The organism is Microcoleus sp. N9_B4 (assembly GCF_036701635.1).
GTDB lineage: Bacteria > Cyanobacteriota > Cyanobacteriia > Cyanobacteriales > Microcoleaceae > Microcoleus.
In genome coordinates this window covers 1-115343 of sequence record NZ_JAUBRC010000015.1, presented here as the reverse complement: position 1 = coordinate 115343, position 115343 = coordinate 1, and the positions used below count along the sequence as shown (strand labels likewise).

Sequence of the window (115343 nt, the reverse complement as noted above, 5' to 3'; positions counted from 1 at the left end):
CCCGAAGTTCTGTTGTCAATGTTCAACAAAAAAGAAACTGCAATTGACCTCCCGAACAGTTACTCGGAAAATGAGCAAAAACCGCCAATTTTTGCAGAGAAACTGAAAAAGCCATCGTCCCTTAGCTGTTTGCTACGAGAGGTAGAATACTTTGAAAACCTGACTGATCTTGAATTGCGGCAATTGATTGAAGTTGGATACCGCAAACGGCTGCGATCGCAAGAATATTTGTTTCACGAAAACGACCCCGGAGATGCTTTTTATATGATTCTTTCAGGTTCAGTAGAAGTTTTTGTAGAAGCTATTGACAAACATCTGAATAACCTCGGTACTGGTCAGTTTCTCGGGGAACTTTCTTTGATGTTGGGAATCCCCAGAACTGCTTCGGTAAGAGCTTTGGAAGAAACAATTTTGTTTGCAATCAATAAAGAAGGCTTCCAGAAAGTTTTAACTGAACGACCGGATTTATCTGAACAGATTATCAAAGAAATAGTCAAACACAAAGAAGAACTCAGCGAGAGACAGCAATTATTGCGAGAAATGGAATTGGTAGATGCAGCAGAAGAGGATGAAAATCCTGTAGAATGGGTGAGAAAACGGCTAAAAAATCTATTTAGTGTTTGAAATAATTTCTTATGACGCGATTTATTCACGATCTCTTTGCCAAAGAATTTCTGGAAGAATTGCTTTCGCCGATCGGAACGGTTAATATCGGTCGCGATGTGACTTCGGAAGTCCGAGAAATCGATGTTTATTTCACTCCCAGCACCGGAATTCCAGAATACTCAGAAACTCTGGGATTGTTGGGAAAAATGGCAAGCACAACTGCAATTTTTGAACCGTTTCGCAATCCGGCAAACGTCAGCGAAATTTGTAGCTGTCTGGGCAAGTTATTGGACGTGCGAGGTGAATTGGAGCGAAAATTTAGGAGAGAAAATACTCGCTATGATGATGCTCAGTTACCCAAACTTTGGATTTTGATGCCCACAGCATCGAAAGCATTGGTAGATAGCTTTAATGCGATACCAGACACAGAGAATTGGATGCAGGGAATTTATTTTTTGGGTGAATCTTTGCGGACTGCAATTGTGGCGATTCACCAGTTGCCAGAAACTCCCGACACCCTGTGGTTGAGGATTTTGGGCAAAGGGGGAGTGCAGCAAAGGGCTATTTCCCAATTGAGCGCTTTAGCAACAGACGATCCGTTGCGGATTATCGCGCTAGAATTGCTGTATCGGTTACAGTCAAATTTAGTAACCGATGCGCCACAAGAATTAGAGCCAGAAGAGCGGGAGTTAATTATGGCCATTGCACCACTTTTTCAACAACAAATACAAGCAGCACAGCAACAAGCTAGAGAAGAAGGACTAGAACAGGGACTAGAACAAGGGCTAGAACAAGGGCTAGAACAAGGACTAGAACAAGGGAGACAAGAACAACAGCGCTTAATCTTAGAAAATTTTCTGCGAGTTAGATTTGGAGAATTAAGTCCAAAAATGACTGCTTTTCTATCTCCAATATCCAAGTTAGCTGCAGCGGAATTTACAGTGCTGTTGCTGGCAATATCGATGCTGACAGTCGATGAATCGGGGCGGGAAGCAGCGGTTAAATTGTTAGCTGAAAGTGCGTTGCAAATACGATCGCCTGAATTGGGCGATATTCTGCCTACAGCCGTTACTAATTTATTGGCATTGCCTGTGGCAGAATTGACATTGTTTGTAGAACAACTGCCGCAGTTATCGGCTGAGGAATTGAGGGAAAGGTTAGGAAAAACACCTGACTAAAACCTGCGATCGCAGCCATAAAGGGATCTCGCTCTTTATGGCATTTAAATAATCGTCAAATAAAATTCCTAGATTTTGTCATCGCACTTAGGAATTGGACTGCGGGGGTAAAATCAAGTGCAGCAGACCATCGATCAATCGATCGCGCTCCATTGGGATAATTTCTTTACCGTGCATCATATGCTGCATTAACTGAAAATATACCAAAGCTCCGATAAAAATCCGCGCCGTTGCCTCGGTATCGGGCAATTTTAACTCTGGATGCGATGCCAAATATTCCGCTAGCCGCTCGATACCCGGTTTAGCTAAGTTTTTCACAAAAGTCTGCGCTAGCTGGGGAAAACGCCCTGATTCCGCAATCACTAACCTCACAAAATTGAGATATTCAGGTTCCTGGGTCGCCTGATCCAATATAGTTGTGGCAGCGAATCGCAGCGCTACGGCGGGTTCTTCATCCAGAATTGTAAAATGGACTTTTTCTCGCGCCAGCCGCTGTACCAAAGCCGCGAATAATCCTTCTTTATCTTGAAAATAGCTGTAAACCGTGGCTTTGGAAACTCCCCCCGTCTTCGCTACCTTGTCCATACTCGTCCCCGCGTAGCCATGGGCTAAAAATTCTTGCATCGCACCTTGCAGGATTTGCTCGGTTTTGTCACCTCCTGCTGCGTCTGCTTCGATCGGTTTTGTCCTTGCCATACCTTGCTTCTGTAATTTTTATTTGGGCTCTTGACATCATTATACTGAACGGTTTAGTATTAGAAGATATCGGAACTAAACCGTTTAGTTTTATTTTCTCACAAAGAGGTATGTCATGGTACACCAACCAACAGCGGACGGCTTATCCTCAACTCCATCCCTAGTTAAACAACTCCTAGTTGTGGCAGCAGTAGCAACCCTGGGGGCAGCGGGAACCACAGGCTACACGATCTGGCGATCGCGCATACCCGATCCCAACGCAGTAGCCGCAGCAGCAGCCGTCGCAGCTTCCCAATTAACCACAGTTACAGCCTTGGGGCGACTGGAACCCAGAGGAGAAGTAATTAAAGTCTCCGCCTCCGGTGCAGCGGAAGGAAACCGGATCGATCGACTCTTAGTCAAAGAAGGAGACAGGGTGAAAACAGGTCAGGCGATCGCAATTTTGGACAGCCGCGATCGCCTGCAAGCAGCCCTCGACCAAGCTCAAGAACAAGTGCGCGTCGCCGAGGCAAACCTAGCAAAAGTCAAAGCTGGAGCCAAAAACGGCGAAATTCAAGCCCAGAAAGCCACCATTGCCCGCTTACAAGCCGATCGCAGCAACGAAATCACAGCGCAACAAGCGATCGTGGCGCGTCTAGAAATCGATCGCAGCACCGAAATTGCAGCGCAACAAGCCACAATTGCCCGCATCAGGGCCGAACAGCAAGGTGAAATTCAAACCCAACAAGCCACAATTGCCCGTCTACAAGCCGAACTCCGCAACGCCATAAGCGAGGATCAGCGCTACTCCCAACTGTATGAACAAGGAGCAATTTCCGCTTCAACTAGCGACAGCAAAAGCCTCGCCGCCGAAACAGCCCAACAGCAAATCAACGAAGGAAAGGCAAAACTGAATCAAATTCAGGAATCCCGCCAACAACAAATTAACGAAGCCCAAGCCAAACTAAATCAAATTCAACAATCCCGCCAACAGCAGATTAACGAAGCCCAAGCCAAACTCAGCCAAGTTGAGCAATCTCGACAACAGCAAATCGACGAAGCCAAAGCAAATCTCGATCGCATCGCCGAAGTGCGTCCCGTTGACATAGCAGCAGCCGCCGCCGAAGTCAGTTCCGCCGCTTCAGCCGCCAAACAAGCCAAAGCCAATCTGGATCTAGCTTACATCCGTGCTCCCAGAGACGCCCAAGTCCTGAAAATTCACACGCATCCGGGGGAAAGAGTCGGAAACGACGGCATTGTCGAACTCGGACAAACTCGCGAGATGCTGGCTGTGGCGGAAATCTACGAAAGCGACGTGGACAAAGTACGCCTCGGACAAACCGCCAAAATTACTAGCGATGCTTTGACGGGCGAATTGCGGGGAACTGTCGAACACATTGGTTTGCAAGTGCAGCGGCAAAACATTGTTAACACCGATCCTTCTGCGAATATTGATAGTCGAATTGTGGAAGTAAAAGTGCGCTTGGATGAAGCTTCCAGCCAGAAAGTAGCGGGATTAACCAATTTGCAAGTCAAAGTGGCGATCGGCGAAATTAAAGATTAAGAAGACTTAAACCGCCGGGTCGCTTTCTTCAATCCAAAATCACCAATCTAAAATCTAAAATCTTATGATTGCACTAATCAAACCCTTAGAACAATTAAGACGCAGAACTTCCCTCGGATGGTTGCAACTGAGCCACGACAAAGGGCGAATGCTCGTTGCAGTAGCAGGAATTGCCTTTGCAGACGTTTTGATGTTCATGCAGTTAGGCTTTCAAAATGCCCTTTACACCAGCAATACGCGGCTGCATCAAAGCTTGCAAACAGACTTAGTTTTGATTCACCCCCAAGCGCGCAATTTGATTAATTTGTCTTCCTTCCCCAGACGCCGATTGTATCAAGCAATGAACGTACCGGGTGTCAAATCAGCCGAACCGCTTTACGTGAAAATTGCTAACTGGAAAAATCCCGAAACTCGGCGCGAAACGTCGCTGATGGTGGTGGGTTTCAATCCCAACCACCCGGCGTTTGCGCTTCCAGAAGTTAACCAAAATTTGAGCGCGATTAAGTTGCCGGATACTGTGTTGTTCGATCGAGCTTCTAGGGGAGACTACCAAGCAACGATCGCCCAAATCGCTGAAGGCAAAGCCGTTAAAGCTGAGGTAGAGCGACGCACAATTAACGTCAGCGGTTTATTCACAGTTGGAGCATCTTTTGCCGCCGACGGTATTTTGATGACTAGCGATCAAAATTACCTGCGCCTGTTTGCGAGACAAAACGCCGCGAGTGTCAATGCCGGATTAATTCAACTGCAACCCGGTGCTGACCTCGTGGAAGTTCAACAAGTTTTGAAAGCATATTTACCGCAGGATGTCAAGGTACTAACCAAACAAGAATTTATCGATTTTGAGAAAAACTATTGGGCTAAGAATACTGCGATCGGCTTTGTGTTTAATTTAGGCGTCGCGATGGGTTTTGTAGTTGGTGTCATTATTGTTTATCAAGTTCTCTCAACCGATGTCAGCGACCACATGGGAGAATACGCTACCTTCAAAGCGATGGGCTACCGCAATGTTTATTTACTCGGCATCGTTTTTGAAGAAGCTCTAATTCTTTCCGTCCTTGGCTTTTTGCCGGGAGTAGGAGTTTCTTTCGGCCTCTACTCTTTAACTCGCCAAGCCACAAATTTACCGCTTTATATGACGCTGCTTAGAGCATTTATAGTATTACTTTTGAACGTGATTATGTGCACTATTTCGGGAGCAATTGCTACTCGCAAGCTGCAAGCAGCCGACCCGGCAGATATGTTTTAAGGGAAAATGAATCAATAAGATTCGGCGGTTGAAACCGCTACTACACAAACGAAGTCCGCCGACGCGGACTAAAGAATAAAGGGGTATTCAAGCGTGATTTTGTATATAGCAATCATAAATGAGTCGTAAATTTTTTACCCCACCCCAACCCTCCCCTTATCAAGGGGAGGGAGTAAGAAATTCACAAATGATTGAGGATGGCTCTCAAGTTCTGACTACACACATATTTTTTGTAATCATTCTCTTGTTTTTTATCTGCATTGTCGGCGACGAAAGCGATTTATTCTTTAATCTAAAACCTCAGACCAAAAAGTTATGAACTCTACTACTCTCTACCCAACAACCAACGCATTACAGATTCCTGCACCTATAATTTCCGCGCACCAACTCGACCACTACTTCGGTCAAGGTCAACTGCGAAAACAGGTACTTTTTGACATTAATCTCGACATTAATGCAGGTGAAATTGTGCTAATGACTGGGCCTTCCGGTTCGGGAAAAACTACGCTTTTAACTTTGATTGGCGGGCTTAGATCCGGTCAATCGGGAAGTCTCAAAATTCTCGGTCAAGAAATGTGCAAAGCGAGTTCAGACCAATTGGTAAAGGCGCGGCGGAAAATTGGCTATATTTTTCAGGCGCACAACTTGCACCGCAGTTTGACGGCGCTACAAAACGTGCAGATGGGTTTGGAAGTTCACGGCAATTTGTCGCGTTCCCAAATGCGCGATCGCTCTGCAAAAATGCTAGAGTTAGTAGGACTGGAACAGCGGATTAACTATTATCCAGATGATTTGTCGGGAGGACAGAAACAAAGAGTTGCGATCGCCCGCGCTTTGGTCAGTCAACCACAAATTGTTTTAGCTGACGAACCAACAGCCGCCCTGGACAGCAAATCCGGTCGCGAAGTGGTGAATTTGATGCAGCAACTGGCTAAAGAGCAGGGCTGTACTATTCTGTTAGTAACCCACGATAACCGAATTTTGGATATTGCCGATCGCATCGTTCACATGGAAGATGGAAAATTAGCATAAATAGTTATTAGTTAGTTGTTATTTGTTGGTTGTTATTTGTTGGTTCTAATAACAAATAACAAATAACCCATAACAATGAACTAATTGCTAACAACCAATCCTTGCCGGTAAATCCCCAAATTTTGCAGGTACATTGCTTCAAGTTTGGGGATTGAGGATTCCACAGAACCGCCATAACGGCGAAAAGAAGGCCAGATGTAAGCGAGTTTTCTGACTGCTGGCTCCAATCGACCCGCTTCTATATCTTCTAATGCACCTTTTTCTCGGATTAACTCTATAGCCATCCAATCTTGATTTTCTGGGCTGAAATCGCGGACGCCAAATTTTTTGGCAAATCTGTCCCAAGTTGTGCTGAGAAACTGATATCGCCCCGCAGCGTCGGAACAGAGTTTTTTGCCATAGCGGCGGCCACACCTCATTTCCCTGGGATGATCTTGAAAGCTGACAAATTTTGTACCGGTGTACTGGGTGCGGTAGCCGTCGGGGCTAGCGGTTCCTTCGGCGGCTGCGATGGTGTCCAGAAAGGCTTTGACTCGACGTTCGGGCCCGATGCTATCGAGTCTGCTATCCTGTCTGGGCTCTGGTGAATTCAGGGTGGCAGTTTCCGGCGATCGATCGCGCTTGATGTTATCCTCTCCTTTGTCTGGTGAATCGAGCGCCGCAACTTCCGGCAGCCGTTTCGGGGTGGGCGAGATTCCTGCCGAGACCGATTGTCCCCACAGCAGCCTCGGCGTCATTCGACCTAAGAAAAAGCACAAACAGATTAAGAAACCCCAAGAAAGTTGAAAACGAAGGAGTTTGGAGTGATTCCGGCGCAGAACCGGCCACCGGTGAAGGGGGAGTGTTGCGGGCAAAATTTTCGTTTGCTGGCCGAAGGCGAACAGCGATTTCAGCGCTAGCAAGGTTTGCTGGTAGAAACGCGGTGGAAGTTTCCGAGCTCTCATCGCTGTGGCGAAAGTCTCCACATCTGTCAGAGTAACTTGTGCCAGCGGTTTTGCGACAAACACTCGAAAATGGTTGGCCGCCTGCCAGCTAAAGCGCCGGTTGCGGGGGGATTTGCGGTTTACCCACAGGCGAATTAGCTCCATGTCTGACATAGGGAGCAGGTGGCTTCCCAGATGTTTTGATGCGTACAAAAGTACCTCCTGATATCAGTTCAGGTTGAAATATCCCAGTTTGTGGACTTGAGATTGGTTTCACCTTTGAAATTGGGGACTGGCAAGGAAACAAATCTCTTTCGGGGCGATCGCAAACTTCAAATTTTTCGGTCATCACCGAAGGGCAGCGACAGGGATCAAGATAAACTGGTTTCAACCATATCCAGTGATACTACTAAGTGTTCGCCCGGTCAAGTTCACCGACAGATTTGGCGATGGGTTGAGTCTAAAATTTAGTGATTCCACAGGCCTCGCCGTCCCAACTGACATAGGTTTCAAGGTGCTGGCATTCGGCTGACTCAAAAGTGAGCGATCGCATTTTTTTGTATCTAATATTAAGAATTCTACCGGTGTTTGGACCCGGAGGATTCCTCAGCTTGAATGCTGAGCAAATTTTTGCGTTTTGCCAGCATCAGGGAACCGTAGCGGTTAGCCCAAACTTGAGTAAACTCAGCACCTAAGAAGAGAATCTGAGCCGAATAATTGATCCAAAGTAAGATAATCACGAACGAGCCAGCAGCACCGTAGGTAGAGGCAATACCGCTACCTCCGAGGTAAACTCCAATTAATGATTTGCCGATCGTAAACAGCACTGAGGTGATGGCGGCGCCGATCCAAACATCATTCCATGCAAGATGGACATCGGGCAAAAGTTTGTAAATTAAGGCAAAAAGCAATGTAACTACGCCAAAGGATAGAGCAAAGTCCACAATCTGCCAAATGCCGACTGGTAAGTGCAGCAAGCCGTTCAACCAATAGCTAACGGCTGCTAAAATGGCACTAATTACTAAAGATACTAGCAGTAGAAAGCCTATGCCTAAAATCATTGCAAAAGACAATATGCGGTCTTGCAGAAATCCCCAGATCCCGCGTCCGGGAGGCGGTGAAACATTCCAAATAGTATTGAGGGCTTCTTTGAGATTAGTAAACACGTTGGAAGCCCCCCACAAAAGTGTAGCGATACCGACTAAAGTAGCAATCATTCCCGACTTGGGTTCGGAGGCTTTGAGGATGAGTTCTTGGACGGTTTCGGCGCCATCTTTGCCGATTAAACTTTGGAGTTGGCCGACGATTTGACCTTGGGCTGCGTCTGCACCAAAGACTAAACCGGCGATCGCAATTACGATAATTAGCAGCGGGGCGAGGGAGAAGACTGTGTAATAGGCTAGGGCGGCGGCTAAGGTTGGCGCTTTATCTTCTTGCCATTGAGTAAAAGTTTCTTTGAGCAGCGATATGACTGTTTTTAATTTCACGGCTTTTGGTTTCCTTATACTTAGCGTTCACCAAGGGATTTTAAGAAGTTAGGGGTTTTTTAGCGTCGGCCACAAGATAGATTTATCGATGAGCAAATTCGGAAAATTACTTTTATGTCAGATTCCCACACAACTGTGAACAGTACCGATGTAAAATCGTCCAAAAAAGCAATTTCTTGGGCAAAAATGAGCGCATTAGTAGCGGTGGTCAATTTCGGGCTGGTGCTTTTCCATTTCAGTTACCTTCAGTTGCGCCCTGTTTATCAGAGCTATTTTCCGGGTTTAGTTAAAATTTACGACCCGATTAAAGGCGTTGATTCAAGTTTGCAAAATCCCGAATATTTGACAAGTGCTGACCAGTTCTGGCGAATAGATACGTTTTTTATTGGTTTTTTTGGTGCGGAATTTTTGATTAAAAGTCTGTTCCATACCCGCCGCAAACCGGGGGTAACTTGGTTTAATTTTGTGCTGAGGCGCTGGTACGAAGTATTTCTGGTGATACCGATTTGGCAGGGGTGGCGGATTCTGCCGGTATTGGTGCGGCTGCACAAGTCGGGTTTGGTGAATCTCGATCGCGTAGTTGCTCAAGTTACCTATGAACCGGTGGCTTATTTAGCCAATACGATGTCGGAATACATGATGGTGCGGTTTATCAATCAAGCTAAAAGTTCGATCAAACAGGGCGACGCGGCACAGATGTTGCTGGCGCAGCAGCCCTACCTTCACGTCAATCAGGAAAATACGATCGAACAAATTACCAAGCGGATTTTGGATCTGACAATTTACAAAGTTTTGCCGCAGGTGCAACCGGATTTGGAAGATTTGCTGCACCACAATTTGGAAACAACAATCAAACAGTCTGATTTCTATCAAATCCTGCAAACTTTCTCTCCGATTAACATTTTGCCGACGGAGATGACGGAACAGCTAGCGAATTATTTGGCTCAAACTGCTGTGGATGTGGTAGCTACTACTTATGAAGACGATAAAGGTCGAAAAATTCTCGATAATTTCAGCCAAGAATTTAATCAAAGTTTGCGTCGGGAATTGCAAGATGAGAAAACTCTCGCGGAATTGCAGTCGCTGCTGTCGGATTTGTTGGAAGAAGTGAAGTTGAATTACATTCAAGGCGGGTTGAAGTCCGATCCGGTGCAGACTTTTACGGAAATTAATTCGCTCCGGGGAGTAAGGGAGAGTTGATACAGCAATGAGTTCCCGTGTTGTGAATTAGATTTTTTTTACTCGCATCTTGCACCATTGTCAAGAACAGGCTTTTCGGCCTGTTCCTAAACAAGTAATTGAGAATGGTGCAATATCTCAGTTAAAACGAACCGCGAAGACGCCAAGGGCGCGAAGGAAGACAATAGAAAGAGTTCACAATTTCTACGAGTAAGGTGCGCTGGGCGCACCTACGAATAAGGGTAGTGCGGATATCCACAATGTCTGGCGATCGATCTATCCCAATCCCCAGCTAAAATAAAATAATTAACTTAAAACATCTATCATATTAGATATCTATCTTGAACAACCTTACTTGCCTGGAAATAGAAGTCGCTCAAACAATGCTGAGGCTAGCAATGTTGGTGGGCTTAACACTTTTAATTGCCTTTTTTGTGGCGTCAGAACTAGCATTAGTATCAGCCGATCGCCATCAAATCCGCCAACTTGCCCACTCGCACGATCGCCCAACCGCTAAAACCGCCGAACTCGTCCACCAAGCTCAGAACAACATACCCCATTATTTGTCTGTAACTCAAACTGGCACAACAGCAGGGAGTTTGCTGTTGGGTTGGTTGGGTGAGGGAGCGACTGTACACTGGATCGAACCGTGGATCGACAAATTGCCGATCGGTCATTTGCCGGCCGTGCTGACTGCTCATTCGATCGCAGTTCCCGCAGCTTTTATCTTAGTAACTTACGTAGAAATAGTCTTAGGAGAGCTAATCCCCAAAGTATTAGCAACCCACGCCCCAGAACGCACCGCTTTGCTGCTGATGCCGGCCCTGGAACTCTGCTCAAAATTACTGTGGCCGCTGCTAGTAATTCTTAACAGTACCGTGCGACTGCTGACTGGTTGGATTACCAGTAAAGAGTCTCAACCGCTGCTGCCACCTTCCCAGGCAACTCTAGTTCAAAAAGATGCTCATTCGGCACTAATTTCTGGCGTATGGGAAGTGACAGCAGTTAACGAAAAACTCGGCTTAAATCTGCCGACAAACCAAGCTTACCAAACAATCGCCGGATTCGTGATCCACAATTTAGGTAAAATGCCCAATCAAGGCGATCGGCTATTGTGGGGCGAGTTGGAAATAGAAGCAGAAAATGTAGTAGAAGGCAGTTTAGAAACAGTGCTCTTGCGTCAGGTAACTCGCCCTTTGTTTGAGACTCAGCAGCCAGAACTTGTGTTAAATTGATCCTAACTCAGGCTTAAATACTTCCTCAATCTATGTATGTGAGGTTGTAATTAGTCGCTCAGTGCGACAATATACCAGAAATCTGCAAATTGCATAAAGCACAGTTTAGGAGGTGGATATGCTGAAAACACTTTGGGCTACTGTTCGACAAGGGAAAATAGAACTGCTGGAGTTATCAGAGTTACCCGAAGGGGCAAAAGTATTAGTAACAGTTTTACCTGATGAAGAAGCTGAGTTTTGGCTTCCAGCCAGTCAAACATCACTAGATACAGTTTGGGATAATACTGAGGATGATGTCTATGCCCAGCTACTCTAAAAATGACATAATTTTGGTTCGATATCCCTTTTCAGACTTGTCTAGTTCTAAGGTAAGACCAGCAATTATTGTGAGTGCGCCGCACGTATATCAAGACATTATGATTGTGCCATTGACAAGCAAAACTGCATCCTTACTTGAGGGTGAGTTCGTACTTGCTGAATGGTCAATAGCAGGGTTAAATGTGGCTACAGCAGTCAAGCGAGGTTTGTATACAGTACATGAAAGCTTAGTTGTAAGGACGATTGGCAAATTAGCAGATTCTGATGCTGAGCGACTTGACCAATCTCTTCGAGGTTGGTTAGGATTTTAGTGCAGCCATACAGTATGATATCTTGTGTTTTCGATACAAATTACCTTCGTTTACTTCACAGCAAGCTCGATCGCACCCCCAACCAACTGCTCGTAATCCCCCAACAACCACGGAGGCAAACAAGTATTCGCATCCTGAACCCGCAACTGTCCAGGGCGACAATACAGCATTGCCGCCAACAAATTATTTACAGCTTGAGGCGCTCCAAACCCTTTACTCAACTCAACAACCAACGATTTAAAAAACTCGCGATCGCTCTCATTCAATGGCTCGTTAATAAACCCGCTGCCCAGCATTGCTTTGTAACCCTTGCCAAAATCGCTCCGGTACAGAACTTCTACTTGTTCGCCGGAAACGCTCAGCCACAAATCGGCAATTTGCTTGCGAATATGCCGCAAATCTGCTATTACCAATTCAGCCGTCGGGTCGATTTCATAGAGATTGACGGCAGCAGTTAATTGATTGAGAAACTGCGGCATATAATCTTCTTTGACAACTGTTTGTTCTGTGGTCGCAAATGCGCTTTCAAACACCTTTTCGTAATCTTCAACCAACCACTGCGGCAAGCGGGTGCGAGCATCGGGAACCCGCATTTTTCCGGGTACAAAATACAGCATCGCCCCCAGCAGAGCATTGATAGCTTGAGGCTGCACCAACCCTTTGCTAATGTCGGTCAATTTCTGCAAAAATTTTTGTTCTGCTTCAGTCATTGCTTCTGCTTGCAAGCCGCAGCTAAGAATTGCTTGATATCCCTTGCGAACCTCTCCTCGGTAAAAACTTTCGAGTTTCTCTGAAGGAAGAGTCAGCCAAAAATCAGCCATTTGTTTTCGGATTTGGCGGAGTTCCAAAACTACCGATTCGTCTGACGGATCGATGCGGTAAAGATTGACGCATCCTAACAGTTGATTCGCAAATTGTGGCGATTGAATGTATTGAGCTAGCAAGTCAGAAGTTGAATCAGACTTGACGGCGGCTTCAGTCTCAAAAACTTGTTCGTAATCCCCAATTAACCAGTGCGGCAAGCGGTTACGAGCGTCGGGAATTCGCATGGTTCCCGGCGGGAAATACAGCATCGCGGCAAGCAAGGCGTTGACAGCTTGGGGATGCACTAATCCTTTGCTAATCTGGGTTAATTGCTGCAAAAATATTTGTTCGCTTTCCATCATCGGTTGACGTTGGAAATCGCTCTTTAGCAGGATTTGATAGCTGTTACCTGAAGCGCTTTTGTAGGCGGTTTCGAGGTTTTCGGCGGGAAGGTTCAGCCAAAAATCAGCGATTTGTTTGCGGATTTGACGCAATTCGGATATGGCTGAGATGTTTGAGGAGTTTCGTTGGTAAAGCTTGAGGGCATTCGAGAGCATCTCGCCCAAATCTGGCTGCTTGGGAATGCTATCCTGTAAGCTGCGGGATGCTTCCAGGTGGCTGGCTTGCCATTTGCCAAAGAGTTCTTGGAATAATTTGCCGATCGCCCCAGAGTATGCAACACTGTCAAAACAAGCCGGATTAGCTTGCATTTTCTGCTGAATTTCCTGGCGATAGCGCTGCCGAAGTTCAGGATTAGTGCCGAGAGTAACTGCTAGTTGAATGTAAGATGCTTCGCTATTGGCAATTAAATCCGGCATAGAGAGCGATCGTACCACCGCCGCCCCCATTCTCGATCGCAAAGTATCACCATCCGTGACAACAGTGGGAAGTCCCACCTCTAACGGATCTACAAGTGAAGTAGTCCCCGCATAGGGATAGGAATCCAAATAAACATCCCCCAACTTCAAAACTTCTTTAACATCCGCACGGTTAGGGAAACTCTTCAACACCCGCAAACGATTACTCTCAATGCCATACTTAGCAAAAACGGCTTTCATATTATTCACAAAAGCCCCCCCAGGATAATTATTAGTCCAGCTAGGGCCGAAGGGCATTAAAAACAGCACAGAATTAGGAACAGCAGCCATAATTTTTGCCCATGTTTCCCTTAACTCCGGCACTAGCTTATACAAATTAGCACTCGAAATAAAGACAACCGATTCCTCGGAAATGCCGATACTATTTCGGGTGAAATTAACGTTAGGAGTGTAAGGTTCGAGGGTATAGCTAAAACAGCAGCCAGGCCCGTCAATAGTTGCTAATTCCTCGCGATAATGCTCCTGTCCTTCAGGTGCAGGTTCCATCAACTTACCAGCAATGTAATAGTCAATGTGTCGCATTCCCGTGGTAATGGGAGAATTAAAACAGGTAGTTTGTACCCGCGCTAATCGATGCAGCGCCAGTAAACTAATCGGATGAGTAACCGCAGTAATATTGGTAGCAATCAGCAGAATATCTAAGTCATCAGCCCGGATTGTCTGAACTTGACTTGGCAAGTCATGGGACAGTTTCACCAGTCTGTCAGCGCGACTCTGACAATACTGTTCTAGTTTATTCCCGTCTAGATTGAGAGCGTACAAAATAATTTCAAATTGCTCTCGATTCAGATATTCAAAAGCTGGCAAAGTAGCGAAAGTTTCCGTCATCGCCCCGAAATGTTTAGTCAGGATACCGAGGCGAATTTTCTGCCTGTTCGCAGGTCTAGCCGGAAAAATGCAATCAATCGCAGCGCCACGATTTTTCATGGCATATTCAATAATATCTGCCCGCTTTGTGTAGATATCCTTGAGATTTGCACTATTGAAGTACAGAGGAATAAAGTTAGCGGCTTGGGTAAAAAACCAGGCGATGTCCTGCCACACTTGCGAGTTTGGGTTCTTGAAGATATTGCTATACAAATAACTCACCCATCCCTGCACATACCGGCAATAATTGTCAGCCTCTCCTATTTCTTGAAAGAGAGTAGGCGCAGCAAACATAAATTTGAGATAGTCGCTGACAAACCAATTAGGTATAGCTGCACTTTCATAGTTCAGCAGTAACTGATCTGCACGACGATAGAGGGCGGCTGCTAGTAGGTAGTTAATATCTTTTGGAGTTTTAACTCCCTGGGATAGATGCGATGCTAGTCGATCGATAACAGTCTTTTCGGCATCTGTCAGCGCTTCATCTTTGATATTGCTGTTTAGCAGTAGCTGCTGCGCCTTACCAGCATCACCGCCATAGGCATTTGCCACTTGTTCTGCAGGCAGATTCAGCCAATAATTGGCAAGTTGCTGCCGGGATTGGCGGATGTTAGCGAGGTTTACTTCATTAGCTTGGTCTTTTTGATACTCTCCCACATATTGGGACAGCAAAGTTAAAAATTGTTCGGGTTTGTTAAATTCAACTAATTCATTAGCTATTAAATTGCCGTGTTGCTGCAAAATCTGCTGTGACCAACGCACTTCTTCTGGCTTGTAAAGTTGAGAGTGGAGGTGAATAATTGTGGCTCTCATTAAGTCTAATTTTGGGCGATCGCCAGCCATTTTTTGGGTTCTGCTAGATCCGTCGCCGTGCTGCCTGTAATAGAGGTAAGGCTTAGGTAATCGATCGCCTAACCAGCCTTTTTCATAGGCAGAAATCCAAAATTCCCAATCTTCGCATCCCAGCTTCATCACTTTTTTCAACCCGCCTACTTGCTCGTAAATCTCCCTTCTAAAGAGCGAAGTAGCAGGGGCTTGATTGTCTCTCAAAAACCGATTAGCATCAAAGTCACCGTGAACAACTAAATCGCAGTTTGCTCCGAAGTGTTGCACATCTGTATAGACAAAACCAACCTTGGGTTTTGCTAATAAAATTTCCACGCACTCCTCTAAAAATTTGGGATGAATTTTATCATCAGCATCTAGGAATAAAATAAACTTTCCTGACGACTGCTGAACGCCAAGATTTCTCGAATCAGCGGGGCCCGTGTTGGGTTTATCTATGAGGCGAAGCGATTTTTGAGGATACAGTTTAATTAAATATTTTCCGAAGTTGCTGGTATCATCAGTGCTGCCATCATTGACAATTATGCACTCCCAGTTTGGATAAGTTTGACTGACAACACTTTCAACAGCTTCTCTGAGTAAAGTTGCGTGATTGTAGCAGGGAATGATTACGCTGACGAGTGTTTCTGCGGAGGTGCGGTAGGGCATGGCATTTAGTTGTGATGGAGAGATTGAAACAGGTAATGTAGTGGCTGGTTTTACACCTCGGCGGGTGATCCCATATTCATCCCATATTTGCCGAGTTTCTTGCTGCGATATTGGCGATGAATGTTCCAAACCTTGTGGATTTTCGCAGTACAAGCCGAGAATTTCTGGCAATTGGACAATATTTTCGCTTTTGCCAATCCGCAGCCAAAATTCGTAATCGCCAGCAGCCGTAAATTCGGTTCGGAAATAGCCGTATTTTTCGTGCAGCGATTTTCTCCACATCGGCTGGGGGCCAATAATGCAGCGCCGTTCGAGTTCGCTGTAGTCAAAGGCTGGCCAATTCCAGCGCTTTTGGGCTTGGGTTTTGACAAAAGTATCGTTCGCTGTGTTGGTGATTAATTGGTCAGCATAAACCAGACTTACTGGAGCGTTTTCGTCCAAGTATTTCGCCATGAATTCTAGGGCATCGGGGCGGTGTCTGTCATCGGTGTTAGCATTAGTCATGTAAGCTCCGCGCGACATCTTAATGCCTCGATTCCAGGCTGCATATAATGTCTCGCGTTCAGAAGTGCGATCGTACACAATATTCGGATATTTCGCTTGAAATTCCCGCACAACAGACTGTTCATTTTCTTGGGAACCGCTGTCAATTACTATGATTTCGAGTTGGCCTTGTTTGTACAGCGTTTGCTCTACCAAGTCCTGCAAGCAGCCTCGGATAAATTTTTCGGAATTGTAAGTAGAAACGATCGCAGATACTTTAAAAGCCGACGGGACAGGCTGGGAGTTCTCACCATTCCCTAATTCCCCCTGCAAGGCTGCATCAGTTGGCTGTTGAACGGAAGCATTCTCCGAATGTGCGTGCTCAGCTACTTGAACCAAAACTGAGCTCACAATTGCAGCCATTTTCGACCACGAAAACTTCTTAGCTTGCTCTAACCCCGCCACAATTAATGAGTTGCGGACACCGGGCTTCTGTATTTCCCCCAAAGCATTGACAAGCCCAATAACATCATCCCCGTTTACATAAACCGCTGCTTTTCCTGCTACTTCAGGAATCGAACCGTTTGGACAGGTGATGACTGGACAACCGCAAGCCATCGCCTCAAGGACTGGCAACCCAAAGCCTTCATATTTCGACGGATAAACTAACACTGAAGCACCAGAATAAGCAGCTTTCAGTTCGCTGTCGCTTAGTTGCAGGGTGTGGACAGTATTCCCAGAACAGTACAATTTCAGCTCTGGTTCTAATACAGGTTTGCCACCTGCACAGACTATATCAAAGTCAAACTTGTTAGCAAGTTGAGAAAAGGCTTTGAAGAATAATATCCCGTTCTTGTAACCATGCCAGCCTACCCTTTCGCCTACCAAAAGAAAATAGGGCTTGGTAATGCTATATTTTGACTTAAAGCCTGAAATTTCTTCTCTATCGGCTGGCGAAAAATTGGCATCAATGCCACAGTGCGCTACAGCGACAGAATTTGAAGAAATCTGCGGAAAAACCTTTACTAAATCGCGGGCTGTGTTTTCGGAAATGGTGATGTAGGCCGAGGCGTGGCGGATACCGCAATGCTTTTCTCTCCACTCGGAATGACCAATATTTTGTCCCATCAACTCTGGAATCATGTCGTAGGCCATGAATACCGATCGCGTTGACAAAGGTGTTGTATAATAAGTAGAAATAAATAAATCGGCTTTTTCTTGATCGCAGATTTCCTGTAGCATTTGGCGGTCTGCATCGGTTTGGCTGTAGTCGTAGGGGGCTACATTCCGGTACTGAATGCCGGGAATTTTGGGGGCGGTTCCCGCTCTGTCAAGAACTATAATTTGTTTGGCAAAACCATTTTCTGCCCAGTTTTCTAGCAGCGATTTCCAGACGCGACCAATGCCAGTGCTGTTGAGCTGAAAAAATACGCCGTCTATAACAATTTTTCTACTTGTTTTAGTAGGAGGTATGACTGGGGGAGTTGTCATGGATGTGCGGTTCTCTCTATTTTCAATTTTTCTCAGTGCCTCCTCGTAATCCTGTTGGAGTAATGAGGGTTTTTTCAATTCCGGCTCTTTGTAAGATGATAAGCTTTGAAAAATTTGAGGCTGAATTTCCTTGTCTGAAAAAAGATGCAAAGAATCGCCGTTAGAGTAAAAGTTTAAATTAAATTTTTCGGCAATTATCGAGAGTGCCTTGCTGGTATAAATAGAAATGTGCTGACCTTCATCTAGCGCATAGTACCACCATTCGCTGGGCTTGGGATTGTTGGCTGGCAGCAGTTTGGTACTGAATAAAATATTGCGGGAAAATTTGAAGATTTTTTGGATATCCTCCAGCGGCTTAACAAAATGCTCAAATACTTCAAAAGCTGTCACTAATTCGTAGCTGTAGCTGCTGTTTTCGTCCGCCTCAAATCCTTGAGAAAATATATTCTGGCAATATTTATCGTACCAATAAAAATCAAATCCAAAATCTCTCATCATCCGAACAAATACACCGTAGCCACCTCCATAGTCTAAAAATTTAGCGTTGTGATTAAATAAATTAAAAATAATATTATTGGTGGCGTTTGAGAACATCGTGCTTCTCGATAACATTCCCACGTCGCTGCTAGCTATGGCTTCTGAATAAGCCTCATCAAGCCAGTAGGGTTCTTCTGTTTGAACAAAGCCGCAATTTGAGCATTGAAAATACTCGACGTTATATTTTTTTAGGACCCTAGCGACAGAAAAGGTGTTGGTTGGAGAATCACAAATATTGCACTTCATTTTGATTATTTAAACTTACAAAGTTATTCAAGTAACTGGCTGTGTTGGAATGCCGAATATTTCTGAGACTTAACTAATTTTCTAATAGTCCTAAGTGATTGCAGTGCGATCGGCTAGATTGTTTTAATGCTGACGCTTGAACTCTTCGGACGGTTCCTCAAGGGTTTACCATATGGCTTGTGAATAAACAGGAACATCCCACAACAATGTTGCCCTGACTCAGATATCTTATCAGGAGTCAGCTCCCTAAAAATTACTTCGACTAAAGGCTTGACAAAGTTTAATTCATGCTATATACAACTCGTGAGTACAGCACCCGCATCTCCTGACCAAGCCCAGGGCAGTTCGGTTTCCACCACCTCAGACAGCAGCTCACCCTTGCCGAGATTCCTCCCACCCAAAAACAAGTTATAATTACGTTAAGATTGATGAACATAAATAAAAATTCCCAAATCACAGGGACTAAAAATTAGGAGATCGACCTCGGTGAATAAACGCTGGAGAAACGCTGGCCTGTACGCACTTCTGGCTATTGTAGTCATTGCCTTAGCAACCGCATTTTTTGATAAACAGCCCCCAAGCCGGGAAGTCTGGAAGTATAGTCAATTCATTCAGGAAGTCGAAGGCAAGAGAGTAGACAAAATAAATATCAGTTCCGATCGCAGCAAAGCCCTGGTCACAGCCCAGGACGGCAACAAGGTACTCGTTAACCTGCCAAACGACCCCGAACTGATCAACATCCTGACCAAAAATAACGTAGATATTTCAGTTCTGCCCCAAAGCGACGAAGGCTTCTGGGTAAAAGCCCTCAGCAGCCTATTCTTCCCGATTCTGCTTTTGGTCGGACTGTTTTTCCTGGTGCGGCGCGCGCAAAACGGGCCCGGCAACCAAGCCATGAACTTCGGCAAATCCAAAGCTAGAGTCCAAATGGAGCCACAAACTCAGGTGACTTTCGGCGACGTGGCCGGCATCGAACAAGCCAAGCTAGAGCTCGCAGAAGTCGTGGACTTCCTGAAAAATGCAGACCGCTTCACCGCAGTCGGAGCAAAAATCCCCAAAGGCGTACTGCTGGTCGGCCCTCCCGGAACTGGCAAAACCCTGCTGGCAAAAGCAGTGGCTGGAGAAGCAGGCGTTCCCTTCTTCTCGATTTCCGGTTCAGAATTTGTGGAAATGTTCGTGGGTGTCGGTGCTTCCCGCGTCCGCGACTTGTTTGAACAAGCTAAATCTAACGCTCCTTGTATCGTATTTATCGATGAAATTGACGCCGTAGGTCGCCAGCGGGGCGCTGGTTTGGGCGGTGGTAACGACGAACGGGAACAAACCCTGAACCAGTTGCTGACCGAAATGGACGGCTTTGAGGGCAATACTGGCATCATTTTGATTGCTGCCACAAACCGCCCCGACGTGCTCGATGCCGCGCTGCTGCGTCCGGGTCGCTTCGATCGCCAAGTTGTAGTCGATCGCCCCGACTTCGGAGGCCGCCTAGAAATTCTCAACGTTCACGCCCGCGGCAAAACTTTGTCGAAAGACGTGGATTTGGAAAAAATCGCCCGCCGGACACCCGGTTTCACAGGTGCAGATTTGTCCAACCTACTCAACGAAGCAGCAATTTTAGCCGCCCGTCGCAACTTGACCGAAGTCTCGATGGATGAAGTCAACGATGCGATCGACCGCGTGCTCGCTGGCCCGGAAAAGAAAGACCGCGTGATGAGCGAAAAGCGCAAAACTTTGGTAGCTTACCACGAAGCCGGTCACGCTTTAGTCGGCGCGCTGATGCCCGATTATGACCCCGTGCAGAAAATTAGCATTATCCCCCGCGGCCGCGCTGGCGGTTTGACTTGGTTCACACCCAGCGAAGATCGGATGGATTCTGGCTTGTATTCTCGGTCTTACTTGCAAAATCAAATGGCGGTAGCTTTGGGTGGCCGCATTGCTGAAGAAATTGTCTTCGGCGAGGAAGAAGTAACGACTGGGGCGTCGAACGACTTGCAGCAAGTGGCAAGAGTAGCGCGACAAATGGTGACTCGCTTCGGAATGAGCGATCGGCTTGGCCCTGTAGCTCTCGGTCGCCAACAAGGCAATATGTTCATGGGTCGCGATATCATGGCTGAACGCGATTTCTCCGAAGAAACCGCAGCGACGATCGACGATGAAGTGCGTTTGTTGGTAGAACAAGCTTACCGTCGCGCTAAAGATGTACTCGTCGGCAACCGCCATGTCCTTAATGCTTTGGCAGATATGCTAGTGGAAAAGGAAACTGTGGATGCTGATGAATTGCAAAATTTGTTAGCTAATAGCGATGTGAAAATGGCGACGATCGCCTAATCAATTTTGGATTGGGGATTTTGGATTTTAGATGAAATCTAAAGTTTGAAATCAATAATTGGGGTGATTCTGGGATTGTCTGGAATCTCCCCGATTTTTTTATGAGTGCGTCGCTGCGACAATTCTCGCTATTTGCAGTTATCCCAGAGGGACGCACCCTACCCCTACCTACTAAACCTTGATTGTCCTGCCTGATTTTGGCTGACGAGCTTTGGCAACAACGGCACTGCTCATACTTTTTACCATTAGCAATAACATGACCGACAAACCCAGGCCTACTACATCATTAAGCAAGAACAACCATAAAGGCTCTATTTCTGGACTCTGCCTCTGCATTCTTGAAAATTCACGGTTCAACATATTTGAGGTAATAGTTAAAGCATAGAACCCTCCGATCAGGGGATTTATATACTCGGCAAACTTTGCTAATTCTCCCCCTTCCTGATTAAATCTGTTGGCAAATGTTGAGAGTGCATTCCAAATTCCCCATATACTGTATATCGGTATGAGAAATCTTGCCATCGCTCCTCCTGGGGTGATAGGATAATCATTGAAAAGAATCTTGAGATCGACGTGCAAGCGATATAGCCAGACTAGAAAAAGCACGAACAAAATCAAGGCGACAAGAATTGTAACAATCAACAAAATCTGCTGCAAACCTTGAAGCGACGCCTCAATCGTTGGTGCAATTGCTTTCACCGAAGTTAAAAGCAGGGAAACGATGTTTAACGAGACGTTAGCCCAAGCGAACTGCATTAATAATCGACTAACTCCGTGGGACTTGAGAGGAGTAGCTGCATCAGAATTCTTCATTAGATCTCCCAGAAAATTTGCCGCAGGAGGCTGCACCCACAGCAGACACGACTATATTAGTTTACATTTTTTTGTAGAGAGCAGCAACGGGTAACTTCTTCCCAAGGAACTCTTGGTTCATCTTTTCTAGATTCAATAGTCAGACAGTCGTAAACATCCTCCCAAAGTTCGCCGTGCTTCTCGAAGTCAAGTAGCACCGCAATTTTTTCGCCTTGAGAATCAACTAAAAACTGAAAGTCTGTCGGTTCGCCACATTCAGCCAGCACGTCGGCCCAAAATGCACTGTGTTCTTTGAGGTTAACAATTGCAGCGGTTTTGTTGCCTAGATTGTCTGTTAAAAATTGAACGCCGTGCATATTGTAAATTGCCATATATCGAAGTTAGTAAGCTGTATTAAAATTAGATGCGAGTCATAATGATATGAGTTTAAAATTTGGGATGTTCCCAATTTAAAATTCTGCCATTGAGCGCTCACGCTGAAATCTAAAATCTAAAATCTAAAATCTAAACTTGTATGAATCATCAATCTTGGTTGACACTACTAAAAAAACACCGCGCGATCGCAGTCATCCGTTCCTCGGAAAAGGAACTCGCTTGGCAGATGGCATCAGCGGTAGCAGCGGGAGGAATCCAGTTTATTGAAATTACTTGGAATACCCACAAAGCTGCTGAATTAATTGCCGAACTCCGCTCCGAATTCCCAACTTTTAGTATTGGTACCGGCACTTTATTAAAATTAGAAGAGTTGCAACAAGCAATAGACTGCGGCGCTCAATTTCTGTTTACTCCGCACACCGATCTAGCGATGATTAAAACAGCAGTTGATGCCGGAGTGCCGATCGTCCCCGGTGCTTTTTCTCCCACGGAAATTGTGACCGCGTGGCAAGCAGGCGCTACCTGCGTTAAAGTGTTTCCGATATCGGCTTTGGGAGGCGCGGCTTACCTGAAAAGCCTGCAAGGCCCTCTGGGAAACATTCCTTTAATTCCCACTGGCGGGGTGACGCTGGAAAATGCCAAAGTATTTATTGACGCCGGGGCGATCGCCGTGGGTTTAGCCGGAGACTTATTTCCTAAACACTTAGTGGAAAATCGCGATTGGCGGGCGATCGCCCAAATTGCCCGAACTCTCTCCCAAAACTTAACAACTTGTTAAGTCCAGTTTCCAAATCCAACATTTCAAATCTAAAATCTAAAGTAGGACAAGCCAATCTAAAATCTATAACCTAAAATCTAAAATAGTACGAGGTGTGAGAAATGAACAGCATTATCAACTCAACTTACTTCCGCCGCGCTGGAACTTTCTGTGCCGGCTGCGCCCTCACTTTTGCTACATTCTGCGGCGGTTCAATGACCGCATTTGCCAGCGAACAGCACAACATAATTGCCAATAAAATTATGCTGTTGCAGCAATCCAGCGAACGCTGGATTGAAATAGATTTGTCCAGACAAAGATTAATAGCTTGGGAAGGAAATACACCCGTTTACGCGGTGATTATTTCCAGTGGCAAATCATCGACTCCCACCCGCACGGGAACCTTTGCCGTTCAAACCAAACACCGCGTTACTAGAATGACTGGGGATGACTACGACGTGCCCGACGTTCCCTATACAATGTATTACGACGGAGGCATGGCAATTCACGGCGCTTACTGGCACAATTTGTTTGGCAATCCCGTTACTCACGGCTGCACAAATGTAGCTGTCAATCACGCTAAATGGCTATTTGAATGGGCCTCGGTGGGAACACCCGTGGTGGTGCACAAATCTCAGGTTTAGGGAATTGGGAATTGGGCATCGGGCATCGGGCATAGTCGAACATTATTAGAACTTATGCACCGGTGGTCAGAAACCGGGTTTTTTTGGGAAATACTGCGTTACAGCCGTAGATTCGGTCAAAAACCCGGTTTCTTCGATCGGAGTTCATCAGTTCTGGTTTTTTTTAGCTTGCTTACTTCACTGCTGTTTTTAACTACAATCCCAATTGTATAAAACCTCACTAAAATCTAATTCTCTGAGTGCTAATTCATCAATAAAAAAGTTACTTATACCCACATCTCCCCACATGATATCTACGGTATCATTGCAATCGCTATCCATTTGGAATAACAGAATGTCTGACTTGTGTTCCCGATCGCACTTACTACTATATTCTCTTATGTCGGTTTGTGTAAAATCAGGATAACCACCTATTTTATGACCAAAAGGAGACGATATTTCCAGGTACTCATCCCTAATTTCATCATTTAGAAATAACTCATCAATTTCTTCTCCTAACTGTTCGGTAAATTTGTAGTCACTGGTACTAATTGGCGCATATTTTTTAGTAAATTGCAAGCTGCAACAGCCTTCAACAGGAAAAGCTTCGGGTTTCGGCAAAAAATCATAATTGGTAATAATGTTTTCAACTTGGAAGTCGGGCTGAGGAAAATAGATTATTTTGAATTTTTGTTCGACTGCGGGATTATCTACATTGGCGTAATTGCCGAAATCTAAACCATATAGGTCATCGTCGGGTATATAAAACTGCAAAATTCCCCGATCGGGAAAACCATCTAAAGGCGGTACTTCAGAAAAGTTGATTTGTGCTAGCAAGAATAAATATTTACCGTCAGCAGTTTTTGGATACTCAAAGCCTTTAGGTAAATAAGGAAATCCCCCAAATTTACTCTGCCACCAATTAACTTCATCATTATTCTTGGTTTGAATTTCGATGTAAGGTTTAATGGTAGCTTCGATTCTGTCGCGATACTTTTCTAGTTCTGGAGAGAGTGAACATTCTAGTTTATAATTCATCTGCTTTTAACAATTTGTTTTGAAGGCAATCCGTAGGGTGCGCCGAAGCGCACCTTACCTGTAAAGTCTATCCTTAACTTAGCTGCACCACGGGTTTATCCTCTAACAAAGTTTCATTTGTCAGCAAATCTTCCACGGTAATTCGCAAAAAGCGCTGTTCGTCAACGCGGAACAAAACTTTTATACGATCATTCCCCGGATACCCAGGCGGCGTCAATTGCGCGATGCTGCGAGCTCCATCTTTATCATTTAAGGGCTGTACCGATGTTTGACCCGCGAGTTGGCGAGTAATTAGCCTGTCGCCGTCAAAATATATCTCCGTGCCCCCTGTTTCCGCTCCCAATTCGCCGATAATTAATTCTATACTTGGCTGACTTTCTAAAGAAGCTCCCAAGACTAATTCTACCGGTTCGCTCATCGGATAAGACTGGCCGGATTTAATTAAACTGTGCCAACTGTGGCAATTGTCGCGGCGGTTCCAGTAGCGAATGCCGTAACTATGATAGAGAAAATCTTTGATTTCTATGCCTTGACTCAGTTGCAGAGCACCTTGGGCGATCGCCTCAAAGGGTTTGTCGCAGCGAATTTTTGCCGGCTCGAAATATTGCTGCACCCAACGCCCGACAGCGGGAATTTGTACAGTACCCCCAACTAGCAAAACTGCATCGATATCGCCAATTTCTAAGCCTTGGCGCCGCGCTTGCTGCAATACTTGATTCATGCACTCGTCGAGTTTATCAAAAAACTGATGTTCGGCGAGGATAGATTCAAAACGAGATCGATCTAATTCTAATTCGTAACTCTCAAAATTTTCGTCATCAAAATAAACCTCAACTGCCTGATTCACTAAAGACAATTGAATCTTTAACCGTTCTGCCAATCTCGTTGTAATCGGAGATTTTGCCAGCCCTTTTGTTTGCACAAAATAGTCAACCAGCCAATTATCAATATCAGAACCGCCTAAATTTTGTCCGGCTTTAGCCAAAACCCGGGCAACTTTTGTTTTTTGCGCTGAAGATTCAGCTAATAGCTTTTCGCCCCACTTAAGAATAAAACCGAGGGGCTTTTTGTTGGAGGAAGCGTCCAAACGCACCAAAGAAAGATCGAGAGTTCCGCCACCGAAATCAATGACTAACAGATTTTCGCGATCGGCTAAACCGTAACCCAAAGCAGCCGCCGTAGGTTCGTCCACCATCCGCACCTGTTCTACTTGCAGAGATTGAGACACTTTGCCCAACCAATGGCGGTAAGCTTCAAAACTATCTACCGGCACTGTAAAAATCAAAGAGTCGATCGGCAAAGGCAGTTCGCGAATTGAGTTCACAATTTGGCTCAAATACCACTCACCTACTTGTTCAAAAGTAATAAGTTGCCCGTCAAGTTCCGGCACAAAACCCTGAACAGAAGTGCCAATTCCCCGCTTAAAATTGCGAAAAAACCGAGAATCTCCACTCAAATCCCGGCCTTTGTCGCGGACTTGCTGACCGAGTATGACTTTACTTTGAGCAGCGTCCTCAACGTAGAGTAAACTGGGAATTAGGGGCGGATTTTGAGCCGAGATTGCCGACAATCCCGGTAATTTCAAAGTTTCGGGCTGCTGGAGGGCTTGATTCCAGCGAGCGACGACGGTGTTGCTAGTTCCAAAATCAATTGCGATCGTCATTCAGCCAAAATACACAGCTACTAGGGATTAGATTATATTATGGTATTTAGAGTGGTAAATGCAAATATAGCAAGCCTAAATCATTTGTGAATTTCTTACTCCCTCCCCTTGATAAGGGGAGGGTTGGGGTGGGGTAAAAAGTTGACGACTCATTTAGGATGGCTATAGATTCTCAAATAGTGCTTGAATAAAGACTTTGTTGCAACCGGAACAGCTTTAGCGGCGGAGTCTTCAATTTTGTGCAACTGCATATTTTTATTTGCAACAAATAAGCGCAAATTTTGTAAACTGCACAAAACTCATACCATTTTAGATTAAAAACTTGAGAATGACTAACTGCATAAGGGTTGGGAATTGGCCATACAGTTGCATTGTTTCTTGAAAGTGGTATAATCTCTTCGCCGCCACCAAGCTTTTACCTTTGATATCAATCCAATTTTCAAATAAAGCGTGAAAAATGTTGGACATGGGCGATCGCAAAACAGCACTATTGGCTCTAACACTGCTTGTCCCTGTTGCTAGTATTGGTATCATAGCAGGCTTGTATATTGCCCCGGGAGGCTGGGGACAAACACTGTCAGTCTTTTGTCAAGTTTGGTTGCTAGTTTTTCCGATCGCGTGGTCTGTTTTTGTCGATCGCGAAAAGCTCAGTTTATCCCTACCCAAGCGCCAAGAATTGCTGGCTGGATCTATTTGGGGAATATTCATGTTTGCGGTAATTGTGGGTATCTATAGCCTTTTTGGTCAGCACTGGATCGATGCTGTAGTTGCTAAAGAAAAATCGTACCAATTAGGTATTAGCAGCCCTACTATTTACTTGATTGTAGAAGCATATTTCGTGCTAGTCAACTCGCTGATTGAAGAATTTACTTGGCGGTGGTTTGTCTGCAACAAGTGCCAGATTCTCATACCGGGCACAAAAGCAATATTTCTGAGTTCGCTATTTTTCACGCTCCACCACATTTTTGTAATAGCAGCTTACAGCGACTGGCAGGCTGTTCTCTTAGGCTCGTTAGCTGTCTTCGCCGCCGGGATAATTTGGTCGCAGTGTTATCTGACTTACCGTTCGCTTTGGTCTAGTTATATCAGCCACGCGATCGCCGATTTAGCCTTGGCAACTATTGGTTGGCAAATTCTCTTTAACTAGCTGCTTTTTCAGCGACTATTCCTGGCAATTATACAGTAAAAATTGACCTTTTTCCCAACTCACTCTCCAGATTAATCTCTTTCCCCATCATCCGGGCGGCGTGGCACTGCCACAGGCGATCGTGTACCCTGATAAATTGTAAGCTTTTGCCAGCTATATGTGGCTGTAGCTGCGGTTGATGCCAACTAGCAGCGACAAGTGTTTGCTGGCATTGATGCTGATTGTACTGAGCTCTTGACTGATGCTGTGCAATAATCGAACGTTAATATCTTCCCACCGGAAGATGCTTTTCGTTAAGGCATCTGCTTTTAATTCTAGGTTTGGTTTTGCTTGCGATCGCATAATTTTAGCTCCATAAAAACTGGCCAACATATCGCTACAAGCATCGGCGGCCGGGCCCCCAAGAGCACACCGATTGTCATCCGCAATTGCAAACTCAGGAAAAATGATGATTTCATAACATGAAATTTTTTGTACGCGAAATCGTTTGATACATACCACGAAGTCGCTGCTTAGGAGTCAAGGTTTGCACGATATAGGCCGATCAACCTTGAGTATTCCTTTGATCTTTATAGGGTCATTTGATAATTTGCTGCTGAAGTTGTGTTACGGTAATTACTTAGACAGGAATTTGGCAGTAACGCTACATATACTCTGCCCCGCAGTGGCAGTCTCTTTTGGGAATTTTTTCAGGCGATCGCCTTTTATTAAAAAATTTAAAACTCAGGCAGCTAACTAAATTTATATCGGTGAAACTCTATGTTCTGTAGCACGATTGGGAAACCTATTTTTTCAAACAGTGGACGTATCAACCGGGTTGTTTCACAAATATAGGACAAGTGAGGGCGAGGGATATCGCTTGAAAAACAGGGTTTCTCTCCTCATTCGCGCGTCCACGACGCTCATTCGCGCGCTCGCCCCTGTAAGTATCTGAGAAAACTACCATGTCTGAATCCTGACACAATAGGATATTGTGTCAAGCAATACCTAGAGGACTGTTACCAAAAAATCAAAGCTACCGATCGATGTTTAAATCTATTGCAGCGATGGAGGACTCAACATTCTCAAGGTAAGAATCTCCCTCTTTAATTCAGTATAAAATTTTGCCAAAGGCGATGTCAATCTACTGAATATTGTGGCAAATGCTACCTTTATCCCCACATTAAAAGTTGGCTGATATTCGGTTTACCGTACATCCTTGTCTGTTGTATAGTAAAGGATGTTATCTTTAACAGATGCTGTTGTCTAGCTTGGTTTTTGTGGCGAAAAAAGCTACTATTTGATGATGTATCTATCTTCAGGATGAAATTTCGCTGACCTGCAAATTATCCCAAGGGGAACTGTTTCGCGGTCACATCCATCGTTATTATCAATGCAACGACAGTGAAGTTTTTGCAGATAGATATTGGGGTGTTACGAACAGTCGATCGGTTGGATTCTATGTAAACACCAGGAAAGCGGTAATTAATATTCACCCGCCCCTCTTTCCTTTTGAACTCTAACATCAGCGCTGGTAGCAGCGCCGAAAGCGAGTTAAAGTCTTCAGCGGGACTTAAAAATGAAAATCACCTTTGTTCTTCCTACTCTGTCTCTGACTGGTGGAATACGAGTAATATCTATTTTCGCAGAACTTTTGAGAAAGCGAGGACACTCCGTGTTCGTCATCTCTTTACCCCGTCCCCAGCCGAGTATGCGCCAGCAAGTCAAGTCGCTGCTGCGGGGAAGAGGTTGGATTTCCCCACCTGAAAACGAACCCTCATTTTTCGATAACTTAGGTGTAGAACACAAAATGACCGATCGCTGGCGCCCGGTAGAAGACAAAGATGTACCTGACGCTGACGTAGTAGTTGCCACCTGGTGGGAAACCGCCGAGTGGGTAGCCAAACTCTCTCCTAGCAAAGGAGCAAAAGCTTATTTTATCCAGCACCACGAAATTTTTGACTATCTACCTCAAGGAAGAGTAGAAGCAACTTGGATGCTGCCCATGCACAAAATTACGATTTCTGAGTGGTTAGTTGAGCTAGCTAGGACGAAATATGGCGATCGCCAAGTTTCCTTAGCTCCTCCTACCGTGGACACCAAGCAATTTTACGCCTGTCCTCGCAACAAACAATCGGTTCCTACAGTTGGTCTAATGTACTCTACGATCTACTGGAAAGGAACTGACATCGCCCTCAAAGCTTTTTCCCTAGCGGCAGAAAATATCCCCAACCTGCGTCTGGTTGCCTTCGGTACAGGGGCCCCATCCTCGGAATTGCCCCTACCGGCCAATGCCGAGTATGTAATTCAACCCGACCAAGACAAAATCAAAGACTATTACAGCAAATGCGATGCCTGGTTGCTGGCGAGCCGCTCAGAAGGCTTCGGCTTGCCTATTATCGAAGCGATGGCGTGCCGCACTCCCGTCATCAGTACCCCAGCAGGCGCTGCTCCTGAAATTTTGAGCGGGGGTACAGGCATACTTGTAAGACCTGAAGATCCCGAAGAAATGGCAAAAGCCATAGAGTCTATCTGTCAGTTGCGAAATTCCAAGTGGCAAGCCATGTCTGAAGCCGCCTATGCCAAGGTGAACAATTATACGTGGGAAGATGCCACGGATCATTTTGAAGCGGCATTGAAAGTTGCTGTAGACAAATCTAAAGACCGCGACGTTCACATAGACCGCTTATCTCCCTACAAAGACCGCGACGTTCACATAGATTGCTTATCTCACTACTATGAGGACGAAAAAATTCCGGTTGAATGCTAAGTGCAGCGCCGCCATTTGAAATTCGGCGCTACGGGGATTTTCGGCGCCGGATTTCTGGGCAGAAACTCAATATCGTTTGGTGGGGTGTTTCTGCCACAAGTAAAATCGCCCGTTTCCTGTTTTCTACGTGGCAGTCTCGACACGAATTCTGACCGCAGCGACAAGGGAATAATGGTTATAAATTGATCTGCCAAAATCTGAATTAGAGTGCAACGGAGGTTTTAAGGCTGGCTCCGTTACCGGAAAACGAGAGGAAAGCCCCTGGCTTGCATCACAGGTTAAACTTGTCTAGTCGTCAAACATCTGCCGATTTATAATTGGGAAAAGTCCCTGACGACAAAGTAAGATCGGCTCGACTATCGAGTTACGATCGCTTCCAGCAGAGAACCCCACCCCGCAGAAAAGCCAAACAGAGGCTGGTAAGTGCCAAATTGCTTTAAGGAGGAGTTTTAACCAGTATCAATCTTCAGTATCTATTCATGAAAATTACTTTTGTCCTGCCTACCCTTAGTCTTACACGTAGCATGAGGGTTTTATGTATCTACACAGAACTGCTGCAAAAGAGGACACAAAATATTTATTGTCTCTATGCCCCTGCCGCAACCGACTTTAATCCAACAATTGCGATGGCTGCTGAGGGGTAGGGGTTGGCAGTCCGCTCCCAAGACACAAAAGTCTCACTTTGACAAGGTAGATGTCGAAAGTCGAGTTATCGAAACCAACCGTCCAATTACTGACCTTGACGTACCTGATGCCGATATTGTCATGGCTACTTGGTGGGAAACTGCCGAGTGGGTGGCCAAACTCTCTCCGAGGAAAGGAACGAAAGTATATTTTTTCCCACATTATGAGGCTTTTGACAACGTACCACAAGGTCGAGTAGAGGCAACTTGGCGGCTGCCGATGCACAAAATCGCTGTGGCCCAGTGGCTGGCCGACATAGCTCGGAATGAATACGGCGATTTGTCTGTATCTCTTGTCCCTCCCACCGTGGACACCAAACAATTTTACGACCCCCAGTCGCGAGGGAAGCAGCCGCGAGGCAAGCAATTAGTTCCTACTGTCGGGATGTACTATACTACAACTCCTTGGAAAGGCTGCGATATTGCCCTGAAAGCTTTCTCTATAGCTGCTAAAAAAATTCCTAACCTTCGTTTAGTTGCATTTAGTTCTGGCCACGATAGTCCTCTTCCCCATTTGCTGCCTGAAGGTACTGAGTATAATAAAGAACCTAGTCAAGAGCAACTAAAAGATTATTACAGCAAATGCGATGCTTGGCTGTTTTCCAGCAGATCCGAAGGCTTCGGCTTGCCAATTTTAGAAGCTATGGCTTGTGGCACTCCTGTCATCGGCACTCCTGCTGGTGCGGCTCCGGAACTACTTGCTGGGGGGGGTGGCATACTTGTCAAGCCAGAAGACCCAGAGGATATGGCAAAAGCGATCGAGCAGATTTGTCAGTTGTCTGATGCCGAATGGCGCGCCATGTCCGAGACTGCTTTGCAGACGGTGATAAATTATACCTGGGAGGATGCAACTAATCTCTTCGAGGCTGCACTGTACACTGCTTTGGAACGTCAGGCACAATTAACGAACAAGACGTAAAATTGAGGTTGATTTAAAAGATTGGGGTTGGGCGATCGTTTAATCGAGAATTTTTATCGGGCAATTTGAGTTCTCTTTCTATAATTTTACTGCCAAAAAAAACCTATGGTTGCATTAATCCCACTGGCTATGTTCGGCTTTATTCCAGTCGTTTGTTACCTGTTTGTGAGGTTTCCGGCTCAGCGGGCGGTAATTATAAGTTTTGTAGCAGCGTGGCTTTTTTTACCGCAAGCTTCTTATCCCATCCCCTCATTGCCACCGTATACCAAAATCTCTGCAGCTTGCTACGGCATTTTGCTGGGGACTCTGATCTACGATACTGCGCGCCTCACCTCTTTTAAGCCCGGTTGGCTGGACGTGCCAATGGTAATTTACTGTTTGTGTCCAATTGTTTCACAAGTTAGTAATGGTGGCAGCCCGATTTCTCCGACTGTCAACCAAATCGTTATTTGGGGTCTGCCTTATTTTTTAGGACGCTTGTATGTGGGTAGTTTAGACGGGCTGCGACAATTGGCGATCGGGATTTTTGCAGGTGGGTTAGCCTACATTCCTTTTACTTTAGTTGAAGGGGTTAGGGGCCCAATTCTGCACCAAATGATTTACGGCGTCAATGCCTTTGAGGACTGGGGTCAAGCAAGGCGTTTGGGGGGGTGGAGACCAGTAGTATTTATGCAGCACGGTTTGATGGTGGGCCTGTGGATGATGACAGCCGCCTTAATGGCTGTTTGGCTGTGGCAAACTGGGGTGCTCAAAAAGTTTATGGGTCGTAACATCAAGACTTTAGCAATTATATTAACTATCGCTTTTTTCCTCTGCCGTTCTACGGGCGCCTACAGTTTATTTGCAATGGCGTTGCTCGTATTATTCTCTGCCAAGTTTTTTCGCACCTCTTTGCCCCTGCTCTTAATAATTGGATATATAGTGTTTTATCTCTACATAGCTGCATCGGGTCAATTTTCGAGCAAAGACGTGATTGACTTCATCACTCAAATATTTGGCGAAGAACGAGCCGGCTCTCTGAGATTTAGATTTGACAATGAAGAGATATTGGGGGAAAAGGCGCGGCAAAGATTTATGTTTGGTTGGGGAGATTCTGGCGGCAACCGCGTGTACAACGAGTACGGTGATGATATCTCGGTCACCGACAGCTTATGGATTATTGCATTTGGTATCAACGGTGCAGTCGGTTTAGTTAGTTTATTTTCTTCATTGTTACTTCCTGTTATCGTCTTTTGCGTGTTCAAGTATCCCGCCAGAACCTGGTCTAATCCCAAAGTAGCGCCCGCTGCTGCCCTGGGAGTAGCCTTAACTATGTACGTCTTTGACTGTGTTTTGAACGCTATGACTAACCCAATTTTTGCGCTGATTGCTGGAGGAATATCAGGACTGGTCTTAAAAGCTCCAGAAAGTCTTAAGGCCAAGAAAACCAGTTCGCCCGCAAGAAGACAGTCGCTGGTTCACCAAAAATCAGGATGATTTTCGGGAATGCGATCGCTGCTTCACTTCAAGCTTGAAACTATCTTGCCTTCCCTGGAGACAAAAACTCAAAAATTTACCACTTTTGCAGGAACTCCAGTTCGGAAGTTGCGAGATATTTCTCACTAGGTTAAAATCTTAATCTCATAAACTCTTTTTTACATTCATTTGCAAGGCTTCAACAAGTGTTAGCACAGGATGGCTTTTTTCTGGAAACTGTGTTGCGAGTTATAAACTCAAAAATGGGCTTTATACACTTTTTCTAAAACGAGCTGATTCTTTACATAATCTTTAAAAATCCTCACTAGACAGGCAGGGTGTAGGAGGATATACTGAGAAAAGTATGTTCACTGAAGCACCCAGGTACTTAAAACACGAAACTGTATTGTGGGTTATAATAGTTTGAGTTGTAGTTTAATATAAAGCGGGAAGGGCATCATAAATGAAAACAGTTAATTTATTGAATGTCTCGATAGATAACTTGTCAATCACAGAGTTGTTTGAAAAACTCGACTGCGAAGGTGGTGTCGTATTTACACCTAATGTAGACCACTTGATTAAGTTGCAGTATGACCGCGAGTTCTATGAAGCTTATAATACATCTACTTATAGAGTCTGCGACAGTCAAATATTGATGTATGCCTCCAAGTTTTTGGGTACTCCTATCAAAGAAAAAATTTCTGGTTCTGACTTGTTCCCTGCATTTTATATGTATCATAAAGATAACCAGAAGATGAAAATATTTTTACTAGGAGCAGCAGAAGGTATTGCTAAGAAAGCCCAAGAAAAAATCAACCAAAAAATTGGTAGAGAAATAGTGGTTGAAGCACATTCTCCTTCTTTTGGTTTTGAAAACAATGAGGAAGAGTGTGAAAAAATAATAGACACGATCAATAAATCAGGAGCTACAGTCCTGGCCATAGGAGTGGGAGCGCCCAAGCAAGAGAAGTGGCTGGTTAAATACAAGAGCAAATTAACGCACGTCAAAATTTTCTTAGCAGTAGGTGCAACCATTGATTTTGAGGCTGGTTGCAAAGCAAGATCTCCCAAATGGATGAGCGAAGTCGGCATAGAATGGGCGTACCGACTCTTAAGTGAACCGAGAAGGTTGTGGAAAAGATATTTAATTGAAGGTCTGCCTTTTTTCCGATTAATCTTAGAACAAAAATTAGGGTTTTATAAAATGCCCTTCGACAGCAAAACCGGGGAGCTAGAATGGAAAGGTGGCTCCTAAAAAGGTGAGCCACGAATCTATAGCGTAAATTAAGCTGAGTATCTGAGAAAGTGGGTTTGACTTCAAGGTAAGACGGAAGCAAGCTGTGGATAGTCCGATCGCACTTTCTCTCAAAATTATTCATTTTTGCTTTCAAGTCCAGGTAAAATCGGAGTGAAACCTTTTGTGGAAAATCCTAATTAGGGATGCAACCGATGAATCTGCCTTCTTTCTTGTGGTTGTGGAAAATAGCGGCTTGGTCAATGGGTGTTTCCCTGTTGGCTTACCTGTTGCTGGCCGTTACTGGAACGTGGATGTTTGCCGCTAGGAGTACCAAACAACCGCGCCCAAAATGGCTGCGTCCCTTTCATTTAGCCACTGGTGCGGGGATGGCGACTTTGGTAATTTTACTGCTGGGAATTGGTGTAGTCGGTACGCTAGGATACTACGGTAATTTGGGTCACTCGGCTCATTTACCAGCGGGGTTAGCTGTTGTAGCTTTGGTGTTGGTTTCTGTTGGCAGCGGCCTGCAAATTGGTCCTAAACATCCTTGGGCGCGTCCCCTCCACATCGGCACTAATTTAGCCTTGTTGGGGGGATTTGTGACTGTGTTGTTCACAGGATGGACGATAGTACAAAAGTATTTGCCGAAAGTTTGAAACCTGTCTATTTGACCTCAAACTATACCAATGTGCCAGGGAAACCATATATGTAAGGTGCGCCGCAGCGCACCCTAAGTTTATTTTTTTTGCGTGAGTCCGCTTTTGGTGATGAATTCTAAAATATGCTGCGCGGTAGTCTGTGGCTTTTCTAAGTGGGGAACGTGCCCGCAGTCGGGTATCCAAATTAGTTGAGAATTTGCGATCGCCCTTGCAAACTTTTCTGCATCCGCCGTCCCCAAAATCCGGTCTTGTTTTCCCCACAAAATCAGCGTCTGCTGCTGAATTTGCGATAATTTTCCCCCAAAACCACCATAACCGCCACTTTTGGTAAACGCAATTAAAGCTTGATTCCAGTTGGGCATTTCCAAGTGTAAAGCAGCACAAGTTTGAGCGTCAACAGAAGCCAAATTTTTATCGAAATAAGCATTGACGCTAATTCGCTGGCGGATTTTGGGATTTCGCAAAAATGAAGTTGCCAAATATCCTAAAGGAGGAATTAAAAACTTTCCCTTATTAGAACTGATGGCAAAACCTGCGCTATCTATTAACACTAATTGTTTGACAGCTTCGGGATAATTGAGAGTGAAATCAATTGCTGCTGCACCTCCCATTGAAGCACCGACTAAGATTACAGGCTGCGAAATTAGCGTTTTCCAAAAATAGTAAAGGTGACTTTCAATTGCCCTCGCGCTGAATGCCAAACCTGCCGCTCTTTCTGTAAAGCCAAAGCCCAACAAATCAACCGCCCAAGTTTCATTTTCGGCAGCCAGCAGCGGCAACAGGCGGCGGAATTCAAACAGGGAACTGTCGAAGCCGTGAATTAGCAAAATAGGGGTGTTGCCACTGCCTTGGCGCACGTAGGTGGTGGCAATTGGCTGCTGGCTGAGACTCGTTGTAATTGCCTCTCGTTGAATGCTGTGGGCTAAGGCAATTGAGGTAGATTCGGTTAATTGTGCGATCGATTTTGGCAGAAAACTTGCTGGCATAATTCTTGATAAATTGTGAATCGGTAGGGGCGGGAGCGGGTTAAGTATATATGCTCGATCGCTATTTTAGGGCTTCGGGCGATCCCAGCATTAAAATGCGATGGCAATTTAGTATCGATCCGTACCCGCAAAGGCTGAGTTTGTTCACTTCCTGTTAAGTTATTTGAGAATAGTTGCTAATAAACAGTTTTTCAGATAAGATGCTGAAGAGCAGTAAGTCTGACGAGGAATCAGTTCCACCGGGAATTGGCATCTAACCCAAGATATATTTCAACTCTTGAGCGCAAAAAACCGTCAAATTTCTGACTGCGGGGAACAGCCGTATCCGAAATATCCCAAGGAAACAAGTAAGCTGAAGCTCCGACTTTAGCAATACCTGTGATTCCGCGCCGATCGTATTGAGAATATATCTCAAATAGATCGTGCGAGTAACGTCAAAAAACTTGTTGCTAAAACTGATCGACTGTGAGAAGAGCCATGAAACAAAACCAAGCATACAGCCAACAGAAGCAAGAGTTAAACCCCAAGTCTTTCGGGGGCTTCACCTTTTACGGCGAGACACCAGAAGTCTCTCAAAGCGAAGACAGCAGCACAGAAACTCAGCCTGCTTTGGGTGAAGGTAAATCATTTCCCCTAGCAATGGCAAGCATCGGCGAGACACTGCAGATTGTCAAACTCAAAGGTTCAGAAGGCACGGTACGCCGTCTGATTGGTATGGGATTAGTCCCCACTATTGAAGTTCAAATCGTTAGCACCTCTGGCGGTTCCGTCATCGTGGCAATTGGGGACAACCGCATCGGTTTGGGGGCAGGGATGGCACAGAAAATTATGTGTAGGAATTCAAAATTGCCATAAAAAAATTGCATCTACAGCAATCCTATTTCATTGGTAAAAAGATTTTTTTTATTAACCGCAGAGGGCGCCGAGGGCGCAGAGTCCGAGAAAAGAGAGATGTTCACAGATTCTGAAATTTCATGGAATTTTTACCAATTTAGACTGCATTCAAACAACAGATGAACGAGAAAAAACAACTAGGGGATTTGGCTGTCGGCGCAATCGGCCGCGTCATTGGCTACGAGAAAACAGCCAGAGGTTACAAAGGCAAATTGTTGGCAATGGGGCTGACACCGGGAACTGAATTTACGATCACCCGCTACGCACCTTTGGGAGATCCCATCGAAATCCTCGTGCGGGGTTTCAAACTCAGTTTACGCAAAGATGAAGCTAAAACTCTATTTGTAGAAGAGGTTAAATAATGGCTAAGCAAATTATTGGATTGGTAGGCAATCCTAACTGTGGCAAAACTACCTTATTTAATGCCCTGACTGGTGCTAACCAGCGAGTAGGTAATTGGCCTGGAGTAACTGTCGAACGCAAAGAGGGAAAATACACTCACGATGGTTTAGCAATTACGATTGTTGACTTACCGGGAGTTTATTCTCTTGATGCGGAAGATGGAGATACTGGACTCGATGAATTGGTAGCGCGAGATTATTTGCTATCTGGGGAAGCTGACGTAATTATTAATATTGTTGATGCTTCTAATTTAGAGCGCAATTTGTATCTCACTACCCAAATTTTGGAGATGCGCGTACCGACAATTTTGGCGCTGAATATGATGGATGTTGCCAAAGAACGGGATTTCAAAATCAATGTCAATAAACTTGCAGAACGCCTCGGCTGTAAGGTAGTGCCGATGAGTGCTTCCTCAAATGACGGAGTGCCTCTGTTGCGTGATGCGATTAATCGGGCGCTGTCTCAGCCGATCGTACCATCTGCCTATGTCGCTTATCCGGCTGCGATCGAAGATGCGATCGGCCAACTCATCCCGCACATCGAAAAACACAGCCCAAATCGCAACGTCGATGCCCGCTGGACAGCCCTGAAGCTGTTAGAATATCAGGATGAAGTCGCCCCCGAACTCGCCAGTACAGAACTCGAAAAAATCGTCGTTCCGCACCGCCGCCGAGTCCATGAAACCCTCGATGACGACCTCGATATTATCATCGCCGACAGCCGTTACACCTTCATCCGCAACCTAACCCAAGGCGTCGCCGAATGTTCTAGGGAAGTCAAAACCAACGTTTCCGACAAAATTGACCAAATTGTTCTCAACCGTTTCTTAGGCATTCCCGTATTCTTAGCGGTAATGTACCTAATGTTCACCATTTCGATTAACGTTGGTGCAGTGTTTATCGACTTTTTTGACATCGCCTTGGGGACAATTTTTGTAGATGGTTTCGCTAAAATTTTAGAAAGTATCAGCGCACCAGGATGGTTGATTGGAATTCTCGCAAAAGGTGCTGGTGGTGGCATTCAAACCACATCTACATTTATCCCCCAAATTGGGATGATGTTTTTGTGTTTGTCAGTTTTAGAAGACTCCGGCTACATGGCACGGGCTGCCTTTGTTATGGACAGATTAATGCGATTTGTCGGACTTCCTGGTAAATCTTTTGTGCCGATGATGGTCGGTTTCGGCTGCAACATCCCCGGAATTATGGCGACGCGGACATTGGAAAATAAGCGCGATCGTACAATGACGATTATGATGAATCCATTCATGTCTTGCAGCGCCAGATTAGCAGTTTACGCCCTATTTTGCGGCGCATTCTTCCAAGTCGGCGGTCAAAACATGGTATTAGGACTTTACCTAATCGGAATTCTAGCCGCTGTTCTCACCGGACTAATCCTCAAGAATACCATCCTCCAAGGAGAAGCTGCGCCTTTTGTGATGGAATTGCCACCCTACCACATTCCCAAGCTCAAAGGAGTGCTGCTGCGTACTTGGGACAGGCTGAAAGCTTTTATCACAAAGGCCGGAATTGCGATCGTGATCATGGTGGTTATACTAGGATTCATGAGCTCAGTGGGCACCGACGGTTCCTTCGGCAAAGACAACAGCAAAGACTCAATTCTTAGTGCAGTCGGCCGCGCGGCAACACCTGTATTTACACCAATGGGAATCACCCAAGAAAACTGGCCCGCCACCGTCGGTTTGCTAACAGGAGTATTTGCCAAAGAAGTAATGGTTGGAACCTTAGATTCCTTGTACACCCAACTAGAAGACGAACAAAAAGCAGCAAGTGGAGAACCGGAGAAAGAAGAAGAAGAATTTAGCTTCTGGGGAAATATCGGCAAAGCATTTTTCAGCATACCAGAGAATCTAACAAAACTTCCCGGTCAACTTTTCGATCCCCTCGGCTTAAGTTCAGCCAATATTACAGATCAAAAACAAGCAGAAGAAGATCAAGGTATCTCTGGTAGCACCTACGGACAAATGTCCCAGCGGTTCCGTTCCAATCAAGCAGCTTTTGCTTATTTGCTGTTTGTATTGCTGTACTTTCCCTGCGTCTCCGCAACGGCCGCACTTTACCGTGAAACTAACTTAGGATGGACTGTATTCGCGGGTCTATGGACTACTGGTGTCGCCTATTTCACAGCAGTTGGATACTATCAAATAGCCACATTTTCAGAGCATCCAGACTCATCTCTGATTTGCATTGTCATACTAATCATAGCTATGGGCTTGACTCTTGTGGCATTCAAACTAGCTGGTAGAAAACGATCAAAACGACGGCAAGCAATCAGTAGTTAGTTGACTGTTAACTGTTGACTGTTAACTTCGTTTAAGAATCAAACAAAGGAGAAAAGCCATGATTTTAAGCGACATCCAAAAATTTATTGCTGACAACAATAGAGTCTCCATCGCGGATCTAAAAATCCACTTTCGCATGGATGCTGATGCTTTGCGCGGAATGTTAAATCGCCTAATTCGCAAAGGCAGAATTAGCAAAATGGCAGAAGCCAAAAAGTGCGGCGGGTGTGGCAGTTGCGCCGACGATACAACGGAGATTTATGTATGGGTAAATCCTGGCGAGTCGGTGTCAGCAAAAGAGCCAGTTTCTGCAACTTGCCATTAAGTGATATTAAGTTTGTAGTAAGGACTTCAGAAATCAGGATAAGCTGTCGCGCATTTAAATTGTATATTCAGGGCGGGCGGGACACCCCACAAGACTTTAATTTTTTTTGACATACAATTTAAATGCCGCAACAGCTTACGGCAATGCCGTTTCCCTACAATTAACCGGGGTAGGGAAACGGCATTGCCGTATCCTCCTCGCGAGTTCATGATTATTTTGCGGTAGGGAAACGGCAATGCCGTCTCCTCTAATCAAATAGCTAACTGATATTCAATTCAAGCAACTGTCTTAACTATGGCACAAACAAGCGGCTTCTTGGGTGCAGGGCAAACGCATCATGTCAACAAGCGGGAATTTTACCGTGCTTGTTGCGACTATTATCGATAGCTGTAGTTTATTGAAAAGAGATTTGACTGCCGATAGCGGTGGCTATTCCTCAAAACACTACTACTATTCTCCCGGCAATTTAGATGCGTTTGCCCTGTGCTGATACTGTACTTAATAAACCAGACATAGGGTGTATTAGTCGGTCTTGAAATATCGGCAGTTTAAGAATCGTTGAAGAGCGTTGCAGCACGCAACATAGCAACAGCCCCTTCCTCCTCCAAAGGCCGCGAAAAAAAGTAGCCTTGATAGGAATTACATCCCAAAGAACGGAGCATAATTAGTTGCTCTTCCGTCTCCACCCCTTCCGCAATTACCTCTAATTCCAAAGAACTCGCCAGATTTAAAATCGCCCCTACCAAAGCCAAATTTTTTCCGCCTTCCTCCATGCAGCAAACAAAAGAGCGGTCAATTTTGAGAGTATCAATTGGCAGCAATTGTAAGTAAGATAAATTTGAATACCCCGTGCCGAAATCATCCAAACAAACCTTAATCTTCCGAGCTTTTAATAGTTCTAGCACTCCAGCCGCCGCCGAAGCATTTTCCATTAAAACACTCTCAGTAATCTCTAACTTCAAAAATTCGCCCTTTAAATTATGCACTCGCAGTAGTGAGTCTAACAGCGGTAACAAATTAGGAGCAAATAGCTGAATTCCCGATAAATTTACACTCATATTTAAAGGCAAGTAGTCAGGGAATTGCAACTTCCATTGACTTAAACAAGCCACAGCTTCCGACAGTACCCACTCCCCTAACGCCACTATCAAACCCGTTCTTTCCGCTACAGGAATAAACTCGCTCGGAGAAACCAACCCCCGTGAAGGATGCCGCCATCTTACCAAAGCTTCAAATCCCACTATTTGACCAGTTGTAAAAGATACAATCGGTTGATAATTAAGGTAAAACTGTTGCAAATTAATTGCATTTTGCAAGTCAGTTTCTAACTGGAGTTGCTCTAAAGCTCGCGACTGCATATCAACATTAAATACAACAGCATTACCAGCACCCCTAACAAAAGCCTCATGTCTAGCCGCGTCAGCCGCCCGCAACAAATCTTCGGGTTCTTCTGTGCCAATTGCACCTAAAGCAATGCCAATACTAACGCTAGAAAAAACCGCAGTTCCATTCAAATTAGACGGCATTTCTAATGCTTGGCGGATGCGTTGTGCTGCATCTAAAGCTAACTGAGAATTAGTAATATCTGCCAGCCAAATCGCAAACTCATCTTCTCCTACTCTTGCTATAAGATTTGCATTCAGAGCGCAAGCCTCTAAACGTCGCGCTACTTCTACTAGCAACTGTTCTCCTCTAGAATGGCCCAAGCCATATTTAACAATTTGATAGCGGTTAAGAGCTAGAAATAAAATAGCTTCTAGATGACCGGGTTCTATGATAGTATTTATGCCGCTACGCATCTCCTTTAAAAGCAAATTACGGTTAGGCAAACCCGTCAGCTCGTCGTAAAATGCTTGGTAGTGGATTTGTTCATTTGCTGTAGCAAGTTGCTGCTCTTTTTCCCTAGCAAGTCGCACAAAATCTAAAGTTTTATTAATTGTAATTTTTAAGTCATCAAAATCAATCGGCTTCGTTAAAAAATCAAAAGCACCCCGATTCATCGCTGTTCTAATATTTGGCATATCCCCGTAAGCTGAAACCACTACAGCTTTGAGCGTCGGGTCAATAGCTGGCAGGTTCTCTAGCAAAGTTAAACCGTCCATTTCGGGCATACTAATATCAGTTAGTATCAAGTCAAAGTCGCCATTAGCTTGCAGTTTATCTAAAGCTTGGATTCCATTAATTGCAAAATCAAACTCAAATTCTTGACTGCTGATTTGATGCCGAAATAGCTGAAGGATTACATATTCTAAAAGTGGTTCGTCATCAATTACTAAGATTTTAGCTGTCATGTAATTGCTCCTGCTTAACAATTATCCAGAAATTTAATTTGCTTGGAGAAGTGATTCGCCTTTGGTTGCACCGTAAGTAAGTTTAGGGCAGGCATGGAAGCACTGTTACTACAGCAAATTTATCATTTTATGACTTACGCTTCTCGATCGGGTTTCTCTGGTAAATTGAAAATTTTCACTAAATACCTACGAAGAAACCTGGTTTCTAGCCTAGACGTGGGTAAGTCTTGATTTTATTAGTTCCCAGCCCTTAAGTGGGAATTTCAATAATAAATTCAGTTCCCTCTCCAGGTGCAGAGTTACAACTGAGCCATCCCCCGTGTTTTTCTTCAACAATAGACCGTGAAATTGATAAACCCAATCCCGTCCCTTTACCCACAGATTTTGTAGTAAATAAGTGGCTAAATACCCGCTGTTTCACTTCTTCTGTCATTCCTATCCCATTATCAGCAATAGAAATTATAACATGAGAAGTTAAATGATCGTTGATAATCTTTTCGCTCTCATCGGTAAGGAAAGTGCGAATCGTAATTTTATTAGGATTAGCCTTAATTTCATCGCGACTCCGCCCTACATTCCACTCTTCCAAGGCGTCAATGGCATTAGCAATGATATTTAAAAACACCTGATTTAACTGTCCGGGGTAACACTCTAATGGGGGGAATTTGCCGTAGTCTTTTATCACTTGAATTTCGGGTTTACCCTCATTTGCTTTGAGCCGATGTCTCAAAATTAATAAGCTACTATCAATTCCTTCATGGATATTAAAACGAACTTTAGATGTACTATCTGCCCGCGAAAAAGTTCTCAGAGAAATACTGATTCCCCGAATGCGCTCTGTTCCTTCTTTCATAGAATTGAGCAATTGCGGCAAGTCTTCTAAGATAAAAGGGAGGTCAAGAGCCTCAATTTGGGTTTGTACTTCTGGATTATTTAGAGAGCAGTGTTTTTGATAAATGTTGAGGGCAGTTATCAATTCTTGAAAGTAGTTTTCGGCGTGTTCAACGTTTCCTAAAATGAAGCTAATTGGATTGTTAATTTCATGGGCAACTCCGGCTACCAACTGACCGACGGAAGCCATTTTTTCGTTTTGAATGAGTTGGGTTTGCACATCTTGAAGTTCTGTTAAGTTCTGTCTGACTTGTTTAACAGTTTCTAAGGCTCTTTGGATGGTGATTTCCATGTCCTGAAAATCAATGGGTTTGGTTAAAAAGTCAAAAGCTCCCCGGTTCATGGCAGTTCTAATGTTTTGCATATCTCCATAGGCGGAGATGACGACTGCTTTTAATGTCTTGTCTATTTCTGAGAGCTTTTCTAGTAAAGTTAGCCCGTCCATTTCGGGCATATTAATATCTGTTAGCACTAAATCGAAGGGTGGATGTTCTGCTATTTTTTCTAATGCTTCCCTGCCATTATGAGCAAATACAAATTCAAATTCTTTGACCCGAATTTTTTGCCGGAATCTTTGTTGAATGACGTATTCTAAAAGTTGTTCATCATCGACGACTAGGATTTTGGCTGTCATGGGGAGTTATCCTGTATCCTATGGTAGAAATAACTAGGGTCATTAGGTTAATATAGCGCGTTGTTTAAAATTTGTAAAGGATTAAATTTATTAATGAGGATGTAGTCAGGAAAAAGGAAGAATACTTATGTAATCAGCTTTTTATTCATCCGTATTTTACGTTTAATTAAGTGGATATACTTAAAATTTACTGTATAATTTTAACCCGTAAAGGTGGGCTTGGTTTGTGTAGAAGTGGTTTCAACCTTCGAGTAAAGTTACTAATGTAATGTTTGAACGCCTCTATCGTGCGCCAAATATATTTAACTTTTGGGCAAAGTAATGATAAATTCGGTGTAATTTTCGGGTTCTGTTTGCACTTCCAAATTGCCTCGGTGTTGTCCAACAATGATATCATGAGTGATGGATAAACCTAAACCGGTTCCCTGTCCGGGAGGCTTAGTAGTGAAGAAAGGGAGGAATATTTTTTGTTGATTTTCTTTGGGAATGCCGATGCCATTGTCACGAATGCGGATTTCTATTGCAGTGCCTATATTTTTAGTGGTAACAGAAACTGTGGGATGGAAATCTGCGGTCATTTTAGATTGTTTAATATAAGAGGCATAGCAAGCATTATCAATGATGTTAATTAAAGCGCGGCTGAGGTCAGAAAAGGCGACATCTAGTTCTTCAATTGATGTGTCATAGTCGGTTTCAATGGTAAGGTTGAAGGTTTTATCTTTGGCACGGATACTGTGGTAAGCTAATTGTAGGGATTGAGCGACGAGGGCGTTGATGTCGGTTTTTTGGCGGCTACTGCCCTCGCTGCGAGCGTGCATTAGCATACTTTGAATAATGCTATTTGCCCGTTGTCCTTGTTCGTTAATTTCTGATACGTTGCGCTTAAGATAAGTGAGGTTTTCGTTAATTAATTCTAGGGCTTCTGACTCTAAGTTTTGGGATTGGCGGTCTATTGCTTCTGCGATTTCAGATGTTAAGTCTTCTGAGAGTGTAGCAAGAGAAGTGACGAAGTTGAGGGGGTTGCGGATTTCGTGGGCAACACCTGCGGTGAGGGCTCCGAGGGAGGCGAGTTTTTCTGAGGCTACTATTTGTTTTTGAGCTATTTTTAATTCGGCAGTTCGTTCTTCAACTTTTTGTTCTAGGGTTTCCGAATATGCTGCAAGTTGTTGGTTGGCTTGTTCTAAGTTTTGGTTGAGTTGATTGACTTCTGCGTAGAGTTGGGCATTGGTAATAGCGATCGCAGCTTGTCCCGATAGCATTTGTAAGACTGTGAGTCTGTCAGCGGTAAATGCAACGGTGGTTAAGTTATTTTCGAGATAGATAATCCCTGTAAGTTGACCTTGATTGAGCAGGGGTGTACACAAGATTGATTTGGGCTGATTTTGTTGGATATAGGGGTCTTTTTTAAAGATTCCTTCGTGGCTGGCATCGTTTAAAACGACTGTTTCTTTAGTGCGAGCAACGTAGTTGATAATCGCGGTTGGAACTGCATTTTCTAGGAGAAGAACGGAAATAGTTTCCTCTTCTGGTTGTTGAGGATTGGTCAATACGGTGAGGTCGTTACCTTCCACTATGCCGGTGGCTGAAATCACCCACTGATTCTCACTTTGGTTAGATGAAAAAGTTGGTTTGGTGAGCAATGAGCCGCCAGTAGCTCCGGCATTTTCTATGACAATAGTCATTAATTTATTTAGCAGTTCGCTGAGAACAATTTCCCCAGATAACGCCTGCGCTGCTTTCATAATTGTATCGAGGTCAAGTGCTGTTGAATTGCTGGAAGTAGAGGTTGTCGTCCAGTTTGAGGTGGTTGTGCTAATGGGGTCGAGGCTGATAGTCTCAGGCTGTTGCGTGCGGGAGATGAGATGGGGATATGTTTCTTCTAGGTGTCTGACTTTAGCGATCGCTCCCCAGCGAATGTAGCAGTAATAGGCTTCGGTCATGTAGGTTTTGGCGACTTTTTCTCTACCGAGAGCGAGGTAAAATTCGGCAGCGCGTTCGTTGGCGAGGGCTTCTTCTTGGATAAAACCTTGTTCTTTGGCTCCTGAAATGGCTCGTTCGTAGTAGGTTATTGCTGTCTCGTTTTGTCCTAATACTCGCGCTTTTTCGGCTTCTACGAGTTCGTATTTGTGCTGGAAGTTCATGGGGGCGTGGTGCGCCCATGTTTTCATTTGTTTTTGATGGGTAGCTACTTTTTTCAGGTATTGTTTTTGTTCGGTTTTGGTGGTGGCTGGATAGTGAGCAAGGAGGGCTAGAGAGTAGTAGAAGTTGTGCTGGGCAATTTCTATCGACCCACTCATTCCTTCGACATATCTTTCTAATGACTTAGCATTTTCGATTGCTCGAACAGGATTTGAAAAAAAATATAAATAAATAAGTTTTGACAAATAACAGTTTGTGATTCCTCTAGTATCGTTTTCTTTTATGAAACAACTTAATTTTTCTAATTCATTAACTTCCTCTCGATCTAAAACATCTTCAGATATCTCAATAAAATTTAAAACTAGCTTATTCCATATTTCTAGGTGGCCTTTAAGAATTTTTTGTTGATATTTTTCGATAACATTAATAGATTGTTTTTGAATTTTTAAAACATTCTCTAGATGTTCCCCAATCCAAAATCTGTTATTAGTATAAAAAGCGAGAGAATAACAGGCATATTCTATATCCCCAATTGAAAGTCCACTTTGAAATCCTTCAAGGAACGAGTTAATTGTCTCTCTAATGTGTTCTTTCCAATGTCTAATAAAATTGTTGAATGCAAAATATACTTTAGCTTTTATTTCTCTGCTATCAATTTGGTCTGACAATTCCAGGGCTAATTTTCCGAATTTATAACCCTCATTAATATCTCCTAATACGCCACATAAGATTAAGCCATAGCTTACATATCCAAAAGCAGATAGAGGCGATCTCCCATATTTTAGAGACAGAGTAACCATTTTAAATACAGCTAATGGAAAGAGAACCGGATTTGCATTAAAAGCTGCTGGAATGACAGCCATTAATATCCGCATGGTTGCTATCTTATAGGGGTCATTCATTGTGGTCAAGTTGGCTAAATCAGCAATTACTTTGCTATTTAGGGCTAGTTTAGTGCTGATTAGCTCTATTAAAACATTTACTTTAGTTGGTTGGGAAGGGAGGTGAACTCCTAAAAATTTCAGAGTTTGCAAAGCAATATCTATGGATGCTTGCGGCTGTTTTTGAGACAAATAAAATGGGATTTTTAGTTCATAAACTTTAACTTTTATTAAAGTTTCATTTGCTTCTTTTAGTAAAATTTCTGATAGTTTTTGGGCTTCTTCAAAATTAGTATTGAGATATTCTACTTCCGTTGCTTCCATATAAGTTTCTAGCGCCAACTTATAATAGCTCTGCCAACTATTTTCTGGCAAAAGCTCTAACGCTATCTTCAAATACCTATTAGATGCTTCATAAGCATTTGCTGCCTTAGCTTTGCGTCCAGCTATTAAATTCAGATGAACTAATTCATTTCTTTTTAATTCTTCGGTAATCAGTTCCACCCCCATATTCAATTGATTAACAATATCAAAAATATTGTTTTCTAAGACTGATTTATCTGTTTTATTAAACAAGAGATTACCGATTTTCAAATGAGTTGCTTTTTTCTGGGCATCAGGAATCAAAGAATAAGCAGCTTGCTGCACCCTATCGTGTAAAAATTTGTAAGCAATTCTCGTTTCATTAAACAGCAGCATACTCTTATTTATTTCTCGAACTAATAGTGGTAGTTTATAATCATTACTCATAGGCAAAATTAAACCTGCTTGCAAAGCTGACCACAAGTCTTCGGTAGTATCGCGAGAAGATTTCTCATTGACAATCGCCAAAATGTCCAAATTAAATCGGCTGCCAATACAAGCTGCTAATCTCAGAATTTGCTGGGTATTATCTGGCAATTTACGAATATTCCTAGCTACCAGTTCGACTACATTGAAGTCGGTAATTCCTAAGCTTTGAATCTTCTCAATGCTCCATTGCCACTGATTTAATTCAAAATTAAAACTTAATAATTTTTCTGAGGCTAAAGTTTTAAATAGCTGCGTTAAAAAAAATGGATTTCCTTGAGTTTTATTATATAATAATTCAGATAGCTCGAAAATGCGGTTGCCGTTTATAGCAACCTCGCTCAAGGTATCGCCTACTAAGTGACTGACATGAATAATATCTAAGGGTTGCAAAACAACATTATTCACAGGAGAACCAGCTTTCTCAATTTTTTCTAAAGTTTGAATAGTCGGGTGAACTGGACTCACTTCATTATCTCGATAGGCACCAATCATTAACAGGTAATGACTATCCGAGTCCGTCATTAACTGTTCGATTACATTTAGAGAAGCTAAATCTGCCCATTGTAAGTCATCAAGAAACAAGACTAGGGGATGTGAGGGTTGAGCAAAAACGTAAATGAATTGCTGAAATATACGATTGAAACGGTTTTGGGTTTCTGTCGGCCCTAATTGAGAAACTTCAGGCTGTTTGCCGAGAATCAGTTCCACTTCTGGAATAACGTCAATAATAATTTGCCCATTTTCGCCTAAAGCTACAAGCAGTTTCTCTTTCCAAACAGCAATTTCGTCATAATTTTGTGTCAATATCTGCCGAATCAGTTCTTGCAAAGCCTGAGTAATAGCGGCATAAGGAATATCTCGCTTAAATTGATCGAACTTACCGCTAATAAAATATCCCCTTTGCCGAACAATTGGTTTGTGAATTTCCTGAATTACGCAAGTTTTGCCAATGCCAGAATAACCAGAAACTAACATCATTTCGCTTTGCCCTAAGCTGACCCGCTCAAAGGCTTGTAAGAGAGTTTCCACTTCCGCTTCCCGTCCGTATAGTTTTTGCGGAATCAGGAATTGTCCAGTTTTATCCACTTTACCCGGAATAAAGTCTTCAATTTTTCCTGTCGTTTGCAGTTGCGTCAAGCATTCTTCTAAATCAGCTTTTAATCCCAAGGCACTTTGATATCTATCTTCAGCATTTTTAGCCAGCAATTTTGTGACAATATTCGCTATGGTTATTGGTAATTCTGGATTGCGTTGGTGGAGTGGAATGGGGTTTTTTGCGATGTGGCAATGTATCAATTCCATTGGATCTAGTGAATTGAAAGGCAATTGACCCGTCAACATCTCGTAGAATGTGACACCCAAGGAATAAAAGTCAGTGCGATAGTCAAGGGTGCGGTTCATTCTCCCAGTTTGTTCTGGGGACATATAAGCAAGAGTGCCTTCAATGCAGTTGGGATTCATTGGGCTTTGGGTTTCTCTTTCCAAACTGCTAGCAATGCTGAAGTCGATAATTTTTATTTGCTTGCTTTGAGGATTTATAATAATATTTTGCGGCTTAATATCTTTATGAATTACGTGATTATGGTGCAGTTGGGCTAAAATTTCTGCTATCTGAATAGAAATATTTAGGAATTGTTTTAATTCAAGTTTTTCTTCATTAAAAAAATTTTTTAATGACTGAGACTCAAAGTATTCTAAAACCAAAACTAAACTATGTTGGTAGTTCGTTATTTCAATCGGTTTAATAATTTTTTCTATTTTTAAACTTTGAAGGATATTGTATTCATGTCGGAGGCGGGCAATTTCTTCTAGGGTGGGATATTCGGCTCTGAGAGTTTTGATAATTACTGGAGTATTATCTGAGGATCGTTCGGCTTGATAAATAACGGTTTTGAAGCCTTCGTAAATGGGTTTAAAAAGTTGGTAGCCGTTGAGTTTTAGCATAATTTTAGCTGTGCAATTTTTTGATAATCAGACTGTCGAGTAAAAACAGCACCCATACAACCAATAAACGTAGCACAAACTTCTACAAAAGTTATGTGACATAGAATACAGCATTTTCAGATAAGTGAGGTAGGGGTATGAAAGTATAGTGCTAGATAGCATAGATTTGTTAAGAAGAATGTATACAAAAGCGAGAGGGACTTTTAACCATCGCTCTCGTCTTTTGGGGCATTTACCCTACTGAGCGGTGTATCCGCCGTCAATCACCATGTTATGTCCCGTAACGAACGAAGCTTTATCAGAACATAGCCACGTAACAGCATTGGCAACCTCCTCTGGCTGACCGATACGGCCTATTGGATGTCCTGCTTCAAGAGGAGCAAGTCGATCGATAGGGAGGTTATCTAAGATACCAGTTTTGATGATAGCAGGGCTGACGGTATTGATGCGAATTCCACTGTTAGCATACTCAATCGCAGCCGCTTTAGATAAAGCAGTAACTCCGCCTTTGCTGGCTGAGTAGATAGAAATGCCTGCTGTGCCAACCATACCAGCAATGGAAGCCATATTGACAATAGCACCTCCACTCTGTTTTAGCATCACTGGGATTTCATACTTGAGACAAAGCCACGTCCCTTTGAGGTTCACGTTAACGATGTCATCCCACTCTGTTTCTGAGGAGTCGGTAAGCGAAGCTATCATCGTAACACCTGCGTTGTTGAAAGCGCAGTCTAAGCGCCCATAAACATCCATAGTTTTATTAACTAATGCTTCGACTTCAGTAGCCTTAGATACATCAGTTTTTACAAAAATGGCATCGCCACCTCGCTCACAAATTTCATGTACTGTTTGCTGTCCTTCAGCCACTCGGCGACTAGCAACTACCACGTTTGCTCCAGCCCAAGCAAATGCGAATGCTGTTGCCTTACCTATACCAGAAGATCCTCCAGTAACCAACGCGACTTTGCCTTCAAACTCTCTTGAGTAGAACATTTATTGAACTCCTTGTTATTGATGAATAAAAATTTGGAAATGTAGTAGAAACTAGACTGTGAGACTTTTTTCAAGCCTCCGGGAGAGAGTGAAGCATTTACACAAAATTACAAATTATTTTGCTGGCAAATACTTCACTTTAAAACTTCATCAAATACCTGTCGTTAGAGCAACTTTTATTTGGCTTTGTGACGAAGCAGGCACTGGGCCAAGTGCAACCTCTCCCCAACGCATTACCATTGCACCAGCACTCGATGAAGTTCCCAAGGTATAAACGACAACTAAATCGTTTTCGCGAATCCTACCCGATTCGGCAGCGTGGTAGAGATTAACAAAGGGAAAGGCTGCTCCAATATTTGCGTACTTAGGATTAAGATTGATGATGCGCTGTGGATCGATATTTAGCACGTTCGCGCAGACATCTGCATACCAAGCAGTAGGGGTATTGAAGGCAAAGAATTTGATTTGATCGAGCGTCAATCCAGCAGCAGAAACCGCACCTTGACAGCAAGTACGAATAAACTCCGAACTATTACTTAATGCCTGACCTGCATCCTTACCAGCTCGTATCCACATCCTTACATTGCTTTGTTCATCCACAGTGAATTCGTTAAAGAAAGCACCGCAGGTATTGCCAGTATTCAAAATTTTAGTGCCGAGGATACCTTGATTAGCTTTAAGTTGACTAACTACTACAGCACCAGCACCGTCACCGAGAAACCAGGAAAAAGTATCTTTCTCGTCAGCAAAGCGAGTATAAGTATTCGAGACAACAACGAGTACGTTACAGTACAGCCCTGCTTGTACCATTGCATAGGCACTTTGAAGCGCGACTAAAGCACTTGAACAAGTTGATTCGATGTTCCAGGCAGCGCCCAAAAATCCCAGTTTATGGGCAAGAAAAGCCGCATTACCAGGTGCAATTTCTTCTGGAAAAATTGAGGCAACTAACATCAAATCTAGCTGGTTTGGAGAAAGATTGGCAGCTTCAAGGGCTTCTTTTGCTGCACGATATTCTAATGTAAGCGAGGATTCACCAGAGCCTAATACCCTGCGCTCAATGCTGCCACGAAAAGGATCTTTAAGATATGGTATCATAGCTTTGCTAAATTCGTTGCTAGGGGTAGAACCACTAGCCGAAAATAGCTTTGCTAAATTTTTTTCCTCTGCTTCTTGCACCATTTGGGGGTAATTTTCTTTCCAATAATCGTTGGTGCGTACTCCGCTCGGAAAGCTAACAGCAATAGCTTTAATTCCAACAGGTATATTTGTCATCAGATTCCTCCTTTTAATTCAATCATTAATTTTTCCAACTTTTGCTCCGAGCTTCAGTTAGTGCCTTCCGACTCGGAGCGATACACACATCAACCACAAACGCTATAGATAACTTTCCTCCTTTTCTTTCAGGGATTGATTTTTCAAACTATTCATCCGAGTTTCAGTTGGGGCTTTTCGACTCGGATCGATGCACACATCAACCACAAATGGTGCAGTCGCTTCCATAGCTTTTTTTAACGCTGCCTCTAGCTCTGACTCCCTTTCCACCCGAATGCCATCTGCTCCCATCGATCGGGCAAATTGAACGAAATCAGCTTGGGGAATCTGCACTAAATCCTTACAACTTAGATGTGGCAAAACTTGGTTAACCATGTTGTAGCAACCATCATTAAGAACGATCCAAACCGCAGGAACTTGATATCGAACAGCGGTACTGATCTCGTTATTCATCAACATCGCCCCATCACCAACAATGGCAACTGCTTTCCTGGGTCCATTAGTCACAGTCGCTGCAATTACTTCAGCAACGTTGTGACTTAGATTTTGGGTACTCTCAACCTTTCTTTTTGGCAGTGCCACAGTTGCTCCAATCACTCCAGTAACGTTGTGACCCATAGATGCAAATCCAGTCGTAGTGCGGTAACGACCAGGAACCTTAAATCGCAGCATATTGCTTGCCCAAGCAAAGGAATTACCCGGTTCCGCCATCACCAAACCGTCGCTACCTTCAACGATTTCCTGCTGAAGTGCTTGCATCAGCACTTCAGGCCGCACTAAGTCATTTGTACTAGGGTCAATTGGTTTGAGTTGAGGGCGAGGGAATTCCTCTAATGTCAATTTATTGGCACAATTGAGCATTTGCTCCTCGTTTTGCTTGCTCAGTTTCTTGATCTGTTTGAGCAGTTTCTTGAGAAATATTTTTGCATCGGATTGAATAGAAATGGTCTTGGCGTGCGGATAGGCAGTACCCGGCACTTGCGGATCGAGATCCACGTGAATAAATCCTTCAGGGGGAACCATTGCCGGATTCCAGAATGAAGTAAACTCACCCAAGCGAGTTCCCAGTACCAACACCCGTTCTGGCAAGTATTCGTGCATATAAGTAAGCACGGAGGAATGATCGCCTAAACCCGTCACTCCGACAAATTGCGGGTGATCTTCGGGAAAAATTCCCTTCCCTCGCGGCGAACACATCACCGCTGCTCCAGTCTTTTTAGCTAACTTGCGGATCTTTTTAGCTGCACCCCGCGCCCCAAATCCTACCCAAATTGCAAATCGTTTTTGGGTTAACAACTGGGCACATTTCTTGACAGCTTTCTTTCTGGTAGTAACTACAGATTGGGAGAAATTCTCTTCGTCAAGCGGTAGCGCAACGTTGCTCATGCTTTTTTGAATGGTCGTCGTAATATTGATATGAGCGACAAAACCTCCAGACTGTGAAATTCCTTGGTTGAGCCGACGCGCCATTCCTGGAAGTTGTTCGGAAGATTCCAAAGTTACGGCATAATGAAACAAAGTTCCGGCAGTCAAAAGTCCTTCAGGCATGGTGTGGGGGCTGGTTTCCTGGCAAGCCCACCGTCCTTGCAGCCCGTGAGAAGTAGAAGCAGAAAGAAATATTACCTTTGCACCTTCCCAACGAGCGGCAAATAGCCCAGTTAGAGTATTCGTGATGCCTGGACCAGTTGTGGCAAATACGGCAACAGGACGATCGCTAGCAAACGAAGCTTCTATCGCCGCAAAAGCCGCACCTGCTTCGTGACGAAAGTGCATCACCTTGATAGAACTGTTTTCCAAGGCCGCCCAGATAGGCGCGATCGCACCTCCCGAAACCCCAAAAGCATACTCTACTCCTAAGTTCTCCAAGACCTTAACCACCACTTCAGCAACAGAAACCGCTGGTGTTTCCATCTGACTGCTAACTACAGAATCCCTACTAACTACAGGTGCAGTGGCTAAAATCCCTTTTACGTTTGTCATTTTTCACTCCAAAACCACTCAGAAAAAACCATTGACATTTGAATTGTAAAATTCAAATGTCAACCTCTATCAAGCAAATTACAATCACCTATGCGCCTCGCGCAAGACCCTTTTCAAAACCTTGCCCGTTGCATTTTTCGGAAGCGCATCAACAAAGCGAACAAGGTGAGGAACCTTGTAAGCAGCTATCTGCTTTGAGCAGAAAGAAATCACATCCTCTGGCGCGACAACTTGCCCATTATTAAGGACAATATTCGCCAAAATGCTCTCACCTTTTACTCTGTCAGAAACGCCACATATAGCCACTTCCGCCACTGCTGGATGTTGAGAGATTACCCGCTCCAATTCACTCGGATAAACCTTAAATCCAGAAACATTGATCATGTCCTTCAAGCGGTCAACAATGTAGAAATAGCCCTCTTCATCCATCCGACCCAAATCTCCAGTATGAAACCAACCGTTTGACATAACTTGGGCCGTTTCAGCAGGGCGGTTCCAATAGCTCGACATCACATTAGGCCCGCGAATAATAATCTCACCAACATCCCCAACATCGACTTCTGAACCCTCACTATCCACTACCTTCATTTCCACATTATCAATTGGCATCCCAATCGAACCAGGCTTATATTTTAAGTAATGGTTGTAACAAGAAAAAGGCGAAGTTTCCGTCAAACCGTACCCTTCATGAATCACCAGACCATACTGTTCTTGCCACTGCTCTACAACTTCCAAGGGCATTCTGGCAGCAGCGCTAAAATAATAGCGTACTGAGTTAAAGTTGCATTCATCCGGCGACATTTCTAACAGCTTGGCAAAGGCAGCCGGCACTCCAAAAAACATTGTAATCCCCTCCCTAGCCGTTACCTCCAACACTTCTGCTGGATAAAATCGGCGTTGTAACACAATCGTGGCACAGGCATTTAATCCCGCATTCAGAATAAAATTCTGACCGAAACAGTGAAACAAAGGTAAATACAAAAGTAACCTATCTTCAGCCCTCATACCGCAGCAGTGCTTGACAGAGTGCATATTTGAAGTCACATTACCATGAGAAAGCGCAGCGCCTTTAGGAAAACCAGTCGTCCCAGATGTATAGATAATTGCAGCGGTTTCTGTGGGTTCCATTTCCATAGCTTTAGCTTCAGCAGAAGCATTTGCTAGCAGTTGTAACAAACTGATTTCTTTACAGCTTAAACTCAGCTTGCTTCGTGAAACATGAGAAGAATGGTCAACAACCACACTCGGCGGCTTAATAACTCCATCTTCAGCAATCAAAATGTATTGAAGGTAAGCTAAATCATCATCAGGCACTTGCACTCGCAATGATTCTGTTGCAATTACTATCTTAGCAGCGCAGTCATTGAGAATAAACCGAACTTCATCGGTTTTAAGCATCGCATTGATAGAAACTGCTACAGCTCCGATCTTTAAGATGCCCAGATAAGAGATGACAAATTCTGGAATATTAGGCAGGAAGAGAGCGACGCAATCTCCCCGTTTAATCCCCAAGCCTTGCAAACCATTAGCAGCGCAGTTTGCTAATTGATTTAGCTGCTTGTAAGTAAAAGATTTACCTTCAAAAATTAACGCAGTTTTCTGAGGAAAAAATCTACACCCTCTCTCGATATGCTCTGCAATGTTCATCTCTATTTTATCCTCGGTAAAATTGCTGCCAAACAATAGGTTTCGTGTTCAAGATTTGGATGCACTGGTGCACCGTCGTTAAAACAAATAGAAAACCACGACCTAAATCTTTCGATCGCTCTTTCTTTTCTGAGGAACTATCCCTCACGCAACCCGGATGAATTGCCTGACAAATTTGTTGCCAATTCTTCGGTTCAAGTTGATAGACTTTGACGCACTGGCGAACAGTATCCATCAAAAAGTGTTGCTGATTTGAGAATCTCTCTGCTTTTTTACTTGGGTAAATATCTAGCTGAAAAGCAGTTTCAGAGATGTTAGCTGAAATATTGTGAGTAACCATTTTTGTGCCTTTCTAGTAATCTTCAACAATCGTTTGCGGCCGCAAAATTGGAACTGCTTGTGTAAGGGACAAGCAGCTCTTAATGAGTTAACTTTTTAACTCATTTTTCCACCGTTTTGCAGGCTGTTCTTAGCTACAAATGACCTGTTTTATACCATTTCTCTAAAATCGTGCAACACTCTTCGACCCCCCCTAGCCCCCCCTTGCAAAGGGGGGGAACAAGAATACTGTTGCATTCTTTTTTAAAATTGGTATTACATAGGAAATGAGAGGGGAAAAAGGGAATGAAATAATGTAAATCTTTGACAAAAATTCTTCCCCTTCCCTTTCTGCTTCCTACTTCAAACTTGATAAAATCTGATGCACAGCTTGCACAATTCGTCCTTCCTGTGCAATGTCAGCAGCAATCATGGCAATGTGTACATCTAAAGATTGCTCGTTATCATTCCAAATGTAAGATTTTTCAACATTCGGCGGCTGTCCCACAACTTCGCGCACAGCCTCATATAGCGGTAAGCTAAGTGGTGACAAACATTCCCGTGCATCATAATGACCGGCGACTTGATGGGTTCGCAAATCAACCGCTTGGACGGCAAACATTAGGGAAATTGCCATATATTGCTGGAACAATTCAATTGAGCGACGAGCTAAATTAGCTGCAGCAAATCCTTGGCTATTGATATTCTGATTGAATTGTTCAGCGTGAGTGGGAAAGCGGTCAGCAATTGAGTTTCCGTAAAAAGTCAATAGTGGCATAATGGAATTTCCAGCTATTTGCAGACCTTTTAATCCCATGTTGACCTTACGGCTGGTGTTGCCAACCAGAGAAGGCGACAAACCATTATTAAATTCAGGTGCAGCTAACAACGCAATTTGTACATCTAAATGCTTAGCCAGCAGCCCTAAAAGGTACCGCAAACGATCCATTCCCACACCAACATACTGTCCCAGAAAATTGCCGCCGTGATAGCTAGCTTGATTCTCAGTATCGATTAAGGGGTTGTCAGTAACAGAGTTAATTTCAACTTCAATCTGCTGGGCAATTTCTGCTATTCCATCTACAATAGGCCCCATATATTGAGGCAAACAACGGAGCGAATAACGGTCTTGTATCGGATGAGCGCCGCGAGACTCGTGGGAACCATCTAACTCATCTCGATTCAAGCAGGAACCTGCGAGGAGTTCGACCATTTGGGAAGCGGCCCACACTTGACCAAAATGAGGCTTGAGCTTGTGAATGAAGGGGTGGAATGATTGATTGGTTCCGCCTAATCCTTGGATTGTCAAGGCATGAGTACCCATTGCCAAGGCAAGTATTACTTGCGAATCCCGGACGCAGTTGGCAGCAATGCCGGTCATTACAGATGTACCATTGGTCATTGCTAGCCCTTCTTTGGGAAGCAGATCAATTCTTGGTAAATCTAATATTTCTAGCGCTTGAATTGCTGACATTTCTCGGCCCTTAAAATCAACAGTGAAACTGTCATCTAGACCTATTAATGCGCCTGTGATGTGCGCTAGGGGAACTAAATCGCCGGAAGCGCCGATCGAACCCAATTCACATACGTGAGGTGTGACTCCTGCGTTTAGAAATGTGATCATCCGCTCAATTAACTCTAGCCGAATTCCTGAAGCGCCCTGGAGGTGGGAGTTAATTCGCAAAAGCATGGCGGCGCGGACGCAAGCTGTGGGCAGCTTTGGCCCTGCACCAGCTTTGAGAAACCAAATTAAATTGTTTTGTAAGCTTGCGGCTTCTTCAGGCGCGATCGCTGTATTGGCCATCCCACCAAAGCCAGTTGTAACTCCGTAAATCGGCTTTCCCGACTCGACAGCATTCGCAATGTAGTCGCAGGATGCTTGCACTCGTTCCGCCACATCCCTTTCATCATTCAACCGAACTCTGGTTCCACAGCGGGCAACCCTGGCAACTTCTTCTACACTCAGCCGTCGATTCCCTACAGTTACGTTACTCAAATTAGGCTCAGGCCATTTGGGTAATTTTAGAGCAATCGGCTCTGTTAAGTTCCTTGACACTTCTTAGATCCTAAATTTATAGATAACAGATGCCACTCAAATGTGACTCTAGTCACAGCACACTCGAAACCAGGATGTTATTTTGAATTCAATGACAGAGAAATATGACTGGATACCATACTCTGCCATTTGTATTCAAATCTTGCCTTTCGTTTCGTAAAACAAGCCGCAGCCACTAGACATCACCGATAATGAGCCTGCAAGCCTTATTGCGTTAAGGCTGGAAGCTTAAATTCGGTTGGTGTCTATTGTGCTCAAGGCAAAATAAAACTGCGCCGACACTACATTATGCGGGCAGAGTTATAATTGATTGAGTTATTAAAGCTGGTAGGCTGTTACTGGGGCTATTGACCGATAACTAAATGACAATACCACCGCTAAAGGCTAATCATACATTTTTGTAACAAAACTTTACAATGATTTCCGAAATTTTTAGGATGACTATTGAACGCTACGGGATATCTGGAAAACAGTTATCCAAGTTTTCAGGCGTTAGCGAGAATCATATTTCTGAGTTTCGGCGGGGCAAGACTGGCATTTCTACGGAGGTGCTGTGGAAATTAATTCAGGCAATGGACGAGATTAAGCCGGGAGCCCGCGTTTACTTCTGTAATCGGCTGACGGGGGGAGAGGGATGTGGCAACAGCAGCGAGATGTCAGTGCCAAAGCAACTAGAGTCTTTGTTAGATATGCAGATATTGGTTGATGAGCTCTCTGACGACAGTTTGGCCTTGCTACTGATGGTGGTGGCGGCGCGGATCAAGAATGGTGTTTCCTCTCATGCGAAGGGTTTTGAGCTAATTGGCTAATAATTTTACCGCTAGTTTGTCAAGGCAAGAATCCACAGCTCTTGCCCCATTCTTGAACCATTGCTGAACACAGATTAAGAGAGATTACGCTGATTTCACTAATTTTTTTTATCGCTTCTAACAATCCGTGAAATCCTTTGAAACATCAAAAATTAGAAAAGAGCGGACAGTCTCCCTTGAGACAACTTTAAAAGGAGCAAGGAGCTAAGTCTGACAGGGTAAGCTCATCTAATTTGGTATAAATTGTACTTGACAAAAATACGACTATAGAAGATGGGGATTTAGGGATTAGCGATTCTATAATGTCTTAAAAGCTAAGTCGCCCTGCGGTGGGTAAAACTCAATGAATCTAGGACTTACGCATTGACAAAAAACATTATCTATGTATTCTCGATCATGCCATCACTGCTAAGGTTCGCCAAAATATGCTCACGGACAACTAAAGTGAATAGATTCCTTTGGACTTCATACCAATTGCTAATTATTTTTTGAGAGCGCATAAACTCCAATTTAATAAATGCGTGAAGTGAGCAAAATATGTGAGTCTTAATCGCGAAGGTGTCTCTGACCATGAACCGACAAATTCCACAGACTTGTTTTATAGCTCTATGAAAGGTTTCAATGCCCCAATGAATATCGTGAATTGTAATAAATTCACTTCGGGTTGTCTCTTTGACCTTTTCGGGATCTGGCAGATATAAAATATAATGTCTAGAGTCTTCTTTTTTAAAGTCTTTCCTAAACAACTTTATAAACCCAAATTCTTTCAAATGAGTCACTAATCCTTCATCAGAAATCTCTAAAGTCCTTACCTGGCAATACTTTTGCGGCTCATTTGAGACAATTCTGTTTTTTTCAATTCCGAATATAAAACCCAGCTTCTGGTTTCTTAAAAACTTTAAGTTTTCTACTCCTGAATACCAACTATCTCCCGTTACTATTCTTGGTTTCACTCCCCATTCTCTGATTTCTATCACCATTTCTCTAAAATAATCGTTTTTGGTTTGACCCTCTCTTTTATCATATATTCTGTAATTAATGGGCACTGAGTTACCGTAAATATCACTATAATATAGCGTGATTAAATTCAATCCAATGATCGGTTTATGGTATTTACCTGACCAAAAATAGCTAATTAATTCCGTATGTTTGGGTTCACTGTACAGTTTTTCTATAACTGTATCGTCAACACTCAATGTTCCCCCTTCTAAGTTGATAAATTTCTCGATTATCTCGAATAAATCTTTCGGTTCATATCTCTCTCTCAACAAAAAGCGATTGACGCCCTGAATGGGAAACGTCTCCTAATATCTCTGCTAACCTACTGCACCCCCCAAACTTTGGCTCTGAGAGTAAAAATAAGGTGTAAATGTCCTTATTGCATTGCGCTGTCGAGGTTTTAGTTATTTTTCTGATTGTCCGATACCCGTTAGTAGACGTTCCCTCTTTATCAATGCACTATTTGGTTATTTTGTCAATGCGTAAGTCCTAGAATCAATGAATCAAGGATTCGCGCCAGTTTTCGCAACGCCTAAATCAAAGCAACCACAAAACCCGCCCCAACCTATTTCCATGCAAGAGTTACAAGGGAGCTTGTCAAGTTATTTTGATGACGTACCCGACCCAAGAGTGAACCGAACCAAACGCCACCTACTTAAAGACATTCTCGTCATTGCCATATTATCTACAATAGCTGGAGGTGATGGATGGGAAGACATGGAAAATTATGGAATCAGTAAGCAGCAATGGTTGCAAAAATTTTTAGACTTACCCAATGGCATCCCGAGCGATGATACCTTCCGACGAGTTTTTGAAAAGCTAGACCCGAAAGTTTTAGAACAGAAGTTGACTCAATGGGTTAAACAATTAATTGGGCCAGTTTGCCAACAAGTTATCCCAATTGATGGCAAAAGCCTCCGAGGTTCTTATGACGCCTAAAAACGGCGTAAATAATTTACATTTAGTGACAGCGTGGGCAAGCGAAAATCGGTTGGTACTTGGACAAGTTAAAGTGGAAAACCATTCCAATGAAATCACAGCTATCCCAGCCCTATTGGAATTAATCGATATCACCGGAGCGATTATTACGATGGATGCGATGGGGACTCAAACCGATATTATTCGGCTGATTCGTCAGAAAAAAGCCCATTACGTTGTCACTCTAAAAAGGTAAGGATTCAGGTCTGAAAGAAGGGAATAAGCTCAGGCATAGCCAAGTCACAAGAATGGGCCTCTACAGCCTCACGGAAAAAAGTCATTACTGAGCGAGCTTGAAAACGACAGGTTTGAATCACACTCAGCAGATTATACCATTTCTCTAAAATCGTGCAACACTCTTCGACCCCCCCTAGCCCCCCCTTGCTAAGGGGGGGGACAAGAATACTGTTGCATTCTTTTTTAAAATTGGTATTAGCCGTTTCCTCAAATCGTTTCATCGAACGAGAGCCGCCAGAAACTTTCCGTTTCGTGACCAAAGCCGTAGAGAACGTTCTGCTAAATTATTATCGGGAGGAACCGAGGGGTCATTGAGAAAATACCACCATTATTCTGCCTTATCCCGTAATACCAATTCACTATGAAGGTACACTAAATTTAGGCTAAAAGTAGAGGAGATGCAATATGGCCAACAAATTTAAGGTAGAAATTCAGGAAACGGTTGAGGAACTAGAGCATCGACTCGAACGGGCTATAACCGCAGTTTGCACAAGAAAAATTACTGCTATTATACTGGATTGCCACCAAAAAAATCAAAACAAGAGAAGAATTAGCCACGATGCTGAAGCGAGACTCTTCAACAATATATCGTTGGTTAAGAGCTTACAAACAAGGTGGAATTACCTCATTACTCACAGTTAAAAAAGCTCCCGGGAAGACTCCACATATACCACCGGAAGTCAGAGAAAAATTAATCAAAAAACTGCAAGAACCAGAGGGGGAAACAAGTTATGGCAAATTACAGATATGGCTCGAAAAAGAATGCGGGAGCAAAGTGAGCTATAAAGTCGTACATGACCTAGTTCATTATAAATTAAAATCTTACCTCAAAGTGCCAAGACCCCAAAGCAATAAGGTGAACGAAGTTGCACAGACCAACTTCAAAAAAAAACTGTGGGAGATTATCAAAGTAATGATTAAATATTTCGGAACAGGACAGCCTGTAAGGATATGGTGTCAGGACGAGAGTAGATTTGGATTGATTACTATGCGCCGGGCAGGATGATTACATTGAAGGGGATAAAACCCGTCGGGAAAAAACAATGGAAGCGAGGAAACTTCTATGTTTATGGAGTTGTAGAGCCATCAACAGGTGAACAATATTATCAAGAATTTTCTCAGCTCAATCACAACTGGTTTCAAGAGTTTTTAAATGGATTTGCTCAAAAATACTCAGACTATTTCAATCTAATTATCATGGATAATGGTAGCTTTCATAAAGCTCTCTTATTAGACTGGCATGACCATGTAATGCCAATATATTTACCTGCGTATAGTCCTGAATTGAATCCGATTGAAAGATTGTGGGAACATACAAAAAAAGACCTGAAGTGGGCAAATTATTCGAGTTTAGATAAACTCAAAGAACAGGTAGATATAATTATCAAATCTCTCACGAATGAAGAAGTTTTATCTCTCTGTGGTTGGGACTATATCCTTGAAGCTATATTAAGTGCAGGTTCATAGTGAATTGGTATAAGGACTTCAGAAATCAGGATACGGCAATGCCGGTTCCCTACAATTAATCGGGGTAGGGAAACGGCAATGCCGTCTCCTCCTCGCGAGTTCATGATTATTTTGCGGTAGGGAAACGGCAATGCCGTCTCCTCTAATCAAATAGCTAACTGATATTCAATTCAAGGAACTGTCTTAACTCTGGCACAAACAAGCGGCTTCTTGGGTGCGGGCTTTAATCGGCAAATAAATCACAAACTCTGCTCCCTCACCTATTTCCGAATTCACTTCTATTTTCCCTTGATGCTTCTCGATTATCTGGTAGGAAATTGACAGCCCTAAACCAGTTCCTTTACCCACAGGTTTAGTCGTAAAAAATGGGTCAAATAGCCTATCAATTGCATCCGGGTTAATCCCATTGCCGTTATCTCTAATCTTCACCACCACTTGATTTACTCCTGCTATTTTTGTGAGGATTTCAATCTCCTTGTTTCGCAGATTTGGATTGCTCAACAGTGCATCAGCAGCATTGGCTATGATATTCATGAATACCTGGTTTAACTGCGACGGATAGCATTCTACCAAGGGCAATTTTCCATAATTTTTAATTACTTTAATCGCGGTTGTGATTTTGCTCTTTAAAATTAATAGAGTGCTGTCAATTCCTTCATGGATATCGACTGGTTTCATTTCAGCTTCATCTAACCTAGAGAAGTTTCGCAGGGACAAAACAATTTGCTGAATTCGCTCAGTCCCCATTTTCATCGAAGATAGTAACTTCGACAAATCTTCTGATAAAAAGTCGAGTTCAATTTCCTCAATGCAGTCTTGAATTGACGCGCTTGCCTTCGGAAATTCCTGCTGGTAAAGTCCTACAAGCCTGAGCAAATCTTGAGTATATTGGTTAGCGTGACAGAGGTTGCCATAAATAAAGTTAACTGGGTTGTTAATTTCGTGAGCAATACCAGCCATCATTAACCCCAAACTGGACATTTTTTCGGCTTGAATTAGTTGAGATTGGGCATTTTTTAAATCGTGAAGCGTTTGTTGTAGTTGGTGCAATTGTAGGTTTAGTGTACGATCGCGCTTTTCTACTTGTTCTATCATACAGTTGAAAGCTTCAGCAAGTTGACCTACCTCATCGCCGGAAGGAATGGGTACTTTACCAGAAAAGTATTCATTGCTTGCCATCCAATTCACATTTTGAGTTAAATCAAGGATTGGTTTTCCGATGATTCGGCTAACTACAGCACCAACAATCGTGGCGAGAATTACTCCTGCCCAAAAGAAACTATCTAGCCGTTGAGATAAAGTTAATTGCGTTTGCTGCACTGTCGCCATTGGGTTAAACACAGCTAGAGCTATGCTATCGCCTATTTCGGATATTTCTACCGTTTTCATTATGTAAGACAGGCGCTCAATATCTATTTTAGTAGTCGATGTCTGTGGTGTAGGTTTTTTCCAAGATTTAGAGCGAATTTGGGGAAAATTAGTAGCAATTAATTCTCCTGATTTAAAGATAGCGAAGTAGTTTTTACTGTTAGTATCAATGTTGATTTTATGCAATTGTTCGTCTGTCACTAAGTCACCGACGAGTACAGCACCAATTATCCTATTCTTGCTTCTAATCGGTGCAAATCCTACTAGCAATGCTTGCGGTTTGCCATCAATGCTGACGAAATTCGACTTTTCTAAGCCTTTAAGTGCTGAATTGATCGCTGCGCTATTGATTAACTTCTTATCTATGAGCGAATCTTCTCGCAACTCTGCTACCATTTCGCCCCGCCCGTCTACTACTTTGACTAAATCTAGTTTAAATGTGGTTTGTAGAGATAATATATCTTGACGCAAGATGTCTGTGTTTTTCTTTTCTATAGCGCGAATAACTTCGGGTTCTTCTGATAGCAGTTTGGCTTGCATTATCAATTGAGTCGATCGACTTTTGAAGTCTCGCACGGCTAAAACTGCTTGGTTTTCAACTTGATCGCGCACTCCTTTTTCAAGAGTGTTGGCAAATCCGATTTTGACTGTGTGTATGACTAATAACAATAGAGTGACGGATACACTTAGAAACGGCACGATAATTTTGAGGCTCAGCGGTACTCGAAAGTACGGCGGGATCTTGGTTGAGCTGTTGTCGCCCTCGATCGCACTTCTTAGATTTTTCATAATCAGTTATTAAAAATAATAGTCATTAATTTATAATAGTACATTAACCGTAAATTGTGATTTCTGAGAGCTGCTAGTGCAAATAATCCTTGATATATAAAGAATTTAGGCTGTAGTTAATTTTAGCCGTCTGGCGAGCAGACTGCTTTTAGTACCCAAAACTTGTTAGATATTTATCTTAATAGTTGCGATCTAGAATCTAGAACTTCAAGTCTAAAATCAGTTGCCGACTGTGTAGAGATAGCCAAAAATTTAGTATTTCTTCGCCGACTTGTTCTGGATAGAAGTGGTGAAAGAAATGCCTACCGTCTTGACATTCCCAAAGCCGAGATCCTTTTTTAATAAATTTCGACCAGCGGCGCATGACAACAGGAGATACCATAAAATCTGTTTTGCTGCTGCATATCAACAAAGGTACTTCTACACCTTCATCGTGGGAATTACTAATCCTAAATAAGGAGTGAGGACAAGGAGAACAGGCTAAGTCATCTTCAAAATATGATATAAATCTTTGATTGATTATTTGATTTTGCAATCCCAGCATATCGCCAACCATTTGAGTCAAAACTTGTTTTCTGCTCCAGGGAAAAGCTGAAAGATGCGTATAGTAATGTGATTGCCAATTCATAGCAGATGGCAAGCCGACAGCTAAAAGTCCCAAAGAACTTACTTTGTGAGGATAGCGGCGCGCATACATTAAACCAACTAATCCGCTGGTACTGTGGCCGATGAGATGAATTGGGCGATCGCGCAATGTTAAAAAATCGTGCAAAAGTTCAACAGCCATATCTAAAGAGCAAGCTTCGTCTTCAGTTTGTTGGTATTCCCATATTTGCACTGGTACAGAATCATTTAAGTAGGAAAGCAGCGAGCGATCGAAGAATTGCAAACTCGGACTTACACTTAACCAAAGCACGTCTTCTGAACTAAATTTCATCTATTTTAAGTGGGAGATCGAGTTATTAACAAGAATAATTTATCTGCTAGATTTTCGGGGCGGGTTGAGTGCGTAATTTTGATTGCCGAACATAATCTAATTACAAAACTCACCCTGCTACCGTTAAGTCTACAAGCTAAATTCTTTCTTGAGTTGAGATACCCAAGATTTGATGCGCGATTCCGTCAGATCGGATTGGTTGTCTTCATCAATAGCAAGACCCAAAAACTTGCCATTAACTACAGCTTTAGATTCATTAAAATCATAGCCCTCTACCGGCCAATAACCGACTGTTTCGCCGCCCTGTTCCGAAATTTTTTCAGCCAGAATGCCCATTGCATCCATAAAATTATCCGGGTAGCCTTCTTGGTCGCCAGTTCCCACATAAGCTACTTTTTTGCCGCTAAAATCAATATCATCAAGTTCGGGAAGAAAACCTTCCCAGTCGCTTTGCAGTTCGCCGATATTCCAAGTCGGACAAGCGATAATCAGACATTCGTATTCGGCAAAATCATCATTTTCAACGCTGCCGATCTCGTGCAAGGTCACGATATCGCCGCCAAATTCATCCCGAATCATTTCAGCTACCGACTCAGTTTTCCCAGTTGTAGTTCCGTAGAAAAGACCAATTGCTTTTGACATTTTTACTCCGAAGGTGAAATTTGATAGTGCTTGAGGGTTGTTTTTTTTGAGTCAGGATTTGGCATTTCCTGCCTGCAATTCAGACAAAAACAGTAGACACGGTTGTGGCAAACCTGAGAAATTAGGGAGTCAAGGCAGCAAGGACACTGTTTTTTCATCGGGTTAAAGTTGAAAATTCATCAACCAAGCTGACTCGCTCATATCGGGGTCTGCTTCGCAGTCAATTAGTAACAGATTCAGCGTCGTTTGTACTTTGAGACGGCGCGGGATGCCGGCGGGTACAAACACAAATACTCCGGGTTTTAAAGTGACTGTCCGATCGCACACCGTGAGAGTTCCCGCTCCTTCTAAGACGGTGAGGGTTACATCTTTGGAGTTATCGAGGTCAGGTATTTCGGAATTTTTACCCAAACTCATCAGTTTTTGGCTGTCGGCGGGTTGTCCGTCGCTGATTCGATCGGCGGATGCGGAAACTATTGCTGCTGTCACGGTGATTGACCTCCAGGTACTGTTAACTTCCGGCAGTTATTGCAATTAATATTCAATAAGCTACCATGCAATTTAGATAAATTGTCAATAGTTAAATATTAAGATTTGTTACTAAAGGCAGTCAAGCTAGGTGTCCGCTCAACGCGAGCAGCCCCAAATAAAGACGGGGCGGTATTTTTGGGAGATCGAACTGCGAGGTGCGATGACTTAACGTTAAAAATATTTGGTAATAATTCGCAATTAGTTCTTAAAATTAGGTTTGTCGTGCGATCGCCAATAGAGCAATTCTCAATTGCCCGCAATATAGTAAGGATACGGCGTCGTCTCCCTATGGAATATGTGTATTGCACTCAACAGGGTAAAATGCTGCGAACCCTACAAAATGCAAGAGAGGCGGGTTTTAGCCGGATTTGTCGATCGCAAAAACCAGTCTAAAACCCGCCCCTAATGACAACAGTCAACAATTAACCGACTAATTCTTCGCCCCTACGCCCACATACATAATCGACGTATCCTCATTAATTTTGATTTTAAACAAGCCAGACTTTTTGTAATCAAAATAGTTAGCGATATTAGAGATTAGCACTTGAGAAACTTGTTGGAAACTTTCCCCCGAAGGAAATAGCTGCTTTCCACTTGTAAGATTCCCCCAAAAACCGTGCATCTGGGCTAAAATAGCGCCCATTTCTCCAAACATATCAAAACCTTTAATTTCAATCTTGCCGAAACCCGTATCGCGCATTACCACAGACAGTTCATCCGGGGTAATAAACTTTTCCCAATCGTGAACGCCCCGCCTAATCTCCTGCAAAATATTTTCCATCAGCCCAATCATCACAACTTGCGAGGAAAAAGTTCGGTTGATTGTGTCAAAAAAGAACAGTCCCCCAGGCTTGAGAATCCTGTGAACCTCAGACACAACTTTTTTGTAATCGGCAACGTGTTCCAAAACATCCACGCAGATTACAACATCAAAGGTATTGTCTTCGTAGGGCATATTTTCGGCAAAACCTTGCCTGTAGTCTATCTCATAACCGCTGGTAACTGCGTGATTTTGAGCTGCTACAATACATTTTTGCGATCGATCTATTCCAGAAACAATAGCACCTCTCTCGGCCATAAACTCGCAAGAAAAGCCGCCGCCGCACCCGACATCTAAGGTTTTCAGCCCTTGCCAATTAGTCGCGTGTCTGTCGAAAAACTCAAATCTGGGTTTATTTAGATGGTATAAGGCATAAATTTTAGCATTTTCGTCCCACCAATTATCGGCATTTTCCTCATAAAATTCTAAATCATTTTTTACTTCTGTTTTCTGCACGATTTTCTCAGTCCTGATTAGTGGAAAATATAGATGACGATTGCACTTTTGCGTTATTTTATAGGAATGACGCCAAAAAAACCAATTTCTGTAGAAAATCGGATGTTTCGTGACGAGTTCACAGGCAGACACCGGGTTTTTGAATCCGCGCGCGTAAGTTCTATTTTCTCGTGAGTTGTGAATCGCCACAGTTGTTTATTATAATATCTTTGGCATAAATTTCAACCAGATGGATCGCGTTTCTATTATCATCCCAGCCCTCAACGAAGCGACTTGTCTGGAACGCACCCTCCGCCAACTCAGCATCCTTAATCCTCCCGCTTGGGAAGTGTTGGTGGTAGACGGCGGCAGTCAAGACGACACAGTGGCGATCGCACTTTCCGCCGGCATCCGCGTTATTTCTAGCAGTATAGCCGGACGTTCCCTGCAAATGAACTTAGGTGCCCAAGTCGCCACCGGTGAAATTCTGTGCTTTCTCCACGCCGATACTTTAGTTCCCGACGACATTGTAGCAGTCATCCAGAAAACATTGTCCGATGCCGAAATTGCCGGCGGCGGGTTTATCTCCCTGATGGCTGGTTCGCAGCAAACAAGATGGGGTTTTTCCCTGCACAATTACCTGAAAACTTATTACGCGCCGCTGTTATTTCGACCTCATTTATTTTTCAAAGGATTACGCCTGCTGTTTGGCGACCAAGTTATCTTTTGTCGCCGTACCGATTTTTGGGAATGCGCTGGTTTCGATGCCGCGCTGCCAATTATGGAGGAAGCGGATTTGTGTTTGAAGTTAGTGCTACGGGGGAGACTTAAGTTAGTCAATCGGGTAGTAGAAAGTAGCGATCGTCGAGTGGCGAATTGGGGCGAATTTAAAGCTATTGCGATCTATCTTTCGATTGGTTTTTTGTGGGGTTTTGGCGTTCCCCCAAGGTATCTCAAGCAGTTTTATGAAGACATCCGCTGAAACACAAAATTTGATTAAATTCCCAAAATGTACTGCCTGTAATTTTTGGGCAAAACTTTTTCCAACAGGTAAATAATCGCCCAACAACCTAACAAAGTCCCCGTCACTAAAAAGCCGAGCTTCAGCAGCGGATTTACCGGGTCAATAAACTTATAAAACACTAACAACACATATTTCACTACAGTCGAATCCAGGAGATATATAGGGAATGAATAAGCAGCCAATATTTTGACTAACCCCGATAATCTACTGGGAAGTGCAATACTCTTAGAAAATGCGAGGATAGATAATACGAACAAAATTGCGTATCCTTGAGCAGATAGTTTAAAAAACGAGCGGAGAAACCATGCCTCCGAATTAACTCCACTTTTCAGGTAATATTCCAAAATGCTAGCTAGATAAAAAAGGATCGTTGCCCCTAAAATTGGCATTTTTTTCCCTTCGAGAACAGGTTGAATTCTGTCGTACGAGGCACCCAAAAATAGACCAGTTGAAAATGGCAAAATCCAACTAAAAATCCAGCGCTCCATCACAGGTAGAGGTATTGATATGTATTGGAAAGCGGTTAAGTAGAAGAAGATTGTAAAAATAGCTTGAATTGTTAAGCCCACAGCCAAAACTTTTCGGGGTTCTAAAAATCTTAATTTCACGAGAAGCCACCACCAGCCGTAGCATTGAACAATCACAACGATGAAGTAATAGGGAGGCATCACTGAACCCGTCAAGATATCTCTGAGTAGTGAAAGTAAATCAAATTTTTGGATTTCTCCCAAATTATTTAAGATGTACACAGCTACTGACCAAAACAGATAAGGCGGTAGAATTTTTGACAGTCTTTTTTTGACTACCAGTGTGGGATTATTTTGATTTTCCAGTTTGTTGGTGAGAAAAAAACCGCTCAACAGTAAAAATGCTGGTACGCAAAATAGTTGAAATGTATCGATCGCGACAAATAGAATTCTGGTATCGCGAAATGTAAAGAACCCCGCATGAGTAATCACCACACTGACGATCGCTAAAGCTCGGATCAAATCAAATTCAGCGAACCTATTAGAAACTTTTTGCATGGTAACAATTAGATTGTAAAAATTAGAATCCAATTAGGAATTTTTTGTCTTATCAGTTTTCACCAAACTCTAGCATAAAATTTTATATTTGCTCCTATCTTCATAAAACTTATGTCGGCACAAATAAGTCACCGACTGCTGGGACTGAGGCATAAAGACTAGAAAGACTATTGCGAAAAAAAGTCTACCTAATTTAGGTAGACTTTTAGAAATGTTCAAGCAATGAGTTCACTGTGGGCTAACCGTTGTTGTGATGGATGTGCGACGCAGAAACACTATCCAACTGATCGCGCCCGTTGCGGATCACGCGCAGCATATCGCTCAACTTGTGCTCGATATTATCGAGCACTTGGTCGGCATAATCATCGGCTCCGTTTTGAATTTCCTCGCATTCAGCCATCGCCCTGACTCTCATCTCTTCCAATTCCTCTTGAGCCTGGTAGCGAATTTGTTCGACTTCTGTCAGCGTGGCCTGCTGAATTGCCTCGCAGTCGAGCAAAACTTGCTGTCGCAACTGATCTGCCTCTATCTTCGCCTGCTGAAGCAGGCCCATATCGTTTAAAATTTCTGCTGCTCTCTGTTCTGCTGCTTCTATCACTTCCTGAGCGTAAAGTTCCGCCTCTTGAAGCAAGTCGTCCTTGTGCCGGATGATCGTCTCGGCTTCCTGAAAGGCGATCGGCAAATTTAGCCTCACCAAGTCTAACTGATCGAGCAACTGTTCTTCATCCACCAGAGTGCGTCTGGTCATGGGAATTCGCGGACTGTCGAGAACAATTTCCTCAAGCCGGTTCAATTCCCGCTGGATGTCTACTCCTGCGGTTCGGGTGGGGTCTCCGAAGGTGGCTGTGTTCTGAGGTGATTCGTTCTCAGTGCCGCGTCCGGTAGTGTCGGGTTCGATGCGAGTTGGTTCCTGCTGGCGTAACATTTGTAAATATCTAGGGCGACGTGTTTCGGAACAAGATGATCTACGGAGCCACCAAACTTGGCTATTTCTTTAACTACACTACTACTTAAAAAGCTGTACTCGTTAGAAGTTGCCAAAAAAACTGTTTCAATTTCACCCAGAAGGGTTTTATTGGTGTGGGCCATCTGGAGTTCCATTTCAAAATCTGTTAATACCCGGAGCCCCCGCAGCAGCACTTTGGCTTGTCGAATCTTAGCATAGTTTACTGTCAAACCCTCAAAACTGTCTACTTCTACATTTTGCAAGTGTTGGGTAGAGCGCCGGATCTGCTCGATCCGTTCCTCTACGGTGAAGAGAGGGGTTTTGCTGGGGTTTCTGACTACGGTAACAATTACCCGATCAAACAGTCTAGATCCCCGCTCGATAATGTCTGCGTGACCGAAGGTAATGGGGTCAAAGCTGCCTGGATAGATTGCAATCACGAGTTTGGCTCAACGAAGTGGGGGGAGTGGGGGAATGTGGCATAAGGGGAGAGAGAGCGGGGGAGTGGGAGAGTCTATTATCCTTGTATCCGTGTTAATCCGTGTAGTGCCTTCCTTCTGACAACTGACAACTGTCAACTGTCAACTGTCAACTGTCAACTGTCAACTGTCAACTGTCAACTGTCAACTGACATCTACTTTTTCATGGAATGAGCTTTGTAAAAAGTTTCGAGGCTTTGCTTGTCGCCCACAAACCGCCAATGCCAAGGCTCGTAACTGACGCCTTGGCGATTGTTTTTCGGGAAGGACATTTCAAAGCTGAAGGCGACGGCGTTGGCTTCTAACCACTTGAATGCTTCGGTATTTTCAAAACTGGGACTGAGGTTGTGTTCTGGGGCGGTGCCGTCGCCGATGTCGATCGCATAACCGGTGTGGTGTTCGCTGTAACCTGGAGGGGCGCTGACTTCGGCTCGCTTGCTGGCGTTTTGCCTGCGTTCGGCTTTCACGTCAAAAAATACGTGCTGTTGGTCTTGCAGGGAGCGAAAGCCGGATATGGGAGCGAAATAGATGCCTGATGCCGCTGCGGCGTTGACCATTTCCTGATATTTTGCTGCTGCTGAGGAGCGGAGTTTGACGCTACCGTCGGAGGTGACGCCTACCAAGTCTTTGGCTGGTGCTTCTGGGTACGGCAAGTGTCCCAGCAGGTTTTCTGGGATTGCGGGGACTTTTGGGGTGGTAGCAGGACTCGCGACAGACGGAGACGCGGAACTGGTGGGCGCTGGGTTTTGTTGAGTTTGCTCGGCCTGACTGGTGGCTGGGAACAAGTTAAAGTTGAGGTGCAGCCAGATGCTGACCCCAAAGGCTAGTGCGGCCAACCCTAGCAGTTTCCAAATCAGCCCTTTTTTCTTAGACTGACTCTGCCCTACTTCTGGGTATGGGTGATCTCGCACTGCTTCTGGAATTTCGTCGGCGACAAGCTCCGAGGCTTGCGGGGGTTTTCTTGACAGACTAGCGTTATCCAAGCCAGCTCCACTCCTGCACTTCAATAAGGCTCAACGTTACAAATTGTAGACTGATATGGGCGATCGAACAGCTACAATTGCCGCTGAGAATATATCATCTCTTTCTGACTTCGCCCCGTCCCATCCGCCAACTCTCGCATCTGTTGCTTGGGCCCACAGTCGATCGTCCCTGCGAGGTCGAACTGGTTGGCGCTGGTGGCGCTGGTTTATTTTAAGTGTAATTTGTTACTATTCGACAAAATCCAACAATTCTTCGATCGACACATCAAACGTCCGCGCCAATTTTAGCAGAGCACCGATGTCAGCCATTGCCATACCGGGCGATCGGGCATAACTTTTAACAGTATTGTAGGATACCCCGGAGCGATCGGCTACTTCGTTTAGCGATCGGGCTTCGAGCGCCGTTAAGGTCTAATTAATAGCTTAAAGCTCGATCGCCCAAAATCAAACATTACCAACTTCCGCAAACTCTGCAGCACTAACAGAATCTTTATCTTCCCCTTTATCCCCTTCATCAACTACAACAGATAACTTCAATCCCAGAGCATTTAGCCAACTTGCCAAAGCATAAATTGTCGCACTTCCTTCTCCCGACAACAAAACATCTAACTTTTCCAAATGCAATTTAGCATCCTCAGCAGACATATTTGGTTCGCCCAGAGCCTCAAATACATCTCGAAGTGCTTTTCGCATGATTCCTAATTCCAAATCGCCTTCTTCCTCCTCAAAAATCTCTGTGAGATAGCCCGCAGAATATGCCGGATCTTTGAGATTTGAAATTTTATAGGGGTGATAAGGTAAGCTCTTAGGCATTGTCATTGTCTTAACTCCTGTAATCTGTCCAGTATGTTTTAGCCTTGCGGATATCTTGCTCTTGAGTGCTTTTATCCCCGCCTATCAACAAAAGTACAATTGTTTCTTCTACTTGTCCAAAATAGACCCGATAGCCGGGGCCGTAATTTATCCTCAACTCATAGACACCTTCTCCGACTGCTCGATAATCTCCGAAATTTCCAGTCCCAACTCGATCGAGTCGCCGGTCAATCTTAAATTTTGCCTTGAGATCCCGCAGGGAGTCTAACCACTCGGAGAAAGGAACTTTGCCGTCTGGCGTGGTATAACGCTGAATATCTCTGGGTTGTACTTCCATAAAGTCGATCGAACTTGCACCCTCATCTTAATATCGGCGATCGCCCCCCATCAAAGCTTCTTCACCTGGGCAAACTCAAAATCACCGATCGAAAGAAACTCTGCCGTCAGGCGTGGTGTAACGCTCAATTTCACGCTTGTTGCGCTTCCATAATCTTGATTCTAGCGACGATCGCACTCCAATCTTACAGCCCCGCCCGATCGGCCCTTGACTTCATGCGCTACAATTATTAAGAAATCTTTAGTTAGATCCGTTTAACGTTCCAGACGCATTATGAGTCTTCCCATTCGCAACGTCGCCATCATTGCTCACGTCGATCACGGCAAAACCACCCTTGTGGACGCTCTCCTCAGACAGTCCGGGATCTTCCGCGAAGGGGAAGAAATCCCAGATTGCGTCATGGACTCCAACGACATCGAGCGCGAACGTGGCATTACCATCCTTTCCAAAAACACCGCCGTCAGGTACGGAGAAACCCTGATCAACATCGTCGATACCCCCGGACACGCGGACTTCGGCGGAGAAGTCGAACGAGTTCTCGGCATGGTTGACGGCTGTCTGCTGATCGTAGACGCCAACGAAGGCCCGATGCCGCAAACCCGCTTCGTGCTCAAAAAAGCTCTAGAAAAAGGACTGCGCCCGATCGTCTTTGTGAATAAGATCGATCGCGAGCGAGCCGACCCCCACAAAGCCGTCGATAAAGTTTTGGATCTGTTCCTCGAACTAGGTGCTGACGACGATCAGTGCGAATTTCCCTATCTCTTCGGTTCCGGCTTAAGCGGTTACGCCAAAAAACACCTGGAAGACGAAGGGGTAGATATGAAGCCCCTCTTTGAAGAAATCCTCGACCACGTACCGCCCCCCGTAGGCGACCCCAACAAGCCACTGCAACTGCAAGTAACCACCTTAGATTACTCAGAATACGTCGGTCGCATCGTCATCGGTCGCATCCACAACGGTACGATTAGAATCGGTCAACAAGCAGTCTTAATCACAGAAAGCGGCGCGATTGTCAAATCAAAAATTACCAAATTGATGGGCTTTGAAGGTCTGAAGCGGATTGATATCCCAGAATCTTCTGCTGGTAATCTTGTCGCCGTTGCCGGTTTTGCTGATGCGTATATTGGCGAGACAATTACCTGTCCCAACGACCCGCAAGCGCTGCCTTTAATCAAAGTAGACGAACCAACTTTGCAGATGACTTTCTCTGTGAACGATTCGCCGTTCTGCGGTCAAGAAGGAAGTTTTGTGACATCTCGGCAAATTCGCGATCGGCTAATGCGAGAACTCCAAACTAACGTCGCCTTGCGCGTAGAAGAAACCGAATCTCCCGACAAATTCCTCGTATCCGGCCGTGGCGAACTCCACCTCGGAATCCTGATCGAAAATATGCGTCGCGAAGGATACGAATTTCAAGTATCCCAGCCGCAAGTAATCTACCGCGAAGTCGGCGGTCGTCCCTGCGAACCCTTTGAATGTTTGGTGTTAGACGTACCCGAAGAAGCAGTCGGCGGCTGCATCGAACGCCTCGGTCAGCGGAAAGCAGAAATGCAAGATATGCACGTCAGCAGCACCGGTCGCACCCAAATCGAATTTTCAGTCCCCGCTCGCGGTTTGATTGGATTCCGAGGCGAGTTCATGCGCTTGACTCGTGGCGCTGGAATTATGAACCACAGCTTCCTCGACTATCGCCCCCTCGGTGGAGAAATTGTCGCCCGTCGCAACGGAGTATTGATTTCCTTTGAAGAAGGAGTTGCCACTACTTATTCACTGAAAAATGCTGAAGACCGTGGCGTATTTTTCATTACCCCCGGAACCAAGGTTTACAGAGGGATGATTATCGGAGAAAACAACCGAGATGACGACATGGAGCTGAATATTTGCAAGTCGAAGCAGTTGACAAACCACCGCGCATCTGGCGGTGAAGAATTGGCGCAATTGCAAGCGCCAGTCGATATGAGTTTGGAGCGCGCTTTGGAGTACATCGGTCAGGATGAATTGGTGGAAGTAACACCACAATCAATTCGCTTGCGGAAGGTTTCTAAGAAGTTGGTCAAACGCTAAAACAATTTGTAGGGTGCGCATTGCGCACCTTACTGGTGAAACGCTAAAAAAGCTTGTAGGGTGCGCATTGCGCACCTTACGTTTTATTTGCAGTAAAAACCTGCCAGAAATTAAAAAATTATATATTATCCAATTGTGCTTTGGTTATTTCACTTAATTTTCCACTTAGAAGCTGATATTTATCGGTAGGTACTTCCCCCAAAGCCTTTAAACACCATGCAAATAAGGTTCTCAGAGAAGCACAAGTATTCGGATCGGATAAAACGTTTTCAACATTAAGACCATCGAGAATTTGGCCGCCCTGTTCCTTTTCATTAAATCCCGAATATATCTGTTTTAGTTTACCTTTGGGATGGCGAATCGTTTCCACATCTCCCTCGTAATCGGTTAAGCTGGTTCCTAATACTGCATTGACGGTAGCAGCATCAGCGAAGTAGTATGCTTCTAGCATATTAACTAAAAAATGAACTGAGGCACGGTGTTTTTGGTCGCGTAAAATAGGATCAAGTGCCTTTCGGTAGCGCTCAAAAATTTGTTGTGCTCGATCGGTTCGATCGTATTCTAGGTCATCCAGTAGCAGGACATAAGTACATGGATCTTTTGATAAGTAACCTCTTGCTGGGTATCCAATTCTTTCAGCATCCTTATTAGGAATGTTTGCACCACTTCCAACCATCTTAGCTTTTTTATTTGAAGTTATTACGTCTAGCTGCTCAACCTTGCTAATAACTTCAAAAGAGCAAATACCCAATTTCGTTAGACTTCTAAATAACTTGGGAATGTGTTCCTCTTCCGTTTTTCCTGTTACCAGCAATCCAAACTTGAAAAAATAACAGTGCTGGTCACTCGTAGTATCGTGACTATTCATTAACTTGCTACCTCTAATGCAGATTTACTTTGAGGCGCAATCATCTCAGCCATATATAGCGATCCAGTAGCATATTCTTCTAGTAAATCTTGGATACCTTCTATCTCACTGATCCTTTTGAGGACGGTTTTTCCTTCCTTGTCAAGTTCCGCAGTCAAAATATTTTCTGGTTCAAATTGACTAATTAATACAGGTGAATGAGTAGCAATAAAAACCTGCTTATTCCATTTTTCAGTAGCGAGTTTTACAGCTTTAGCAAAAACAGCTAAAGCCCAAGGATGAAGCGAGATTTCAGGCTCATCAAATAAAATTAGTGAATAACGATTCTGTCCTTCAGAGAACAAAGCTGTGAGATTAATCAGCATCTGGAGATGACCGTCAGATACTCCTGATGATCGAATTGGTTTGCGCCGTCCTTTTTCTAAAAAGTTGCCATAGACTGTGTATCGACCTGTTTGTTCAAAAAACAGATTATCAAAAGCTGGAAAGCTCTCTTGCATGAAACTGATGATTGTATCGTACCGTTCATCAATGACTCGCTTATCATGTAAATTCCGCAAAACTGACCATAAATTCTCGCATCTGTCTTGTAATCGCTCTCCCGAATCAGATTCTGAACCAAATCGCTTTATCTTGAACAAAGAAGCTGACCGGGAGTTATAGTTGCGAACAACGCGCAATAAGTTGTCTATGTTAGAGGCAGCGGGTTCGCTATTCTCAAATGCTACATATCGGCTTAGGGCTAATTTCTCTGGTTCTCTGAGTGTAATGAATTCTAATTCTTGCAGGTCTGTAAGATAAACCTGAGCTTTGTCACTGCCTATAATGCGAACAATCAATTGATTATCATGATCGGAAAAAAGCTTTTCTCCCGCAAAAGGTTCGATTCTACCTGAAGAATAACCAAATGAAACTTCGTATTCACCCGATGGGGTTACAATTTTGATTGATATATTTTCCCCCTCATCGGCTCCATCCCAGAGCAAACCAATCCCATGATCTCTCTCAGAAGAAGCTAAATCAACACCCCTGATGGCACAGTCTCGCACAAACCAGATGGTATCGAGTAATGTAGTTTTTCCCGCTCCATTAGGGCCGAAGATAATGTTGAGAGGGTTGATTTGAATGTTTACATCTGCTAGAGAGCGAAAATTTTTGATGTGCAAATGAGTTAGTTGGTTTGACATAATGTGCTATTTATTTTATTATATATTTTTTTATCATAGTCTGCCTTTCATGTCAATTGGCAGCTCGGGCTTCTCCTCGGCGATCGGGCGATCGACTAACCGCCACAATATGTTTTAATTTATATTTGAGCAAAATCCAAACAAAACTAGCCATGAGTCCTAAATCAATAGCCGTAATCAACTTTAAAGGCGGTGTCGGAAAGACCACCGTCACTTGGAGTCTGGGAAATATTATATCCCAAGGAACCGACTTAGAAGTCTTGATGTTAGACTTAGATCCGCAAATGTCGCTCACAGAGGCGATCGGACTTAACGAAAATACAGGTCATTTAGATGACAAATTTGGTAAGTGGTACGAAAAATCTCTCAAGCATAGACTTACAATTTACGACGCCCTAGAAGTCTTTAAAAAAGCCGGACAGAATTTTAAATTTCCCGTTGGTTTCGACACCATTTATCAGATTGACGAACAGTTGCATTTTGTCCCTTCTGTTGAAGAATTGTATTGGTTGGATATCGATGGATTTGAGGGAAAAAGTGTTAAAGACTTCATCCGCAGATTCATCGGTAAAATCGCCAACTCTGCCAATCTCCCCAAATACGACTTGATGCTTTTTGACTGTTCGCCTTCCTTCAGTCTCCTCACCTACAGCGTACTCTCTTGCTGCGACTTAATATTAATTCCCGTCAATCCCGATTATTTTGGTTCTAGGGGATTGAGTTTAGTTTTAAACTCGCTTCAGAAACGGATTGAGCCTTATCCGTTTCCTAAGATAGCAGTCTTTATGAATAAAGCTAAAACCTATGGAGGATTGCTGACAAATGAAGTTCAGTTTTACATGAGAGAAGTAAAGAGACTTTGCGATGAAATATCAAAAGATAATAACATAGAAGTTAGATTTTTAGAATCGACGATTCGGGAAAGCGTCGGGCTAAAACGGGCGATTAATGAGGGAGAACTGCCGCGAGAATTAGTTAGAGAATTTGAAAAACTATGGCGCGAGTGTGAGGAGTATCTGAAATGAGTAAAAAAGAAATTTTGGCTGCTTCCGAGCAAGAAAGCGGGGGGTTAGTTGAGGAAATTGGCGAACTTAAGGAAATCTTGCGGGACGTTGCTCGAAAATTAACCCGGCTTGAGACTCAAGTCAAGCGGGGAGTGATTTCGGCTGGCTCAAAAACTTTGGATATTCCCAGGGGTGCTGATGTTAATAAACCTGTTAATTTATCGGCTGGCAATGTTCTAGAAGTTTATGAAGAACTGCGTTTACAAGCTAAGAATGGTAATGAAGAAGAGGTAAGGCAAAAATTGTTGGCAATGAGTGCAACTGACTTGAACTTGATGTGTTGCGAGTTAGGGATGCCGCCCAGCAGCAAGAATCCGTCCCGCAAAAAAATGTTCGAGCTAATTATTGGCAGAATTAAACAGAGTTTGAGGCTGTCGAGACATATCGACAGACAAACACTTTAGACAAACACTTTGAATCGGCCAAACAGCGAATTGGGCATTGGTAATAGCTTGGAGTTAGAATTTGCCATATCCCCGCAGGACTTTAAGAAGTCGGAGATATGAGGACTGAAGACTGTGAAAATTTAAAAGTAAGGAGATGATATTGACAAAATGCTTTTGAATAAATTATTGCGACTTAGTTCGATCGGTCTCATCTCGCTAACACTCTTAATCAGCTTGTTTTTGAGCCTTCACAGCCCTCCCCCAACCGCAGCCCAAAAACCAAGGATACTAGCGTTTACCGCCCTCCAGATGCGCGGCAGCGAGACCAGATCCAATTTATTTGCGGTCAATGCTACCAGTTCCGCTCGCCGCGAACTTGCACCTAATATAGATGTTAGCCCTACCCTAGTGTGGTCGCCCAACGGCCAGCGACTGGCTTTTGTTAGCGGATACACTGACATCTATACAGTCAATGCTGACGGTTCTCAACTAACTAAACAGTTTGCTGGGGATGGTTGCAAAGCAGCTAATTTTGCAATAGCTTGGTTTTCCAACAGCCAGAAATTGATTTTTGCCCGTTCTTGCGACGGGTTTACCTCTGATACTCCCGGCAGTCAATCACTTTATACAAGCGACACTTCTGGCATCCAAGGAACTAAATTAGTTAGGAATTTGGAAGTAGGAGGATATCCGCCTAGAACAGAAATTTCATCAGAATTTTACCTTTCGCCGGACGGTCAGCAGGTAGCATTGGTCAAGGATAAAAATATCTACAAAATGAAGGCCGACGGTTCGGGAATGACCCAATTAACTAAAAGTCCCGGCGAATATATATCTGGCGGCAGTCAACTTTTTTGGTCGCCCGATCGCACGAAAATTGCTTTCCTGTTCGGCGCTTATCCGAAACAGCAAATTTACACAATTAATGCCGATGGAACCAACCTCAAAAATTTGACCAACAACCCGCAACATGAGGTTTACAACGTCAAACTATTTTGGTCGCCCGACAGCAGCCGGATTGCTTACTATTACAATAAACCCGGCGATTCAGCAGGCGAACAGCAAGATATCTACCTGTTAGATATTAACCGGGACACAGCCAAGAATCTCACCCAAAAACCCAGAAACTACGACGAAATTTCGTGGTCGCCGGATGGCAAATTTATTGCTTTCGTCGCTGGAGAGTTCAATAATCAAAAACTCTACACAATCAATGCTGACGGAAACCAGCTAAATCAACTAGCTACCAGGCTAAAACCGTCGGAAATTTCAGAATTAGCTTGGTCTACTGACAGCCAGAAAATTGCTTTTATATTTAACGAAATCCAAGGAGAGAAAAGCAACTTGTATGTAGTTAATCGGGACGGTTCGGCATTGACTAAATTGACAAACGACCAGGATTTGAATGCTAGCAATCCGGTTTGGCAACCGCAGTAAAGTTAAGAGCCACAATATGCTGTAGGGGTGGATTTTAGCACAGATAAACCCAGCAGGGCGGGCTATCTTTGCATCGCATTGGAGCGAAAGCGAGTTAGTGAACAAGAAAGAATCCACCAAACTCAACACTCAAAACTCTTCTCAAATTGGGGAAGATGCAATAATTTTTTTCTCCTTTAATGGCTGGTGAAATTGCAATTCATTTGATTCAACTTCCTGGTGTTTTTCATCCTGCACCTGTTTATCAATTTTGGGCAACTTTAAAATCGCCCCAGCTAAAACCCAATAATACACGGACACTGGATCTACATCCAGCGGATAGTATTGAGTATTGATCGTAATAAATGCCACAAACACCCAAAAACTAGCTCCGTAACTCCGCAAACTTTTGTCCTTGACTGATCGGTAAGCTCTAAAAGTTAGAAAAGCTAAGTGTAAAAGCATGATCTGAAAACTAATCATTCCCGGATAACCGAGTTCGTAGATCAACTTAGGTTGGAAAGTTTCAATTAGCTGCGTGGCACCAAATATTCGCGTTGAATTAGTGGCTCGTCCCACACCTCTACCAAGAGGTTTGTCAATGATAAAATTGTTGCTCTGCTCGAACTGATTAAAGAGAAACTGCTGGGGCGGTGCAGCATTCCAGCGACTAACAAAACTTTCCCACCGCTGCTCGATAATTCCCGGGTTAATAGCTGCACCGACAAACAGCAGAATCGCCAGTCCGGCACCGATGGGAATAAATCGTTTTAAATTAACTAATTGACCGGTGAGAATTAGCAGGATTGCTGTAGCAAGGGGAACCATAACTAAAGCAGTTCTTTGACCTGAAATAACTGCATTGGCAAATACTAATGCCATGCCAAATAAACCGATAACTCGCCACCAGAATGAAGGGTCGCAAAAGGCAGAGGCAAAGGTTAAAAAAGCATTAGAAATTAAAAACCATGCCCACTGCCAAGGCGCGACAAAAGTTCCCGGCAAGCGGACAAACTTGACTTCTGGACTGAACACCAAGGAACCGCCGACAAAACATCTAGCTTCCAGCGTTGCTTTATATAATTCTGCTCCGGTCATTCCTCTGGTTCCCGCACACTTTCCACTTTGCAGCAACAGGTACTGAATCAAACCGAGAAGGCAGCAAACGATCGCCAAAACGATGTGCATTCGACTAAAAAATACCAAATCCTTCTTAGTGCGGAGCAGATAATAGGTACAAGCAATCAGCGGTATGTAACCTATCAATACTTTTAAGCCGAGAATTCCTTGCAGAATTGGTTTGTCGCCTTTCATAGGGTTGAGCTGCATCTCCCCGTTGACAAAAATTAAAGTCAGCATTGCCATCATCAACAGGATGCTGAAGGTAGAAAGCATTTGTTTGGGAATGAACAGGGGCAACTGTTTCTTTTTGCAGCTTTGAATTAGGGCGATGATAGCTGGTATGTAGAAAGCATCTTTTGCTACTTGAAATGCAGGATTCCCGCCACCAATTGCGTAAGTAATTGTACCACTGAAAGGCAGGTAAATTAGAAAAGTCCACAAAGCTTGACGGGGGTATTTGTAGGAAAGCAGCAAGATGGCTGCGGCTGCGCCTCCTGCAATAGCAATCTTAGGGCCGGCTACGAAGAACAGGGGAATGCTGAGAGCAACGGTGACTAAGCAGCTTATGGCGATCGCCTGCACCACTTCATTGCGCTTTTCTGAAATTTTGCGTTTTTGTGCAGCTACTTCTTTTTTGCTTAGCGCTGTTGTTTTTTCGCTGTGCTTGTGTTTGGATTTCTTTGATTTGCGCTTGATTTTCAACATATACAAGAAGGAAGAAGGAAGAAGGAAGAAGGAAGAAGGAAGAAGGAAGAGGGAAGAGGGAAGAGGGAAGTTCGGCAACGGATTCTGTAACGGATGTAACGGATGTTAGGAAGAAGGAAGTTCGGCAACGGATTTTGTAACGGATGTAACGGATGTAACGGATGTAACAGATGTCAGGAAGAAGGAAGAGGGATTTAGTTGCCTAAGAGAGAAAGAAGAAGCAATCGATCCCTTATGTTTGTGCAATTAAGAACTTCCTCCCGTCAGGGCAGTTCCTATAATTTTTATAAGGCACTTATGTAAAAGGCGGAAGACACTCGGATATAGAAGGGTGGAGATTTAGAAGGTAGAAGGCAGAAGGAATAGAAGCGAAAAGATTTCGGCAGATGTGGTAACTTATTTTTAAAGTCAAGATCGAGAAAAAGTCTCGGTCGAGATTGTCGGTGTGACGCGCGCACAAATTACACGGGCGACCTTGTAGAATATAACTGCTGCATCTATAATGTACAAAAATGTAGAAGTCTCGAAAAAAAAAAATTATTCTAGCGGTGAATATGAAATTAACAAAATTTGTATCGCTCGGCATTGCCCTACTTTTAGGAGCAAGCGGGAGCATATTATCTAGCAGTAGAGCATTAGGGGCCGAAAAAGTTGTCCTCACATTTGGCCCGATCAGACAAACCATCAATATCACCGACTTAGAAGACTTTGCTAAAGACGGCACGACGACCCCAACCCTCCAACAAATTATCCGGTTTTCCAAAATGGACGCCCAAGTATTGCGGGGGTTCATGGGTTTAGAAATTGGTTTAAAGCCTGCTAATCTGGCGAGGGTAGTTTACAGTACCCCAGGAGAAAAAATCACTGACGACATCGGTCAAGCAATTCGGACTCAGCGCCGCACAGAAAGCGGGAAAGCTTTGCGGGCAGCGGTGATCCTGGCATCCGGGGATGACGGTAAGGTATCGCTGCTAGAAATCCTGAAAAAGTATCCTCTCAATGAGGTTTACGTAGATGTTGCCAGCCTTCGCACCGCTGTTGGGAAAGTTCAGAGTATAGCCGGAACTCTGCAAAGCCTGCTTCAAGATGTGACGCGATCGACAACTCGCACAACTGAAACAAATCCCACCGAAAGGCAGATCGAACCTCGCCGCAGCGTGCAGCCAACAACTCCGCCTCCAGCGCCGCGCCGCGCCGCGCCATTGCCAGCACCCGCACCGCAGCCTGTGACGCCGGTCAGAGGGCTTTGGTAAAAAAATCCTAAATGTGTCCTAAAGGCGGGTTGAAACGGCTGTTGTGGCATTCTGCAGACACTTTTGATATCAAATCCGTTAGCATCGGAATCATAAAATCCAGTCAACAGTCAACAGTCAACAGTCAACCATCATTCCGGTGTAACCGGAAATGATATGAGACCAAACCCGCCCCCGCCCGGCCCCTATCCCAACCCCCAAGAGGGTTAGGACTTTTGTGAAAACTCCCAAAGCAATCAATTTTTCTTGAGCAATTTTTTGAGCAACTTAGGAATTTCTGAAGGTCGAGCCGCCACAGGTATGTCCGCCTCTTCAAAGGCAGCCATTTTGTTTGGGGCCGAAACTCCAAAGGCTTTCTGGGCAGCCGCCCGAGAACTGATCAGGATGCCGGCGTGGCCCAAAGACGGCCCCTTGGGAGCGTAGCGGCCGGCTAGATAAGCAACCACGGGTTTGTCGATCGCCGAGGCGATGTAAGAAGCCGCAGCTTGTTCACTCCATCCACCAACTTCGCCTACCAAAACCATCGCTTCCGTACTGTCGTCTTCGTCCAAAATTTGCAGCCACTGCATAAAAGAAGAACCGACAATCGCGTCGCAGCCAATACAAACCGCCATCGACTGTCCCAACCCAGCCTCCGTCAGTTCTAGGGCAACTTCGTAAGTCAAAGTGCTGCTGCGGCTGATCACTCCCACCGGGCCGGGAGTGTAAAATTCCTTGGGGTGAGTTCCCAGCAGCAGTTTGTCGGGCACAATAATCCCCGGACTGTTGGGCCCGATTACCAAAGTTTCGGTGGCCTCTGCTTTTCTGACTAAGTGCACCATATCCAGAGGAGGCACTCCCCCAGTCACGATCGCGATTTGCCGAATTCCTCCGGCGATCGCTTCTAGAGCCGCATCCAGCACCGAGTAAGCGTCTACCAAAATTACCGCAGTGTCAACGTGACCCACTGCCGACACTGCTTGTTCTACCAAATCAAAAATCGGAATTCCCTCCACTTCCTGCCCCCCCCGACCGGGACTAACACCGGCGACTACATTCGTGCCGTATGCTTTCATCATCAGGGCGACGCGGGTGGACGCGGGAGATTCTGTAATGCCCTGTACTAGGACTTTGCTTTCAGGAGTTAAATTCATCTTTCTGCCCCCTTGGAGACTCCCACTGTACCTGTACCCAGGTCAGTGGCGAGAGGAAAAGGGGGGCAAGGTTTATGCTGCATACGAATAACCATCTTTTCTGTGAATAACTGAACAATACTTGTGGCTAATCCCTGACACTAATTCTGAGGCGGAAATATTGAATGAGCCACTGGTTCTTACGGCAACACGTCCAACGTATGTACCAATTTTCTTGCCAGAGGTTACAATCGCTTTGACAATATCTCCCGTTTGAAAACCTTTAACAAACTTAAACCGGGGAACATAGCGAGATGGAAAGCCGAATTTGCCAGTGCGGCACATTTGACGTGTCCCGTGACCAGTTGCTTTGATCGATAGTGGCTTGCTTGTTAAAATCTTCAATGACTCAACCTTTCCGACACAAGCTGCATCTAGCCAATGAGTTTTAGGTAAATTTAATTGAATGCGGTTGAACTTCGTTAAGCCACCACTACCTGTAGAAACAGGCAAGCCAGTTGTACGGAGTCGATTAAATAATGTCCAACGAGTCGAATTGACGGCTGCTGCGTCTTTTAACGGACGTTTTGCTTGAGATAGAATCCGCTTCAAAATCTCTGGCTTTTTAGACAAGAATTGCTCAACATCTTGAGTACCTTTCTTTTTGTTGCAAGCATCGCAAGCAAGGCAAAGATTAGAAATGCGATTAGCTCCGCCTTTGGCTTTGGGATGAATGTGCTCGACTTGTAATGGTGTATTTATTTCACCACAGTAAGCGCATTTTCTCTCCCATTTGTTCAACAAATACTCGCGGATCTCATAGCCATGCAAAACGCCTTGTTGGTACTCGATTCCAGAAATTTCTGGGTTTTCTAATTGCTGTAAGTCAAATCGGACAAGCTCTTGAGCAATAGAAGCAATGGGGGCGAGTTTCATCAATCTAGTCACCCATGTCAGTGTTGTTTCGACGCGGTGCTGCAAACTTGGGGCTAGCCAACCTTTAGGGCGAGTCCTGTTTGAGAATCTAGCCCGACGATAGCGGGTATGGCGATTTCTCCTGACTCTACGCAATGAACGGCGAGATTCAAGGCTGGCTTTAATAGCTTGTCCTCGGTGTGTTAGCTCTGCACCAAAGATTACGTTTTCTCCTTGTATTAACGCAATTCCAGTAGTTCGAGAGCCAGGATCTATTTTGAGAGTGATTGGTTTTTGCGGTACTGTTACCTCTACTTTCAAAATTAGCGTAAATGGATACCTTTTGAAGACAGCAGCTTTGCCAATAGTTAGCAATTTACGTGCCAATCCTGGGCGGATTGGATTGAGCGGTCGTTTTTTGGTATCAAGTACAAAAACCAAATTAGACATTTAAGTCCTCCCTTACGGGGTAATGTTTGCTTCGTCAATGTTTAAGGTCGGTAACTATCTTAAAAGCACTGGCTTAACCCTTACACCTGTTTAACTTTTAAGTTCTAGAGCGGAAGACTAGCACGCATCCTCCGGTAGGTACTTCAACACTTACCTTAAACGTAGTGGGCGAACCACTTAGACTGGTCAACTAGGCAATTTCTGTGCCCGCGCTGTCTCGGTACTCCGAGCAGCGCCGGGTGATTGACTTTTTCCCACTTGACACTCGATCTGTAAAAAGCAGAAGGCCTTCATCTGCAGAGAAATCTCGTTTTTTGCCGATCGACTGCCCCTACTTGGCGGAGGATACAGAAGCGGCCGCGGCCTCATCCAAAGTGCTAGCTAGCTGCACAGGCAACTGTCCCAAACGCTTTTTAACAGCATCAGCATCGAGCTCTACCAGCCTCAGCACAACCTGGATGTGGCGGTTAGCGCGAGCTTTCCGTTCCAAATAGCCGGCCACTGCAGCGATTATTTCCTCGGTCTTGGAGGCGCTGCCCAAAATATTTACAAGTATCACCTTAACGCTTTTATCCTGAGCGACTAACTCCAGACCCAACTCCACGCGATCGCGCAGGGCATTTGCTGCATAGTAGCGGTCTAGGGAACCAATATTCACAAAATTAGCTGGTTTTCCTCCTTGGTGGGTTACAGCATCTAGAGTTGCCATTGTCAGGCCCACTCCGTTGCACAAAATCGCGATATTCCCGTCTAGTTCGATTAATTGCAGGGATTCGGAATTGGAGATTGGGGATTTAGATTGGGGGTCAAACTCTGGCGACTGCTGAACCTTAGACTGGGAATGGGAGCGATCGCCCCCAGCATGGGGACTTCTTCTTTCCCGTGCCAACCCGCTGCTTAGCCTCTTTCCCGATAGTGCGGCCAAATCTGGGTGCCGCCCCAAGGCATCGTCGTTGGCGGTGACTTTACCGTCTAAAGCCATTACCTCTCCCGTCGGACTGATGCCGAGAGGATTGATTTCTACTAAATCTAAATCTTTTTCGACAAACAGCCGGTACATTTTTTCGACAATGGTGCTCACCGATTGAATCAAGTCTCCCTGCAATCCCATTTTCAGCGTGAGACGCCTCGCGTAGAATGGGGAAAATTCTTGATCTACGGCAACTTGCTGCATTTGATCGATCGACCCTTCGACATCCATACCTCCTTGTCTCGAACCCAGAAGCACCGGCCGGCGCGCTACGGGGTCTAGGAGTACCGCTAAGTACAATTCTTGGTCGGCGTTGTATTTTGCTTCTGCCAGCAGGACTTGGGGATATTCCTCCTCGATCGGCAAATTAAAAATTGTTTGAGCGGCTGCTACTGCATCGATCGTATTTTCCACAAACTTGATACCGCCCGCCCTGCCCCGTCCCCCAGCCCGCACTTGCGATTTGAGTACAACGGGGTAAGGAATTTTCAGTCCTTTCAGGTCAGCGGGATTGTCAATGCGCTGCGACGGCAAAATCGGAATTGCCATCTGGCGAAATAAAGATTTAGCTTGGTACTCTAACAAATCCATTTATCAATTACGGGTGACGGGTAGTTGGCAACAAGCAATTCGTCCTAATTGGCAATTCATAATTAATAGATAGTAATTGGTTTTTTGTCAAGTTAAAAGTTAAAACTTCTCGCTTTTATCTTTTAATTTTCGACTTTTGTATTGCCCATTACTTATTCGCTATCACCGCTCGCCGATTACCTATTACCTAAGCTGTTTCAAAGTGTTTTTTTCTCGGAATTGCCAAATTTTACTGTCGGCTCTGGCGGGGAGATATTTGGCGAGCGTTGGTGTTTTTTTGTCTCAGAAAATCTTCGGACGTTCGGCGATACTGTGCCGAGATATTTCTGCGAATTGTTTACTTGATGCTATTAACAGCGCCTTGATGGACGGTTTTGACCCATTTGAGCCGCTTGGGCCGTACCGCAATCCGAGCCGTCACAGTCCCTACCAGCAGCCAGTGGAACATATACACAGTACCCCGCAGCGTTTGCAGCAAGGTGACAAAAACTCTTTTAACGTCAAATTTGGTCTCTTTGCGAGTGCGGCGCAAACCGACAAACATTCCCACCACCGACAATGTAAGGGTCATAAAAGTTATGGGACTGGCGATCGGCATCCGGCGCAGCGCAATTGACATCACAAAGTCGGGTAGGGCTACTGTGGGTAAGAAATATTGAGATACCCAAAATCCAAATAAATCCCAAGTTTTCCCAGTTCCCATGCGGTTCCGCAAAATTAGCCGCCAGTAGTCAAGATAACGCTGATAGCCACCTTCTGCCCAGCGATTGCGCTGATGCCACAGAGCGCGAGCGCTAGTGACTCCTTCTTCGGACACGGCTGGGAAAGCGAGAAATTCAATGTCCCATCGGTCTAGGTGCAGCCTCACCGTCAAATCCAGGTCGTCGGTAATCGTCTCCTCGTTCCAGCCTCCGCAGCTTTCCAAGGCGGTGCGACGCATGAATTGGCCGTTACCGCGCAATTCTCCAATGCCGCCGATCGCAATCCGCTGCTGTTGGAAAAAACTGTCGAGAGCCATTTCTGCTTCTTGGCCGCGAGTCCAAAAATTTACCGAAGCATTGGCGATGGCTTTTCTGACTTGCACAGCCCCTACCTTTTCTCGATCGAACACTGGCAGCACCCGGCGCAGCAAGTCTGGCGTTACCGTCGCGTCGGCGTCAAATATTCCCACAAATTCCCCGCGAGTCAGCGGTAACACTTGATTCAGTGCTCCCGACTTGCCGCCGCTGGCATTTGCTCCTCTGCGAAATATTTTGAGCTGGGGGTACTTTTTGGTTAGCTGTTCCAATACTAGCGGCGTGGCGTCGCTGCTGTGATCGTCGATCGCCCAAACTTCGTAGCGGTCGATCGGATAATCTATATTGCAGATGGATTCTACGAATCGGGCAATCACCGCTTCCTCATTTTTCGCCGCCACCAGCAGCGACACATAAGGCCAATCCTCTCGACTTTCATCGGCAAGAGGTGGCAGTGCGGGCTTGGGGGAAGCAAACAAAACTCGAAATGCTTGCATCCACAGCAGTCCCGTCAACCCCCACACTACCCACGCACCCCAAGAAATCAAGTGCAGGGCGATCGTGCCGGCCCAAATCGCAGTCAGCACTGCAGCGGCTTTTCCGCGGCGTCCCCGGTACAGATTTTGAGGAAAGGAGGGAGTTCCCGGCACAGACACCGCAACCGGGAGCTCTGCTTTTGTTTCCGCGTCAAACACCCTGTCGCCAATGTCTGATATAGCAAATACTTTGCTGAGCTTCGAGTTCGAGGTCAAACTCTTGAGCTCTTCTTGAGCTAAATCAGAGATGTCCAAGTTAAGCTCGCTGCGAGCGTCGTTTTCTGGCCAAGAACTCTCCTGCATAGGTTACTTGATTCAACCACCAATAGTTTTTGATTTTAGATATAAGCATCTACTGTATCAGTTTCTGGGCTTTTGTCGAAAGCGGACGGGAGGACAACCAGCGGGTTCGGTGCTTGTACGGCCCTGGTAAACGGGTACTGCATAGAGTATTTAGCTTGACTTTTGCTTGCGATCGACCAGGAATATCTGCTAGTTTTTTCAGGGGATCTAAACTATCTGTTAGTAATAATTGTCTGAGGTGGAAATATGTCTATTCCTCAACTCAAGCCAGCCGATGACAAAGAAGTGAAAGTCTACGCGCCTTTCTGTCAAGAGCCCAGGCGCAAGTTTTTACCGCACGCTATTGGCCTCTACAAGCTCAAAAGCTTGGAGGGGGCAAGAAAAATTGACGGCGGGGAGAGCGTGCCGTTTGTCGCTAGTTGGAATATCTCGTCGCTGCCGATCGACTTAACCCGCTGTCGGGTGTTGTTTGACGGCAATGCTGAACTCAGCTACGAAGTGACTATGCAAAGCTCTGAGTTTGTTAGTTGCTTAATTGAGGTTCTCCTGACTTTTCAGCGAACTCGTACCGTCGATTTTTCTAAAACGTTTTACCGCAAGCTGATGCGAATGGATGAATAACTTTCACCGCAGCCGCACTCCCGAAAGTCCACAATTGACAATCCAGCAATTTAATCCGGGGCCCCCGGATTGATTCGTGGATCGAAAAAAAAGCTCCTCGCTCCCGATCGCCCGCCCCCGGATTTATCAGTGGGCTTGCTTTCTTCAATCTAAAATCTAAAATCTAAAATCTAAAATCGATTGACGGGTGGTATAACTGACGCACCAATAGTGTAAAGCCACGACGGCAACATTACATGATTGGTGCGCTAGTCCTATTTGAGAAGCGGAAATAGTAAGTGAGTTGTTGGATCATTCTCAATAATCCCTTTGGGGGTCAGCACTTATCCCCATTCCTAAAGTAAATCTACTGAAGTTTTCAGTTGAGCGTGATACAGATTTCGCGTAGGGACTCAGGCTTTGTCTGAGTCCCTACTTGTATTTCATCCAATTGAAAACTACTGTACTTTGTTGTGGAACAAGCCCAAAGACCTATTTCGGATATTGGTACTGTGCGAGTACGCGCGAGCTAAGCTATCGCCGTGAGGCGAATCGCGCCGTCCGATTTCGTTCAAATTTTGCGACTCGGTAGCTGAGAGGAAAGCGCTGTATATCCGCCCAAGGAAAATCAATCTACAGCCCTTGAACTGCGATCGGGCTAGTATCGCAATCAGCCCAAAGGCTGCGGAAATTCCGGCCCACGCCGCCAGACAATTTATGTGTTTAGAAGCTAGAATCCCGATTCTAAGCAGCTTATTGCTCGCAGTGCCACCGCTCAGCTTGAACGGGGGCGATCGCACTAATAATTAATAACTAATAATACATATCCCTTTTTAAGGGTATGCAAAACTGATTAGGATACAGACCGTGCTTTCTCCCTACGGAATAGCTGTATTTTATCAATAGAAAGATGCAGTTAATTCTCCTGAAAAGCCTTGTGCAGGGATAAAATTTCCCAATTAATATTTATACTGTGTTATTTTTATTGTCAACTACTCGGTAGCAAGGTCTAAATTAAGCAATAAATTTTTAGGAAAATTGTCACTCCAAAAAACGGTTGTTAAGGTACTCACGCTGTATGAATAATTGTCAAAAACTGCGGATCAAAAATATAATCAAACCCCAATTTTCACAAAAAATGTGAAAAGAAATGCCAATAAAAGGGTTGCCAAGAGATGAATAAAAGTTTAAATCAAAAAATCGATCGGCGCAAAAGCGACAAAATCGAGTATAATATAGTATTGCTAAATTGAGTCGCAGTTCACAAATACTGTTGAAAAACTAAATTTATTGAAATAGACAGGTGCAAATTGAGGATTGAAGGCGTACCCAAATTGACTAAATATTTGCTGATCGGTTCCACAAAAGCTTACAGCGGCAAGTCTGCCATCGCTCTGGGGATGGCACTCGGACTCCGGGGAAAAGGACTGGCCGTCGCCTACGGCAAACCTCTGGGAACCTGTTTCAGCTCGCCAGGAGCTGGGATCGAGGACGAAGACGTGCGGTTCGCGGTAGAGACGCTGAATCTCTCAGAAAGTCAGATGCCGTCAACACTGCTGTATTTGGATGAAGAGACGGTTCACAAGCGTTTGCGGGGAGAAGACAAGACAGATTACCGCCAGTCTTTAGCGCAATATTTGCAAGCTCCCAGCGGAGACTTGGCGCTGTTAGAAGGCCCAGCTAATTTGGAGGAAGGCAGTCTGTTTGACTTGTCTTTGGCTCAAATCGCTGAGGCAGTTGATGCCTCTGTGCTGTTGGTAGCTCGCCCGATCGATCTGTATGTAGACGATTTGCTGTCGGCTAAACAGCGTTTGGGTTCGCGGTTGCTGGGCGTGGTACTCAATGACGTTCCCTCGGACAAACTCGAATCGGTAACGGCGACTGTGCGGCCTTTTCTGGAGGCTGCGGGTATTCCAGTTTTGGGAATGCTGCCGAGAAGTGCTTTGCTGCGAAGTGTCAGCGTCAAAGAATTGGTGCACCAATTAAAAGCTGATGTGCTGTGCCGTCGAGACCGTTTGGACTTGATGGTGGAAACCTTGACAATTGGCGCGATGAATGTTAGCTCGGCTCTGAAGTATTTCCGCAAAGCGAGAAATATGGCGGTGGTGACGGGGGGCGATCGCACGGACATTCAGCTAGCGGCTCTGGAGAGCTCGACTCAGTGCTTAATTTTGACAGGCCACTTGCCTCCTTCTCCCCTGGTGATTGGCAGGGCAGAAGAAATGGAAATTCCGGTTTTGTCTGTTGATTTGGATACCTTAACCACGGTAGAAATTATCGACAGCACCTTTGGCAGCGTGCGCCTGCACGAACCGATCAAGGTGGAATGCGTTACTCAACTAATGGCAGAACATTTTGACCTTGATGGCATGATGGCATCCTTGGGCCTGAGCGATCGACTCCATTAAGAAGAGAGCCTAAGAAGAGAGCCTAAGAAGAGAGCCGGAGCTGAGGGAAGAAGGTATTCGGCAGAGAGAACTTTTTGTTTAAATAAATAAAAAGCTAAAATTCTTAAATTCTCAATTTTTCTTGAATTCTACCTTGAGCTCCGGCTGCCGAATGTCTTGAGACATTCTGCCTTCTGGCTTCCTCAAATCTCCAGATCCTCTAGTCTGAGCCCGTCAATCAGCAATTCTTAACTTCTTTTTGGCGGCAATGGCTAGTGAGTCTGCTAAAATCCACAACGTAGTTTTATTTAATTTAATAAATTCTTTGAGTCAATCAATTGAGCTACCCAGAGTAGATGATTTTTTACAAGAACTTGCGGCGATCCAGCAAACCAGCTCCAAGCGGATTGCTCTTTTGGGTTCTCGCCACGTTCCTATTACCCACCAGCAGCTAATTGAGATGCTGAGCTACGCCATAGTTCTGGGAGGCAATCAGCTCATCACTTCTGGCGCTACAGGCACCAATTCAGCCGCAATTCGGGGGGCGATGCGAGCAGATCCTAATCTGCTGACGGTGATTTTGCCACAAAGTATGAGTCGCCAGCCCCGGGAGTCTCGCGACCAACTCGAACAAGTGATACATTTGGTAGAAAATCCCAAAAATGATAGCTTGTCTCTCCCGGAAGCAAGCGCCATGTGCAATCAGGAGATTATTTCTCGCTGTCAGCAACTGATCTGTTTTGCTTTTCACGAAAGCCACACTTTGTTGAAAACTTGCCAGGATGCGGAGGAACAGCGCAAGGTGGTTACTCTGTTCTATTTTGATTGAACTGCGAGGCGGATGATGCTGTTGGGATTGCCTGTGTCGGTTATTCTGCTTGATTGTATTGCTGCTGCTGCTGCGCTGGTTTACGCACCGTTTTTGGTGGTTGCGTTCGCCCGCTTGCAGCTAGGCTACGATCAAGCAGCCCCCCGCGCTATGTTTGAGAGGTTGCCTGCTTACGCTCAGCGGGCAACTTGGGCTCACCAAAATTCGTTTGAGACGTTTATGCTGTTTTCAGCGGCAGCTTTGATGGCTTTTGTGACGGGGGTAGATTCGGAACTGGCGGGTTGGGCTGCGATCGCTTTTACGATCGCCCGGTTGTTGTTTTCGGTTTTCTATATTCTGAATGTGCCGCTGGGGCGATCGCTCATGTTTGCGATTAGTTCTTCTTGCACTGTTTCTTTATTCTATTTCAGTTTGATGGCTGTTAACGGCTAATTTTCAGTAGTCATTGGTTATTGGTTATTGGTTATTGGTTATTGGTTATTGGTTAGTTGTTAATGCCCAATGCCCTGTTTTGCCAATGCCCAATGCCCAATGCCCAATGCCCAATGCCCCATTACCAATTATAATTTTATGGCTGCTAGTTATTCCTTTGATATTGTCAGCGATTTCGACCGGCAAGAATTAGTCAATGCTGTTGACCAAACAACGCGAGAAATTCAAAGCCGTTACGACTTGAAAGATACCAAAACTACTGTAGAATTGGGCGCTGAAGCAATTACTGTCAATACCGACAGTGAATTTACTCTCGACGCGATTCACACTGTTTTGCAAACTAAAGCCGCCAAGCGCAATTTGTCTCTGAAAATTTTTGATTATGGGAAAATTGAAGCTGCTAGTGGTACTAGAGTACGCCAAGAAATCAAACTGAAAAAAGGGATTGACCAGGAAATTGCCAAGAAAATCACTAAATTAATTCGAGATGAGTTTAAAAAGATTCAAGGCTCGATTCAAGGTGATGCAGTGCGCGTTTCGGCTAAGGATAAGGATGATTTGCAGTTGGTAATTCAACGGTTGAAGCAAGAAGATTATCCGATGGCTTTGCAGTTTACAAATTACAGGTAAATTTTTGAAAGCTAAGTATGGGATTTCCAGTTGTGCGATCGCCTCTTTGAGTGCGATAGAAATTGCGTTGCACTTGCTGGAATTCGGAAATCTTGCTTTGTTGCAAGCTGATGCTAATGCTGACTAGATATTTGCACCAAATCAACTTGTATATCGCTTTGGCAATAGACTTCAGTACAATCTGTTTTTTCAACGGTCTGAACAAATCGATTCAGCCAAGCCTGAAGCTACTATCAGAATTTTGATGACAGGAGATTCGGTGCTCAATGGGAATAATACCACGGATCGGATACAAACTATTACATGATTGTTGGCAGCGCGTTTGTTGGGCATCAAAAAGCAGGTTCAGGTGCTGAATGCTTCTGCGGGCTTTTGGGGAATTGGCAATCAATTGGGATATACAGCAAATTGCAAGTTTATAGATGACAGTAGCAGCATTTAGTAAACCAGTTTTTTAGATGTTGAGGATTTATTAAGTAGGTCGGCGGAATTAAACTGAACTATGTAACTGTATGTAAACAGGGTCTCCTAGTGCTGCTTTCTTGGCATTTTGATACTTGACAATCGTTTACATAGTTGCGTTTTACAGCGCCGACCTACTTAAGGCCCCATGAATGGATGATCAGCTTATCTGAAGCTGTGTTAGAAGCAAACACAGAAAAAGTGATCAAAGTAATTCAGGAAATTCCTGAAACTGAACTATTTTTAATCAAAAGCCTGACTAAATTAGCACGTCAATTTCAATTTGAGCAAATTCTAGATTTAATTGAACCTTTAATGGTTCATGATTGATAGTTGACAGTTTTTGTAAAGCAAGTTGATACCTAAAAAATGCTCGCAAAAAAATATTTTTTTAACCTCTTAAATGGTCTCGGCTTAGAAATAAAAAATCCCCACTGGTGGCTTCAAGTTCTGATTATTTCCATTGTTTATCCTTTGATTTGTTGGTTTCTCCCGAATCATGAATTTTCCAGTCTTACGATTATCCCACCATATATTTCACCCGTTTGGCCCGGAACAGGATGGATGTTCGCCACTTTATTGGAGTGGGGTTATTCTCGTTGGTTAGGTATCTTTATGGGTCAATTTATTGCGACCTTAATCATGGCCTGGTCGATGTCCCAAAGTAGATGGAATACTATTTTCCTCCTCAATAGTATTAGTGTAACGATTTGGAATTTATTGGCAGTATTTGTGATTCGACGGTCAACTCGCACAAAATTTCCTTTTAATGAAGTCAATCATGTAGTAATTTTTATCGCCGTTAGTTTTTTGGGAGTTAGTTTACCCAACGCTTTGATCGGGGCTTGTTCATTCACTTATCAGAAACTTGTCCCCCAGTCTGACTTTCTAAAAACTTTCACGGGTTGGTGGATTGGTGATAGTATAGGTATCTTACTTTTTACACCTTTCTTGTTAATTTGTTGTTTAAAAAAACAGAAGTTTTATGCCCCGCAGTCTTGGCTTAGTGGAGAATTTATGATTATTGCTATTCTTTTGGGAATAGTCATTAAATTTGCCTTATTTGAGAGTCAACCTGTAGAATATTTACTTTTACCCCCTCTGTTATGGTCTGTTTTTCGTTTTAGTCAGAAAGTTACTACTATTTTAGTCACCGCCATTTGTAGTTTGGCTTTTATCACTACGGCTTATAAAAGTGGTATTTTTTATAAGGCGGCACTGGCCAGTAATTCCCTTTTGTTACTACTTTTATTTGTGGGGGTACTTTCCATTACGACGATGGTGACATCTGCGATTGTTTCGGAAAATCGTCAAGCGGCTTTGAAATTACAACAAGCTAATGCGGAATTAGAAGAAAGAGTGATTCAGCGTACTATGGCTTTGCAGGAAAGTGAGAATATTTCCCGAGAGTTGGCAGTGAAAGCAGAAACCGCAAATCAAGCCAAAAGTACATTTATTGCCAATATGAGCCACGAATTGCGATCGCCCCTCAATGCTATTCTCGGCTTTTCGCAATTGATGGTACGCGCCACAAATATGCCCCCTGAACAATACGAGAATGCGGGAATTATCTATCGCAGTGGTGATTATCTATTAACGCTAATTAATAATGTACTCGATTTATCAAAAATCGAAGCAGGTAAAACCACCCTTAATCTTACAGACTTTGACCTACATATCTTGCTGAATGATTTAGAAGATATGTTGCATCTGCGGGCTAATAATGCCGGATTGAATTTGGTATTCCAGCGAACAGAAAATGTTCCGCGCTATATCTGTACCGATCAAGTAAAACTGCGTCAGGTTTTAATTAATTTACTCAGCAATGCCATCAAATTTACTTCCGAGGGTCAAATCACTTTGAATGTCTTTCTGGGAGAACAAGAAACCACAGATGTTTTTAATTTGCATTTCCGTATTCGCGATACTGGGGTGGGTATTGCAGCAGCAGAACTGCCAAAACTATTTGATGCCTTTAGTCAAGCTCAAGCTGGAAAAGATATGCAGGAAGGAACGGGTTTAGGTTTAGCAATTAGCCGGAAATTTGTGCAATTGATGGGTGGGGATATTTCTGTAGAAAGCGAATTAGGAAAAGGTACAAGTTTCCAATTGTATATTCAGACCAAATTGGGTCAAGAAATAAACAGCAAGAGTACAGGAGAATATCCAAGAGTGCTGGGACTGGTGCCCGGTCAACTTAGCTACAAAATTCTCACAGTCGATGATAAATATATTAATCGACAATTACTAATTAAGTTGCTCAGTCCCTTGGGATTTGAGGTGAAAGAAGCTAGTAACGGACAAGAGGCGATCGCAATTTGGGATGAATGGGAACCGCACCTAATCTGGATGGACATGAGGATGCCAGTGATGGATGGCTACGAAGCGACAAAATACATCAAATCTACCACCAAAGGCAACGCTACGGCTATAATCGCGTTAACAGCGAGTGTTTTGGAAGAAGAAAGGGCGATCGTGCTTTCGGCTGGATGTGATGACTTTGTTCGCAAACCCTTCGTTGAACACACCATTTTTGACTCACTAGCTAAGCATTTGGGAGTCAAATATATCTATGCAGAAACAATATCTCCTGTCTTGGATGATACAGAAACACGTCCCTTGACATCGGAAGATTTAACCTGTATGACTCAAGAATGGATTACTCAATTATACGAAGCTGCACTTGAGGCAAATACTAACCTCGTGTTACAAGTCGTAGGAGAAATTCCCAAAACAGAAACTCATTTGATAACATCCCTTACCAAACTTGCCAGTCAATTTAAGTTTGAGCAGATTCTTGATTTAGTAGAACCTCGGAGTGGCAATGAATCTTAATTCTCAAATCGAAAATAAAGGTAATATTCTAATTGTAGACGATCTTCTAGAAAATCTACAATTACTAAGCGATGCGCTCCTCAAACTCGGCTACACTGTTCGCAGCGTCACCAGTGGGCGGATGGCACTAAAAACCGTGAAGGTAAAGCGACCAGATGTGATACTTTTAGATGTTAAGATGCCTGAAATGGATGGTTATCAAGTCTGTAGAACTCTCAAAGCGGATGCAGATTTCCGCCACATTCCAGTGATTTTCATTAGTGCTTTAGATGATGTCTTCGACAAAGTAACCGCCTTTGATTCAGGGGCTATAGACTACATCACCAAACCATTTCAAATCGAAGAAGTAGTGGCGCGTCTGGAAAATCAGTTAACCATTCAACGCCAGCAACAGCTTCTGGAACAAGAAAACATTAAGCGCCGGGAAGCAGAAGAGGTACTTTATCAATCGAGGGCTTTACTGGCTAGTGTTTTGAATAGTTCCCTTGATGGTATTGCGGCAATGCAGGCTGTTCGTAACACCGAAACAGGGGAGATTGAGGATTTTCGGTGTTTAGTCGTCAACCCCGTGATTGCTAGAGCTTTTAAAAGCAGTCGTGAAGAGATAATTGGCAAATTGGTACTAAAAAAGTTGTTGACTAATATTGATCCAAAACTATTTAATTGCTTCGTTAATATTGTCGAGACGGGGGAATCTTTAGAACAGGATTTTTACTATGAATCAGAAAAATCTTGCTGGTTGCACTTCGCAGCAGTCAAGCTAGGAGATGGTTTTTCCGTTACTATCCGTGATATTACCGCCCGCAAACAAATAGAATTGGCTCTCCAAGATGCCAATCAAAAATTAAACGAACTGGCAAATCTAGATGGTTTGACTCAGGTGGCTAACCGTCGCTGTTTCAACAATCGCCTTCAAAGTGAATGGCAACGCCTAGCGCCAGAAAAGCAGCCACTTTCTCTAATTTTATTTGACCTTGATAAATTCAAATCCTACAACGACTACTACGGTCATCTGGCTGGGGATGATTGCTTAATTAGAATAGGGCAAACATTACAAAAAGTAGTCCGTCGTCCCACCGATTTAGCAGCGCGTTACGGTGGAGAAGAATTTGTGGTACTTCTGGCGAATACGGATTTAAAAGAAGGGATTAAGGTGGCACAAAACATTCAGCAAGAAATTCACAATCTGGCTATTCCCCATGCACAGTCTGACGTGAAGGAGATCGTCACAGTCAGTTTGGGTATTGCCTCACTCATACCCACCTTGGAAGTTCAACCAGATACACTGGTAGCCTATGCAGACAAAGCTTTGTACGATGCTAAACAACAGGGGCGCGATCGCTGGAGTACAAGTTGTTGAAAAATCGGGGCGTTTTTTTGAGGAAGGGGGAATTATACCGTTAGACAAGACTTTTCGCCAGTTATAATTCATCCTGCTTTTTTGTTGATAGTCAGATCGTCAAATTTTTGATAAGTAATACCAATTGGAAATAGTCTTGCTACAATTACCAATTTTATACAAATTATCTTTGATTTGCACAACCCCCCGCCGGACAAGGCAGTGCCGTTTCCCTACAGATACTCGTCTCTAATTGATATGTATCAATATTTTTCATAATTAGTATAAGCTGTAGCTAGCGTTACAGATTAAGAGTGTAAATCCTAATTAAATATCTAAACCCGTGATTGTTAACTCGGGAGGATGTTCGACAACAAACTGGTAATACAACTCTTGCTTTGCTTGCGGCGGCAGAGACATTATCCATTCTAGCAGTCCCATTTCACCTGCTACTATCTTCGGATTAGTGAGAGTCGATCGCACTTTAATTTGTTCATTGCGGCTGACTGGCAATTGCTCTTTTAGTGTCAGGTGTAGCTGCACCTGATGCAAGTTTGTCACATTTAAGCGATAAGCGTAACTCATGCGCCGCTGCTGGCCGATCAGTTTTTTATCTACTTGTCTTTCCACTAATTCCCGCTCTATTTTTAAGCCTTCATCTATTCCTAAATTCAGTTTATATTCTTGCCCAGGGGAAACATTTTCTAACTGCACAGTACCGACAAAAGTGTTGTCGCGAAAGATATTTGCTTTACCGGGAAGCAGAGTTGCGCCTGTCAGCGGATTCACAACAACTGCTTGCAAATAGGCAAAACTGACTAATCGCGGGACGGCTATATATTCCGGTTTAAACGGATAATTTTCTCTGAAAACCATCACTTTGTGCGGTGTACCGTCGCTAGGAATCTTGGTATTTCCCCCTACTTGAAATGTGACGGTGCCGCCTTCTCTGGATACTTTGGCTGTGGCTGTTTCAGCTTCTGTGGGTTGGGGTGCTGTGTCGATTGTAGTGCCTGCAGAGCCACTGGACATCCCTTCAAATACCGCATCTCCATAAGAATCTGATAAAGTTTGACTAGATCGCGCTATTGACTCGGTATTTCGGTATTTGACTGTAGAGTGTAAAGTATCGATAAACCAGGGTTCTAGTTTTGGGGGCAAAGTTCCCATTCCGGGTTTTGCTGTAGATAAAGTCAGCGCTACTCCCGTCCAATCTTCACCTGTATTTTGATTGACTTCGGCTAGGTAATTGAGATTAATTTGGTTGTTGGTAGTGTTGACTCGCAAGTCGTAAAGGGGAGTCCAACGGGCTCCCATGACTACATAGGAAACTTCTAGTTCAAAATTGCCGGTGCCACTGGGTTCTATGGCAACAATGATGTTAAAACTTTCCTGAGAATGGGGAGTTTGTACTTGGCGCAACTGCAGCAGCAAAGCTTCTATTTGCTTGTCTAATTCGCGCTGCTGTTTTTCATGTTGGGCGATCGCACTTACATATTTTAGGTAATTAGTTCCTAAAAAGTTGAGTAATTCACCAGTTTCGTTTAAACCTACCTGCTGTTTGGCGATGCTGCTGGAAAAGAAACCGACGCTTTTTTCGCTCAAACCTTCCACAAATTTGAGCTGAATTTTTCGGGCGGTTATTTTGTCGTTAATTCCCCGTCTTTGGGTTTGTAACTCCTGAATTTGTTGGGTTAATTCGGCAGTGCGATCGCCCACTGGTTCGCTGCTAAACACTGTTTCGGTTCGCACTCCCAGCAATCGCACTGCAACTGTACCCGCACCCGTGGCCCTGACTGACTCTGTGTCGAGGGTTGCGGGTACAGAGGCGATCGCCAATTCTCGCTCGTTTCCCGTCAGAGATACCGTACCGCGGCGCGTCACCAAAGCGCGATCGGTGTAAACTGTAACTTCGGATATGCTAGTATTTAGTGTTTTAATGGTATCAGAATTAAGTATTTCTGAGTCAGTCATTGCCAGTTGCTCCTATTTAATAACCGTTTAGTCGATCGAGCATTTTTCAAAGTAGTTTATTAATCAAACTCAGAAGTTATTGGATTATCTACAGCGGGGGGAGGGCGGGTTTACGAGCTCATTAGTTTTATACATTGATGGTTGGTCAAACCCGCCCCTACGGTTCAATTTTAGCTCAGTGGTTCGATTCCTGCCAAATCCAAAATTTGAGGAATTAAATCTTCTCGTTTGACGGCCATCATGTGAACTCCTTGACAAATCTGCCGCGCTAGCTTGACTTGTTCGGCAGCAATTTTTATGCCTTCCTGCAAGGGTTCTGGGGCTTTTGCTAAACGATCGATCGTCTCTTGTGGGATGTGAACTCCCGGCACGTATTTTTTAATAAATTCAGCATTTTTAGCTGATTTAAACAAAAATATTCCTGCTAAAACTGGCTTGTTGCAGCCCGCAGCAACGTGGTGCATAAACTTATCCAAAACTTCAAAATCTGTAATTAATTGACTCTGAAAAAACTGTGCTCCCGCCTCTACTTTTTTCTCAAATCGACTTTGCAAACCCGACCAACTGGGGCATTGCGGATCGACGGCCGCACCGACAAATAAATCGGTAAATCCGTCTGTTAAAGGTTTGTCATTCCAGTCTTTGCCACCATTCATTTTTTGAATGACTTGCAACAGTCGTACTGATTCAAAGTCGAATACACTTTTTGCTTTAGGATGGTCGCCCGCTTTGACGGGATCGCCTGTCAGTGCTAATACATTGCGAATCCCTAAAGCGTGGGCTCCCATGAGATCCGCTTGCAGACCAATTTGATTGCGATCGCGACAAGCAACTTGACAAATTGGCTCAATTCCGTGCTGCACTAAAATCGCCGAAACTGCTAGGGGGCACATTCGCATCACTGCGCGACTCCCGTCGGTGATATTAATGGCGTGCACTCGGTTTTTGAGGCGTTCAGCCATTTGAATTGTGTGAGTCATGTCGCCACCTTTTGGCGGGGCAACTTCGGCGGTAATTATAAATTCTCCGGGGGTGGTGCAGGCTGTGCGAAAACGGTTCATGATTATTTGTCTGTTATTGGTTATTTGTTATTTGACAGTTGACAGTTGACAGTTGACAGTTGTTAGTTGACAGTTGACAGTTGACAGTTGTTAGTGGGCAGTTGGCAGTTGTCATTCTTAACCAGTAACCAATAACAACTAACAACTAACAACTAACAACTAAACAGGTAAAGAATAACCGAAAGCTGTCTTAACCTTAGTTAGAGTTTGATTAGCAATAGCTTCTGCTTGTTCTCTGCCGCGACGTAGTACAGACTCTAAATATCCCGGATCGTCCATTATTTCCTTGTATTTATCCTGAATTGGTTTGAGGGCATTAATTGTCGTCTCTGTCAGCAAGGGTTTAAAATCTCCCCAACCCATGTTTTCACACTCCGCTGCTACTTCTTCCTTAGATTTGCCGGAAAGCAGGAGATAAAGTGTCAGCAAATTTCTAGCTTCGGGGCGATCGGGGTCGTCAAAAGTCAAACCCCGCACGGCATCGGTTTTGCAGCGCTTGATTTTTTTGGCGATCGCATCTGGCGAATCCAATAAATTAATTCGACTTTGTTCGGAAGGGTCAGATTTCGACATTTTGCGCGTGCCATCTGTCAAACTCATCACCCTCGCACCGTCAGTCCGAATTAACGGTTCGGGAAGTTTCAATACTGGCTTTTCGGGTGTGCCAAATTGGTGATTTAATCTGATGACAATATCGCGGGTGAGTTCCAAATGCTGTTTTTGGTCTTCTCCCACCGGCACTTTGTCGGCATCGTAAAGCAAAATGTCTGCTGCCATTAACACGGGATAATTTAGCAAACCTGCATTGACATTTTCACCTTGTTTAACTGCTTTTTCTTTAAACTGAATCATATCTTCGAGCCAGTTAATCGGCGTAATACAGTTGAGCAGCCATGCTAGTTCTGTGTGCGCCGAGACGTGGGATTGCACGAAAATAGTAGAATATTCTAAATCGATGCCACAAGCTAAATACAGTGCGGCGATCGTGTAAGTGTCGGAGGCTAGAGTTGCTGGATTGTGCGGTGCGGTAATTGCGTGCAAATCGACTACGCAGAAGTAATTTTCGTACTGACTTTGATTTTCTACCCAGTTGCGAATGGCACCGAGATAATTGCCGAGGTGAAGATTGCCGGTTGGCTGAACTCCAGAAAGAACGCGCTGTTTGCCCATGAGGAAAGAATAGAATTGAACTCACATTTCTATATTGACACGTTATTTCAATTTCAGAGCCTCTAATTTTCTGGCGGTTGACTGTTGACTGTTGACTGTTGACTGTTGACTGTTGACTGTTGACTGTTGGCTGTTGACTGTTGGCTGTTGACTGTTGACTGTTGACAACTAACAACTAACAACTAACAACTAACAACTAACAACTAACAACTGACTAATTACCAATCTGTCAGCAACCTTGCTTTCCGCAAAACAAATGTCAGAACAGTTTCTTCGCCAGTAATAATATCGGCTCTGCCTTCCATGCCCGATTGAATCGAATACTGGCGGGGGACATTAGCCTGGGAGTTGCCGAAGAATTGACCGTTGGCGGATTTGAGCTTTGTTAAATAAGTTTGTTCGGGCTTAATTGCCACTTCGTAATAAGCTGTACCTAAATTATTAGTGGGATTTTGAGGGGCGATCGCATCTGGGGCGATTTCGCTGACAGTTCCTTTTAATGTGCCGTAATCGGGGAAAGGCAAAGCCGAAATCCTGATCTGTACGGGTTGGCCGATTTGGATGCGGGCGATGTCTTGGGATGTCACCTTGGCTTTGACTACCAGGGGTACGTCGCTGGGGACGATTTGGGCGATCGCACTGCCGGCTTGTACGGTTTGACCAGTATTTCGTACTTCCAATCTGAGAATTGTACCATCCGTGGGCGTGCGGATCACGCTATTTTCGAGTTTTAAGTCAATTTGATTTAGTTCTTTTTTAGCTTGAATTAATTGTTGTTGAAGAGACGAGCGCTTAACGAGCAAAACCCGCCGACTTCTGCCCAGTCTCTCGGCGACATCCGGCAGCGATGTGGCGAATTTTATTAAAGCAGATTCGATTAATTCCTGTTGGGCGGAACTTTCACTTTCGATGCTTTTAAATTGGGCGCTGGCCAAAATTTGATTTTCTAAGTCGCGCAGTTGCTGGTTGATTTGCTGTGCTGCTGGTTGAGACTGATTAATTATTTCTTGTAACTGTTTTTTTTGAGCGCCCAAACGCGAAGCGTCTATAACTGCGATCGCATCTCCTTCTTTTACTGTCTGATTCTCGCTGACAGCAATGCTTTCGACGGTTCCTTCGGTGGCGGCTTGCACGACGCGCACTTCTCCGGCTGGACGGACGATCGCATCTGCTTTGACTGTAGCGCTGTATTTGGTGACGCTAGCGAGGGCGATCGCCCCGCCAAAGGTCGCCACCATCAAAATGCCCCCCAAAGTCGTCCAGCGGCTGACAGGGGGCAAAAACTGGTCGTTATCAAAGGTTTCAGCGGGTGTGGCTTCGGGAGTGAGAGACATGGCGGCAAGGGGGAGAGGGGAATAGTTTTGAGTTGGGGAGGAGGGAGAGATCGCTGATTTGTTTTGTCACTTTTACGATCAGCTTTCCGGAAACCAAGTATAGGTTTAGAAGTCTAAATCAAAATTCACAGGGTAAAGGTAAAAATCCGCACAGCTTTGCCGTTCCCACCCACAAACTTCGCCAAATATCAAGAGGAGTGAAGCCAGGGGGCGACTGTCATGAAAATACGGCGTTTCCGCCATGAGTTTTGGCACTGTTACCGGGTTTTTCCTGTATGCGTAGGTAGTAAGTAAGTACATAGGTATTAATAGGAGTTATTTATGTCAGAAAATCAACAAGGTTCACTCTTCATCGAAGTAACCGATAGAGAATCTGCTACTGTCAATGGTGGCAACATTACCAACGGTGTTAGCGGTGCTAAAAGCAACAGCGAGACGGATAACAGCAGCAGCTATCGCCTGAATATGCTGTTTTTCCTGCCGCCGCCTAGCCAGCTTTATCAGTACAATCCGAACGATTATCGCCCTTACAAAACCCTAGTGGTTTAGATAGCTGAGTCAAGTTGTGCGATCAAGTAAATTTTGAAAATTTATCCGTAGTATTCCGGATGTCGCACACCACTACAAGAAGTATTACTCAGTATTTACACCAGGCTCTAGAAATTCGATAAGATTTCTAGCTTCCCTTCAATTTTATTAACTTAAACGGAGTCCAATCATGAAAGAAACAAAGGACAATTCACTGTTTGCTGAACTCACCCCTGAAGAATCAGCTAGCGTCAACGGCGGTCACTATTATTCTAATCGATACAACTGTTACCGTCCGACCCGTCACGTCGTGTACCGACGGAATTGCGACGGCTCCTTCCGAGTCGTGTACCGCTACTGGTAAGGTTTAGTGCTGTCAATTCAGCTCGATCTATTGATGTGAATTCATAAAGCACCCATAAACTTATGGGTGCTTTGTTCTGATTGGGTACTGGGTGAGGGGTAATGTTCATTAGGCTCTACTCATTATTCATTTTGCCAAATGTTAAAGAACATTCCTTTTATCCGAGAAATGCCTTTCTTCGGACAAGTAAACAGGTTGATGAAATATCAGGTTGTTCTCCAGCAGAGCGAAGAAGATTGCGGTGCAGCTTGTCTGGCTTCGATCGCCAAATTTTACGGTCAGAATTTGACAATTAGCCGCTTGCGAGAATTGGTCGGTACGGGCCAACAAGGGACGACTTTGCTGGGCTTGAAACAAGGTGCTGAGGCGATCGGCTTGAATGCTCGATCGGTGCGAGCAGCCGCTGCAATTTTAGACAAGCTCGATGATGCCCCTCTACCGATGATTATTCACTGGAACGGCTTTCACTGGGTTGTTTTGTACGGCAAACAGGGCAACAAATATGCGATTGGCGATCCGGCTGTCGGTATGCGCTATGTTTCTAAAGCAGAATTAGCAGCAGCTTGGACAGATTGGCTGTGCTTGCTACTAGAACCCGATGCGGAGCGGTTTTTTGCAGCAGCAGAGGGTCAACCGCCCGCCAATTCCTTACAAAAATGGATGCGCCGGATTGGGATTTATCGCCCGATTTTAATGGAAGCATTTTTGCTGAATGCAGTGTTGGGTTTGTTGTCAATTTCTTCGCCTTTTCTAGTTCAACTGCTCACCGACGACATTCTGGTGCGGGGCGACAGACAACTCCTGGCAAGCGTGGCGATCGCAGTTATAGTTATGAACCTTTTTAGCAGCAGTTTAGGATTGGTACAATCGAACTTAATAGCTCAGTTTTCCCAGCGTTTAGAATTGGGACTGGTGATGGAATTCGCGCGCAAATTCCTGCGATTGCCTTTGAGTTTTTACGAAACTCGACGCAGTGGCGAAATTGTCAGTAGATTACAAGATATCCAAGAAATCAATAAATTAGTGTCTCAAGTCGCTATCAGCTTGCCTAGTCAATTTTTTATAGCTGTAGTTTCTTTTATTTTTATGTTATTTTACAGCAAGGAACTGACGCTGGCAGCTACAGTGATTGCTGTGTTAATGACTGCCTCTACAGTGGTGTTTCTGCCCGCATTGCAGCAAAAAACGCGCAGTTTATTTGTGCTGGAAGCAGAAACACAAGGCGTTTTAGTAGAAACTTTTAAAGGCGCGCTGACTGTCAAAACTACTAGCAGCGGTCAGCAACTTTGGGAAGAATTTCAAACCCGCTTCGGTCGCTTAGCAAAGCTCACTTTCCGCACTACACAAATTGGCATTCTCAACAATATATTTTCGGGTTTTGTTGCCTCTGCTGGCAGCATTACTCTGCTGTGGCTTGGTAGCGGTTTGGTGATTGACAAGGTATTGAGTATCGGTCAGTTGCTAGCGTTTATTAGCATGAATCAAAACGTTACTACTTGGGTGAATTCGCTAGTAGGATTTACTGATGAGATGACTCGCGTGCAGACAGCTACTCAACGGCTGTCGGAAGTCATCGACGCTGAACCGGAAACTAAAAACGATACGAATAAACCTTTTGTAACTATTCAAGACCGCGACGGTATTGTTTGCAAGGGCGTGAGTTTTCACTACCCCGGCAGACTTGACTTGCTGGAAAATTTTTCCGTCACGTTTCCCGGCGGTCAAGCAATTGCTTTAATCGGCTATTCTGGCTGCGGAAAAAGTACGCTGGCAAAAGTAATTGCTGGTCTGTATCCGCTGCAATCTGGTAATATTAGAATTGGCGGTTACAACTTGCAGGATTTGTCTCTCGACAGTCTCAGACAGCAGGTAGTATTGGTTCCTCAAGAAGCACATTTTTGGAGCCGTTCGATTCTCGAAAATTTTCGTTTGGGCAGTCCAGATATCAGCTTTGAACAGATTGTTAAAGTCTGCAAAATTGCGGGGGCGGATGAATTTATCAGCCAATTGCCGGATAAATATCAAACTGTTTTAGGGGAGTTTGGAGCCAATATTTCTGGCGGACAAAGACAAAGATTGGCGATCGCCCGCGCCATTCTCAACAACCCGCCTGTATTGATTTTAGACGAATCTACCGCAGGGCTTGACCCCGCAAGCGAAGCGGAAGTTTTAGAACAATTGTTGATGTATCGGCACGGAAAAACCACGATTTTTATCAGTCACAGGCCGCGAGTAATCGATCGCGCCGATTGGATTATCATGTTAGAACGTGGCCGGTTGAAAATGCAAGGCTCGGCTGCAAAATTGCGATCGATTCCAGGAGACCATTTAGAGTTTTTGCATCCTTGAGCTAGTTAATAAAACAACAGATTGAAATCTGTCGCTACACAAACAACACTGGGATCATCTCAATGAAAGCACCCCACCCCAACCCTCCCCGAACTGGCAGGCAGAAAGTGAGAAATTCACAAATGCTGCGAGGATTGCTATATCGTTGGCGGTTGCATGGGAATAATAAAATCGAGTCAACCGTTAACACTCAACCATTCAGTTTTTCGACCCGCCCGTCAACTCTCAACAGTCAACAGTCAACAGTCAACAGTCAACATTTATGATGAGTGCAACCGGAATTGAGAGCACTCATGACTAATAACTTCTCTAAGATTCTTGAGCCAAAGTACATCGATCGCACAATCCGAAAAACTCCAAAGTGTGATAATAAATCTTGAAAGAATGAGATTGTTGTAGTTGGCTTTCTAAGTGGTGGACGGGGCATTCGTCGATCGTAATGGAGGTGCCGCATTCCAGACAAGTTAAGTGATGTTGGTCTTGGTGGGCGGCACCGTAGAGAGACTCGCCACTAGCGAGAGTTCTGACGTGAACGAACCCCTCTCGCTTTAAACCGTCGAGGGAGCGGTAAACTGTTGCTAGGCCCATGCTTTGGTCGCTGTTACGCAGTTCTAAGTAGATATCTTGCGCTGAGAGCGATCGATTCAAGTGCTTGAGCAAGTGTAAAATACGCTCCTGACTGCGGGTGTGGTTGGTTCTCATAATTTTTTTCTCGAATCTGCTGGAATCACATCTGTCCCTGTTTCTAGGCTATCTTACTTGGGCGAACCAAATGGCGATCGGCGCGCAGCTCGGTTGTAGAATACAATGGGGCTAACTTTCACATCACCTACCGCAACATTCCCGTGACTCAGAAATATCTTGCCCAAATCTATGTTACCCTCCGCCCTTCGGTTTTAGATCCCGCCGGCACAGCCGTACAGTCTGGTTTGCAACACATGGGATACGACAATGTTGAGCGTGTGCGAATCGGGAAGTACGTTGAATTGACGCTGACTGCTGCTGGTGAGTCGGAGGCCCGCCAACAACTCGATCGCGTTTGCGACCAACTTTTGGCCAATCCAGTGATTGAAAATTATCGCTTTGATTTGACTGAAATTCCTGTTGCTGTGGAGACAGCGGCGGCATAAAGGCGATCGCCCCTAGCTCTTCGATCCCCCCTTAATAAGGGGGGGACAAGAGGTTCTCAAAGTTTCTGTTAAAAATACAAGAACTAGAACGACTCAAAGTCAACCCCTACTCCCCTTCTTAAGGGGGATTTAGGGGGATCGAGACTTCGATACAAGAGAGAAAAACATAAGATTTTAGTCTTATGTTGACACCTCTTCCTTCTTCCTTCTATCCTTTACATCCGTTACATCCGTTACATAATCCGTTGCCGAACTTCCCTCTTCCCTCTTCCTTCAGCTTATGAAATTTGGAGTTATTGTTTTTCCGGGTTCAAATTGCGATCGCGATGTGGTGTGGGTGACTCAAGGGTTACTCCACCAACCGACGCGGATGATTTGGCACGAAGATACCGATATTTCGGATATTGACATCATTGTAATTCCCGGCGGTTTCAGTTACGGAGATTATTTGCGGTGCGGCGCGATCGCCCGTTTTTCTCCGGCGATGCGGGCTACTGCGGAACACGCGAAACAAGGAAAGCTTGTATTAGGCATCTGCAACGGTTTTCAGGTGTTGACTGAAGCTGGTTTGCTGCCCGGTGCTCTGGTGCGGAATGCGGGATTGAATTTTATTTGCGATCGCGCTTCTTTGAAAGTCGAACGCGGTAATACTCGTTGGACTGCGGCTTATACTACGGGTGAAATCATCGATTTGCCGATCGCCCACGGCGAAGGAAACTATTATGCCGATGCCGATACTTTAGCAGAACTAGAAGAGCACAAGCAAGTCCTGTTTCGCTACTGTACTCCTGCGGGCAAAATTAACGATGCTGGCAATCCCAACGGTTCGTTAAATAATATTGCCGGTATTTGCAACCGCCAAGGCAATGTATTAGGAATGATGCCGCATCCTGAACGGGCATCCGATCCGATGTTGGGCGAAACTGATGGGGTTAAATTGTTTCAAGGGTTGTTGATGGCAAGTGTTGCTGCTGTTTTGTAGTTGATATTTACGACATTGTTCTAGATACCGTAGGGTGCGTCACTCTTGTAGGGACACTCGAAAATCTCGCAGCGACGCACCCTACAAAATTAAAAATGCTAAAATGATTTGAAAGTCAATACATCGGAGAACAGTCCTATGCCTTCACCTTTTCCTGGAATGGACCCCTACTTAGAACACCCCGATTTCTGGCAGGAAACTCATCATTGGTTAATTTCTGCGATCGCGGCATCCTTAGTCCCTCAAATTCGCCCTAAATATGAGGTTGCAATCGACAAACGCATCTATGAAATTACCGATCCAAATGACAGTAACAGCGACTCCCTTTTAGTAGGTATCCCCGATGTCGCGATTAAGCGTCAATCTAATAACCCGAATATTCCTACAGGTTCAGTTGCCACTGTAAGTATAACACTTCCGACTACCGTTAAAGTGCCTGCTCCTGAAAAAATTAAACAGACTTACCTGGAAGTGCGAGAAATGGCAACGAAACAAGTTGTCACTGCAATTGAGATTCTTTCTCCTGTGAACAAACGTAGTGGAGAAGGAAGAATTACTTATCTCAAAAAACGCCAGAGTATTTTAGGTAGCTTAACCAATTTAGTGGAAATCGATTTACTACGAAAATGGGAATCTATGCCTATTCTTAATAATTCTATTCAAAGCGATTATCGGATTTTAGTCAGTCCCAGTAATCGCCGTCCGTTTGCCGAACTTTATGCTTTTAATCTCCGCGATTCTCTACCTATATTTCCGCTTCCCTTGCGCGAGGAAGATGTAGAACCTATTGTTAATTTACCAGAAATATTTGGAGGTATTTACGATCGCGCTGGCTATGATTATCGGATCGACTATAATCAAGAACCCGTACCGTCTCTACCGGAAGAAGAGCGGGTTTGGGCAACCCAACTTTTGCAAGAAAAAGAACTTCGAGATAATTAATTATATTTTACTTTATATTCTAGGGTGCGTCGCGATCGACAATCTCTAAATTAACTTGAAATTTTCGCAGCGACGGACTAAACGGCAGCCGGCAAGATATAATTACTACCAACTATTTAAAAGAGGAATATTTATTTTATGCCACTAATTGACTTAGCTAATTTTAAAACTAGGGTAATTGGATGCAGTGCGGTGATGGCTATTGGACAAGTTATTTCAAATGCGATCGCCAATCCGGCAACTCAAGCAGCAGCGGGTATGATCGGCGGCCCGATCGCACTTGGGGGAGTTTCTATCTTAGCAGCTATTGCTGGTAGTCTCGCTGAGACTATGGCCGCTGATGAACTGGCAAATCGGATGACGGAAGGGTTGAGCAAAAATCCGAGGATTCTCGATAATCACGATTTGATTAAGGCCGCGGGTGAGGCGATCGGCTATATTTTGAGAGAGGTTGCGAAGTCCGATCGCTTAATTGCGATCGCCGAAACCAAAAATTTGCCTTATCCAGAAACAGCACTCAGTCAATTAGCCGAGAAAACTCCTGAATACTGGCTGGATATTAACACGAATACAGCCGATTTGTCAAGGGGTTTACAGATTTCGGAAGAGCAGCTAACTCAGATTTTTTCTGCGGATGCCGAGGAGTTCGATCGAGTTACCGGATTGACAACGGCAGATTGGGCAACTTTCCTCAACGAATTCGCCCGGCGCGAGGGGAAATCCTTCGATGCGGAAATTGTGGAATTTGTGGCGGACAAGCTGTACGCAACTTTCCCGAAAGCCTACCGCGAAGTGCTGAAACTGGATGCGGCGAAGGGAGGAGAAAAGTTTGCGGCGATGCTGTTGAATCTGCACCAAATTGCTTTGACTGAATTGAGAGATTTGGGGCTGCAAAATGGGGAGATTCTGCAAAAATTGGAGGCGGTGGCAACTCGGCAGCAGATTTGTCAAGTGATGGTGAAATTGGAGGCGATCGAAATTGGCATCCGCGACGATTTGGCGCAGATTCGGGCATTGCTGGAAAGATATATCGATCCTGCTGCGCCGAGTTTGCCGATTCCTGTTAAGTCAGAGACGATTATTCAGGACAGAATTAAAGACTTTACCGGTCGGAAATTTGTGTTTGAAGCAATTAATGAGTTTCTGAGGACAAAGCAAAAAGGCTATTTTGTTTTGGAGGCGGAACCGGGTGTTGGGAAAAGCGCGATTATGGCTGCCTGTGTGGTGATGTTGAAGCGCCGCTGCGTTACTCATTTCAACTCGCAACCGGACGGGATTGTCAGCGCTGAAACTTTTTTGGAAAATGCTTGCACTCAGTTGATTGAAGGTTTTAATCTTAAAGATAAGTATCCGCGACTGCCGGAAAATGCCCTGAAAAATAACAACTTTCTAGGCGAGTTGCTGAAGGAAGTCAGCGCTAAGTCTAGCAAAGAGAAAAAAATAATTTTTGTTGTCGATGCGCTGGATGAAGTTGATTGGAAGGCTCAAACTAGCGGTAGCAATGTTTCGTATTTGCCTAATGATTTGCCAGATAACGTTTATTTTATTGTTTCCAAGCGGCCGGATTTTCTGACAATGCCGACAGCTAACAAGACGGTTTTTGATTTGATGAAATACAGTACAGACAGTCTCAAAGATGTCGAGGCTTATCTGGCAAAACGCACGGAGAGAAGCCAGTTAATTCAGGATTGGATTAAGGGTCGAAATTTGCAGCGGGAACAGTTTGTGACGGCGGTAGCCCAAAAAAGCGAAAAGAAATTTATCTACCTCCGCCACGTACTTGATGAGATTGAAGGCGGCACGTACAATGATGTGAATTTAAATGATTTGCCAGCGGGTTTGGAGGAATATTATCAAAAACACTGGGGACAGATGATGGGCATGGGCAGGGAAAACGATCCTCTGCTGGAATTGAAGGTTAGGATTATCTATTTCCTGTCGCAAGCAGAGGAACCTGTTTCTTGTCGCTGGTTGGCTAGATCTGCCGGCGAGAAAAATGTTATGACAGTACAGCAGGTGCTCGGAAAATGGAATTCGTTTTTGCGACATGAGAAAGTAGGAAGGGAAACTCGATACACTATCTATCACAACAGTTTTCGGCAGTTTCTGGAAGCAGATGAAACTGTGCAGTCGGCTGGACTAACACTGGAAGATATTAATGATGACATTTGTGATAACGCTATAGAAGGAGCGCCGCGATGAGCGAATTAGGTGTGTGGTTGGCACAGCAGTGTCAGGAAGATCGAGATTTGCTGTTGAAATATCAACCGAAGAGATTTGCGAAACGGGGGAAGGTTGACCGTTATTGTGCTTGGTTGACGGATTTCGGTTTTATTGAGATGAAACTGGATTTTTGGGGGGTACAAGCGCTAATTGATGATTACGATTTGGCGAGGGTTTCTGATGTTTTGTTGTCGGAGGGGCAAACGGAAACTTTGGGGTTGATTCAGGCGGCAATTCGGAAGTCGGCGCACGTTTTGGAAAGGGATAAAACGCAATTGGCCGGGCATTTGTTAGGCAGGTTGCTAGATTTTGAAATACCTGAGATTCGATTCATGCTAGAACAAACTAAGCAATCGAAAGAGGGTCTTTGGTTCCGGCCTTTAAAAGCTAATTTAGAACGGGGAAATGAAGGGGCGCTGCGGACATTAGCCGGTCATACTCGCAATGTAACACGAGTGGCGATCGCACCAGACGGCAAAACCGCGATTTCCGCTTCAGACGATTCAACCCTGAAAATCTGGGACACCGAGACAGGCCGGGAACTGAAAACTCTTACTGGTAATAATAGCTCGGTAACAGCAGTGGCGATCGCACCAGACGGAAAAACAGCGATTTCCGCTTCAGGGGATAAAACCCTGAAAATCTGGGACACCGAGACAGGCAGGAACCTGAAAACTCTTACTGGTAATAATAGCTCGGTAACAGCAGTGGCGATCGCACCAGACGGCAAAACCGCGATTTCCGCTTCAGGGGATAAAACCCTGAAAATCTGGGACACCGAGACAGGCCGGGAACTGAAAACTCTTACTGCTCATACTAAATCAGTAACAGCAGTGGCGATCGCACCAGACGGCAAAACAGCGATTTCGGCTTCAGCGGATAAAACCCTGAAAATCTGGGACACCGAGACAGGCCGGGAACTGAAAACTCTTACTGGTCATAATCACTGGGTAACAGCAGTGGCGATCGCACCAGACGGCAAAACAGCGATTTCGGCTTCAGCGGACAAAACCCTGAAAATCTGGGACACCGAGACAGGCCGGGAACTGAAAACTCTTACTGGTCAGAATGACTGGGTAACAGCAGTGGCGATCGCACCAGACGGCAAAACCGCGATTTCCGCTTCAAGGGATAATACCCTGAAAATCTGGGACACCGAGACAGGCCGGGAACTGAAAACTCTTACTGGTCATAATAGCTGGGTAACAGCAGTGGCGATCGCACCCGACGGCAAAACCGCGATTTCGGCTTCAGGGGATAAAACCCTGAAAATCTGGGACACCGAGACAGGCCCGAAACTGAAAACTTTTACTGATCTTATGAGCATGGTAACAGCAGTGGCGATCGCACCAGACGGCAAAACCGCGATTTCCGCTTCAGACGATTTAACCCTGAAAATCTGGGACACCGAGACAGGCCGGGAACTGAAAACTCTTACTGATCTTATGAGCACTGATGTTATGAGCATGGTAACAGCAGTGGCGATCGCACCAGACGGCAAAACCGCGATTTCCGCTTCAGGGGACAAAACCCTGAAAATCTGGGACACCGAGACAGGCCGGGAACTGAAAACTTTTACTGCTCATACTCGCGATGTAACACGAGTGGCGATCGCACCAGACGGCAAAACCGCGATTTCCGCTTCAGGGGATAAAACCCTGAAAATCTGGGACACCGAGACAGGCCGGGAACTGAAAACTCTTACTGGTCATAATCACTGGGTAACAGCAGTGGCGATCGCACCAGACGGCAAAACCGCGATTTCCGCTTCAGAGGATAAAACCCTGAAAATCTGGGACACCGAGACAGGCCGGGAACTGAAAACTCTTACTGGTCATAATGACTTGGTAACAGCAGTGACGATCGCACCAGACGGCAAAACCGCGATTTCCGCTTCAGGGGACAAAACCCTGAAAATCTGGGACACCGAGACAGGCTGGGAACTGAAAACTCTTACTGCTCATAATCACCGGGTAACGGCAGTGGCGATCGCACCGGACGGCAAAACAGCGATTTCCGCTTCAAGGGATAATACCCTGAAAGTCTGGGATTTGTTTAGCGGTGAAGAGGTTTGTACTTTCAGCGGAGAACATGGGTTTAATTGCTGTGCAATTTCGCCTGATGGGGTGAGTGTTGTAGCGGTCGATACGTCTGGTCGAGTGCATTTTCTGCGCTTGGAGGGAGTTAGCGGCGGGCGATAATCCAAGAAACCGGGTTTTTGCCCGCATCTGTGGGTTAAAACTGAGATCTTGCACCATTCTCAATAAGCCCTTGCATTGTGTACCCAAATGTGAAATAAAGGGCGTATAAACAATGTGATAAGTTAATGTTAACCATCCTTAATTATGCCCAAGCATTAGTCTATACCTTGATGGATTTAATGCCAAGCAAATATCAACAAAAAAGTCTGCGAGCCTTGCTAGGTCTATTTCTGGAAGCAACAGG

At 44.4% G+C, this 115343-nt stretch carries 91 protein-coding genes and 4 pseudogenes (1 of these 95 running past the window's edge); 50 read left to right on the top strand and 45 right to left on the bottom strand.

What is annotated here, in order from left to right; translation table 11 throughout:
* On the top strand, positions 1 to 624 hold the final stretch of the coding sequence (locus QUA43_RS12625) for a mechanosensitive ion channel domain-containing protein (RefSeq protein ID WP_333374270.1). 888 nt of this gene lie to the left of the window's left edge; 624 of the gene's 1512 nt are visible here — the last part of the coding sequence; its start codon lies off the left edge, out of view; it ends in the stop codon at positions 622 to 624.
* An 11-nt stretch (positions 625 to 635) separates the two neighbouring features.
* Entirely contained in the window at positions 636 to 1784 is a 1149-nt protein-coding gene (locus QUA43_RS12620; protein WP_333374268.1) for a flagellar assembly protein H, read from the top strand.
* Positions 1785 to 1871: 87 nt separating this feature from the next.
* Here the strand turns inward: QUA43_RS12620 and QUA43_RS12615 are convergent, their stop codons facing one another.
* Positions 1872 to 2480, bottom strand: coding sequence for a TetR/AcrR family transcriptional regulator (locus tag QUA43_RS12615; protein ID WP_333374266.1), 609 nt, complete (start codon positions 2478 to 2480; stop codon positions 1872 to 1874).
* Between the two features lie 115 nt (positions 2481 to 2595).
* On the opposite strand from QUA43_RS12615, the gene QUA43_RS12610 reads away from it, so the two are divergent.
* From QUA43_RS12610 to QUA43_RS12600, 3 genes are all read left to right on the top strand, one after another.
* Entirely contained in the window at positions 2596 to 4023 is a 1428-nt protein-coding gene (locus tag QUA43_RS12610) for an HlyD family efflux transporter periplasmic adaptor subunit (protein WP_333374264.1), read from the top strand.
* 64 nt (positions 4024 to 4087) lie between these two features.
* Positions 4088 to 5272, top strand: coding sequence for an ABC transporter permease DevC (gene devC, locus QUA43_RS12605; protein WP_333374262.1), 1185 nt, complete (start codon positions 4088 to 4090; stop codon positions 5270 to 5272).
* 315 nt (positions 5273 to 5587) lie between these two features.
* Entirely contained in the window at positions 5588 to 6304 is a 717-nt protein-coding gene (locus QUA43_RS12600; protein ID WP_333374261.1) for a DevA family ABC transporter ATP-binding protein, read from the top strand.
* 80 nt (positions 6305 to 6384) lie between these two features.
* Here QUA43_RS12600 and QUA43_RS12595 read toward each other — a convergent pair whose 3' ends face one another.
* Together QUA43_RS12595 and QUA43_RS12590 are read right to left on the bottom strand one after the other, a co-directional pair.
* A complete protein-coding gene (locus QUA43_RS12595) occupies positions 6385 to 7401 on the bottom strand; it encodes a glycoside hydrolase family 104 protein (protein WP_333374259.1) in 1017 nt (338 codons plus the stop codon).
* Positions 7402 to 7805: 404 nt separating this feature from the next.
* A complete protein-coding gene (locus QUA43_RS12590) occupies positions 7806 to 8714 on the bottom strand; it encodes a YihY/virulence factor BrkB family protein (RefSeq protein WP_333374257.1) in 909 nt (302 codons plus the stop codon).
* A gap of 114 nt (positions 8715 to 8828) precedes the next feature.
* Here QUA43_RS12590 and QUA43_RS12585 point away from each other — a divergent pair, with 114 nt between their 5' ends.
* From QUA43_RS12585 to QUA43_RS12570, 4 genes are all read left to right on the top strand, one after another.
* Positions 8829 to 9914 carry a hypothetical protein gene (locus tag QUA43_RS12585; RefSeq protein WP_333374256.1) on the top strand — a complete coding sequence of 362 codons (1086 nt, stop codon included), beginning with the start codon at positions 8829 to 8831 and terminating at the stop codon, positions 9912 to 9914.
* Positions 9915 to 10234: 320 nt separating this feature from the next.
* Positions 10235 to 11128 carry a CNNM domain-containing protein gene (locus QUA43_RS12580; RefSeq protein ID WP_333374255.1) on the top strand — a complete coding sequence of 298 codons (894 nt, stop codon included), beginning with the start codon at positions 10235 to 10237 and terminating at the stop codon, positions 11126 to 11128.
* A gap of 118 nt (positions 11129 to 11246) precedes the next feature.
* Positions 11247 to 11444 carry a hypothetical protein gene (locus tag QUA43_RS12575; protein ID WP_333374253.1) on the top strand — a complete coding sequence of 66 codons (198 nt, stop codon included), beginning with the start codon at positions 11247 to 11249 and terminating at the stop codon, positions 11442 to 11444.
* Positions 11428 to 11757 (top strand): type II toxin-antitoxin system PemK/MazF family toxin, encoded by a 330-nt coding sequence (locus tag QUA43_RS12570; RefSeq protein ID WP_333374251.1) that lies wholly within the window; start codon positions 11428 to 11430, stop codon positions 11755 to 11757. Before QUA43_RS12575 ends, QUA43_RS12570 begins: the two co-directional genes overlap by 17 nt.
* Positions 11758 to 11807: 50 nt before the next feature.
* Here QUA43_RS12570 and QUA43_RS12565 read toward each other — a convergent pair whose 3' ends face one another.
* Positions 11808 to 18386: a glycosyltransferase gene (locus QUA43_RS12565; RefSeq protein WP_333374249.1), complete on the bottom strand. Its 6579-nt coding sequence runs from the start codon at positions 18384 to 18386 to the stop codon at positions 11808 to 11810.
* 657 nt (positions 18387 to 19043) lie between these two features.
* Here QUA43_RS12565 and ftsH3 point away from each other — a divergent pair.
* Positions 19044 to 20882 (top strand): ATP-dependent zinc metalloprotease FtsH3, encoded by a 1839-nt coding sequence (ftsH3, locus tag QUA43_RS12560; protein ID WP_006633639.1) that lies wholly within the window; start codon positions 19044 to 19046, stop codon positions 20880 to 20882.
* 171 nt (positions 20883 to 21053) lie between these two features.
* Here ftsH3 and QUA43_RS12555 read toward each other — a convergent pair whose 3' ends face one another.
* Positions 21054 to 21695 (bottom strand): hypothetical protein, encoded by a 642-nt coding sequence (locus QUA43_RS12555; RefSeq protein ID WP_333374247.1) that lies wholly within the window; start codon positions 21693 to 21695, stop codon positions 21054 to 21056.
* A gap of 56 nt (positions 21696 to 21751) precedes the next feature.
* Positions 21752 to 22066, bottom strand: coding sequence for a hypothetical protein (locus tag QUA43_RS12550; protein ID WP_333374246.1), 315 nt, complete (start codon positions 22064 to 22066; stop codon positions 21752 to 21754).
* Between the two features lie 143 nt (positions 22067 to 22209).
* Here QUA43_RS12550 and QUA43_RS12545 point away from each other — a divergent pair, with 143 nt between their 5' ends.
* Positions 22210 to 22848 (top strand): bifunctional 4-hydroxy-2-oxoglutarate aldolase/2-dehydro-3-deoxy-phosphogluconate aldolase, encoded by a 639-nt coding sequence (locus tag QUA43_RS12545; protein ID WP_333374244.1) that lies wholly within the window; start codon positions 22210 to 22212, stop codon positions 22846 to 22848.
* Between the two features lie 101 nt (positions 22849 to 22949).
* Positions 22950 to 23471, top strand: a complete 522-nt coding sequence (locus QUA43_RS12540; protein ID WP_333343086.1) for a L,D-transpeptidase — start codon at positions 22950 to 22952, stop codon at positions 23469 to 23471.
* 189 nt (positions 23472 to 23660) lie between these two features.
* On the opposite strand, the gene QUA43_RS12535 is transcribed toward QUA43_RS12540, so the two are convergent.
* Together QUA43_RS12535 and QUA43_RS12530 are read right to left on the bottom strand one after the other, a co-directional pair.
* Entirely contained in the window at positions 23661 to 24488 is an 828-nt protein-coding gene (locus tag QUA43_RS12535) for a YwqG family protein (protein ID WP_333374242.1), read from the bottom strand.
* 73 nt (positions 24489 to 24561) lie between these two features.
* Positions 24562 to 26151, bottom strand: a complete 1590-nt coding sequence (locus tag QUA43_RS12530) for an Hsp70 family protein (RefSeq protein ID WP_333374241.1) — start codon at positions 26149 to 26151, stop codon at positions 24562 to 24564.
* A gap of 466 nt (positions 26152 to 26617) precedes the next feature.
* Here QUA43_RS12530 and QUA43_RS12525 point away from each other — a divergent pair, with 466 nt between their 5' ends.
* Positions 26618 to 27298: a CPBP family intramembrane glutamic endopeptidase gene (locus tag QUA43_RS12525; RefSeq protein WP_333374240.1), complete on the top strand. Its 681-nt coding sequence runs from the start codon at positions 26618 to 26620 to the stop codon at positions 27296 to 27298.
* Positions 27299 to 27451: 153 nt separating this feature from the next.
* On the opposite strand, the gene QUA43_RS12520 is transcribed toward QUA43_RS12525, so the two are convergent.
* The gene (locus QUA43_RS12520) at positions 27452 to 27799 is read right to left on the bottom strand and encodes a hypothetical protein (RefSeq protein ID WP_333374238.1); all 348 of its coding nucleotides are present in this window, start codon (positions 27797 to 27799) and stop codon (positions 27452 to 27454) included.
* 1057 nt (positions 27800 to 28856) lie between these two features.
* Between QUA43_RS12520 and QUA43_RS12515 the strand changes: the two genes are divergently transcribed.
* The 5 genes from QUA43_RS12515 to QUA43_RS12495 all read left to right on the top strand — a co-directional run bounded on the left by QUA43_RS12515 (position 28857) and on the right by QUA43_RS12495 (position 34997).
* On the top strand, positions 28857 to 30047 hold the full coding sequence (locus QUA43_RS12515) for a glycosyltransferase family 4 protein (RefSeq protein WP_333374236.1): 1191 nt from the start codon (positions 28857 to 28859) through the stop codon (positions 30045 to 30047).
* A gap of 588 nt (positions 30048 to 30635) precedes the next feature.
* Entirely contained in the window at positions 30636 to 31649 is a 1014-nt protein-coding gene (locus QUA43_RS12510; RefSeq protein WP_333374234.1) for a glycosyltransferase family 4 protein, read from the top strand.
* Between the two features lie 105 nt (positions 31650 to 31754).
* Positions 31755 to 33125 (top strand): O-antigen ligase domain-containing protein, encoded by a 1371-nt coding sequence (locus tag QUA43_RS12505; RefSeq protein ID WP_333374232.1) that lies wholly within the window; start codon positions 31755 to 31757, stop codon positions 33123 to 33125.
* 442 nt (positions 33126 to 33567) lie between these two features.
* On the top strand, positions 33568 to 34359 hold the full coding sequence (locus tag QUA43_RS12500) for a WecB/TagA/CpsF family glycosyltransferase (RefSeq protein ID WP_333374231.1): 792 nt from the start codon (positions 33568 to 33570) through the stop codon (positions 34357 to 34359).
* Between the two features lie 194 nt (positions 34360 to 34553).
* Entirely contained in the window at positions 34554 to 34997 is a 444-nt protein-coding gene (locus QUA43_RS12495; protein WP_333374229.1) for a DUF4079 domain-containing protein, read from the top strand.
* Between the two features lie 80 nt (positions 34998 to 35077).
* On the opposite strand, the gene QUA43_RS12490 is transcribed toward QUA43_RS12495, so the two are convergent.
* Positions 35078 to 35986 carry an alpha/beta hydrolase gene (locus QUA43_RS12490; RefSeq protein ID WP_333374227.1) on the bottom strand — a complete coding sequence of 303 codons (909 nt, stop codon included), beginning with the start codon at positions 35984 to 35986 and terminating at the stop codon, positions 35078 to 35080.
* Between the two features lie 477 nt (positions 35987 to 36463).
* Between QUA43_RS12490 and QUA43_RS12485 the strand changes: the two genes are divergently transcribed.
* From QUA43_RS12485 to QUA43_RS12470, 4 genes are all read left to right on the top strand, one after another.
* A complete protein-coding gene (locus tag QUA43_RS12485) occupies positions 36464 to 36841 on the top strand; it encodes a FeoA family protein (protein WP_333374226.1) in 378 nt (125 codons plus the stop codon).
* A 158-nt stretch (positions 36842 to 36999) separates the two neighbouring features.
* A complete protein-coding gene (locus QUA43_RS12480) occupies positions 37000 to 37242 on the top strand; it encodes a FeoA family protein (protein ID WP_333374224.1) in 243 nt (80 codons plus the stop codon).
* Entirely contained in the window at positions 37242 to 39584 is a 2343-nt protein-coding gene (feoB, locus tag QUA43_RS12475) for a Fe(2+) transporter permease subunit FeoB (protein WP_333374223.1), read from the top strand. Before QUA43_RS12480 ends, feoB begins: the two co-directional genes overlap by 1 nt.
* Before the next feature lie 58 nt (positions 39585 to 39642).
* Positions 39643 to 39909: a FeoC-like transcriptional regulator gene (locus QUA43_RS12470; RefSeq protein WP_333374221.1), complete on the top strand. Its 267-nt coding sequence runs from the start codon at positions 39643 to 39645 to the stop codon at positions 39907 to 39909.
* Positions 39910 to 40457: 548 nt separating this feature from the next.
* On the opposite strand, the gene QUA43_RS12465 is transcribed toward QUA43_RS12470, so the two are convergent.
* The 9 genes from QUA43_RS12465 to QUA43_RS12425 all read right to left on the bottom strand — a co-directional run bounded on the left by QUA43_RS12465 (position 40458) and on the right by QUA43_RS12425 (position 57690).
* On the bottom strand, positions 40458 to 42200 hold the full coding sequence (locus tag QUA43_RS12465; RefSeq protein ID WP_333374219.1) for an EAL domain-containing protein: 1743 nt from the start codon (positions 42198 to 42200) through the stop codon (positions 40458 to 40460).
* Positions 42201 to 42450: 250 nt separating this feature from the next.
* Complete coding sequence (locus QUA43_RS12460) at positions 42451 to 43725, bottom strand: response regulator (RefSeq protein ID WP_333374217.1); 1275 nt, start codon at positions 43723 to 43725, stop codon at positions 42451 to 42453.
* Between the two features lie 302 nt (positions 43726 to 44027).
* The gene (locus tag QUA43_RS12455; protein ID WP_333374215.1) at positions 44028 to 49481 is read right to left on the bottom strand and encodes an AAA family ATPase; all 5454 of its coding nucleotides are present in this window, start codon (positions 49479 to 49481) and stop codon (positions 44028 to 44030) included.
* Positions 49482 to 49718: 237 nt separating this feature from the next.
* Complete coding sequence (locus QUA43_RS12450) at positions 49719 to 50474, bottom strand: SDR family oxidoreductase (protein WP_333374213.1); 756 nt, start codon at positions 50472 to 50474, stop codon at positions 49719 to 49721.
* Positions 50475 to 50624: 150 nt separating this feature from the next.
* Complete coding sequence (locus tag QUA43_RS12445; protein ID WP_333374212.1) at positions 50625 to 51656, bottom strand: 3-oxoacyl-ACP synthase III family protein; 1032 nt, start codon at positions 51654 to 51656, stop codon at positions 50625 to 50627.
* A 195-nt stretch (positions 51657 to 51851) separates the two neighbouring features.
* A complete protein-coding gene (locus QUA43_RS12440; protein ID WP_333374210.1) occupies positions 51852 to 53729 on the bottom strand; it encodes a thiamine pyrophosphate-dependent enzyme in 1878 nt (625 codons plus the stop codon).
* A gap of 84 nt (positions 53730 to 53813) precedes the next feature.
* Entirely contained in the window at positions 53814 to 55376 is a 1563-nt protein-coding gene (locus tag QUA43_RS12435) for a long-chain fatty acid--CoA ligase (protein ID WP_333374208.1), read from the bottom strand.
* A gap of 7 nt (positions 55377 to 55383) precedes the next feature.
* Positions 55384 to 55716 carry a hypothetical protein gene (locus QUA43_RS12430; protein WP_333374206.1) on the bottom strand — a complete coding sequence of 111 codons (333 nt, stop codon included), beginning with the start codon at positions 55714 to 55716 and terminating at the stop codon, positions 55384 to 55386.
* Positions 55717 to 56052: 336 nt separating this feature from the next.
* Positions 56053 to 57690: an aromatic amino acid ammonia-lyase gene (locus QUA43_RS12425; protein ID WP_333374204.1), complete on the bottom strand. Its 1638-nt coding sequence runs from the start codon at positions 57688 to 57690 to the stop codon at positions 56053 to 56055.
* Positions 57691 to 58187: 497 nt separating this feature from the next.
* Here QUA43_RS12425 and QUA43_RS12420 point away from each other — a divergent pair, with 497 nt between their 5' ends.
* Entirely contained in the window at positions 58188 to 58559 is a 372-nt protein-coding gene (locus QUA43_RS12420) for a helix-turn-helix transcriptional regulator (RefSeq protein WP_333374202.1), read from the top strand.
* Between the two features lie 380 nt (positions 58560 to 58939).
* Here the strand turns inward: QUA43_RS12420 and QUA43_RS12415 are convergent.
* A pseudogene (locus tag QUA43_RS12415) lies at positions 58940 to 59975 on the bottom strand (IS701 family transposase).
* Positions 59976 to 60056: 81 nt separating this feature from the next.
* On the opposite strand from QUA43_RS12415, the pseudogene QUA43_RS12410 reads away from it, so the two are divergent.
* A pseudogene (locus QUA43_RS12410) lies at positions 60057 to 60726 on the top strand (ISAs1 family transposase); the annotation flags it as partial.
* A gap of 244 nt (positions 60727 to 60970) precedes the next feature.
* On the opposite strand, the pseudogene QUA43_RS12405 reads toward QUA43_RS12410, so the two are convergent.
* Positions 60971 to 61122 (bottom strand): annotated as a pseudogene (locus tag QUA43_RS12405) (IS66 family transposase); the annotation flags it as partial.
* Between the two features lie 153 nt (positions 61123 to 61275).
* Between QUA43_RS12405 and QUA43_RS12400 the strand changes: the two are divergent.
* The gene (locus QUA43_RS12400; RefSeq protein WP_333374301.1) at positions 61276 to 61779 is read left to right on the top strand and encodes a helix-turn-helix domain-containing protein; all 504 of its coding nucleotides are present in this window, start codon (positions 61276 to 61278) and stop codon (positions 61777 to 61779) included.
* The gene (locus tag QUA43_RS12395; RefSeq protein ID WP_333374201.1) at positions 61776 to 62240 is read left to right on the top strand and encodes an IS630 family transposase; all 465 of its coding nucleotides are present in this window, start codon (positions 61776 to 61778) and stop codon (positions 62238 to 62240) included. The genes QUA43_RS12400 and QUA43_RS12395 overlap by 4 nt, the downstream gene beginning before the upstream one ends.
* A gap of 183 nt (positions 62241 to 62423) precedes the next feature.
* Here the strand turns inward: QUA43_RS12395 and QUA43_RS12390 are convergent, their stop codons facing one another.
* The 5 genes from QUA43_RS12390 to ubiG all read right to left on the bottom strand — a co-directional run bounded on the left by QUA43_RS12390 (position 62424) and on the right by ubiG (position 67783).
* A complete protein-coding gene (locus QUA43_RS12390) occupies positions 62424 to 64397 on the bottom strand; it encodes an ATP-binding protein (RefSeq protein WP_333374199.1) in 1974 nt (657 codons plus the stop codon).
* A 199-nt stretch (positions 64398 to 64596) separates the two neighbouring features.
* On the bottom strand, positions 64597 to 65334 hold the full coding sequence (locus tag QUA43_RS12385) for an alpha/beta hydrolase (RefSeq protein ID WP_333374197.1): 738 nt from the start codon (positions 65332 to 65334) through the stop codon (positions 64597 to 64599).
* A 129-nt stretch (positions 65335 to 65463) separates the two neighbouring features.
* Positions 65464 to 65976 carry a flavodoxin FldA gene (fldA, locus tag QUA43_RS12380; protein WP_333374195.1) on the bottom strand — a complete coding sequence of 171 codons (513 nt, stop codon included), beginning with the start codon at positions 65974 to 65976 and terminating at the stop codon, positions 65464 to 65466.
* 162 nt (positions 65977 to 66138) lie between these two features.
* Positions 66139 to 66465 (bottom strand): cupin domain-containing protein, encoded by a 327-nt coding sequence (locus tag QUA43_RS12375; RefSeq protein ID WP_333374193.1) that lies wholly within the window; start codon positions 66463 to 66465, stop codon positions 66139 to 66141.
* A 472-nt stretch (positions 66466 to 66937) separates the two neighbouring features.
* The gene (gene ubiG, locus QUA43_RS12370; protein ID WP_333374192.1) at positions 66938 to 67783 is read right to left on the bottom strand and encodes a bifunctional 2-polyprenyl-6-hydroxyphenol methylase/3-demethylubiquinol 3-O-methyltransferase UbiG; all 846 of its coding nucleotides are present in this window, start codon (positions 67781 to 67783) and stop codon (positions 66938 to 66940) included.
* A 229-nt stretch (positions 67784 to 68012) separates the two neighbouring features.
* Between ubiG and QUA43_RS12365 the strand changes: the two genes are divergently transcribed.
* Entirely contained in the window at positions 68013 to 68744 is a 732-nt protein-coding gene (locus tag QUA43_RS12365; protein ID WP_333374191.1) for a TIGR04283 family arsenosugar biosynthesis glycosyltransferase, read from the top strand.
* A 14-nt stretch (positions 68745 to 68758) separates the two neighbouring features.
* On the opposite strand, the gene QUA43_RS12360 is transcribed toward QUA43_RS12365, so the two are convergent.
* From QUA43_RS12360 to QUA43_RS12330, 7 genes and pseudogenes are all read right to left on the bottom strand, one after another.
* Complete coding sequence (locus QUA43_RS12360; protein WP_333374189.1) at positions 68759 to 69811, bottom strand: acyltransferase; 1053 nt, start codon at positions 69809 to 69811, stop codon at positions 68759 to 68761.
* A gap of 238 nt (positions 69812 to 70049) precedes the next feature.
* Positions 70050 to 70736, bottom strand: coding sequence for a DivIVA domain-containing protein (locus QUA43_RS12355; protein ID WP_333374187.1), 687 nt, complete (start codon positions 70734 to 70736; stop codon positions 70050 to 70052).
* Complete coding sequence (gene coaD, locus QUA43_RS12350) at positions 70619 to 71197, bottom strand: pantetheine-phosphate adenylyltransferase (RefSeq protein WP_333374185.1); 579 nt, start codon at positions 71195 to 71197, stop codon at positions 70619 to 70621. Before coaD ends, QUA43_RS12355 begins: the two co-directional genes overlap by 118 nt.
* 194 nt (positions 71198 to 71391) lie before the next feature.
* A complete protein-coding gene (locus QUA43_RS12345; RefSeq protein ID WP_333374184.1) occupies positions 71392 to 72219 on the bottom strand; it encodes a M15 family metallopeptidase in 828 nt (275 codons plus the stop codon).
* 228 nt (positions 72220 to 72447) lie between these two features.
* Positions 72448 to 72546, bottom strand: a pseudogene (locus tag QUA43_RS30835) (helix-turn-helix domain-containing protein); the annotation flags it as partial.
* Between the two features lie 117 nt (positions 72547 to 72663).
* Positions 72664 to 73038, bottom strand: coding sequence for a transcriptional regulator (locus QUA43_RS12335; protein WP_333374182.1), 375 nt, complete (start codon positions 73036 to 73038; stop codon positions 72664 to 72666).
* 4 nt (positions 73039 to 73042) lie between these two features.
* A complete protein-coding gene (locus QUA43_RS12330) occupies positions 73043 to 73369 on the bottom strand; it encodes a type II toxin-antitoxin system RelE/ParE family toxin (RefSeq protein ID WP_333374181.1) in 327 nt (108 codons plus the stop codon).
* Between the two features lie 273 nt (positions 73370 to 73642).
* On the opposite strand from QUA43_RS12330, the gene typA reads away from it, so the two are divergent.
* Positions 73643 to 75433, top strand: coding sequence for a translational GTPase TypA (gene typA, locus QUA43_RS12325; RefSeq protein WP_333374180.1), 1791 nt, complete (start codon positions 73643 to 73645; stop codon positions 75431 to 75433).
* 118 nt (positions 75434 to 75551) lie between these two features.
* Here typA and QUA43_RS12320 read toward each other — a convergent pair whose 3' ends face one another.
* Complete coding sequence (locus QUA43_RS12320) at positions 75552 to 76301, bottom strand: hypothetical protein (protein WP_333374178.1); 750 nt, start codon at positions 76299 to 76301, stop codon at positions 75552 to 75554.
* Positions 76301 to 77488 carry an AAA family ATPase gene (locus QUA43_RS12315; RefSeq protein WP_333374176.1) on the bottom strand — a complete coding sequence of 396 codons (1188 nt, stop codon included), beginning with the start codon at positions 77486 to 77488 and terminating at the stop codon, positions 76301 to 76303. The genes QUA43_RS12320 and QUA43_RS12315 overlap by 1 nt, the downstream gene beginning before the upstream one ends.
* 152 nt (positions 77489 to 77640) lie before the next feature.
* Here QUA43_RS12315 and QUA43_RS12310 point away from each other — a divergent pair, with 152 nt between their 5' ends.
* The 3 genes from QUA43_RS12310 (at position 77641) to QUA43_RS12300 (ending at position 80375) form a co-directional block, all read left to right on the top strand.
* Complete coding sequence (locus QUA43_RS12310) at positions 77641 to 78513, top strand: ParA family protein (protein WP_333029965.1); 873 nt, start codon at positions 77641 to 77643, stop codon at positions 78511 to 78513.
* Positions 78510 to 78956: a hypothetical protein gene (locus QUA43_RS12305; RefSeq protein ID WP_333374175.1), complete on the top strand. Its 447-nt coding sequence runs from the start codon at positions 78510 to 78512 to the stop codon at positions 78954 to 78956. Before QUA43_RS12310 ends, QUA43_RS12305 begins: the two co-directional genes overlap by 4 nt.
* 150 nt (positions 78957 to 79106) lie before the next feature.
* Entirely contained in the window at positions 79107 to 80375 is a 1269-nt protein-coding gene (locus tag QUA43_RS12300; protein WP_333374174.1) for a hypothetical protein, read from the top strand.
* 141 nt (positions 80376 to 80516) lie between these two features.
* Here the strand turns inward: QUA43_RS12300 and hpsL are convergent, their stop codons facing one another.
* On the bottom strand, positions 80517 to 82181 hold the full coding sequence (gene hpsL, locus QUA43_RS12295; RefSeq protein ID WP_333374172.1) for a hormogonium polysaccharide biosynthesis protein HpsL: 1665 nt from the start codon (positions 82179 to 82181) through the stop codon (positions 80517 to 80519).
* On the opposite strand from hpsL, the gene QUA43_RS12290 reads away from it, so the two are divergent.
* Entirely contained in the window at positions 82168 to 82290 is a 123-nt protein-coding gene (locus QUA43_RS12290; RefSeq protein ID WP_333374171.1) for a hypothetical protein, read from the top strand. The two genes, hpsL and QUA43_RS12290, sit on opposite strands and share 14 nt — an antisense overlap.
* Before the next feature lie 445 nt (positions 82291 to 82735).
* Positions 82736 to 83434, top strand: a complete 699-nt coding sequence (locus tag QUA43_RS12285) for an alpha/beta hydrolase (RefSeq protein WP_333374170.1) — start codon at positions 82736 to 82738, stop codon at positions 83432 to 83434.
* A 236-nt stretch (positions 83435 to 83670) separates the two neighbouring features.
* On the opposite strand, the gene QUA43_RS12280 is transcribed toward QUA43_RS12285, so the two are convergent.
* From QUA43_RS12280 to QUA43_RS12265, 4 genes are all read right to left on the bottom strand, one after another.
* Positions 83671 to 84567 carry a CoA-binding protein gene (locus QUA43_RS12280; protein ID WP_333374168.1) on the bottom strand — a complete coding sequence of 299 codons (897 nt, stop codon included), beginning with the start codon at positions 84565 to 84567 and terminating at the stop codon, positions 83671 to 83673.
* A 72-nt stretch (positions 84568 to 84639) separates the two neighbouring features.
* Entirely contained in the window at positions 84640 to 85911 is a 1272-nt protein-coding gene (iscB, locus tag QUA43_RS12275; protein ID WP_333374166.1) for an RNA-guided endonuclease IscB, read from the bottom strand.
* Between the two features lie 331 nt (positions 85912 to 86242).
* A complete protein-coding gene (locus QUA43_RS12270; protein ID WP_333374165.1) occupies positions 86243 to 87472 on the bottom strand; it encodes a succinate--CoA ligase subunit beta in 1230 nt (409 codons plus the stop codon).
* 337 nt (positions 87473 to 87809) lie between these two features.
* Positions 87810 to 89327 (bottom strand): glycosyltransferase family 2 protein, encoded by a 1518-nt coding sequence (locus tag QUA43_RS12265; protein WP_333374163.1) that lies wholly within the window; start codon positions 89325 to 89327, stop codon positions 87810 to 87812.
* Positions 89328 to 89573: 246 nt separating this feature from the next.
* Here QUA43_RS12265 and ebsA point away from each other — a divergent pair, with 246 nt between their 5' ends.
* The 9 genes from ebsA to QUA43_RS12220 all read left to right on the top strand — a co-directional run bounded on the left by ebsA (position 89574) and on the right by QUA43_RS12220 (position 98862).
* Positions 89574 to 89948, top strand: a complete 375-nt coding sequence (gene ebsA, locus QUA43_RS12260; RefSeq protein ID WP_006634686.1) for a type IV pilus biogenesis protein EbsA — start codon at positions 89574 to 89576, stop codon at positions 89946 to 89948.
* Positions 89949 to 91237: 1289 nt separating this feature from the next.
* Positions 91238 to 92335 (top strand): phosphotransacetylase family protein, encoded by a 1098-nt coding sequence (locus QUA43_RS12255; protein WP_333374162.1) that lies wholly within the window; start codon positions 91238 to 91240, stop codon positions 92333 to 92335.
* A 304-nt stretch (positions 92336 to 92639) separates the two neighbouring features.
* Positions 92640 to 93143: a hypothetical protein gene (locus QUA43_RS12250; RefSeq protein WP_039887610.1), complete on the top strand. Its 504-nt coding sequence runs from the start codon at positions 92640 to 92642 to the stop codon at positions 93141 to 93143.
* A gap of 15 nt (positions 93144 to 93158) precedes the next feature.
* Positions 93159 to 93575, top strand: coding sequence for an MAPEG family protein (locus QUA43_RS12245; protein WP_333247893.1), 417 nt, complete (start codon positions 93159 to 93161; stop codon positions 93573 to 93575).
* Positions 93576 to 93713: 138 nt separating this feature from the next.
* Positions 93714 to 94205 carry a YajQ family cyclic di-GMP-binding protein gene (locus QUA43_RS12240; RefSeq protein ID WP_242725284.1) on the top strand — a complete coding sequence of 164 codons (492 nt, stop codon included), beginning with the start codon at positions 93714 to 93716 and terminating at the stop codon, positions 94203 to 94205.
* 4 nt (positions 94206 to 94209) lie between these two features.
* On the top strand, positions 94210 to 94332 hold the full coding sequence (locus QUA43_RS12235) for a hypothetical protein (protein ID WP_333374160.1): 123 nt from the start codon (positions 94210 to 94212) through the stop codon (positions 94330 to 94332).
* Positions 94333 to 94823: 491 nt separating this feature from the next.
* A complete protein-coding gene (locus QUA43_RS12230; RefSeq protein WP_333374158.1) occupies positions 94824 to 94997 on the top strand; it encodes a hypothetical protein in 174 nt (57 codons plus the stop codon).
* A 39-nt stretch (positions 94998 to 95036) separates the two neighbouring features.
* Positions 95037 to 97502, top strand: a complete 2466-nt coding sequence (locus tag QUA43_RS12225; RefSeq protein ID WP_333374156.1) for an ATP-binding protein — start codon at positions 95037 to 95039, stop codon at positions 97500 to 97502.
* Entirely contained in the window at positions 97492 to 98862 is a 1371-nt protein-coding gene (locus QUA43_RS12220; protein WP_333374154.1) for a diguanylate cyclase domain-containing protein, read from the top strand. The genes QUA43_RS12225 and QUA43_RS12220 overlap by 11 nt, the downstream gene beginning before the upstream one ends.
* Before the next feature lie 306 nt (positions 98863 to 99168).
* Here QUA43_RS12220 and QUA43_RS12215 read toward each other — a convergent pair whose 3' ends face one another.
* The 4 genes from QUA43_RS12215 to QUA43_RS12200 all read right to left on the bottom strand — a co-directional run bounded on the left by QUA43_RS12215 (position 99169) and on the right by QUA43_RS12200 (position 104380).
* A complete protein-coding gene (locus tag QUA43_RS12215; protein WP_333374152.1) occupies positions 99169 to 100815 on the bottom strand; it encodes a mucoidy inhibitor MuiA family protein in 1647 nt (548 codons plus the stop codon).
* Between the two features lie 170 nt (positions 100816 to 100985).
* Complete coding sequence (locus QUA43_RS12210; protein ID WP_333370730.1) at positions 100986 to 101876, bottom strand: methylenetetrahydrofolate reductase; 891 nt, start codon at positions 101874 to 101876, stop codon at positions 100986 to 100988.
* Positions 101877 to 102035: 159 nt separating this feature from the next.
* Positions 102036 to 103046 carry a tryptophan--tRNA ligase gene (gene trpS, locus QUA43_RS12205; RefSeq protein ID WP_333374150.1) on the bottom strand — a complete coding sequence of 337 codons (1011 nt, stop codon included), beginning with the start codon at positions 103044 to 103046 and terminating at the stop codon, positions 102036 to 102038.
* A 218-nt stretch (positions 103047 to 103264) separates the two neighbouring features.
* Positions 103265 to 104380 (bottom strand): HlyD family efflux transporter periplasmic adaptor subunit, encoded by a 1116-nt coding sequence (locus QUA43_RS12200; protein ID WP_333374148.1) that lies wholly within the window; start codon positions 104378 to 104380, stop codon positions 103265 to 103267.
* Positions 104381 to 104701: 321 nt separating this feature from the next.
* Here QUA43_RS12200 and QUA43_RS12195 point away from each other — a divergent pair, with 321 nt between their 5' ends.
* The 3 genes from QUA43_RS12195 (at position 104702) to QUA43_RS12185 (ending at position 107621) form a co-directional block, all read left to right on the top strand.
* Positions 104702 to 104929 (top strand): secretion protein HlyD, encoded by a 228-nt coding sequence (locus QUA43_RS12195; RefSeq protein WP_333374146.1) that lies wholly within the window; start codon positions 104702 to 104704, stop codon positions 104927 to 104929.
* Positions 104930 to 105098: 169 nt separating this feature from the next.
* Positions 105099 to 105272, top strand: coding sequence for a hypothetical protein (locus tag QUA43_RS12190; protein ID WP_333374144.1), 174 nt, complete (start codon positions 105099 to 105101; stop codon positions 105270 to 105272).
* Between the two features lie 138 nt (positions 105273 to 105410).
* Positions 105411 to 107621 carry a peptidase domain-containing ABC transporter gene (locus QUA43_RS12185; protein WP_333374142.1) on the top strand — a complete coding sequence of 737 codons (2211 nt, stop codon included), beginning with the start codon at positions 105411 to 105413 and terminating at the stop codon, positions 107619 to 107621.
* 309 nt (positions 107622 to 107930) lie between these two features.
* Here the strand turns inward: QUA43_RS12185 and QUA43_RS12180 are convergent, their stop codons facing one another.
* On the bottom strand, positions 107931 to 108323 hold the full coding sequence (locus tag QUA43_RS12180) for a Fur family transcriptional regulator (RefSeq protein WP_333374140.1): 393 nt from the start codon (positions 108321 to 108323) through the stop codon (positions 107931 to 107933).
* A gap of 143 nt (positions 108324 to 108466) precedes the next feature.
* On the opposite strand from QUA43_RS12180, the gene purS reads away from it, so the two are divergent.
* The 5 genes from purS to QUA43_RS12155 all read left to right on the top strand — a co-directional run bounded on the left by purS (position 108467) and on the right by QUA43_RS12155 (position 115099).
* Complete coding sequence (purS, locus tag QUA43_RS12175; RefSeq protein WP_333374139.1) at positions 108467 to 108751, top strand: phosphoribosylformylglycinamidine synthase subunit PurS; 285 nt, start codon at positions 108467 to 108469, stop codon at positions 108749 to 108751.
* A gap of 280 nt (positions 108752 to 109031) precedes the next feature.
* Positions 109032 to 109733 (top strand): phosphoribosylformylglycinamidine synthase subunit PurQ, encoded by a 702-nt coding sequence (gene purQ / locus QUA43_RS12170; protein ID WP_333374137.1) that lies wholly within the window; start codon positions 109032 to 109034, stop codon positions 109731 to 109733.
* Positions 109734 to 109871: 138 nt separating this feature from the next.
* Positions 109872 to 110675, top strand: a complete 804-nt coding sequence (locus QUA43_RS12165) for a DUF4058 family protein (protein ID WP_333374135.1) — start codon at positions 109872 to 109874, stop codon at positions 110673 to 110675.
* Positions 110676 to 110813: 138 nt separating this feature from the next.
* Positions 110814 to 112877 (top strand): ATP-binding protein, encoded by a 2064-nt coding sequence (locus QUA43_RS12160; RefSeq protein ID WP_333374133.1) that lies wholly within the window; start codon positions 110814 to 110816, stop codon positions 112875 to 112877.
* Positions 112874 to 115099 carry a WD40 repeat domain-containing protein gene (locus QUA43_RS12155; RefSeq protein WP_333374131.1) on the top strand — a complete coding sequence of 742 codons (2226 nt, stop codon included), beginning with the start codon at positions 112874 to 112876 and terminating at the stop codon, positions 115097 to 115099. Before QUA43_RS12160 ends, QUA43_RS12155 begins: the two co-directional genes overlap by 4 nt.
* Positions 115100 to 115343 lie beyond the last annotated feature (244 nt).

Excerpts from the sequence above, each read along its gene's own strand:
- QUA43_RS12565 (WP_333374249.1), bottom strand. The coding sequence starts at position 18,386 with ATGTTATCGAGAAGCACGATGTTCTCAAACGCCACCAATAATATTATT.
- QUA43_RS12330 (WP_333374181.1), bottom strand. The coding sequence starts at position 73,369 with ATGGAAGTACAACCCAGAGATATTCAGCGTTATACCACGCCAGACGGC.
- QUA43_RS12240 (WP_242725284.1), top strand. The coding sequence starts at position 93,714 with ATGGCTGCTAGTTATTCCTTTGATATTGTCAGCGATTTCGACCGGCAA.
- fldA (WP_333374195.1), bottom strand. The coding sequence starts at position 65,976 with ATGTCAAAAGCAATTGGTCTTTTCTACGGAACTACAACTGGGAAAACT.
- QUA43_RS12435 (WP_333374208.1), bottom strand. The coding sequence starts at position 55,376 with ATGAACATTGCAGAGCATATCGAGAGAGGGTGTAGATTTTTTCCTCAG.
- QUA43_RS12545 (WP_333374244.1), top strand. The coding sequence starts at position 22,210 with ATGAATCATCAATCTTGGTTGACACTACTAAAAAAACACCGCGCGATC.
- QUA43_RS12320 (WP_333374178.1), bottom strand. The coding sequence starts at position 76,301 with ATGAATAGTCACGATACTACGAGTGACCAGCACTGTTATTTTTTCAAG.
- QUA43_RS12585 (WP_333374256.1), top strand. The coding sequence starts at position 8,829 with ATGTCAGATTCCCACACAACTGTGAACAGTACCGATGTAAAATCGTCC.
- QUA43_RS12395 (WP_333374201.1), top strand. The coding sequence starts at position 61,776 with ATGATTACATTGAAGGGGATAAAACCCGTCGGGAAAAAACAATGGAAG.
- QUA43_RS12315 (WP_333374176.1), bottom strand. The coding sequence starts at position 77,488 with ATGTCAAACCAACTAACTCATTTGCACATCAAAAATTTTCGCTCTCTA.
- QUA43_RS12390 (WP_333374199.1), bottom strand. The coding sequence starts at position 64,397 with ATGAAAAATCTAAGAAGTGCGATCGAGGGCGACAACAGCTCAACCAAG.
- QUA43_RS12160 (WP_333374133.1), top strand. The coding sequence starts at position 110,814 with ATGCCACTAATTGACTTAGCTAATTTTAAAACTAGGGTAATTGGATGC.
- QUA43_RS12270 (WP_333374165.1), bottom strand. The coding sequence starts at position 87,472 with ATGGATTTGTTAGAGTACCAAGCTAAATCTTTATTTCGCCAGATGGCA.
- devC (WP_333374262.1), top strand. The coding sequence starts at position 4,088 with ATGATTGCACTAATCAAACCCTTAGAACAATTAAGACGCAGAACTTCC.
- QUA43_RS12530 (WP_333374241.1), bottom strand. The coding sequence starts at position 26,151 with ATGACGATCGCAATTGATTTTGGAACTAGCAACACCGTCGTCGCTCGC.
- QUA43_RS12360 (WP_333374189.1), bottom strand. The coding sequence starts at position 69,811 with ATGCAAAAAGTTTCTAATAGGTTCGCTGAATTTGATTTGATCCGAGCT.
- QUA43_RS12280 (WP_333374168.1), bottom strand. The coding sequence starts at position 84,567 with ATGAATTTAACTCCTGAAAGCAAAGTCCTAGTACAGGGCATTACAGAA.
- QUA43_RS12195 (WP_333374146.1), top strand. The coding sequence starts at position 104,702 with ATGTCAGAAAATCAACAAGGTTCACTCTTCATCGAAGTAACCGATAGA.
- QUA43_RS12155 (WP_333374131.1), top strand. The coding sequence starts at position 112,874 with ATGAGCGAATTAGGTGTGTGGTTGGCACAGCAGTGTCAGGAAGATCGA.
- QUA43_RS12430 (WP_333374206.1), bottom strand. The coding sequence starts at position 55,716 with ATGGTTACTCACAATATTTCAGCTAACATCTCTGAAACTGCTTTTCAG.
- QUA43_RS12575 (WP_333374253.1), top strand. The coding sequence starts at position 11,247 with ATGCTGAAAACACTTTGGGCTACTGTTCGACAAGGGAAAATAGAACTG.
- QUA43_RS12190 (WP_333374144.1), top strand. The coding sequence starts at position 105,099 with ATGAAAGAAACAAAGGACAATTCACTGTTTGCTGAACTCACCCCTGAA.
- QUA43_RS12570 (WP_333374251.1), top strand. The coding sequence starts at position 11,428 with ATGCCCAGCTACTCTAAAAATGACATAATTTTGGTTCGATATCCCTTT.
- QUA43_RS12335 (WP_333374182.1), bottom strand. The coding sequence starts at position 73,038 with ATGACAATGCCTAAGAGCTTACCTTATCACCCCTATAAAATTTCAAAT.
- trpS (WP_333374150.1), bottom strand. The coding sequence starts at position 103,046 with ATGGGCAAACAGCGCGTTCTTTCTGGAGTTCAGCCAACCGGCAATCTT.
- QUA43_RS12600 (WP_333374261.1), top strand. The coding sequence starts at position 5,588 with ATGAACTCTACTACTCTCTACCCAACAACCAACGCATTACAGATTCCT.
- QUA43_RS12610 (WP_333374264.1), top strand. The coding sequence starts at position 2,596 with ATGGTACACCAACCAACAGCGGACGGCTTATCCTCAACTCCATCCCTA.
- QUA43_RS12215 (WP_333374152.1), bottom strand. The coding sequence starts at position 100,815 with ATGACTGACTCAGAAATACTTAATTCTGATACCATTAAAACACTAAAT.
- QUA43_RS12265 (WP_333374163.1), bottom strand. The coding sequence starts at position 89,327 with ATGCAGGAGAGTTCTTGGCCAGAAAACGACGCTCGCAGCGAGCTTAAC.
- QUA43_RS12180 (WP_333374140.1), bottom strand. The coding sequence starts at position 108,323 with ATGAGAACCAACCACACCCGCAGTCAGGAGCGTATTTTACACTTGCTC.
- QUA43_RS12310 (WP_333029965.1), top strand. The coding sequence starts at position 77,641 with ATGAGTCCTAAATCAATAGCCGTAATCAACTTTAAAGGCGGTGTCGGA.
- QUA43_RS12535 (WP_333374242.1), bottom strand. The coding sequence starts at position 24,488 with ATGAATTATAAACTAGAATGTTCACTCTCTCCAGAACTAGAAAAGTAT.
- QUA43_RS12200 (WP_333374148.1), bottom strand. The coding sequence starts at position 104,380 with ATGTCTCTCACTCCCGAAGCCACACCCGCTGAAACCTTTGATAACGAC.
- QUA43_RS12300 (WP_333374174.1), top strand. The coding sequence starts at position 79,107 with ATGCTTTTGAATAAATTATTGCGACTTAGTTCGATCGGTCTCATCTCG.
- QUA43_RS12220 (WP_333374154.1), top strand. The coding sequence starts at position 97,492 with ATGAATCTTAATTCTCAAATCGAAAATAAAGGTAATATTCTAATTGTA.
- ebsA (WP_006634686.1), top strand. The coding sequence starts at position 89,574 with ATGTCTATTCCTCAACTCAAGCCAGCCGATGACAAAGAAGTGAAAGTC.
- QUA43_RS12595 (WP_333374259.1), bottom strand. The coding sequence starts at position 7,401 with ATGTCAGACATGGAGCTAATTCGCCTGTGGGTAAACCGCAAATCCCCC.
- QUA43_RS12185 (WP_333374142.1), top strand. The coding sequence starts at position 105,411 with ATGTTAAAGAACATTCCTTTTATCCGAGAAATGCCTTTCTTCGGACAA.
- QUA43_RS12480 (WP_333374224.1), top strand. The coding sequence starts at position 37,000 with ATGAACGAGAAAAAACAACTAGGGGATTTGGCTGTCGGCGCAATCGGC.
- QUA43_RS12490 (WP_333374227.1), bottom strand. The coding sequence starts at position 35,986 with ATGCCAGCAAGTTTTCTGCCAAAATCGATCGCACAATTAACCGAATCT.
- QUA43_RS12385 (WP_333374197.1), bottom strand. The coding sequence starts at position 65,334 with ATGAAATTTAGTTCAGAAGACGTGCTTTGGTTAAGTGTAAGTCCGAGT.
- iscB (WP_333374166.1), bottom strand. The coding sequence starts at position 85,911 with ATGTCTAATTTGGTTTTTGTACTTGATACCAAAAAACGACCGCTCAAT.
- QUA43_RS12540 (WP_333343086.1), top strand. The coding sequence starts at position 22,950 with ATGAACAGCATTATCAACTCAACTTACTTCCGCCGCGCTGGAACTTTC.
- QUA43_RS12420 (WP_333374202.1), top strand. The coding sequence starts at position 58,188 with ATGACTATTGAACGCTACGGGATATCTGGAAAACAGTTATCCAAGTTT.
- QUA43_RS12485 (WP_333374226.1), top strand. The coding sequence starts at position 36,464 with ATGAAACAAAACCAAGCATACAGCCAACAGAAGCAAGAGTTAAACCCC.
- QUA43_RS12165 (WP_333374135.1), top strand. The coding sequence starts at position 109,872 with ATGCCTTCACCTTTTCCTGGAATGGACCCCTACTTAGAACACCCCGAT.
- QUA43_RS12440 (WP_333374210.1), bottom strand. The coding sequence starts at position 53,729 with ATGACAAACGTAAAAGGGATTTTAGCCACTGCACCTGTAGTTAGTAGG.
- feoB (WP_333374223.1), top strand. The coding sequence starts at position 37,242 with ATGGCTAAGCAAATTATTGGATTGGTAGGCAATCCTAACTGTGGCAAA.
- QUA43_RS12500 (WP_333374231.1), top strand. The coding sequence starts at position 33,568 with ATGAAAACAGTTAATTTATTGAATGTCTCGATAGATAACTTGTCAATC.
- QUA43_RS12550 (WP_333374246.1), bottom strand. The coding sequence starts at position 22,066 with ATGGCAATTTACAATATGCACGGCGTTCAATTTTTAACAGACAATCTA.
- QUA43_RS12225 (WP_333374156.1), top strand. The coding sequence starts at position 95,037 with ATGCTCGCAAAAAAATATTTTTTTAACCTCTTAAATGGTCTCGGCTTA.
- QUA43_RS12525 (WP_333374240.1), top strand. The coding sequence starts at position 26,618 with ATGGGCGATCGCAAAACAGCACTATTGGCTCTAACACTGCTTGTCCCT.
- hpsL (WP_333374172.1), bottom strand. The coding sequence starts at position 82,181 with ATGTTGAAAATCAAGCGCAAATCAAAGAAATCCAAACACAAGCACAGC.
- QUA43_RS12620 (WP_333374268.1), top strand. The coding sequence starts at position 636 with ATGACGCGATTTATTCACGATCTCTTTGCCAAAGAATTTCTGGAAGAA.
- QUA43_RS12285 (WP_333374170.1), top strand. The coding sequence starts at position 82,736 with ATGAAATTAACAAAATTTGTATCGCTCGGCATTGCCCTACTTTTAGGA.
- QUA43_RS12445 (WP_333374212.1), bottom strand. The coding sequence starts at position 51,656 with ATGGTGCAAGAAGCAGAGGAAAAAAATTTAGCAAAGCTATTTTCGGCT.
- QUA43_RS12495 (WP_333374229.1), top strand. The coding sequence starts at position 34,554 with ATGAATCTGCCTTCTTTCTTGTGGTTGTGGAAAATAGCGGCTTGGTCA.
- QUA43_RS12210 (WP_333370730.1), bottom strand. The coding sequence starts at position 101,876 with ATGAACCGTTTTCGCACAGCCTGCACCACCCCCGGAGAATTTATAATT.
- QUA43_RS12450 (WP_333374213.1), bottom strand. The coding sequence starts at position 50,474 with ATGTTCTACTCAAGAGAGTTTGAAGGCAAAGTCGCGTTGGTTACTGGA.
- QUA43_RS12230 (WP_333374158.1), top strand. The coding sequence starts at position 94,824 with ATGATCAGCTTATCTGAAGCTGTGTTAGAAGCAAACACAGAAAAAGTG.
- QUA43_RS12365 (WP_333374191.1), top strand. The coding sequence starts at position 68,013 with ATGGATCGCGTTTCTATTATCATCCCAGCCCTCAACGAAGCGACTTGT.
- QUA43_RS12245 (WP_333247893.1), top strand. The coding sequence starts at position 93,159 with ATGCTGTTGGGATTGCCTGTGTCGGTTATTCTGCTTGATTGTATTGCT.
- QUA43_RS12615 (WP_333374266.1), bottom strand. The coding sequence starts at position 2,480 with ATGGCAAGGACAAAACCGATCGAAGCAGACGCAGCAGGAGGTGACAAA.
- QUA43_RS12455 (WP_333374215.1), bottom strand. The coding sequence starts at position 49,481 with ATGCTAAAACTCAACGGCTACCAACTTTTTAAACCCATTTACGAAGGC.
- QUA43_RS12460 (WP_333374217.1), bottom strand. The coding sequence starts at position 43,725 with ATGACAGCCAAAATCCTAGTCGTCGATGATGAACAACTTTTAGAATAC.
- QUA43_RS12355 (WP_333374187.1), bottom strand. The coding sequence starts at position 70,736 with ATGTTACGCCAGCAGGAACCAACTCGCATCGAACCCGACACTACCGGA.
- purQ (WP_333374137.1), top strand. The coding sequence starts at position 109,032 with ATGAAATTTGGAGTTATTGTTTTTCCGGGTTCAAATTGCGATCGCGAT.
- QUA43_RS12555 (WP_333374247.1), bottom strand. The coding sequence starts at position 21,695 with ATGAAGAATTCTGATGCAGCTACTCCTCTCAAGTCCCACGGAGTTAGT.
- typA (WP_333374180.1), top strand. The coding sequence starts at position 73,643 with ATGAGTCTTCCCATTCGCAACGTCGCCATCATTGCTCACGTCGATCAC.
- QUA43_RS12305 (WP_333374175.1), top strand. The coding sequence starts at position 78,510 with ATGAGTAAAAAAGAAATTTTGGCTGCTTCCGAGCAAGAAAGCGGGGGG.
- QUA43_RS12470 (WP_333374221.1), top strand. The coding sequence starts at position 39,643 with ATGATTTTAAGCGACATCCAAAAATTTATTGCTGACAACAATAGAGTC.
- QUA43_RS12465 (WP_333374219.1), bottom strand. The coding sequence starts at position 42,200 with ATGACAGCTAAAATCTTAGTAATTGATGACGAACCACTTTTAGAATAT.
- QUA43_RS12515 (WP_333374236.1), top strand. The coding sequence starts at position 28,857 with ATGAAAATCACCTTTGTTCTTCCTACTCTGTCTCTGACTGGTGGAATA.
- QUA43_RS12505 (WP_333374232.1), top strand. The coding sequence starts at position 31,755 with ATGGTTGCATTAATCCCACTGGCTATGTTCGGCTTTATTCCAGTCGTT.
- QUA43_RS12510 (WP_333374234.1), top strand. The coding sequence starts at position 30,636 with ATGCCCCTGCCGCAACCGACTTTAATCCAACAATTGCGATGGCTGCTG.